The following is a 115,343-nucleotide window of genomic DNA, read 5'->3' as shown; positions in this document are numbered from 1 at the left end:
CGGACGAGTAACCGCACAGAATAAAGACATCTCAAAAAAACTCATTGCCGCAGGAATGGAATCATCTGCTGCTGAACACATTGCCTCCATTTTTCACGGCAACATTTTCGTGTGCCGTGAGCCGCTTCTTCCGTCGTCCGCACCGCTGGTGCTTGATATGTTTGAGGAAGTGATGCGTTCCGGCCCGTTGTGCAGCGAGCCGTGCGCGAATTTGCTCGTGACACTTGTTCATTACACCGTCTCTGCCGACGCTGAAAACAGTCCGGTGCAAGTCTATCCTGCAGTGCGCGATGGGATTCGCGCGGCGATTCTTGCTGCCGGGCCCGTGCTGCTCGAGCCGAAGCAAGTCATGTTGTTTGAAGCGCCGGAAGAATATACCGGCACACTTTCAAAAATTGTAGGCAACAAGCGCGGCCAAATGATTGAGCTGTTTCATGAACAAGGCATGGTGCGCATCACGGCAAAACTGCCGGTGAGTGCGCTGTTTGGTTTTTCCTCGGAGTTACGTTCTGCAACCGAAGGGCGCGCGACGAGCGCAGTTGTTGCACAATTGTTTGAGCCGGTTGCCGCCGGTGCACATCAGAAACTTATTGCAGAGATACGAAAGAGAAAGGGGATGTATTAATTCGGTGTTGGGTATTCAGTGTTCACGCAGCGTCTCTTTGTTCAACATCAGAAACAGTAGGTTCCCTCTTAAAAACACCCAGATAATGGCACAATTCCGCAATATCTCTATTCACTCCCGATAGTTTTTCTATCCCTGTTGGTGTTGAGATGATGGGCGTCATATCATACTCATGTTTCACTGCTCGTTCCAGTTCTTTATATTTGTCCACGTCATTCTTCCGAACCAACGTCACTACAATCCCTTTGGGTTTGGTGAATTCGTACGCCTTTGCAAACACCGCAGCCCACTTTTGCATATTCACCAAATCAGGATTTCGAATATAACTCATGTCAAACTGAACATCTGGAAAATCACCATCAGCGCATGGCGTCATCCACGTGTGCGAATATGTGGCGTCGCCAAAAAGCGGGTCGAACAGTGCAACATCTAAATCGTTTTGAACACTCAGTCGGCGTGCCGGTGTAAAATTATTGCATCCTGCAACTTTTACTTGACGTCCATACATGTGTTTATGAAATGCCCGCAGCACGGTTCCTTCCCGCACGCTGAACGGCCCCACTAACATTGCCTGTGGATGTTCAGATGGCTGGTATATCGATGTGCAAAAATGTTCTAAAATAAAAAGATCAAGTGGCTCAACCATTGCTATGCTGCTGTGGCCGAACTCAGATTGGTATTGTTCGCGAAGGCCGGCATAGGTTGGTGGTGTGGGCGCCATTGTCCGCAGAAAAATAGGCAGCTTCTTAAACCAATCGCAAACTTTATAAATCATCGCGTTGGACGGTGAGTATTCAAGGGTTTATCAAACTCTTCACAGGGATTATATGGCAACCGACGTCGAACTCATTGAAAAAGCAAAACGGCTGATGCACCAGCCGGAGCACATCAGAAATATTTGCACCTCTGCGCACATTCACCACGGCAAGACCGCGCTGACCGACAATCTTCTCGCTGCAGCCGGCTTCATGAGCAGAAAAGCAGCCGGCAGTTTGGAAGGCGGCATGGCAACATGGCTCCACCTCGACGAGCAGGAACGTCTGATGACGGTTGATGCTGCAAACCTTTCCATGTGCCACACCTTTGGTGGCCAAGATTATCTCATTAATATGATTGACACGCCGGGCCACGTTGATTTCGGCGGCAATGTCACGCGCGCCATGCGCGCTATCGACGGCACTATTGTTCTTATCTGCGCGGTTGAAGGCATCATGCCGCAGACCGAGACCGTCGTCAAGCAGGCGCTGCGCGAGCGCGTCAAGCCAGTTTTGTTCATCAACAAATGCGACCGGCTGATTCTCGAGCTGAAACTTTCTCCGGAACAAATTCAGGAACGCTTATCAAAACTTATTGTCCTCTTCAACCAGCTTGTCGAGCGTGTCGCCGAGCAGGAATTCAAGGAAAAATTCAAAGTCAACATTGTCGACGGCAGCGTATGCTTTGGCTCTGCGCGCGAAAACTGGGCGTTGTCCCTGCCGTACATGAAAAAGAAAAATGTCACCTTCAAAGACATTCTCCGCGTTTTCTCGGGCGAAGTCAGCGAAGAAGAGCGCCAAGAATGGATTTGGAAAAATGCGCCGCTATTTGAAGTCGTGCTCGACATGGTCATCAAGCACATGCCCAATCCGAAAGAGGCGCAGGCATATCGTATTCCCCATATCTGGCGCGGTGAAATAGACTCACCGTTTGGCCAGGATCTCGTTACCTGTAATCCGAACGGCAAAGTCGGCTTTGTCATCACGCGCATTACTATTGATCCAAAGTTCGGCAGAGAAATTTCAGCAGGCCGGCTTTTTAGCGGCACGGTCAAAGAAGGCATGACCGTGTATCTCAACGGCGCCAAAACAAATCAGCGCGTGAGTCAGGTGTATTCCTACATGGGCGTCAAGCCAGAATCAGTTGAAGAAGCTCCTGCCGGAAACGTTATCGCTCTCGGCGGCGTCTCCGGCTATGCCGGCGAAACAATCACTCTTGAGCCGGAACAGCCGTTCGAAGAGCTGAAACACATCTTTGAGCCGGTCATTACCAAATCAATTCAGCCCGTGAGCCAGCAGGACATTCCTAAGCTCGTTGAAATTCTCCGCAAAGTCGCAAAAGAAGACCCATCCATCAAGGTTGAAATCAATCAGGAAACCGGCGAGAACCTCATCAGCGGCATGGGCGAGCTCCACCTCGAAATCATCGAAAACAGAATCATCACTGAACGAAAATTCGCCATCAAGACCAGCCCGCCGATTGTGGTGTACCGCGAGTCCATTCTGAAAAAAGCGCCGCAGGACTTCGAGGGAAAATCACCCAACAAGCACAACAAGCTTTATTTCATTGTAGAACCACTGCCTGCGGAAATTCAAGAACTCATTAGAAACGGCCATCTTCCTGAAGGCCGCGTCAAGAAGAAAAATCTGGAAATGCGCGACAAGCTGGTCGCCACCGGCATGGAAACAAAAGTTGCCGACAAGGTCAAGGACATTTTCCATGGCAATCTGTTCCTCGACGGCACGCGCGGCATTGTGTACATTACTGAAATCATGGAGCTTGTGCTCGACATGTTCGAGGACGTCATGAACCAAGGCCCGCTGGCCCGCGAGCCCTGTGTCAATGTCATGGTCACGCTCACCGACTGTAAACTGCACGAGGACGCCATCCACCGCGGCCCGGGGCAAATGTATCCTGCTGTTCGCGAGGGTATCAAGGGCGCGATGATGACTGCTTCGCCGGTTATCTTTGAGCCAAAACAGATTATGATGTTTGACGCGCCTGAAGAATACGTCGGTGAAATTTCAAAACTGATTGCCAACAAGCGCGGCCAAATGCTTGACATGACGACCGAATACGGCACCGCACAGGTCAAGGCAAAAATGCCGGTTGGAGAAATGTTCGGTTTTGAATCCGAATTACGATCAGCAACTGAAGGCAGGGGCACTTCATCAATTGTTGATCAGCTCTTTGAGAAACTGCCGGAAGAGTTGCAGCCGAAAATCATTGGCCAGATTCGCTCGCGGAAGAAGTTGAGCGAGAATCAGTAACTCTCACTTTTCTTTTTTTATCTTTCAACTCTCTTTTATTATTCTCTTATTTTTCACACAAAATTTATAAAAACACTTTCCTTATTTTTCTCCATGCAAAAATCTCCTCCTCAAAAGCTCCACGCAGGCCTGCGCGGCCTGTTGGAATACACTGCACTGCTGATTATCGCAGGCATTGTGACGCTTGCTTACATGGCTGCTGCGCCAACAACCCTTGGTGCAATTCCACTGCTTCCTGCTGCCGAACTCGTGTTGGTTGTTTGGCTCGTCGCCGTGCTGTATGGTTTCTTCGCGCGCAAACCATGGGTGTGGGCTGCATCGCTGGTGTGTTTTTCCTTTGTGCTCGTATATTCCTTGGTGCTTCATTATTACCTTCTCCAATTTCAGCTGGTGCCGTTTGAATTATTTTTACTGCTATCCCTCTTTTCTTTTTTGATGAACGGCACGGTGCTCTGGTACGTGTTCCAAAAAAAAATATACTTCACCAACCCGTATTACACGGACCATTTCGGCGTTGCCGACCGGCTGTTTGTGAATATCCTGCTCTGCCTGCTGGTGCTGCTGCTTGCCATCAGCATTACGGTGCTGAAACTTTTTAAATAATCACACTCCCATTATCACAACATTTAAAAAGGAAAAAGTGTAGTATTTATAAAATTGTTAAAAAGGGGATAGGTGGATCGCGTGCATTCAAAAAGAGGACAAGTCACCATATTCATAATTATTGGCGTACTCCTTCTTGTTGCAGCAATTTTCTTGTTTTCAGCCCGCGAACAAAAAACCTTTGCGCCGCAGGAAGCGCCTGCTCTGGTGCAGGAAGTGCCGTTTGAGCTTGCTCCCCTGAATTCATTTATCACCCAGTGTGTTGAAACCATCTCAAAAAAAGCAATCACTGAACTGGGCGGGCATGCAGGCTACATTGATCCGACGTCTACCGACTTTAGCCCGCGCGCGTTTCAGTTTGACACGACAAATGAACGCCCAACTGATTCTGAAGCGCTGACGTTTGGCACAAACTGGTACATTCCCTACTGGCATCACCTTGCTTCTCCCAATAACGCTCCGTCCAGAATTTCATTCAAGGATCAGGTGCCGAGCCAGGATGACATTCAAAACCAAATCAATGCCTATGTTGAAAAAAATCTGCAGGGCTGCCTTGATTTCTCCTCGTTTGCATCGCAGGGCCTCACTGTTTCGACCGCAGGTGTTCCCAAGGCATCAACTATTCTCACGGCGAACAGCGTGGTGGTGGATGTAACCTTGGCGGTGCACGTTACCAAACAAAATCTGGTGTATGACCTGAAAAATTTTCGCGCAACGCACGATGTTGCCTTGGGAAAACTCCTTGCGTTTGCCCAACAGTTGACGTCGAAAATCACTCAAGGACAATCGTTTGAAAAAGTGATTATTCTTGCGCTGTCTGCGCGCGCGGGCCTCGATAACGACCTGCCGCCATTTTCCGCAAGCCAGCACGGTGGCACAAAAAAAACATGGAGCGAAGCAGCGCTGAAACCGACGGTTGAATCCATTGTGAGCTACACAATTCAAAAAGTGCCAGTCAAGGGAACAAAAAATTATATTCCGTTTGAACAGGCAGATCCAACTATTTTGAACGATCCGGTTCGCCGTGGATTGTATTCATATCTTAGCAGTCTTGATATGTCGGGGCCGGATAGCGACGCGAAGCGGTACGCCGTTACATTCAACTACCTGCCGTCCTGGAAATCCTATTTTGACGTCGTGAAAGGAGATTCTATTGGCCCGACCAATGAAGTTTCACTGCCCGGCGCTTCCATTGTGCAGATGCTTCTTAGCGACCTTCCGACAACACTGCGCACGTACCAGACACCCTACGATATTTCTGTTCCTATTCTCACGCAGGTCACTGATTCAACGGCGTTCAACAACAAGGGCTACGATTTCCTCTTTGCGCTGGAAGCGAATGTGCGGGACAATGAGCCGTTGACTTCAGCATACAAGTCATCGTCGCCGATTCATGGCTTTGATGATTTTTCACTGCTCTGCAATGAAAATCAAAAAACATCAGCGCCGGTGACCGTTAAAGTGACTGATGCAGCGACGGGGCGCAGCGTACCGAACGCCGAAGTACAGTTCAATTCCGGTACGTCGTGTTCAATGGGCGTATCGAAATCTGATGGTACACTCACCTCGAAATTTCCGCGCGCTTCTGGTGATCTTAAAGTTTCTGCGCCCGGCTATTTAGGCGCGAGCGTGGTACTGACTTCTTCGCTTACCAAACAGGTGGCCAAAGACGTAAAACTCCTGCCCCTTATCGAGAAAACTATTCGCGTCAAAAAATACACCTATGACAAAAACGAAGGTAGGATTGCTGCCGTGCGCAATGCGAAAACTAAGCCAGAATCATTATGGGAACTTTCACGAACACAAAAAGATTTGCTGGAAACGGAAAAAGTAATTGTCACGTTTGATCGGGTGGCTGCAGACGGAGAAGCGCCGTATTCTGCGTTGGCCCAAGTTTCAGGCACCCAACGCGCGCCAGTACAACTTGCTCCCGGACGATATACCGTCACGTTCAGCACGCTCCTCTTTGAATCAATGCGCATCCCCTCATGTCCCGACTGTTGCGGCGAGGCACTCACGTTTTCAGGCCCCGGTGGAGTGTTTAGCGGCGTGCTTGAAGCGATCGGTGTTGAAGATGTAACTATCGGTTGTGCTGTTCCCACACCCATGGATGAAACAAAACTCAACGCGCCCTTTAGTGAAGGGGTCATTACTGCAACCATTGACATCACTCCGCAGATGCTTACTTCACCGAACGAGCTGACGTTATCAACGCTCGTGCTGAACATGCGCGATGTGCCTGATACGCGTGTCGTCGGCACCACCCTTATTATGGCAACTGCGTCAAGATCTGCACGTGAACGCATGGTGACTGACCTCCAGATGTACGATGTGATGCAAAAAGACGCCAGCAACAATCAGAATGTTCGCCAGCTCCTGCAACCACGATGATGGACTACAATAAACTATAAAAAAAGAACACCCATGAAACCACCCATGCAACCCTATTCGGGGAAAAAAGGCTGCGGCCAGTTCGAGCGATTCTTAGCCATCTTCATGTGCGTCCTTATTCTCACGCTTCCTTTTTACACGGCAAATGTCTTTGCAATCTCCTTCCAAGAAGTGCACATCAGCGGAGGAGACGGCAAAGAGTCATTCCGCAAAGAAACCGACGCCACCACCATCCGCGTCAAAATTGATTCTCCCTCGCCCGTGCTTCCCACCTTTTTGGAAGTGATGAATGATACTGACGGGGTGACGAGAAACTCACCCGGCACTGCGCGCTTTTCTCAATGTACCACGACAAACCCGTACGAATGTAGCGTAACATTGCCCATCAACAAAATTGACGACAAAGACCGATACAGCGTGTGTGTCAACCTTGCCAATGTTGACGGCAGAAGAGACTTTCCCCAATCCTGCGACGCTGCACGCCCCGTTGCCCAGCAAAACGGCAACCAGTACTCTGTTTTCCCCGGTATTCTCGTCGACAAACTCGGTCCGACGGTTCAGCACATAACCCCGACAGCAACTGGTGTTTCCAGCGGTACGGTTAATCTGACGGTTGCAGCGGTTGACACCACCGGCACGAGCCAGCAGGGCTGTGTTGGCGTTGCAAAAATAAAACTCTTTACTCGTGATGGACAAGAACTGGTTGCGCAGGACGTTGAGCCGCGGCCAACCGCCGGCAGTGCGTGCGCAGCAAACAACACCGTTGTTTCATTGAACGCTGATGCGCTTCCAAATGGCGCTTCCACCCAGATATGCGCCGTGCCGCAGGATGCGTTTGGCAACATTCATTCTTCTTATGTCAATGCGCAGGGCACGCTCACTCCCACGGCACAAAATTGCGTGAACATCACCAAAGACAATCGTGCGCCTGAAATAGAAAACTTCACCGCAATGGACGCCGGGCTTGTCAAAGAACTTTCCTTTGTAGCAAACCGTGTTGTCGAGGTAAAAGTCGTTGCAACCATCCTCACCCACACTCATTTGATTGGCCGTGTCAATGCATCAGTTGCCTCATTCAATGCCGGCGAACCGAGCGTGGTGCTGAACTGCGCAGAGCGCGTTCCGGAACAGCGCGATGAACAATCAACCGATCACCGCTTTGACTGTGTTGGCAATGCGCAGCTGAATCCTGACGGCGACAAAACGCGAAACCTTTTCCTCTCTGCGGAAGACGCAGCGAAAAATCATCTCGACGCAACCAAAACGCTCACCTTCCAAATCGATGATGTGCCGCCGGCAGTGCGCGAGATAACCGCGACGCGCGCGTTTGGCGGCGTGCCCGTGCTGGGGCCGGCAAGCAACACGCTCATTGCAGTCATTGACGAAACCGGCGCCGGTGTTTCAAAAGAAACCGTACTCATCAACAACAAAAACCCCGAGGCATGCATCCAGCCGGAAGCAGGCGCGTTCCTCTGCAACACCACCATCAGCGGCGTGCAGGCAGATCGAGTTTTAGTCACGGTGCGCGGCAAAGACCTTGCTGACAATCAAATGGAGCCCGGCAGTGCTGATATTCTGGTTGACCACGATGCTCCCCGTTTGGTCAAGGCTCAAATTATCTCGTCGTCAAACACGCCGGTGCTTGCTGCAGGCGGCACCGCGATTCTCCGCCTCATTGTTCAAGAAAATATCGCCATGGCCGATGATGCAGGCACGCACAACGCCGTTGCGGTCATTCCGTTTGATGCAGAAAATCCAAGCACGCCAAAACCCGCACTGAAATGCCAGCCGTTTGCGCCAGTGCAAACAGCAGTACCAGCTGCTCCTGTTCCATCGTCTGCTCAACCAACCACGCCTGCTGCTGAATCTGCTGGTCCCACATTTGACGCCGGAACCGGCGCGCTTGTTGCCATGACTGGATACGGCGTGAACGAAAACCTGCCGAACCTCTGGCAGTGCGACTGGGAAATATTTAATCTTGGCACGAACAAAGATTTCCGCGCCACCTTCACCGGCACCAAAGATATTGCCGGCAATGCACTGGTACACGGCGACAAAACAGCGGTTACCGTCGAGGATCCATTCCTTGTGTACACCGATGCGCAGGGCCATGTGCACGAGCTTGCGCCACAGGACTGGCTTGGAAAAACAGTGCTTGAAGGGCTTGCGCCTTCCAAATATACGCTCAATCCAATTCTTATCTCGCCTATTGTTGACGCCCGCGGCGCTGCGGTTGCAACCACCGCCGTGTTCTTTGATGTGCAGATAAATCCTGACGCAGGAACACCACCGGGCACTGCACCGGTTGCCGTTGATGTGACGAGCTGTTCCGGTGAAGACTATAGCGCCGGCTTCTTTGCGCAGGACGCAACCAAAGTCATGTTCAGCACAAGCTCACCAAATACTGCCAAGCTCCGTTTCAACCTGCGGCCGGGAAAAATTCCTGAAACAAAAACAAAGTTTGTCGTGACCTGCGAATTTTCCATCATGAGCAAGAACGGCAACAAAGTATCCGGCGTCACTAAAGCAACCGCAGTTCTGGAAATTCCGCTCGGCAATGTTAAGGACATCAGCGACGGCGTGTGGGATGAAATTGTTGACCACGTCGAGCAAAACAATCTCATGGGCACATTTGTGACGAAGGTCAACAAAGTTATTACCTTTTTGACGAGCATTTGCAGTATCTTGCAGGGGCTGACTTCTGTTGGCCTGGCAATTGCCGGTGTTCACGGTGTTATGGTTGTTTTGTCTGATGCCTTTCCAATCCTCAAACCCGCAGAGGTAGCGCTCGGCTCAATCAGCGGCACGATAAACAAATTTACTGATACTATCCAAAAATCATATGCCCAAGATGCCTGTGATTTTCTTACCTGCACCTGGACGCCAACCGGCGCATTATTTAAAAAATTCGGGCTCGAACAGCCATCCCTTGATCAGCTTGGTGGTACGTTCAAAGAAGCAGCTAAAGAAGCATCTTCTCTTGACCCACGTAAACAGACAGCCGCGCAATGGACTGCATGGGCAAACCCGCGGGGCAGTCTCTACCTAAGCTACCTTACAATGTGCATTCCTGGCATTTTTGAAAATCTCCAACGCCGCAGAGTAATTGAATGCAGCTACATTAGTTGCCTCTACAACCAAGTCGGCCAAGGCATGCCGAAAAGCACCTGTGACCGCGTCTATCAGTATGAAACCTGCAAAGTGGAAACCGGAGAACTCCTTGCGCTCATTCCCTTTGCGCACATCCAAAAACAAATCGGTGCGATCATGAAACAATTCATTACCAATCCCATGACTTTGGCAACTACTGGAATGACTATTGCGTGTAAATATGTTATTATCTCACCGGTTGGAGAAGGCAATACTCGTACTGTTTGTAATTTTATTTTCCTTCCATTCAACTTGCTCCGCGTTATTGACAGCATCAGAAATATCATCGACACGGTCAAAGGGCTGTTCAATCCGCCCGCGGATGCATGCGAAGATATCCTTAACAAACTCAAAAATGATCCGCGCTTTGACGAGGCAGCCGGGCGACGAAGCAGCGGCGCGCGCGGGTTCACTCAACAAGGCGCTCCTCAACAGTCAGCATCACCATCGGTATCCGGGCCTGCTGCGCAGGAAGAAGTGCGCGGGTTGAGTGATTAAGAAAAACATTTAAGAGACAAAAAAGAAAAGAGACAACGCATGAAACAAACCAGGTCACCACAGAATTGGGAGGAGTTCGAGCCAGCAGCCATTCCCTCACAGCGTCTGCTGCCGCACCAGAAATTATCAGTGACACTGGTTGTCATTCTGCTGATGCTGTTTTCCCTCGTCACTATCCAGAAACTGGAGAGTAGGATGGGGGATCAGATGTTTGTTGGGTTTGTTGCACGGCAAAGTGCAGCACCACAAATCCAAGTTACCCAACAGGACTTGATGAATGAATATACCTTTCTTCACGATAATCAAGCGCCACGTAACGGTGTCTTTGTTCGCTATGGCAGTCGTACCTATTCTTATAGAGATGGCAAATGGAATATTCCCGAACCTGCAGCGTCTGCGCCTCCACCAGCTGCTCAGGCACGAGCTGTCGCTGCGCCAGCAAAAAAACCTTCAGCGCCGAGTGCTTCGGCTATTCCCTCTCCCACACCACAACAGAACCTCGTGCCGTTACAATACGGAATAAGTCCTGCAACTGGGGAACCAATCCTGTATCATGTTGATACTGAAGGAAACTTTTACACGTATGATAAACAAAGAATCTCCCCTGAGTTTGAGCGCGTTTTGAGAACAACATTGGGAACGAGTGCTCAATACCTTGTAGCTGTTCAGCAGGCGCGTGGAACTTCTTCCGGCACTGCGGGGAATGCACCCGTAGCGTCTGCAGCTCCTGCATCGGTTGCTACATCTCCATCGTCAGCAGTGCAACCGGCACCATCAGCAGGTTCTCCTGCCGTTACCAAAACTGTGCGGATGCAGGGATTAGGATTTTTGGTTGACGCGCAAGGAAATGTGTATTATCCAGATGGTACCAAAATGAATGAAGAGGGGAAACGTACCCTTATAATGCGGCCAGAATATGCTAGTGCACTTGCCCGTGCGCGCGCGGCACCGTCTTCAACTGCAGTCGCTGCGCAACCTGCTCTTTTGCCATCTGTTCAAGAGTTTCCGCCTGTCGGAAAAGACCACTTTTGTTTAGAGTACACTCTTGCGGGTGATGCGTGCACCGCCGAATACAGAAAATACTTTGATAATCCCTCAAAGTATGCTCCGTCCGAATCAGCAGCAGCTGCAGCGCCCGCACATCCACCATCCATGGCGCCGGAGACACCGCAGAAACAAGCCCAGCGCTTGGCAGAAGAATTTGCTTCCTTCTGGCTGCCTGATTGTCATGCAGGTGATCCACGTCAGGATCTCAACTGTCAGAAAGGATCAGTCGTTGGATTACGAGAGCAATGCGCATCCGCTGAATGTAAAACTGCGTTTGCCCGATTCCTCGGCCAGTCGAATCCTGAGTTGGTCACCTTTGCGCAAGAAGCAACTGCTGCACCTTCGCAATCTGTACCTGCTGTTCCTGTCGTTGCCGCTCAAGCTCCTCAACAACAGCCGCGCCCTGCTCCGCTTCCAACCGCGCCAACGCCACCACCAGCTGCTGGTCCCGCAGTCACCGGGCAAGGCGCAATATATATGGAGCAAATCGGGTGGACTTACATTAGCAGAGATGAATCCGGCACACCACAGCTTCAAACATATGATACGCAACACAATACCTGGCGTCCTCCGCAAGGCCTTCCGAGTGGCACCCAGCGGGAACAGATTGTTCAACAACTTCGGGTGCGCGATCAGGGAACATCAGCAGCACAAGATTTGTCCACTGCAGTGAACAATTGCAGAAACAATAATTGTGTAACGCATGTCGTCGAGCAATTTAGTAATACTCCTTGCTTCCAAAATCCGACCTGCACGACTGCATTTGATGAAACAATTAAACAATCTTTAAATCCGAACCAGCAGTCATCAGTCTATGCTGCGTTTGTTGCGCAACAGCCTGCACCGCCGGCTCAACAGCCAGCAGCTCGAGAAGAAATTAGTTTTGAACCAGATGATAGTTTTGCTTCTGCTCCGACTCCTGCAACGTCTCCACCCTCTGCTCCTGCTGCTCAAGCAAATCCGTTTATTGGTGTTCCTGCTGATATGCTTACTCAGCTCTTGCAAAATTCGGCGTTGCCTGCAGCGCAACGCGCTCAAATTATGGAAGCACGTGCTCAAATCGGCGGTGCATCCGTCGAGACAACTCCTGCTCTTGCCGGCGCGCCGGTTGGCGGCGCGTTGCCTGCTGGCTCTGCTGGTGCACAAGAACGCGAACCTGCGCCGCCGCGGCCGGTTGCGCTCCCAACTCCGGCATACACTCCTCCTGCAGGAAGCCGACGGCTTGCGAACTCCAACTTTTATGTTATTCCCGGTGGAACAATAATTGATGCGGCGAGTGGCCAGCCCGCGCCTGATTCAGTCGTGAGTGCACTTTCCAGTGTGCCGGAATACGCTCAACAAATTACTACACAACAAGGTTTGCCGGCAGTGGCATCTCCTCCTTCTGCAGCGCGTTTTGCTGTCCGGCCACCAAACCGTGTTCCTCCCGGTGCAGTCCCGTTGCAAGACTCTCCGTACAGTATTGATTACGAAGGCAATGTATATGACACTGACGGAAAGGTCATTACTAATGATGTTGTCGCTGGCGCGCTTAGAAGTAATCCGATTGGTCAGCAAGCGCTTGCTCAAGCACAACAGCAGCGTCCATCAATCAATCTTCCGCCAGGTAGTGCAGCAGGCGTTCCGACAGAACCGTCGGCAGAGCCGCAACCACCACGTCCTGTTACTCTCCCTACTCCGGCGCCTGCTGTTCCGTCGACACCGCCCCTTAATGATGCGCAAGCAGCAACGCGCGCAACTGAAATCTCAAATTATTGCCGCGGCCAAGGAATTGACACGACAACCTGCCTTTCACAAGCAACGACTATCAGCGATTGCCGCACAAATAATAACTGTGTAAATGCGCTTTCACGGCTTCTTGCAACAAGTGGACCTGCTCCAACTCCTGCCAGATCTGCTCCCGTGCCTGGTGCAGTTGCTCCAGTTCCTTCTCGCGGCTCTCCTACTGCAGCTTCTACGCCTCCTCAATCGTTATCAAATGCAGATGCAGGAGCGCTTGCCATCAATCTTAATACATACTGTCAACAGAACGGATTTAGTGCGGCTCAATGTCGGACGCTTGCTCATGATCCAACTAACCAATGCTCGACAAATATCAATTGTATGCGTGTTGTACAAGAACTTTCTAATCAGTTGCCTGCGCCATCTTCCGGAGCGCCTGCTGCTGGGTCAATGCCCGGCGCAACGCCTGCGCCAGTTCCTGTTCCAGCTGCCACAGAAAGATACTTGGTCGGTGCAGGAGGATTTGATTCTGAAGAAAAAGCAAAAACACAATGTGAAACAGATCACGGTGCTGGAAATTGTGCTCGACAACAAACTCCCGGCGGCACTACCTCATTTGTATTCGGCGGAACATCTCCTGCTCCAGTCCCTACGCCTTCGACTCCGCCAACTCCTCCTCCTGTCGCACCACCAACTCCAGTACCCGGTCCAACTCCTGCGCCAACACCAGCTGCAGCAGCGGCTGAAGCAAAAACCCTCGAACAGATATTTGAACCTGCAGTGTCGAAAAAAGGAACGTCACCCGGCGCTTTGAAGGACTTTGTGCAAGCAACCTACGAAGGCACACTTGTATGTGATAAAGACGGAAAATGCGCTATTGATGTTGACCAAGATACGAAACTTTCTGCCACTGTTTCAGGCAATGAAATAAAACTTGAAGATGGCACCACGTTTACCAAGCGCGCTGATGGAGGCATTGAGGTCAGGCACGGCGACGTGCTGACACAATTCGTTGCCAAAGATGGCACCACCAGCGACCTCATCAGTATGGGCGTGAAAGAAGTAAAAACTGATGCAGCAGGAAATATCCAGAGCGTCACCTTCGAACGTCCGCGTTCGTGTAAAAACGGTATTATTCTTACGGTGTGCAGCGGCGGGCCTGCGGAAGCGAAATATGATCCAGCAACAAAAACGTTCAAGCTTGAAGACGGCACCATACTAACTCCATCCATTTCCGGCGTTGTGCTCGTCAAAAACTCTGACGGCAGCACATCACTGATGGCACCCGGGCCGAGCGGCGCTCCTGAACTTTTGACGACACTGGGGAAAGAAACAACGGTCACAGAAAAAGACGGCGTTGTTACTGTTTTGGGAGCGGATGGAAAACCCCTCCAAACAATTGACCGTACGCATACCGAGAATCTCATTATCACTAATCTCGGCACCGACGGCAAAGCAGAAAGTAGTTCGCACATGGGCATCGATCTTAATGGCAAACCCGCGCGTGTATTTGAAGAATTTGACCACGAGGAAAAAACATCGTCGATATACTGCGATGGCGGCGTGAAGTGCGGCTTTGCGCTCGGATGTGATGACGCCGGCGTGTGCAAAACAACTGGCCGCGTGGTTTCACGCCTCGGCGGCGCGTGCACCATTCAATCACGCGCGGGCTGTATGGTTGTTGACGAAAAAGGCAATAAAGTTGAAATCGCGGAATTCTGCAAAACCAGCGGCATGTCAGAAAAAGACTGCAAGGAAAAAATAGACTCTGCAGGCTCACCGAAACTCACCTTCTTTGACATGGTCAATCTCGCCAATGAAGGGGTGCAAATGGGCAATGACATCAAAAACTTCTGCGGCCTTGTCTCTGACAAAACGAAATGCGACGGCATTTTCGGCGACTGGTTCGGCGGCGAAGCATTCCTCAAAAAGCTTACCAAAACAGACCCCGTGCTTGCCGGCTTGTTCACCGGTGACTGGGAAGAAAGCATGTGCTGGAAATATCTCGACCGAAGCAATGCCGAGCAGGGACAGGAAGGATTCTTGTACGACCTTGACGGCCAACTCAAACTCTGGATTGCTGCAGAAAAAGCGCCCATGCCCGTGCCGATTGAAGAAGGCGGACTGCATAACCAACCGGGAATGTACTACCGCATCAACGGCGAAATCAGTCCGGGCAGATTGTGCCAGATTGACAATCCACCACCAGCAGAAAACCCGACGAAGAATGATATTGAAAAAGCATTCAAGAACGAGTTCCTCATATTCACCATCTGGCTCCGCGGTCCGAATGGCGAAACAATTATTGACCCGCAGAAAGACGGCAACAATGACAACAACGTTTTCAGTCCGCGGTGCGACAGCGGCGGCATCACCATGATCGGCCAGCAAACAATTGTGCGCGTGCTGCCGACGGACTACACTGAAATATGCATCAAGTTCCACAATCCCAGTAACCTGCAAAGCTTTGTCAGCGACGAGCTTGATGGCGGCATGTTCTGTAACACCATTGTGCAGTCATCGCCGGAAATTTCAAGCACCACAGTGCCAACCGGCGGCACACCTGCTGATGCGCAAACCAGCGCAACAGCCCAGCTCGGCCAGATTCCGGAAATTAAGAATTAAAATCAAAAATTAAGTTGAACCACATGAAACGAACAGTCGGCTTTACAGATTTTTTTGGCATGATGCGCCAGCTCAACGTGCATCATCTGCACGCTTTTTTTGCCGAGTGGCTCTTTCTTGGCCTTGCGGCACTGGGTGGGTTTGCCGTCCAAAAACTGCAGGTATCCATCGTGGCAACGATGCAGTCACTCAATCTTGGCTCACTCGCTGCCGACAGTGCTGCTGCGCTGGCCAATGCAACTGCGGTCAGAAATAGCACCTATCAAATCATTGGTCTCCTTGCAGTCTTTGCCGTGTACCTTTTTTTGGCATGGACGTTTACCCGTGCGCTTATCTGGAAGTCTCTTCTGAAAAAACAGGGCAAACAAAAACTGCCTGAAAAATATTCACTAGTACACTGCTGGCTGAAACTAATCGCCGTGAGCTTGGTCTGGGTGCCGCTGACCTTGGTTCCCCTGTTTTCGGCGCTGCTGTATCTTGCGAACCTCTACAACGCGCCGCTGTTTTCTCTTGCATCGCGCGCGTCCGGCTACACCTACATTTTTTTCCTTCAGGCACTCGTGCTGGCGTTGGTGATGCTGTACTGCCACTTCACCACTCTTTTTTACATCCACTTTTTTCGCACGCCGAAATTTCGCGCGGTGTGGGATGCGCTGAAAACCGGCGTCACCGAATTTTCACGGTTCGCAAAACCGCTCGGCATTCTGCTCATTTTTTTTGTCATCGTGATGCTGGTCGGTTCACTCGCTTCGTTGCTTCCTGAGCCGCTGAAAACACTTGGCGCGTTTGCCTTTTTGTTTATTTTTAGCACCATAAACAGGGCGTGGTACCTCTCTTTTTCTTAGCGCCATTTTCGCACTGTTTTCAGTCATAATATTTATAAAGCGAAATGCCTCATTTTACTCTGATGTTGCAAAAAAAGGGGCAGGTGACGTTTTTTATAATCCTTGGCATACTTCTCCTAATTAGCGTTGCATTTATGCTTTATTTTTCGCGTGAAAAACTCCTCGCGGGCGTGGGCGATGAAAAAAATATTCCCACTGAATTCAAAAGCATCCATACGTTTGTCCAACAATGCCTTGACGAGCAGGCGCTGCAAGGCATCATGCTGCTCGGCAGCCAAGGCGGCTTTATTTCTGTGCCGCCGCGCATCGCCATCAACCCAAAAAGTTTTCTCTCCCTCACCCCCGCGGGCGACCTGAAGATGCCGCTGTGGTACTTCGCCGGCGAAAACCGCGCGCCAACTATTGGCTTCATGCAAACCGAGCTCTCCACGTTTATCACCCGCCAGATGGAAACCTGCCTCAAAGGACTCAACGCAGAAGAATTTACACGCGCTTTCACGTTTTCATTTCCTGCGACGATGAGTGCTGAAACCAGCATAGGCACCGACGCGGTAGCAGTGAAATTTACCTATCCCCTCACCGCAACAACAGGCGGCCAGACCTTTACATTCTCCACGTTCGGCAGCCGGCTCGACGTCAAACTCGGCACCATAGCGCAGCTGGCAAAAGATATTTTTTTCAGCGAAGACCAAAAACTGTTTTTGGAAGACCTCACGATGGAACTCATGACACTCGGCAGTGGCAGGCCGCCGGATGACATTCCGTTTACCGATGTGTTGTTCACCTGCGACAAGCCGCAGTGGAGCAGAAAAGCAGTGCTCAACACCCTACAGAATCGGCTCTACCACAACCTGCCTCGCATCCGTGTTTCAAACACGGCAACGCCGCCGATTCCCCGCGATGACCCGTACGCGCGCAACCATTTTGAATGGAAAGTATCCGAGAAAAATTATCGAGACCTTTCCGTCGGCGTCACGTTCCGCAAAGACTGGCCGTTTGACTTCCGCGTCACGCCCAGCGTCGGCGATGTGATGCAGGCAAGCTTCGGCCGCGGTGCGCGGGAATATCTGAAGTACCTCTGCGTCAGCGCCTACCATTTCACCTACACACTCCAGTACCCGCTCATGTTCACGATTATCGACGACAAAGCATTCAACGGCGCGGGCTACGTGTTCCGCTTTGCCCTGCCGGTGATAATTGACCACAACCAGGGCGAGCGGCGAAACCTCGACACCAGCGTTTTCACGGTCTTCGAGCGCGACCGCGAAGTATGCAACGACCGGGAAGAGGAACCATTCGCTATCTACACGTTTGACAACGAAAGCGGCGTGTACATCAACGGCGCCAATATGTCGTTTGATTGCGTCAACCTGTTCAGCTGTCCGCTCGGCAGAACTGACCAAGTCGGCGGTATTGCGCGGTTGTCTACACTCCTTCCGAAATTCTGCACACCGGGCAGTGTTGTTGTCGAGCACGAAGATTATGTCACCACCAAACAACAGCTCGACCGGAGCCAGCAGAGCGTTGACGTTAACCTTCTTCCGGTGCGCCACCTGCCGGTTTCCGTCGTCAAGCGCACCATCACCCAGAAACAAGTCAACAAAGAAGAAAACCTGCACAGCGGCGAAACAGCGCTCGTGTTCATCACCACAAAAGATGTCACGGCATTCAGCAGCGTCACCCGCTTCCCGCTGGATGGGAAAAAACTTGCCGAAGACCTCGGCGATGCAGGTGTCGGCCGTCTCGGCACGGTTGATATCATTAATGCGAATGGCATTACCTACGACGTAACACTGGCGCTTCTTGATGGGAACGATGAACTCATCGGTCGGCTCGAGATGAACTGGACACCATCCAAGCGCGACATTAAATCCGGAACTGGCGTGAAATTTACCGTGCTTGAATATGTTCCGCATCCCGCAACAATGATTGACCAGGCAAAAATGATTGAAGACACCAGTGCTCCTGCGCACACCAGCAAGGCCGTTCCTCACTTTACCACATAAAAACATAAAAAGGGCAAAACCGAAACAACCATGGCTACACAAAAGAGGATGAGCATGAACTTGAGCCTGAAATCAGCGCACACCGTACAGATTATTGCGGCATTTTTCATGTACCTAGTCATTCTCATACCCGTGGTGCACGCGCAGCCAACCTACGAGCACACGCCTCCATCCTCCTCTTCTACCCCTTCAAATGTATCTGATTCATCATCTTCCTCCTCAACTACTTCTGCATACTCCGACACATTGCCAACATCACCCTACGGCGCGAGTGATGCAGAAGGCGCTGGCGGAAACTTTTCATCCGAGCGCGGCGCATACGGCGTGCTGCTAAATCTTGAGCTGCCGAAAAAAACAAACAAGCGCACGCTCACGGTGCAGGGCACCACCAATTCACACACTCGTGTAAAAACGTACCTCAATCCGGCACTCCCGATTACTAACGCGACATCGTATCACACAATCACCATTGCCGACAGCGCAGGAGCATTCGCGCTCACCTTCACGCTCAACGAAGGGCTTTCGCATATCGTCGTTATCGCCGAAGGCCGCGCTGAAGAAATTGTTGATGAAGCAACAAACCAAACCTCAGTGCAGAAAACCATCAAGGAATTCGACGTCACGGTTGATACCGTGGCGCCGGTTGTTTCACTTGATCAGCACATCAGCATTGTTGAAGGTGTGCTGGCGCTGAAAGGAACAACATCAGAAACTATCGTCGCGACCATCACCGTCAGCGGCGCGGTCAGCGAACAGCAGCTGCCTGCCGGAGCATTTGATATTCGTGTTCCCGTTTCTGAAAGCGTTGCGCAGAACATCGGCAAAAAAACAGACGTTCATTTCGTGTTTGCAGACGAAGCAGGCAACACAAAACAGGAATCAAAAACAATTCAAATTCTCGGCCCTGCTCCCCAGCTCTTTTCGCACAACCTCAATGAACTCAACCCGAGCTACACACAAAAAGTCACCGTGCGCGGCAATGCAACGCCCGGCGCGGTTGTGTTTGTGACCGTCAATGATGAAGTGACTCCCAATTCCGCGTGGAGCACAAGCTTGCTCGATCTGGTAAAAAGCCTTTCAGTGCGCGCGGCGCCGCAAAAAGAATATACTGCTGTTGCTGGACCCGACGGCAGATTTTCAATTGATGTGCTCCTCACTCAATTTGTGCAGACCAACCTGACGCAGTACCTGCCCCAGCAACCGCTTGATTCGTCGGCAAACACCTTCGGCAGGCAATACGATGTTGGCAGCACGTTTGAAAATAGGCTGCAGATTTTTGTTGTGGACGATCTTGGAAGAAGTTCCACTTCTGGTCCGGTGTCGGTTGTGTTTGCGAAGTGCGGCAGCGGCGGTTTCTGGGAAGTTGAGCAATCAAAAATTACTCCATCGACCGTCATCCCCGCGCATCTCCGCAACGGCATTGCCCAGCTCGGCTTCAACGTCAAGCTGAAATGGCGCGGCCCCGCAGACCGTGCAACTATTTTGTCGCCGCCTCGTTTCCGCGTACTACATCAGAGCACTGAAGCCCGCCGTGATTATGCATTTGATCCGGAAACACTCGTGCGTCAGCCCGTGCAGGTAACCTGGAGTGATGACTACACCGTCGGCGGCATTGTCGTGAACTTCAACCAGCTTCCCTACCTCCAAAAAAATCTCAGTGACATCAGCGCGAAAAAAGATTTGCTCATAAAAATTCCATTGCAGATGGAAGTGCTGTTTGAATACGAAGACGCCAGCGGCATGGGCACTGGCATACCCGCAACATCAGGAGCGCAGGCGCCACCGGGCACGCAGTATATCTCCGGCGTGTCTGGCCGTCCTTCATATCAAAACTACCAACAACCACTCTCTCCTTCCTCAACATCAGGCGTGTATGGTGGCCGAGCTGGAAAAATTACGCGCACCCAACTCCACTGCACTGACGTCGTCACGACACTCGACCTTGAGCTTGACGAGCGCTGGCTCCCCACATGGCTGCTCAAAGATTCCATCCATTTTTTTGATGATGCAATCAAAACGCTCAACCAGATTTTGCAGTACCTGAAATTTGTCTTGATCGGCACATTTGTAACCTGCCTCGGCAGCTTTGCCGCGTACTACTACAAGCTTGTCATCGAAAAACTGGATTGCACCGGCGTCTACGCCGACGCAGCTGACAGCCCTGAAAAACAGCAATGCATACAGTCGCGCGAGTCACGCAAGGACTACGAACGCTACATGAAATGGATATGCGACCGCGTGTACTGTCCCGCAGCGCCCACACTCGCCGTGCACATCACGCAGGCAAGCATGGCAAAGACACGCGCGCTTCAGTCTGATGGCACCACTAATCCTGCGCACTATGATCTCGGCAGCACCAATGCCGACGCAAAAGAAGCGCAGTGCGGCAATCCCGGCATGAACGAAGGGGTAGTGTACGACGCTGCTGATGAATTGCTTTCCTCTTCATCGTCGTCAATGCTCACTCCGTTTTCTGGAATTCCAACAGTGCCCGGCGCAAGTCCGGAAAAACAATGCGCGCAGGAATACATCAATCAATGGGACAGCGCGTGCTGGTTTACCAACGAGCTTCGGCAATCTGAATGTATCTATGACACTGCAACCAAATCTTCCCGCGCTGCACAAAGCTGCGGCGGGCCCATCGGACAGGCGGTTGAATCCGCTTCAACGATTTGCCAAGAAGAAGTCCGTCCCTTAGTCGGCAGCGTGCGCTACGGCGGCACACTTCCTGCCCGCGATGGCACCATTGAAGTGACTGAAGCAATCAACAGCCAGCCAACACTCAACAAAAAAAGAGTCACCATCCGCGACCGCTGGTTCCGGCTTATTGCAGATGGCCAGTGGGAACTCGGCACATTCTACGCTGACCGGAAAGAGCGAAAAGATCCGGCAACCGGCGAAGTGGTCGGCTACGACCGCGGGCTTGAACAATTTGTTCCTGAATTCCCCCAAAAAATCCTGACACGCGCAGAAGCGGAAAAATACGGACTCGTGCCGCGGGTGAACCGCGACTATGTTGTTGACCCGACGTCCAGCATTGTCAATTCAATCCGGTGCATGTGCCTGCCCGCCATCAACACCTATATTGCACTTATCCAGCGCGTCTTTGTCCAGTTCCGGCAGTGCTTCCAATCCATTTTGTTGACAGGCGAAGGAAGTACCGGCATGTGCCGGCGCGCGTTTTCAGAAACACTGTGCGATTTCCTGATTGAAGCAGTCAAATGTTTTGCCCAGCGCTACGGTGCGGGCTCCGGCGGCGGTGGCGGCGGTCGGCTTCAGGGCATCAGCGGCTTTTTCAAAGCAGTTTCCTCTGCCGGCGAGCACATGCACACGGCGATTTCCGACCGGTATGGAAAATCAAATTTGTACAGTATCCTTAATGAACGCAGCCTGATTCACTCGGCGTGCTTCTACGCATTCACCGGCGATTTCGACCTTGACATCGAAGGTGCCTTGACGGGCATCGGCAGCGTGCCGGTTGCGAGCGAGGGCTTTTTGTATCCAAAACAAACGCGGCGATTCATGACGAGCAATCCCGTGACCGGCAACGCGCGATTTATTTACCATCTCGCCGGCGGACTTGTCGCCGGCTCTGAAATAACCTACGGCGCAGAACTTATCTGCACTGCAAGCCCGACAAACTGCAAACAAATCTACGGCTTTGCCAACAACAAATGCGATTGCGCAGAGATTGGCGAGAAACGCTATCCCATCACCAACTTCATGGGCACCGGCGTGCTTGCAGCCGGCGAATACGGCGACATGGACGCATATGTTCCGGCAGAACTTCCGTATCGCTTTGACCGTGTTCGCTTATACTGGCAGTGGCGGAACAATCAGGGAAATTTCCAGACTGAAGAAAAAATAATCGAAATTCAGCAGATTGGCGATGAGCCGCCGCTTTCCTGCCAGTTCAAACTTTCTGGATACCAATGCGAAATCGCAGCCGGCCAACTCGGGCGCGCAGCGTTCCTGAAACGGCCCCGTCCGGTCAAATCGGTGTTCATGGTTAACGAGCCGATTGACGTCGATGTCGAGCTTGAAAAATACAGCCCGAACAACCGTGCAGGCACTATCCGTCCCGACGTTGCACAGGCACTTTCACTTGCCGGCCAGCAGGTGCCGTACTTCCTGATGTACCAACTGCGCGACCAGAACGGTAATGTCATTCCACTCGAACGGTACGCAGGCAGCACGATTTCAGCACCCACCAGTTCGTCTGCTGCGTCATCTGCCGCGCGCTCCATGGCGGTGCGCGCGATTGTTGAAGATGGCGTTTCCCGGTTCACCATTCCCAGCGTCGTCTTGACTGAAGATATGATCACTCGCGGTATGTACGGCGGCGCCGCAGGATACGCGCGCACTGTTGCGTACACCAATCCAGACTTTGCAGAAGCTGGCGGAAATAAACTTCCCCTGCGCAGTCTTCCGTCGATTGATGTTAGTTACCCTTCACGCGAAAATCTCGCGGTTGGCCTGTTGATGTTCCGGACCAAAGATGCCGCAGGCAGAGACGCGTTCTGCTACAGTGTGCAGCACGCATCGTTGAGCGATGACCTTGCAAAACTCCTTGAAGGAAGCAGAAATTACCAGTTTGAAATTGTGCCGGGTGCTATCCCCTGCACTGACGCAGAACTTTCCGCGTCCGGACTTTCACCGTCGACAACCGCCCTGCTGAAAAATAATATCTACCGCTTCGACAGCGCGCTCGGCACTATTTCGTACCATGGGCTTCGCATCCAGCCAGAGTACGGTTCGGTTCTTCCAGGAAAACTCTACGCTGACGGCATCGCCTTCCTCGCACAACAGCGCGCAGCGGCAACCCAGTGCGACGACATCACAGCACAAAATCCCGTGCACTGGAAATTATCTCTTGAGCTTCGCCCGTGCAAGACCCGATTTGAAAACGACATTCCCGGACCGGACACCTGCATTCCCGGCGACGCGGTCGCGCGGTTCGGCGGCAAGGCGCTCGAATTCACCGGCGCAGACGCGATTGACATTCCAGTTGCATGCAGTAAAGTGACTGCCACCGGCGAATTGCCTGCATGCACATCCAACGCATTCGTGAACCAAGAATGTAATTGTGTGGGTACCTCTACCTCAAGCCGCTGCGGCATTGCGCAAGGGCTCAACTACTGCTCTGCATCCGGTTCGTGCATCGGCTACGAGGCGTGCACCACCACCGACAAAAACAACGGATTGTATGTTGACCCGTCAAACAACCAAAATATTTGCGACTGCAACGGCAAGCTCGGCGGTGCAACCGATATGGAATGCGGATTTGGAAATTTCTGCGTGCCCTGCCCTGCGCCGAATAGCGCGCAGTATGCCTGTGTGTCTGACAAAGACTCCTTTGTGAAAAATCCAGCGCAGGCAGCGACGCTCTGTGCGCAGCGGCCGGCAAGTGTTCCACCAGTTTCTCCGGGGCCATCTGCTCCAGGCACCGGCGCATCAACACCAACCCCCGGAACTATTGGGCCGGTTATTTCAGGGCCATTCACGCCGCAGATCGTGACACTCGGAAGCTATGGTTCTGTCGACTTAAATCCGGCAACTGCCTGCGGACCTGACGATGATTGTGCGTTCCATGCGCGCGCTGACACGGTAGATCGGCCCATACGTTCAAGTAGCAAAATCAGCAGCATCGTTATTCACATCACTGCAGGCAGTTCGTCAGCGTATGACACGTACAAAAATATCTTTTTCAAAGGAGTTAACAGCGATGGAGAAAAAGTAGGTACGCACTTCATCATTGACCGCGATGGATCGATGATCCAAATCGAACAAGAAGATATTATCACGTATCATGCAGGCTGCAGCGCCAATAATCCTGCCTGCGCAAAGCCCGGAATTAACAGTCAAGCCATCGGCATCGACCTCGCGAATTATGCCGGCAACAGTCCCTGTTCTGGATGTATTGATGTGCGCAACCAGCTCAACATGGTGCACGGAAAAGCGTGGAGCTATCCTGGCGGGACCAGATACTGGGAACCATTCCCCGATGCGCAAATGAAAACACTGGCAAAAACCGTTGCCGAAATCATGGTACGCTACGGCATCAGCATTGACCACATCTATTTCCACAGCACCATCGGCAGGCCGCAGTATGTCGACGGCACCTCTGGCTATTCCTGCGAAGGATTTACCGCTGGCCAACCCAACGGCGTGTATGGTGGCCATGAAGATCCCGGGCCACTGTTTGACTGGTGCACATTCAAGGCAACAGTGCTGCAGGCGGTTGAACAGTATGCTGCTGCCTCACCAACTGTCGCTGCTGTCGCATCACCAGAAGAAGCCGGCGCGCAATACGCCGGCAGCTTTGTCGAGCGTGTCAGCAGAATTTGTCCGGGCGGCATAACCGAAGACTGCCTCAACACCAATAAAGACTTTGTCCTTGCGCAAGACGACCAATACCGCGGGCTCTGTACCGCTATCACTTCGTGCACTGACGCGTATGACGCTCAAGTTGACACGCTTCTCGGCACGATTTCTGATGTGCTCCTCGATCTCCGGCTTGAGAAAAAACTTGCGCCACCGGCGGTTACGACGCTCCCGACTGCCGCTGATGGTACTCAACTTGCCCAGCGATTTGCAAACGATATGGAACTTATCTGCCTCAACGGCATCACCGTTGACTGCGTCCAAGCCCATAAACCAGAGGTTGCTGCAAAAGTTTCAGCATACGCCGCCCAATGCAACCACGTTCCTGAATGTGACAACGCGTTTACCCGCGGCATCTACACTGAATTAGGAAACTTGGTTGCCCAACGCGTGGATGAGATCTATGGGGAAGTGACGAGCAGCGCAGGCACGACGTAGAATATGGGAAACCCTTAAATAATCCCTGCCTTCTGTATATTCTATGCGCTTCCTCACCAAATCAAAATATGCAACTGGTCTTGCCTGTCCGCGCCATCTGTGGATGATGTTTCACCAGCCCGAGCGGCTTCCGAAGCACACCGCCGCCACCCAGCTTATTTTTGACCAAGGGCATGAAGTGGGGCATCTCGCTAAAACATTGTTTCCCAGCGGGATTTCGCTTTCTGAAGAATTCGCTCGCAACATCAAGGAAACCGCAGAAGCGCTGAAACAGAGAAAGCCGCTGTTTGAAGCCGGTCTTGTTGCGGGAAATCTCTACGCGCGCGCTGACATTCTTGTTCCCGTGGAAAACAACCAGTGGGACATTGTTGAAGTGAAAAGTTCCAGCTCGGTAAAGGATGAGCACATTGAGGATGTTTCCTTTCAGAAATATTGTTACACCCAAGCGGGCATTGCCATACGAAAATGCTTTCTGATGCACGTCAACAAAGACTATGTGAAACACGGTGCCATCAATCCTGCGGAACTGCTTGTGCAGGAAGAAATCACCGCGCAGGTCGATCTTTGTTTACCGAGTGTGCCCGGCAAAGTGGAGGCGCTTCTTGCAATCATCAACAGTCCAACGCCGCCGGAAACAACCATCGGCAACGGCTGTGAAAATGGCCACGACTGCGTGTGTGAAGAGTGCTGGAATTTCCTGCCGGAACACAACGTGTTTAATTTATACCGAGGCGGCAAGGCGTCGCACGAGCTTTTCAAAGCCAACATTCTATCGCTCATGGATGTGCCGGCCGGCACCAAGCTCAACGCCAAGCAGAAGATTCAAATTGACTGCATCCAATCGAATAAACCCCACATAGACACGAAACAATTAAAATCATTCCTTGCCCAACTAAAAGAACCACTGTATTACTTTGACTTTGAGACATTCAGCACTGCTGTGCCGTTGTACGATGGCACGTCGCCGTACCAGGCGATACCCTTCCAGTTTTCTGTGCACGTCGTGGCCAACGGAAAAACAAGCCATCACTCATTCCTTGCTGATGGCCGAGAGGATCCGCGGCCACTGCTTCTGAAAAAACTGAAACAAGCGCTGGGCAGCGCCGGAAGCATTGTTGTGTACAATCAATCCTTTGAAAAAGGAGTGCTGAACAAACTCGCCGAGGCGTTCCCTGAATATTCCACATGGGTTGGGTCAGTCATCAGCCGCATTGTTGACCTCTACGCACCATTTAGCGGCTTTCATTACTACCATCCCAACCAGAAAGGAAGTGCATCCATCAAGGCAGTTATGCCGGTACTCATCGGCAAGGGATATGATGATTTCGAAATTGGCAAAGGCGACGATGCGAGCGCCGCGTTCTTCATCATGACATTCAAGGGGATGAGCGACGAGGAAAAACGGAAAACCCGCAAATATCTTGAAACGTACTGCGCTCGCGATACCGAAGGCATGATATGGATCGTGGAGAAGATACGGGAGATGGTGGGAAAGGACTAAAACAACTGGACAGGCCAATTCTGCATTAAAACAGCAAACAGCAAGCTATAAGCCGCAAACGCATACCCACTGGACACTGGACAGATGCGCGTGAGGTATATAAACCTGTTTTGATTAAATCACTAATGTGAAATATGTGAAATTTTATACTACACGACCGATACAAGAGATTGAAAGCAAGGATTTTAAATTGCTCGTACATAATCACCCTGTTATCGTTTCGCCTCATGCGTTCGACCATCTGTCAGAGGCCCTAAGAAAAGTTTTTAAAGAAGAAGAGCTTACCTTTATGGTAGTCCGAGAAAATCCAAGAAAAGTATATATCCAAGAAAATGGCCGTTACGCAGCGTATTACCGCCGAAATGATGGCTATCGAAAGCTCATCCTTGAAAAAGAAAAAAACAAAATCGTTATTGTGTCCTTTATGGACACCGTTGAAATTCCTCATTTCACACTCCCATGAAAACCAACAAACACCTTGACGCGAAAGATGAAGGAGAGATTATATACGATTATGCACATGATATTCTCACCTTCAAAATAAAAAATCGGAACTATAAGCAATCCGTTGAATTCCACAACTTTGTCGCGGATATTGACGACCTCGGCTTTGTCACCGGCGTACGGATATTTGATGCCTCACGCATTTTCGGCGTCGTCAAATACACCCTCAAAAATATCATCCATTGCGATTTCAAAGCGCGCCTTGAAAAGAATGCGCTCACGATCCAGCTCAAATTCGTTGGAAAAGCGAGGAATAAGCTCATATCCTTGCTTCCCCATACAGAAAACTTCACCCAGCAAATAACAACCGCCGTCAGCGACCGCTACGGCCTTGCTGATTCGTATACTGAATGTGCGGCTGAAGCGTGAAGAGAACGAGTTGGGCGGGGATGAATTATTTGCCACTCCTAAATATGTTTTCAGTTGACTACAATCTGTAGCCGACTCATTTCCTCCTTTTTGGCCATGCATTTCACCACTTTTAACTGTTTCAGTACCGAAACATTTAAATATATGGTTACAAACCATACTAGTATGGTTAACAATGGATAATGAAAAACTGAACATCCTCCGCCTGCTTATAGAGCATCAAGAGCTCAATTTGAGTATCCGGCAGATTGCTCTCAAACGAAAAATAAACTACAAATCAGCGTATGGTGCCGTGCAAAAACTGCAGGGCGAAGGGGTTATCAGCGCCGTGCGGCACGGAAACACCATCATCTGTTCTTTTAACCGAAACTTCAATGCTTCTGTTTTTACGGTAGAACACCACCGGCTGCAGGAATTAACGCGCAATAAGAACTTTAACGTACTGTACTCCCGCTTCAGAGGAATAAACCAACAGTTTATTTTACTCCTCTTTGGCTCTCATGCGAAAAAAAAGCAAACAACCCATTCTGATATTGACTTGCTTCTCATCACCGACCGGCCAGAACAGATAGAAGAACAAGCTAATCTCCTTCCTTTACCTATTCATCTCACGTCCATTACGTATGCTGATTTCCAGACAATGCTCAAGTCTACAGAATTTACCGTTGTTTCAGAAGCAATAAAAAACAACATTATTCTGTTCGGAATAGAAGACTATTACCGGATGATCGCGAATGCTCGATGAACCAAGAATTAAGGAAGCTGAAAAAAATGTCCGTGCATACATTGAAGACGGGCTCCTAAAAAAGCAATCCTTTCAGGAACCTATTTATACCATCTTGCGCCGAAATGCCAAGGATAGCCTTGAGATTGCTGGTTTCCTGCTTCAAAACAAGAAATCTGATTTGTGGATTATTGTTACGTCCTACTATGCGATGTACTATAGTGCCAATGCTGTCCTCTACAAACTCGGATACAAAATAGGGGAAAAGATATCCCACAAAATAACTGCCGATGCCCTCATTGTCTTTGTCAGAAACAAACTGAAAAAATCACTGCTTGAAGAATATGAAAAAGCCCAACAGGAGGCGCTCGCCGGCATAAAAACAGACGCTTTGATTGAGACTTTTGACTTTGAAAGGAAGAAGAGAAGCGATGTCCAATACGAAATGAAAGAAGCTGAACTCCATGGCAAGGCAACCACTTCCCTGAACAGAGCGAAAGAATTCATGCTCGAGATGGAGAAATTACTTTAAGGGCGCAGGCAGCGCCTGAACTCGTGGGCTTCAGCCAGCGGTAGTTCACCCATACCTCTTTCTGCATGCCACCTCATAGCATGTGGCACTGCACACCCGGTCATCATCTAATCACAATGCTCCTAATGTGCCCTGAATATTTTTCTGGAGGTGTGGAATGGTTGCGTGATGGCACATCCAACCACTGGACAAGACAGGATGGGTAATTTAAAGGTTGTGACGGGATTATCTCCTTATTTAAATCACTGTTAATCAACCTCCTTTTCAGTGACAAGAAACTTTTTTATACTCTTCCCCTGTCGGAACTTTATGGGGGTGTGCAGCATGAGTATATTAAAAAACAAAATTGAAAATTTTTTGTATACTACTTTTTATCCCTTTGATTCTTCTCCTATCAATAACTTAACAGAATTTGACGAACTGAATATTAACTGGGATAAAGTCATCACCTTCGCCAAGAATGGCGTATCAAACCCCTGTACTGTCTGTGGAAAAAAGGGTGCACAATTCGAATTCTCTTTTTATAAACAAAATCTTCTCAATTCATCAGCTATCAGTACAGGTGAACGCGTCTGCTCTTTCGATTGTATTCGCAAGATTTCCTCTCCTCAAATCAAGAAACTAAACGCCTCAAAGTACCCCGATATCAATACTCGCATCGGCACGTTTCTCGGTGTTCGCCTCACCACCAAAGAAAAGAAAAAACTTACTCCTGCATTGCTTCAATCTTGCTTTGAAGGCGTATGCCTAAAAAAGAAAAAAAGTATATCATGCGCAAATTGCAAAGCTGACGCACAAAAACTATATCTCTTTTATATGTTTAGGTGTAACGAAAGAACTTGGAAGGGTCGCCAAGTTTATTTCTGCTCCAAAAAATGCGCGCTGACCCATTTCAAGAATAAAATACTCAATCAAAAGGACTATGCGTGATGTTCATAAAGGTGGATGTTGATGTGATGGGGTGGAGATGCTCTGTTGCTCATTAATCTTTTTGATTATATCAAAAAGCTGTTTTATCCTCTTATTTCCTGAAGAATCCCTCAGATCTGATGATTGAATATCTTTTATCACATCTTTAATGTTGATCGGTTTAATACCTTTTTCGCGTAGTATATCCAACTGCTTCGGTTCGTCCATTATTGCATGGATAAACCATCTCTCTTTCGGTTCCTGACCAGACAAAGCAAGAATTTTTCCCTTGACTTCTTTATTAAAGAATTTCTTTTCTGCAAAATTTATTGCTGCTTGTTCATAACCAATTTTTTCGTGATTCTTTGTTCCCACAATATCACTAGGATTTGATGAACAGGAAACTTCAATGTGAATAATTCCATTCTTTCCCAATTTTGTTGCTAAAACATCAATCTCTTGGTTATGACCATACCTAATATTGTTCATCATAAAATATCCGTTAGTTTGTAACCAAGTTGCAACAATATCTTCGAAGATGTCAAGCCCCATTTCGATCATAAAACCTATGAGGTTTATAACTGTTGTGGCGTTGTCGGCATAATATCGTGATATGCGTAAGATATATAACCATCACATAATCAATGAGCGAAGCTTGAGGTGGTAGCATGGTTAAACTAACGCAAAAACAACAAATTCTCGCCGACGTTGATGATGAATTATTCTTACTCAAACAGAGAATTCAGTTAAAACACGGTCTAACCTGGGCAAAGGCGCGTAATGCGGTCAACGAATCAATCGCACGGCTCTGCTGCGACTGCTGGCATGAAAGAAAGATGTATGGCTGTGGGACAAAGGTAAGAGGGTGGGGGAAGTGAGGTGTGTGGGCGATTGCGGCGAACGTGTGCAGTGTGGTGGACAGGGGGATGGATAAATATTGTGATTAATAGGAAAGATAAAAGTGTGTGGAACAGTATGGAAAAGGTGAGTTTTAAACACAATCTTTAAATAGTTTAATCATTTTTTGTATCATAAAGGGGTGGTCCAGGGGAGTGGGCAATCCCTTGGCTGCTTCTGATTTAATACTAAAGGGGCAATTTATGACAACAAATCAAAAAACAGAAAGTACCTATTATGTCCTTTCAGGCCAGCTTTCAATCAAGGGTATTGTAAAAAATGGTTTAGACTCAAGTACCCTTATAAACATTATTGTTGCTTTTGCAGGAGATTTTAACCAGTTTAAGAAAGGGCATTTTGCTTTTCCTCCAAACTTATTTTATTATCATGAAATCTCAGTTTCTGAGGTCATTGGTGTCCTGATTAACCAGTATCATTTTACAAAAATAGAAGCAAAAGAAGCTTGGCAAAACCTATGCAACACCTTTCTTCTTGAAAAAATCACTCGTGAATCTGATAATCTTCTAGAACAACATGTGCAAACTTATAATCAGCGTGTAGTTGAAAAAACACAAAATCAGCGTTTTCATATCGGTCCGAACGATGTGATAATAATCGCAGGCTTTCTTGCTGAAGGTATAACCATCGTTCACTCAGGAGACACAGGATTTTTAAAGACGTGTGAAGAGTTAGGTTTAAATATCATTCCACTTGCTAAATCTGATAGAATAAAAGAAACCGAAATTAAACAATGGATGATGAAGAGAAAATTCTAATCTACTAATTTTAAATATCTTTGATAGCTCTCTCTATCATCGAGTGATATTTTATTCTTATTTCTGAATTCTCTTATTCCCTCAAGTGTCTTTTTATTAATCTCTTCAGAAACAGATAAGTCATAAAACCTTCTAAACCTAAACGTTTCCAATAATCTTTTAGAAACTTCCATAACTTGGCTCAGAGCCTTATCTTCAAACTCTTGAAATCTCTTTGTTTCTTGCATAAATTCGGTTTTCATCATAGGAGACACGCTATCACTTTTATCTATCACTCTAAAAGAATCTTATTTAGTATTTCACCTCTTCTACATTCATTCTTAATTTATTATACTACTCTCGGTGGTATTTATATCTTGTCATTTTGTCAATCTAGTCTTTATAAATCAGCAGATAATCTAGGCTTTGGAAGCGTGACAAGTTTTATAAACCTCTCTTTTAATCTAACTACTCTTATGGACCACAAAACCAATATTAATGAATTAAAAGAAAAAGTTAAAACGTTTTGTGATGAACGAGATTGGGATCAATATCATAATGCTAAGGACTTAGCAATAGGAATCATAACTGAAGCCAGTGAACTACTGGAACATTTTAGGTTTAAATCCGAAAAAGAAGTTGAAAGTATGTTTCATGATTTAAACAAACGAAAGGAAATAACCGAAGAAATGGCTGATGTATTCTACTTTTTGCTCAGATTGGCACAACGATATGATATAGATCTTACTACTGAGTTTGATCACAAAATGAAGAAAAATGAGCAAAAATATCCAGTTGAGACAGTGAAAGGTTTAAACAAAAAATATACGGAGTATTAATATGCTAAACAGAGAACTACTTTATGATGCACCTCAACAAGAGTTCTTTAAAGACGTAGTACTAAACAAATTCACAGATAAGATGGAAAACGAGTTTTTGAGATTGTATGGTCGAAAACCCGGCGATTCTGAACGTAGATCGTGGAGGGAAAGTGGAAAAGAGATCAAAAACATTCTTGAATTAAGTGAATTGCAGGATATTTATCTTTCTTTTGAGTATCAAGTTCCTTATACGCAAAAAAGAATTGATTGTTTATTGTTTGGAAAAAATGAAGAAGGAAGAGGGATGATCATCCATATTGAGATGAAACAATGGGAATCAGTTGAAGCGCTTTCTGCAGAAGGAAACTTTGTGGAAACTTATACTGGGGGCGACAAAAGAAAAGTTGCACACCCTTCGCAACAGGTTCAGGGTTATCATAATTATCTGATCGGGTTTGTAGAAATATTTGAAGAAAGTGATACTTGTCTTGTTGGGTGTGTCTATTGTCCAAACTACAACTTTGAGGGAATGGAAGGTTTATTTGACCCCCGATATAAAGAACTCATAGCAAAGTTTCCAATTTACACGAAAAGTGACATCGAGATACTAGCAGCTAGACTAAAATTTTTACTTAGTAAAAAAGACGGATTTGATATTTTTAACAAATTTATGGAATCTCCTAAAAGACCTTCAAGAAAACTTTTAGATAATGCTTCAAACGTTATAAAAAATGAATCTGATTTTAATCTGCTTGATGATCAAATTTATGCAAGAAATCTTATCATCGACAAAGTAAAAAAAGCAGAACATAACCAAGAAAACAGTGCAATAATAGTGAAAGGTGCACCCGGAACTGGAAAGACAGTGATTGCACTGCATATTTTAGCTGAATTTGCAGCAAATAAAGAAAAGAAATATAAGATTTTTTTTGCATCTAGATCTAAACCTTTGATTGAAGCAATCAAATATAAGATGGAACATGGGCAAAAAGTGGGGGACATTAATGCAAAAGTTTTATTTACTAACTTAAATCCTTTTGTTCCTGCTCGAATTAATGAAAACGAACTAGATATTTTGATTGTTGACGAAGCTCATAGAATTGGTGAAAAATCAGATCATCGTTTTACCAAAAAAGAGTACAGAACAAATATGCCGCAGATAGAACAACTGATTAGGTGTGCGAAAACATCGATCTTTTTTATTGATGACCGGCAAGTTATTAGGGGTGCGGAAGTTGGAAACACTAACCTGATTAGAGAATCAGCAAAAAAACTTGGGAAAAGAATCGAAGAAACAGAGTTGTTATCTCAATTCAGGTGCAATGGTTCTGACAACTATTTGGATTGGCTCGAATCTGTTCTTGGTCATACTTCAACAAAACTGATTTTAACAAAAGAAGATAACTTCGATTTTCAAATATTTAATTCTCCTAAACTTCTTTATCAAACTATAACTGAAAAAAATTCTCAAAAAGGAGTCACTGCAAGACTTGTTGCAGGTTATTGTTGGCCGTGGTCAACAGAACTTGATCAAACTGGGAATCTGGTAAGGGATGTAAAAATTGAAGATTTTAGTTTGCCTTGGGAGACACATGGGAATATCAAGCCACCACAAGGGTATGTGCCTTGGTATGAATGGGCATACAAACCTGAGGGAATAAAACAGGTTGGTTGTATCTATACCGTTCAGGGATTTGAATTTGATTATGTTGGAGTAATTGTTGGTCCTGATCTTAAATATGATTCTAAAAATAAGTGCCTAATCACCGATATTGGGGGAACTAAAGACCCAATGTTGAAAAAAAAGAAGGATAGACTTAAATTTGATGAATATGTAAAAAACATTTATAGGGTATTGATGTCAAGGGGAATTAAAGGATGTTATGTCTATTTTGTAGATAAAGAAGTAGAAAACTATTTTAGATCAAGGATGAAAATTTAAATTCCCTTTAATAGCTCCTCTTAATTTTTTTGATATTGGGCAATCCTCTCCAACTGATCATTCAAAAAGTTGATATATCTCGAGACCATTTTTCCCCCTTTAACTGAATAAAAATCAACAAATTCCATCTTTGTTTTTGTTATTTTCCTAAACTGTCTAAGTCGTAGATCGACTGTATAACCCTCAAACTGGGGCAATGCATTTTTTGCCATTGTTCCGCTCCGCGCAGCGGGTTTCAAGAATATCAGATACTCTGCTTAATAAGCCTTGCTGTGAAAAAACCGGAAGATTTTCGGCGCCACCGGAAAAACATCCGGTTGTTTCGGAATATTTCCGAAAAAACACTGAAATTCCGGAAATATTCCGGTTTTGCCGGAACACGATCTTTTTGACGAGGAAAAAAGGCCGAGAAAAAATGAGGAAGAATGAAATAAAACAACCTCTTATTCTATCTTATCATGCTTTTTCAAATTACATTTAGCACACAAAATTCTGACATTTTTTTCAGTTATACTACTTCCCCCTTTAGAAAATGGCACATCATGGTCATAATGTAAGTTCTTGGTCGAACCACAAAGAACACAGTTACCTTTGTCTCTTTTCCAAACGGCTACTTTAACTTGTGTTGGTATAAGTCTATTATGTTCATCATCATCTTTTCCTTTTGGAATATCAATATTTTCATCAATCGGTTTGAGTATAAACTTTAAAACTTTTCTATCATTTGAAATTCTTGTCTCATAATCAATTAAAGAAAATAATCCTTTTTCTGACCAAATCCCCGAATTTAACTTTTCAAAAACCAGTATTTTTTCTGGAGGAATCAATCCTTTTTTATGATTTTCTACTGCTTTCACAAATTTGCCATTTTCTGTCAATGTTCCATTATCTGTCCATCTAGGTTGATCAATCTTCTTTGGTTCAGGATTTTGTTTTGATTTTTGAACGTCATGGCCTTCATAAATCAATAAATTTTTCCCAATGTCTATCTCATCATCATATGGGGCACCAGGTCTGACTGACATTAAAATAACAGAAATGCCTTTTTTTATATGAAAATTCATCCCTCTTTGAATGGTATTCACTTGAATCTTGTTACACATTTCACGATAAGATAAAATTTCATCTTTCATAGTATCATCTATTTATAAGAAATTAATAAATGTTTCTAACATGGACGTGCTGAGTAATATTGCACCTAACCTACAATCAAACAAACCCCCATATCCTCCCTATCCGCAAGTCTTATAAACCCCCTTGCTTTATAAACCCTTAAAATGAGCTTAACAGACGTTACTCGCCGTGAGTTTTTGCGCCTTAGCGCAGCTTTGGCAGCCGGCGCCGCAGTCTTTGGCGCATCCAGTGTTGCTGCGGCACGTCCGCTTGAAGAGTTGACACCTACCAATTTCTCTCAAAAAGTTTATCACAATCCAAAGCCGGTTGTTGTTCTATTTTACGAAGCAGACACAGATTTGAAAAATGATGGGACACTTGAATATTCACACCGTATGGAACAAGTTGTTGAGACATTGGCTGATAAATATCAAGGGCAGGTTGCGTTTTTCAGGGTGGCGATTGATCATAACACTTTGAACAGTTCAGAATATGAAAAAGCTTTTGGCGTTCCTGATTCTTCACCCTTGACAGTTATGTACGGAAGATTTGATGTATTAACCGGACAAAGATCAGTGCATAATTTTAAGATTGATGTGAGTAAAGGCGGTCCGGTACGTGACGATCAAATATCTCCTGCAATCGATACTCTTAACTATTGGATCCAACAAAATTTATTCCGTCGCAGTCCCGATGGAGACAGTAAACTTTATAGGTATGAAGGCACTTTAAATATACATGAAGTTGGCGAGTTACGTTAAAAGGGGTATGTTGTTATCTATCCTTGTTATTCTTTTTTCTTATCTTGTTTTTTCTGCACCGCTCGGATTTGAAAGTGGCGCAGGCGACTCCCAAAAATCCGAATCCCAAATCACCGACAATCTAAAAACCGCTGTTGACAGTGGCGCCACCGTCGACTTCTCCAATCCATTATACAACAACAATGCCGAATTAGTCAAGAAAGTTTTAAGGGAAAAATACCATCTCAACATCAATTCTTTCATCGGCGCGAAAATCGAGAATGGCAATCTTATCATCCCCGGCGGCACTTCAATAAATCTCAAAACAGGCAAAACAATAACGTTGGATTCAGCCGGCGCCTCCATCAACTCGTTCAGTGATGGTTCTCTAGTTGTTGTAAATGCAGTAGGAGTAACCTACGACGGCACCAACTTAAAAGTCGTTAGAGGACAGAGAATTTTCTATGAAGGAACAGAATCAACTAACGTCAGAAATTTCGTTGGTGAACAATCCACTGTATCATTAATCAGCGCTGATTTAATAGTCGCAGGAAACGGCAATCTCTTATCAAAAGTCACCAGCGTCGTAATACAAAAAACACCAACAGCATCGCAATTCTCTTTCGTCTGTGCCAGTTCAGACCAGTCAACCGTCGGCAGTATTAAAATCAACTGCCTGCCCAATACAAAAGTGAAGGCAGACACCACTGCAAAAGGCGCGTCCTTAACAATGGACAAAGATATCACCTTTGAGCACAACACCATTCAAGGAAACGCTGACCAAGACAATGCCCAATTTTCATACCAAGAGATCAGTCCCAATAATGAGCAAATTATCACAAAGTTAACCACCTTAAAAATCCAATTCAACGGCATCCAGCAAACCATTATCGCGAAGACAGAAACAAAATTCAAACTCGATGAAACCGAAGGCATCTATGAACTGTCATTAGGCACAGAATCACGGTTTTCCCACCAAGAACAAGACGAAACAAAAAACTACTATCTCTTAAACCCCGGCCAAGCGCCGTACACCGTTTTCATCACAACCACATCACACCAAATGTCCGCAGAATCCGCACTCGCATTATACAACGGATTTATTGACCGCGCGCAAAATTACTTTGCATTAAACAGTATTATAACATTCGGTATCTACAAAAACCTGCTTCCCCACGATATTTTTGAGTCAACCGAAGCAGAAAATCAGGTTGTCATAGATACTACTCACCTATCACTCACCAATGGAAATTGCGAAGCTGACCGTATTTTCTTCTCCCTGCACAACGCTGATTTTAACATCCTCGAAACCTGTCACAACAATCAACCGGAACGTTACGCGGATTTTGAGCATCAAGACACACCCTCATTTTTAACCAAATACTCAAGCAACAACGCTGAAATCACCTTCACCAACGGCATCTTGAAACAGTCAAAGAATGGAAACTTCTTCACCCTCTTCCCCCAATCATCGCTCTCCGTGTTCAGCCAGCTCATGCAGTCCTATGACAGCCGTTTTGTTCAATGTACGCAAATGGAGTCCTCAAAACTAAAAAGCTTCAGCGAGGTGCTTCAGGAATGAAACAGGCACAAGTCGCGGTGTTTATCTTTGTTGGCATACTGGTGGTCCTCGCAGTCGGTTTTTTCGGCGTGCTTGCATTACAAGGCACCACCCAATTGCCTGCGTCAACCAAGGGTGCCCAGCAGTTTGTCAATCTGTGCTTTGGTGAAACAGCGGCCTGCATGGTGTATCGCATCGGCACAACAGCCGAGCCGGTCATTCCCGGTCTCGACGGCCTGCATGATGCGGGCATTGAGTATTATTCTCCCACCGCACGCAGTTGTCTCAAAAGCAACCACGTCAGCCACGACCTGATAGTCAACACCCTCGTTCCAGAAGTGCTGCTGGAAGAAAAAACAACAGCAAAGGTTGCAGGAGACATCCGCGTGCGGGAAAACAAGGCAGAGACGCTGTTGGAAGGATACAAAGAAACATTCGACGTTCCGTTCAAAGAGATGTACACAGAAGCCGTGGAGTTAAAAGCAGGTGACAAACCAGCGGGTGTTCCTGAATCATACATTAGATTAGACAGCGTGTTTGACGTTGACGTTGGTGAAAAAGACGGCAAAAAGTTTATCTCGATAGCCGGCGGTGAATTGAAGAAGCAGTACTATAGGTTTAATGTGGTGAAATAATATGATACAAAACTGCCTTGGGGCGTATAAAAAATTGTGGCACAACAAAAAATCAGCTCTGCTGATTATGCTCTCCGACCTTCTCTTCTTCCTCTCGTTCACCGGCGTTTTTTATCTCCTGCAGGAACAGCTGTCAACTCTTTTTTTGAGCATTTCCCAGCTGCTTGCCATGGCCGGCACACCGACGGGCAGCGGGCAGGAAGCGGCGCAGGAATTTTTGTCAAAGTTCCCGCTCACCACGTTCATTATCCAGTTCGCTGAAGTTATCAAACTCTTTTCGATATTGATTCTTGCTGGCGTTGCGTTGTGGATTATTTTTCAGGGCGTTGCATGGAAAAAGAGCTACGCCATCGCTAGAAAAAAAGGTGCATGGCGGCCGTTCTATGGTCGCTTTTTTCTCACGACACTCGGCTGGTCAGTTATTTTCCTATTAACACTCATTCTTGCAGTAAAAGTATCATCATATCAGCTGATGAATGTCTTTCCCGTGCTGCAGACGATTATTCAAGTCTTTTTCGGCGCGGTGTTTGGCATACTTACCTATCTTGGTTTTGTGTCGTACTGCTTGCTTACCATGCCGCTGCTGAAGATGGTTAAAAAAACGTTTGTTGTTGCGTATAAACAATTCTTTCCACTGTTTCCTCTATTTGTGCTTATCCTCTTCAAAATCTACCTTGCCTTGTGGCTCGTCAAGAATTCGCTCGCTGTCGCTTTATGGCTGCCGCTGGTGTTGTTTTTATTTTTGTTCCTGCCGGTTATAGCATGGAGCAGGATAGTGTTCTTACTAGCTTTAAAGAAATGAAGAGAAAAGATAAAAAATTATTTAGTTGTGGCCGTGGCCGGGTTCCATACCTAATTTGTGCGCGACTTGGTACGGCTGCTGATATGTCACAAAGTTATACAAGTCGCTATGGATGCCCGCCCATTGTGGCGTTTCGTGAAATGCCGTTTTTGCATGTGATGGGTGCAAGTTTTGGGTTCCAGCAAGTTCTTCAACGAATGCTTTATACGCGGCTTTCTTACCTTCAGTAACCACACTATTAAGTTTTTTGCTCGCAACAACACCTGCATATTTGCTTTTTAATTTTGTTGCAGCATCCAAAAGGGTTTGTTTTGCGCGGTGCGATCCGGTCATTCTCGCAATGAGGCCGTCGATGTTAACACTTCCTTCATCATCATCGCCTCGTCCGCCTACACCCAGTTCACTATTAAATGCAGTTTTGAGGTATTCAAATCGTTCTTCGTCTGTTCTGCTGCCTTCAGTATGGTCATACGTGTGAGCAATTGCGTGGGCAGTTGATGTTCCCATCTCATGAAGAATATTAAGCATAAATTTGGTTACAGTTTCCTTCGCTTGTTTGCGGTCGTGAATATAATCTGTTTTGTCGTTTTCAAACAATCGTTTTGCAACTTTGAATGACTCCTTTCCGAAATCTTCAGCGTAGTCTTTTCCTTCATGAAGTCCAGCCATTCCGTGAGCGGTATGTTCGTATGCTCTATTCAGCCGTTCGCCTAATTCAGTCGTGACTCGGCTCTGTTTGTCCATGTCAAGCCAGTCTTCCCCTAATCTGGTAAATTGTGCTTTTAATTCTGGGGTGAGTGCTTCCTCTACAAGATAATCAAGAACATTAGGTCCGGCGTGTGCATCAGGTTCTGGCATTGTGTTTCCTCGTTTTTGGTTACTGTAAGAGCTATTTAATGGTTTCTAAAGGTATGAAAGCGCCGCTTCTATATAAACCTTTCTATCTATTCGTCACTTGGTGGTGGTTATGTTGATTGTTTGGCGTTATAAGCTCTATAAGCCTGTTTTAAAGGTGTTTTACAAGTCTATCCCGCATCGCCGAAAGCTGGTCGGCCGTTCCCCGTACCCGTTCAGGAAGGCCCTCTGACCGGCTGACCACCTTTCTGAACGCATGGGGAACCGGCAGGATGTGATAATGGATATGGTCTTGGCTCGTGTTAGAACCCCGGTTCAAAGCGATGAGCGCGTCGTGGCCGTACTCCTTCTTGACTGCCGTTTCAAGGCGGTGAAACAGCTGGTGGATTGCATGGACCTCTTCAGCAGTCAACGAGCCGAGTTCAGAAACATGCCTCGTCGGCAGCACCATAAAATGGCCGTGGTTCAGCGGCTCGATGTTGGCGATGCAGAAGCAGTGCTTATCTTTATAGACGAGCCGATAGTCTTCCTGTTGTGCAGCGCAGAGGGCGCAGCCGTTGTCCATGGCTGTTTTTGTTCTCGACGAGAATAAAAAGATTGTTATTGACCATAAACTATATAAAACAATGGCGTTCTTGAAAAGCAAACCGCGCCAGTAGTCTAACGGTTAGGATATGGCCTTGCCAAGGCTATGATCCGGGTTCGAATCCCGGCTGGCGCATTTTTGTACTTCGTATTTGCGCGCAGCGCCCCGACATCGGAGAGGCCGTTTTGGTCGAGCCTACCCTGTTTTTCTGATTTCAACCCTGTTCTTATGGCGTTCGATGAGTATCTCACATTCGTGAAACAACTCCATGCCTGCTAAGGCAAAAGACGCCTGTGTTCCTAACACGGCAACTTCCTTCTTTCCGTCAAAAAAATCAATAGAACATTTATACACTTTCGTTTCTTCGGCTTCACCACTCGCAGTCACATAATCTGAAATGCCAATCTGTTCAAGATGCAGCTCGTCAATAATCTTCTGGGGAATCATAAGTTCGCCATTAAAACCAGTATCAAGGAGTATTTTCAGGTTTTTCTTTCCAACAAGAAGCATGATGATTGGATTACCAAACTGAAAAAACCCTTTCATTCCAACGCACCAACAAAATGGGTTGCGGGAAAACCAATTCTCTTGAAAACAAACTGTTTTTTGGGATATTTCTTTACCGCTTTGTGGTATGCATCAATCTCAGATGAACCAACAAAATAGTCTTCACTTTCCGTTTCGATAGCCACTATTTTTCCTTTGTTGGTTTCTGATTCTTTCTGGTTGATTTTCTGCAAGATATCCTCTGCTTTGATGTGTTGTTTTTCCATACTTTTTGGAAGGCTGTTTTTGTATATAAATGTTACTCTCAAAGAAGAAAAGTTTAAATACCCTCTCTTCCCGCGACCGTGCTATGGACAAAAACCAAATCGTTGACCTCATCCAGCGAATTGACCAAGAGCAGGTTTCGCCCGAGCAGGGTATTCTTCTCAATATTGAATGTTCTGCTCCTCAAGAGTCTGTTATGATTCCCTTTGTCAAACATCTTGCGGTAAAAGGCAGTGATCAGTTAGCTGACCGTGTCGCTGAAGCAGTAGCACGGGGCGAACGTTCGTTGCTTTTTGATGGTATTTTCATTGATTCCGGTCTGGTGCACGACATGGCTATCTCGTCTTGCCTTGTTCGTGACGCCTCTGGACATCTCTGGTCTGGGTATCGTTTGGTTTCACGTTCTCCTGACGGAAAATCAGGCCTTCAGTACGCTGCACCAAACAAAGATGAGCTTTTCGAGGTGCTTGGCAGTCTGTTAATTGCGCAACAAGAGCAGCATATTGATTCTGTTGCGTATCAAACCATTCCTCGGCTTCATAGTGCCACCCATACGTCTGTTATGCATCATTTTGATCGCTTGCCTCCAGCGGTCCGTGTCGCGCCTTCATCATCTGAACTTATCGCCGCGTGTGCCGAGCGCGGATGGAATCTATATCAACTCCGCGAAAATCGCATTTATTCCAAAAGCGGCCCTGCACAGCATCTTCTTGTTGGAGAGAAATATTCAATTGTTCCTACGTGTACCGATCCAACAAGCGCGGCTCACATCATGGCTGCGCGAATGCATGCGAATGAAACCGGCCAGACCTTTCACGCTGTTTCCTGTTCTGGTGTGCCGCATGGTTTCGCTCCATCAGGATTTTCTCTTACTCGCCAGTTTCTGGTTTTTGAACCGCATGAAAACCCTTCCAAAGCAACACCATATTCTTCATTTCTTTCCTGCATCGATAGCGGCCATTGGTCGAGCTACGATTCAACCGCTCTTCCTTCCCGCCCTAAACCGAGCATCGTCAATTAGAGTTTGAAATAACACAATCCTTAAATACTCCTTTTTCTTTTTTTGCCAAATGATTCGTGCTGAGTCATCGGTTGAATTGCTGGAAGATATGCTTGCAACCTTTCAAGGAAAAACGCTTGCTCCTGATGAGAGTGTTGTGGTAAACTTTGAGTTTGACAGCCGGCGCTATATTCCTGATCCGTTTCGTTCTCTTTCTCGGACATTGCAGCGTTTCATGCAACGGCCACTGGTTTTTTCCCGTGAATCAGATTCGTCACATGCGCTTGCATATAACGATACCATCGCCGACACATTTGCGTCAATAGTTGCTTCTAAAACTCCTGAAGGAATTGAAGCGTATCGCATGTTGGTTGTTCCAACAGATGAATCAGCACCTTTTACCCTTCAATACAGTACTGATTCGCTGAACCATGCCCGCGACATGCTTGCCCGTTTCGGCCGTATCGAGCTGGTTCACGGTTCGCTGGATGCAATTTCGTATGTGTTTGTTCCAAAACTCACGGATTTCAGATTGTCTGATCTTGCCGACCATTTTGACCAGCTTACTCCTGAATGTCTCTGCGTTCCTGACTATAAAACGATTATTCAAGCCTGTATTGACAAGGGATGGCTTCCCTATCTTATTCATAAGAACCAAGATGGTTTGTCTATTCATGCTGAAGAGGGCCCGGCTTTACATTTGCGTATTGGTGATACCTATTCTATCCTCCCTCGAGCCGATGATATGTTTGACAAGGAACGTATTGAAGCAGCACGAGAACACGCGCGTATTACCGATCAATCATTTTACAATCCCCATTCCCGTTCTCATTCATTCCCTATCGGTATGCTTCACTGCCGCCGTGAAGGCATCTGCCTTGTTGACACTACTGGAAATCACCATTCCCTTGATAACCCGTCCGGTTTTGCGCAGTGCATCGAAGACCACTACACTTCATACGATGCGACCAAACGGCTGGATATTCTGGAGCTGAATTAAATAATTAAATCAAACCGACAACAGCACCAGCCCGACAAGAATTATTGCAATGCCCCCCTTCTGTAAGAAAGTAAGATGTTCTTTCAGAAATACGCGCGCAAGAACGAGCGTCACAGCGGGAAACAGCGATGCAATCGGCCCCACAATACTCATCAATCCCAATGTTGCGCCTTTGTTGAAACTCATTGCCCCAACCATCTCAAGCACCGCAACAAAAAGAATCGGTTTCCATGCTTTTTTTGGAAATGGGAGTATTTTCTTGTACTGGGGAATCATAAAAATAAACAACGCGAACGTTGCCAGCCGAAAGAACACCGCGGTGCTGAACCAGCCAATCATTTTTGCGATGGTGCCCATGATAAAAATGCACAAGCCCCAGAGGATGAGCGATATGAACGCGTGCGGGATGCCTTTCTGGATGCCCGCAGAAAATTTCTTGGGCCATGATACGACAACCAGCCCAATCATGGCGACGATGATGCCAAGCCAGTGATTGTTGGTTACTGACTCATTCAGGAAGATAACACTCAATCCGACGACAACAAGCAGGTTGCAGGCCACAATGGGCGACATGATTGAAACAAACCCTTGTTGCAGCCCTTGGTAAAAAAAGATGTAGCCAAAGAATGTCACGATGCCGCCGATAAGAAACAAGCCGAGCAAGTTTGGTGACCATACCACTTTTTGCGGAAACAAGGAAAAAAGCACGATATATCCGACGACACTAAAAACATAATTCCAGAAAAAAGTTTGGTAGGGACCGACTTTGTCGACGCCCTTTTTTGCGAAGAAATCAGCGCAGCCCCACGCTACCATAGTAAGGATGCCGAAGAGGATGGGAGAGAGAGACATGAATTTTATTCTGTTGGTGGAGGTTTATATTGTTTGTTATCATCACCATTAAATATCAGTTGTTTTTCTCCTGCACCATGTCCGAAGAATCCATTCTCAACGAAACAATTGACGTGTACAACGACTCTGCGGCTGTATTTGCTGAAACCACAAACAAATTTGATTTAACGCCTCTTTGGGATTCATTTATTTCTTATCTTCCAGGAAATCGCATCATCGATCTTGGCTGCGGCGCAGGACGAGACGTGCGCCACTTTGTCGAGCGCGGTTTTTCAGTTACGGGCGTTGATTTGTCAGAAGAATTACTTAATTATGCAAAGCGTCTGTGTTCGAAAGCATCTTTTGTCAACGCCGACATTCGCCACCTTTCTTTTTCAAACACATCTTTCGATGGCGTGTGGTGCTGCGGCGGCATCGTGCACATGGGAAAAACAGAAGGGGTAAAAACACTTCAAGAAGCGCATCGAATTCTGGTGTCCGGAGGCGTTTTCTTTCTCTCCTTTAAAGAAGGCACCGGCGAAATCTATCAAGAAAGCAAAACGATTCCCGGTATCAAAAAACGCTATGTGTTGTATGCTGAAGATGAAATGAAACAACTACTCACAAATACCGGTTTCACACTCCTCTCAATCACTCGCTCTGAAAAGCCGTGGGTTAATGTGTTCTGTCAAAAATAAGGCGTTGACGACGATACTTTTTCTTGTGTTCCGGCTGCGCCGGAAATCTTCCGAAAAAATATTTGTTTTCCGAATATATTCCGCTGCAGGCGGAAAGCTTTCGAACTCGCCGAAAATCTTCCGAATTTTTTTGAGGAAGGCATATTAAGAAGACCATCTTAAAGAAAGAAAAAAATAAAAGAAAAAAACGGCGTCGCATAACGCGATGCACGAGGTGAGTTCCGACAGTACCGAATCAAAGTTGTATAAATACTTTTCGTTCACGCTCATGGCGGCGTAGCATAACTTGGTAGTGCACGAGGTTGAGTTCCTCGATACCTAACGGTTATCTGGGTTCAAACTTCATGCAATCACTATGTGCATGGGTGAATATCCCAGCGCCGCCATGTCTTTTTTCAATCAAAAATCAAGAAAAATAAGGAGTGCGCTCTGGAGTCGTTTCCGTTCCTCTTCCTTCATATATCAGTTGTGTTGGTTGCACAACAGTTTGAGAATGTCGAGGAACAGGTTCTGCTCTTTCTGCAAGTGCATCAATACTTCTCAGCATTGGTGCTGTTCCTGCTTTCATATGTTCTGGCACCACAAGGTGCAATGGTAATCCTGCAGCATGTCGTTCTTTTGCCAACTCTTCCATTCCCTGTCTTTCGTATGGTTTCAATCCCGAGTAGCACACCATAGTCTCAGCCTCCACAAGCTCTTGGTACGATGGATGCTAATAACTTATTTAAATTTTATGCTCTTTTTTCTATCGTGACAACAACCTTTATATACCTTCTTTTGATGAAAAACCCGCATCGGGCCTGTAGCTTAGCTTGGATATAGCACCGGTCTTATAAGACCGACTTCGGTACAACGAATGTCCTAAGACAGCCGGAGGTCGGGGGTTCAAATCCCCTCAGGCCCACTTTTATTTTAAGAACGGAGGTTTTGCATATGACTGAGAACGGACAGAATGGAAATGAAACCAGCGGAAAAGCTCCGCTTGAAGGATTAGTGAATGCAGACGCATTTTTGTATGATGCGGTAAACAGAAATGGGCATCATATTGCTCAGGCATCGCTGAGAAAAGCATATGCTGCTATAACCGCACAGCCGGGTGGTATCACTCCCACGATGGTTGACGATCAACCGTTCTTTACTGGAGAAGACCTTGAGCGACTCAAACGAGAGTATGATTTGCGCCCATCTTCTGCGCTTCGGAAACCTGATGCTTTGCGTGGATACACTCAACTGGGCATTTCACACGAGGGTAATTATCGAACGAACGCAGCAACACCGCTGTAGTTAAAGAACATCTTCTTTTTTTATTTCTTTATACTGTCCTTCTTCAATTCCAAGGTCGACGAGTTTTAATTTTCCAATCTCTACACGACAGAGTGCCATCACTCTATTGCCCACTGCCTCAAACATCTTGCGTATCTGGCGATATTTTCCTTCAGTGATTGAGACAAAACAGTTGTTGTTGTCAATTTTCTCAACAGCTGCCGGTTTTGTCGTGTATGGTTTTTCATCGACAGAAATCATCACGCCTTTTTCCAGCAATGAAACCATTAAATCGGTGAGCAGCTTATTGGCCAGCACTTTGTATCTTTTGATAATTTCTTTTTTTGGATTGAGTAACTTAATGGCAAAATCGCCGTCATTCGTTATGATGATCAATCCTGTAGTCGGCACATCAAGCCGTCCGACGGGAAACAGCGTCTTTTTTGTTTGCTCATCAACTTCAATGAAGTCAACCACATATTTGTACTGCTCATTTTTCTGGCAGGACGTGTTGACGGGCTTGTTGAGCACAAAATATTTTTTTTCTGCCAGCACAATTGGTTTTCCATCAACCACAAGCCCTTTCTTCGGGGAAAATAGATACCCTAGATTCGGCACAGGCTTGTTGTTGTAACAGACACGTCGCTGTTTTAGGGCGTGCTTCATGTCATCCGCCGTGTCAAACAAGCCGGATCTCCGGAGTGCGCTTCTGACTGATATTTTCGAGGGCATGGTGCATACAAAATAGCTAAAAGTTAATAAAGGTATAGCTTCGAAACAATCAGGCGTTGAGAGAGCGAAAACAAAAATCTTTATAAAGAAACCTCAGAATCATCCTCTTATTCGTTAAGCCTCTGTAGTGTGGTTCAACCCTCTTGCGGGAGTGTGAGCGGGCTCCTCATTGCATTCGGAGCCCACTGAGCAAAAACATTAAAAACAAAACATCAACAATCAAAATAAAAACGCCCCTGTAGTGTAGTCCGGCCAATCACTTCGGATTTTCAATCCGAAAACCCGGGTTCAAATCCCGGCGGGGGCATGATTATTTTATGATTCGGCGCTTGTCACCTAAAAACTAATTCTAAACATTTAAAAATACCAAAAACGAATAATCAACAAAAAGAGGTGCCTATGTCATTAGCGAAGCGTTCTCAAAAGGTAGGCATGCCCCCCGGTACGCTCGTGCATGTTGGCACACAGCGGTTTCACACGCCAAAAATTACTATTTTTGATTACAACAAACATGCCTTTCAAGAAAAGGTCGTGTCATCGGTTGAGGAATGCGTCAAATTCAAAAAAACATCAACCGTTACGTGGATTAATGTTGACGGGGTGCACGACAAGACGCTTATCGAAACCTTTGGTAAACACTTTGGATTTCATCCGCTTCTTCTGGAAGATGTCATGAATACTGATCAACGCCTGAAAATGGATGATTATGGCAATCACCTTTTTATCGTGCTGAAAATGATTTATGTGCATCATAGTACGCATCAATTGGTTGAAGAACAAGTCAGCATTATTATCGGTCCGAATTATATTTTTACCTTTCAGGAAAAATCTGACGACGCTGATGTTTTTGATCTTATTCGCAATCGCATCCGACAGGGAAAAGCATCCGTGCGTGAAAACGGCCCTGACTTTCTTGCCTACTCACTCATTGACGCCATCGTTGACCACTATTTTATCGTTCTGGAAAAAATTAGCGAGCGCATTGAAACCATCGAGGAAACACTGCTCGTAAATCCAACTGCCGATACACTCCGCTCCATTCATGAATTAAAGCGACAGACCATCAAAATACGAAAATCATTATGGCCACTTCGTGAAGTTATACTCGGACTTGAGCGTCTCGGCTCAGGACTTATCAAAAAACAAACTATGCCCTATCTACGCGACGTCTACGATCATACTATCCAACTCATTGACACGATTGAAACCCAGCGCGACGTGATGGGCGGCATGATCGACGTCTATTTGTCAAGCACGAGCAACAAGCTCAATGAAGTCATGAAATTTCTCACCGTTATTGGCACCATATTTATTCCCATCACCTGGATTACCGGTATTTATGGCATGAATTTTAGGCACTTTCCCGAACTCGAATGGAAATACAGCTATTTTGTCGTCGTTGGCATTATGATAACGATAGCTTTTTGCATGATGCTCTATTTCAAGAAGAAAAAATGGCTCTAAACAAAGCTCAACAGCGCTTTCTGAATCAGAAATGCGAGCATCAAAAGATTTACTATTTTGAATGAAATGCCAAACGCCAGCAGAATAATAAAAATTCCACACACCACATCAAGCCAGCTGATGAGGCTGCCGGCCATGCCAAAAAAGCCGCCCTTGGCAATCAGGTAGCCAGCTGAGTAGATAACAAATTTCTGGGGAAGAAATGAGCCGGCAAGTATGGCAATGACTGCAATGAGGTCAACGATGCCGAGCAGCCTAACTAAAAAAGACATAGCTCACTCCGGACAGCGCCATGAGCCCGAGAATAATAAGGTAATACTGCGGCAATGCAAGGATGCCAGTCTGCTTAACCTGTTCGTTGAATTTTTCAAGCACGTGTATGGCAAGCAGCACAATCAGCGGAGCACCGATGACGAGCGCAATTATATTTATTGCACTGGGAAGGAACACGCCAAACAAAAATTTCATGCCCATCAAAAAGAGTACGAGAAACATGGCCTTGACGTAAAACATTTTTCTGCTGCCGTCAAGGAAGGGCTCGCTCTTTGGAATCCTGAATACATCGAGGATAATCTCATGCTGTTCCTTAATGCGCAGTCCGCCTTTGTAGAAGGTTGCGGTCATGGTTGGTTAACTATCCGAGTCAGCGGCTGGTATTTAAACGTTGCGGAAAAAGAAAAGAAACAAAGAAAAAAATGGTTCTTACTGCATAATCTCCTTCTTCACAAACGCTTCCAATGGTCGGTTATCAAACCTTCGGCAAACCGCGGCATTGACCTTGACCATCTTGTTCTTGCGCTGGAGTTTCCTGAACTCTGCGTCTAAGCGAAGGAATACCCTTCCCCCAACTGCCTTCATAACCACAGGTATTCCCTTGTCGATAAGCGAGGTGATTGTTTCGCGCATGATTGTTTCATTAAGCTGTGTTTTTTCTGTGACGAACGTGTCGGTGACAAAATCGTTGTAGCCGCAGAGAAGCTGGAAGAGAATTTGCTCGTTGGTGTCGAGTTCAATGCTGATTTTTGTCTGCCAGAGGAGCTGGTTGAACATCATATGGATGTTGTCAATGCGTGCGTTAAGCTTTTCTATCTTCTCTTCAACCACTGCAACTGACGTTTGGACTTCTCCGATCTCTTCAGTGTTCTGGTTGATGGCGTCGAGGTGGTCTTCGCATTCTTCTTTCAGCAGCTGCACTTCAGAATTGATATCGTCTTTGACTTTTGACAGCTCATACTGTAAAGAAGCAAATGCGTCAATCATACTACCCACCCCATTTCCCTACAATTCTGCGGGTTGTTGCGGTTTATATTGTTTGTTGTCATGGAGCATCGCTGTTTTTCTGGTGTTTCGCTGTTGTTTCGGTCGTCGCCGGAAACCATTTCCGCTGTTTCCGATACTTCCCACAAATCCTATTCTGGCATGTTTTCCTTTAAATAGTTGTGTAACTATTCGTGCGTGTAAGCATTATTTTGAGAGGTAAAAATGCCATAAAAGCGTATACTGGTGCGGTTTTGGGGGCAAGGGCATCGGAAACAAACCAAGATACTTGCTACCGCCTACTTTAAATACATCAGTGCCCTTCGGGGATACATGGACGACAAGCAAATAACCCTCGGAGACGTGCCGGCAGTGCTGCCGACAATCTCCTCAAAAACCAGGCTGGCGGTTGCGTTGTCAAAACTTGCCGTTTTTGAGGATCCGAGCCTTGCCGCCGAGCAGTACCCCATGGACTCGGAAACAGGCGCTGAAGTGCTCTGGGACGCCAGCTTCAAAGGCGACATCGAAGGAAAACGCATTGCCGACCTTGGCTGCGGCACCGGCATTCTGGGCATCGGCACCTTGCTGATGAACGCGTCTCATGTTCTTTTCGTCGACAGCGATGAAAAAGCACTTGAAACGCTTCGGCAGAACCTTGCTCTGTATCCGTTTCCTCCTGCGTCACATTCCATTCATCACACTGACGTTGCTGCCTTTGCCGAGAAAGCAGACGTCGTCATTCAAAACCCCCCATTCGGGACCAAGAAAAAGCACGCTGACCGCGACTTTCTGATGAAAGCGTTTGAAACGGCACCCCTCATTTATACCTTTCACAAGACCACCAGCAAAACATTTATCGCACAAATCAGCGAAGACAACGGCTTTTCCATTACGCATTACTACGAATTTGATTTCCCGCTCAAGATGGAGCACTTGTTCCACAAGCACCGTATGCACCACATAAAGGTGGGCTGCTGGCGGCTGGAGAAGAAGCAGAAGACGTTAGGATAACACTTTCTTACTCTTTTCCTCACCCAAAGATTTATAAATAACCAGCGTTCTTTTGGTGCTTCATGGAGCTCGTTGTCGTTGAAGAAACCAAAACTCGCCTTATTTTTGACCTCAAGGGTGAGGATCATACATTCTGCAACCTTCTCAAAGAAGAATTACACAACGACAAAGACATCAAGGCTGCAACATACGCCATTGCCCATCCGCTTATTGGCGTGCCGCAGTTCACGATTGACACTTCAAGCGGAAAAACACCGCGAAAAGCAGTGATTGAAGCGCTTGGCCGGATGAAAAAGACGTTCGCCAGCTTCAAAAAAGCCGTTGACAAAGAGCTGAAGTAAGATTTTTTAATATTTTTCCTTCTTTTCATGATTTTTTAAGGAATTTTTTTCTTTCAGCCACTTTTTTCCCTAAAAAAACAAAAACAAAACATTCGCCGGTCGGTTCAGCGCTGGTTTGCGAAACACCGCCGGCGCGGCACTTTTTGCCCTTTTTTCCGGCAGCCTGCTCCACGCTCCCCGCAACCGCCTGATTTTGTCGTCGATATTTTTTTAGAAACTTTTTGCCGGTTTTTTCCCGGAAATTTTCCGAGAAACTCCGAAATTTTAAAAAAATGGTTTTGTCGTCGATAAATGCCGCATAGAGACTTCGTCACAACCTTCAAAACCGTAAGATTTAAAAATAAGTTTTCATACAGAGTACTAAAAGTCTTTCACGGACTTTCACGAAAATGCAAACAACCCAAACATCAAAATTTACAACAAAAACAAAGAAGGAAGGTGACATGAACGAAGCATTTGGACCTCACCTGACACTTGACCTGTCGGGGTGTGCGAGAGAGAAGTTAACGAGCCTTAAACTCGTCTACGACATTCTCGACGAGCTTCCTTCCACCATGGGTATGACTAAGCTCATTCCCCCCTTTTGTATGGAATACAAGGAGGGAAAACTACCTGAAGACTGGGGAGTCACTGGGTTTGTGGTGATTGCTGAATCACATATCAGCATCCACACGTTCCCGGAGAAAAACTACGTCTTCATCGACATGTTCTCGTGCAAAACGTTTGATGTCGAGCGAGCTATGAAGTACCTACGGGAGATATTCCAGCCGCAAAAGGCGACCATTCACTTGGTGCATCGTGGTCTGGATTTCCCCCGGGAAGAGCAGCAAGTTCGGATAGAGCCGCCGGTGATCGAAGAGATTCCCGAAATGAGCGAATCTGAGCTTTCACAGCCAGAATATCCGTACCATTAAACTATTTATTTTTTATCTTTTCTTTTTTTTGGAGAAACTATCTATCTTCTTTTTAGCATTTCTCATACGTATTCTTCAAAATCAGCGCGTCGCCTTGCGTGTCAGGGCTCTCACACGTCACCGTGCCGGCGACTTTATACTCTTTTAGCACGCCAAGAAGCTCTTTGTACTTGAAATCTGACGCGGGATCATCCAGATTGACGTGATGCTTTTCCCCTTTTGGCCCATACACAATCCCGTTCAGATGGATGTGCATCTGTTTCAACGCCTCTTTGCCGAGTTTTTTTTCAATCAGCGCAAGAACTTCTTCCCATTCACTGCGTGTGTTCAGTTTTCCTTCGCGCGCGTGCAGGTGGGCAAAGTCAATGCACGGAAGAACTTGTTCCAGTTCGGTGCTCAACTGCACGAGCTCGTAAATACTGCCAAATTGGGTTGGCTTGCCGGTTGTTTCCGGGCGAATCCAGAGCGTGTGGCCTTCGTCCTTGAGCGTTGCGACAATGTCTTTCATTGTTTTTTTTATTTTTTCATGCACCTTTGCCGGTTCCTGCCCCAGAAAAAATCCGGCGTGGAAGCACATGCTCCACGCGCCGCACAAACTCGCAATTCGGGCAGCGTTCAGCACGCGCTCAACGCTCGCTTTTTGTTTCGCTGCGTCAATCGAATTGAGATTGATAAAATACTGGCCGTGGCACGTTAGCGCAACGCCGGTTTCCTGCGCTGCGTTTCTCACTTCAGGCGCGCGTTCTTTGCTGATGTTGACGCTGCGCACAAATTCCAGCTCCATACATCCCAATCCAAGTTCCTTGACGCGGCGAATGCCGTTTGCCGTGTTGAATCCGCTGGTTTTGTTCGTGCTGCTGGGCATGCCTGCAGTGCCGAAATGGAGCGTGGAGAAATTCGACGTCATACTTTCTTGTTCTCGTTGTTTTATTTAAATTTTGTCCGCCGAAACCGAAATGTTTATAAATTACCAACAAAAATAAGAGGTTTTACTAAAAAAGAGGCGTTATATGGAGCTTGTGAGTGCTGAGAGAATGAGAACTGACCGTTTACCCCGAAGTGATGCCGAGCTATACGCACGTGTTGATGCACTTGTTGGTCCCATTTTTAAAGAATATGACGACGAACGTGAACGCCAACGCGCTGAAGCAGCAGGAGTAGTTGCACAAGCTGTTCGGGCAGATCTTGACCATACCAGCGCACTGGTAACAAAAATGGCCGAAGAAGGGCGCTATGGTTCTCTTGATGCGTTTTGGAAAGCATTTCAAGAACCAAAAAAAGAATCAAAGCCTTCAGCAGGTACATCTCCTTTGACTGACGACATTTCCGGCACGATTCTTGGATTTTCAGTTCCTACCAGTTCGCCCCAACGCCCTATATCATCTGTCGATGCATTTGAAGAGTCCTTTCTTGAACCAACGCGTGATCCCGCAATACACTATCACCCTACTTTGATTCTTCACTTGACCGAGTCCAGCAGATCTGAAGGTCAAACATTTGCTTCAGAGCTTGCAACACAAAGTGAAGGCTCATTGTCATCCCTCTCAGTTCGTGATCCACTTCTCTTCCGCCTTGATTCAACCTATTTGACTCATGCACAATTCCAGCGTCTTCGTTCCTACACAACTGCAATCATTGATTGTGGTACGGAAACACGCGTGTCGTACGACGAGAAACGGAGACTCGTTTATTTTGATCAGGGAAAAACAGCTCCGTTGCGCCAGCATGCTCGTCGCCTTGTTGGCCCCTTTGTTCGCGAAAATGATTATCTTCTTCAGCCGAAAGCTGATGCACCAGTCAACGAACTTGTTGAAAGTGCGCAAGCAGCTGGCCATGTGCTTCGCGCGTACGATCCTCAAAGTGGAACACTTGTGTTCCGTGACGGCGTTAGTCAACCACCTGGTTTTTTAATTGATAACGCGCAGAGAATTGCTCCGGTTCAGAGCACCGAGCGCTACGAGAGCGCATGGACACGGATGACGAACACAGAACGATAAAATTCGAACTATTCCTTTTTCTGTCGTGTATAAAAAATTGCGTAATCTTTGCCTAATCTATATCCGTTCAAATTCTCCGCGAGGTTTTTTCAAAGTAACAGTGACGCCACTCTGCTTTAATTTATCCTGCGCCCATACAGGAATATCACCATACACATTAAAAGATGATGCCGGACCTTTTTCAGTCATGAATCCATAGATGATTCCAACTCGGTACCCTTGATTTGTCCAGAACAACATCTCTCTTTCAACTTCAATAACAGGATACGTTAAGTGATATACCAGGCCTCGAAATTCTTCTCGAAACGGACGTTCACCCCGAAAATCTCCTTCACGGTAGTTCGGAACAAGATCATCAATATTTCCCATACTTCACTTCTTCTGCCAGCTATAACTTCGTTGCCGCGGAGTTTTTCCAAAGCCGCACTTCGCGCAGATTTTATGGCGTTTGTGGTAGCTGTGGCCGCCGCAGCGCCGACAGTAGATATGAGTCTTCTTTCCAGAATGCTTTCCTTTGGATGCGGTTCCTTTGGTCATCGTTTCGCCTATTTATGTATCCCGACGTTATGTTATGCCGGGAACAATACGGTGATCGTGTCGCCGCGGATGAAGACCGTGCCCACTTTTCTGAGCAGTTCCTCACCGGACTTTTCCTCGGCTTCAGTCAGAACAACATTGATGTGAACATCAAATGCCTTGAGCTTGCCAACGAATTGCTTTCCATTTTTTAACTCGACAATGACGCGCTTTCCGCGTGAGTCGTTTAATGCATCTAACGGTCGTGCTTGTTCCATAGTACACCCCTCAAAAAAGGTAAATAATCAGGTTTGATGGCTGCTGATATATAAAGCTTTAGTTTGGGGTTCGGAGTTTACAGTTTGGAGTACACCGTTGCAAACCGCACGCTGCAAACGTAAACATAATTAGAAAAACATATAAATAAGTGGGGCGGTTCAGGTAGCATATGGTCGTTGATCACTCAAAAGGGCACCGGAGCAAAACTGGCTCACGGTACGTTCCATTCCGTAAACGGAAGCTGATGCATAAGGGAAACCTGCCGACGAATACATCCATCGGCGCTGACCTGCTCAAACAGTTCCGTACCAAAGGCGGCGATGTGAAGCTGAAACGTGCCTTTGCGTCGTATGCAAACCTGACTGACCCAAAGACCAAGAAATCCTCAAAAGTCAAAATCACGTCTGTCGTTGATAATCCGGCAAACCGAAACTTTGTCCGGCGAAACATCATCACCAAAGGTGCCGTTGTTGAGACGGAAAAAGGCCGCGCAAAAGTCACCAGCAGGCCGGGTCAGGATGGATTGGTTAACGCGGTTCTTGTTAAATAATTTGTTCTAATCTATTGATTTGTAATCTCTCACGGTACCTCTTCTTGCTCTTCTTCCATTAACTTAATAAAACCCTTCTTTCCTCTTTTCAAGAATGGCAAAAAAATTGGCATCGGCTCCCACTCAACCGGTATCTGCGCAAACATCTTCCCTTACTTCTTCGCTTCTGACTGTCTGCGTTATCACCCGCAACGGCGCAGTAACGATCGAGGATGCACTTGATTCTCTTCGCGGATTGGCGAACGAGTTTATTGTCGTTGATACTGGCAGTACCGATTCGACGCAGGCCGTCGTGAAATCGTATGCTGATTCACTTGAAAAATCAAACAAAAACATTCCTCTCCACCTCATTGATTTTCCCCAGCTCAACTCCGAGCTTGATTTTGCAGCAGCGCGCAACAAGGCGCTCACCAAAGCATCGGGCCAGTGGGTGCTCATGCTCGAGCAGGATGAAGTGCTCACCGAGAAAGACGCACGAAAGGTACACACTATTCTTAGCTACGATGGGCCGGAAGCATATCTCCTCACCCGGCGTCAGTATCGTCGACAGGCAGGAAAACAGCTCGATTTTTCTTCGTTGGGAAAGCAGATTGCCACGCGCGGCGAAGGCGCAACATCATTTATTGACGTGCCGAACATCCGGCTGTTCAAAAATAAAAAATACCGCTACAAGTACCGAATTTTTGAGACCCTTGAGGATGCGCTGTTTGAAAAAAAAGCCCAAATTGCAGGCGCTGACATTTTTTTCCATGCATTTCCTTCTGAACTGCCGGAACAGGAGACTGCAAAAAATCGGCTGTACCTGAGCATTCTCGAAAAGCAGTGCAGTGAGCATCCGCATGACCCGAAACTTTTTTTTGACCGCGCGTGCATGCATGAGGAACTCGGCGAGGATCAGCAGGCACTGGTGTTTTTCCAGAAAGCAGCCGGCGCAGATGAGAAGCACAAGCACAAACATATGCTTAGCAAGAACACCTCCCTCTATTATCGCATTGCCGTCCTTCTGCTCAAAGCGGGAAAGCGCGACGAGGCAGAACAGCAGCTGCGCACGAGCATCGAGTTCAACGCCGGCCTGCGCCCGAGCTACCTGCTGCTTGCTGCGCTGCTGTTTCAGCAGGCACGGCCACGGGCAGCCCTCCAAATTCTGGTGACTGCACTGCGAAACAATATTACTGACCCTGAAATTCTCAACATGGTCGGCTTTGGCCTGATCCAAGACTCCAAGACGGGAGAAGCGGTTAAAATCCTCGAAAAGGCCAAGGCAGAGGCAGAAAAAGCAGGTATGCACACATACATTGAACTGGTGTACAACAACCTCTATACTGCGTATCTATTGTCAGGCAACGGCGACAAGGCCATTACATTGCTTGAAGCCGCTATCACTCAATACCCCGGCACCGTCAGCTTCTATACTAACCTCATCAACTTGCTGGTGCAGGTACAGCAACCGGAGAAAGCGCGGTCGTATTGTACTCAAGTGCTGAAGCTTGAGCTCGAGCCGATCCTTCGCCAGCAGCTTGAAACACTGGCAAAATCAATTTCATAGTTCGGACGCCTAAAAATAAACAAAATCGCAAATGGGCCTTTATTCTCCTTTCTTCCCTGCTTTGTTCCCAGGAAAGGTATTTATATTATGCACGCTTGGTAGTTCTTTGTCGCTGGTCGTTTGTGGCCATGTGGCTGTGCAGGAAAAATAACTGCTCGCCACCATCCGCTACCAACTACACACTACCAACACAAACCACTAATGAGCACTCATCAATAATGACATGCTCAAGTGGCCATAAAACAGCAATAAAAGGTGTATAAGATGGAATCAACCAACCGAAAACCATCAGCGTCCACAAACTTTAAAAACACAGAAATTTCCTGCTCAAGTATAGCCAACAGATTACGGATGTTTGGGCATTGTGCGCCTGAGTCATCATATTCAAGAATTACCTTATTGGTGTTTAGCCGCATCAATGGGGTATCAAGAATCAGAGGGTAAAAAGATAGAAGGGTAGAGCAAAGGATAGCCCATCACACCAGAGAAATCTGGGAAGGTGTTTAGATGAAGGTAGTAAAGGCTATTAAAAAAATAGCTGCACTAGGCGTCGGCATGTCCATGATTGGTGCGACGATGCTCGGAGCAATGGCTGCTGATCTCAGCAACTATCCGGGTTCGTTTATCAAGAACGGCCAGTTTGACGGTGTCATCGTTGTCGGTGACAAAGCAGCAGCAGAAGACGTCGTCGGTTCTATCGACATCGCAACTAGTCTCCAGTTTGCACTGGGCCAGCCGCTTGCGGCGCCTACGCAGCCGGGTGGACAGGGTGGCGCTGTTTCTATAAGTGGAGACGCAGTTTCCATTTCAGAACCAAACGACATGCTTGAAATCCAGGAAGCCATTGGACAGGTTAAGGAAGTACTCACCGAGTTTGACCTTGCCGGCCTCCAGGGCGGAACCATTGTCACGGACAAAGGCAGCACGGACTACAACCAGTACCTGCGCTTCCAGACGTTCCAGGACAAAACAAACGCTGACTATATTGACTCCGGCGCGATTGTCTTTGAAGAAGACGAAGACGACGTTGTCGGCGACTACTTGAAATTTGTTGACGGAAACACCATGTTCCAGTACGAACTGGAATTTGAAGAAGGCGTCAAGTCTGACGTTAACTTCCGCAGCGGAACAAGCGGCACGAAGATTCTGAACGACCTCGAAGACGAGGAACTCAATATCCTCGGCAAAGTCTTTTCCGTGGTTAACACTGAAATCCAGACTGACATAACAACACCTGTTATTGCTCTCGAACTGCTCGGCGGCGATGTTCTCGACACCCTTGAAGAAGGAGAAACAAGAACATACACCATCGACGGCAAAGAGTACGAAGTAACACTGGTTATTGTCTCGGACAACCGGGAAAGCGCAAAATTCTCCGTCAACGGAGAAATTACCGACGAACTCAAAGATGGTGATACCGACGTCCTCCGTGATGGCACTGAAATTGGCATCCGGGACCTTTTGCCCAACGAGGCAAATGAAGAGACGGGCGGCGACATCGTGGAGTTCTTCCTCGGCGCTAACAAGGTCAGAATCACTGACAGCAACTTCACCGACGACACGTTTGTTCCCGGCGGCGTAAAAGTGCACGAAGAGGATATTGAAGACTCGCGTGTCAAGATCAAGGGCACATACACTAACAGTAGTGACACCTTTGAGCTGCAGTCTATCCAGTACAAGCTGAAGTCCGACGCTCCGAAAGGCGACCTCTTTATCGCCCCGGGACACGGATTGCGCGAATACTTGGACGAGCCTGAAGGTATGCTCTCAGACGACTGGGACATCCGCTACGAAGGCCTGATGGACACGGGAGTGTCAATCGTCCGCTTTAACTCCAAGGGAGACAACGGATATGACCTCCAGTTCACCAACCGTGAAGGACTCGAATATGACATACCCTTCATCGACAACTCAGGAGACACTGAAACAACGTCGCCGAAATACGGTGACGATAACGACGACCTGATTTTCGTTGAAGGTAACATCAACGAGACCAACGTCGGCTTTGGCCAGACGAACGGCATCGGTCTCGAGTTGGAAGGTATCAACGGCTTCTTCAGGTCCCTTTCGGGCGTGGGAAACCAGTCAATGCCTAACTCAGACACCTGTGGAAACTGGTTCAACGTTGACGAAGGCGACTACTTTGTCTTGACTGATGCCGGTGGCATCGGCTATGGGCAAGGCGATGAGACGTCATTCACTCACATACTTTCGTATGAGAGTGTTGATACATCAAACCGGAAGATTACCTTCCAGGATGATGCAACAGGACAGCGACAGCTTTCCTACATCACGACGAACCTCGCCAACACCTGCATCCTCGGTAGGGCATCAACCCTTATCGTTGGTGGTAACACCTACACCGTGTATGTGAGCGACGGCGAGAACCAAGCTGGTGCAGCAAGCAGCAGCAAGTTCCCACTGGCAATTGACCAGAACGCTGACTCACGCATAGACGCTATGATGGTTGATGTCGTCGTAAATGGCGGCGGTATTCTCCGTCTTGGTGGTGTCAACGTTACCAAAGTCTTTAACGACTCGGGTGGCGTGGTGGGTAACCTCTCGGGCGGAACCGGTGGTTTTGCAGAACAGGGATGGCAGTTCCCCTTCTCTGACGGGGCTTCAACCTCGCTGGGCGACCTGAACGAGTCAAAGCTCCGTGAGCTCCAGAGGTCGTGGAGAAACTCGACCAACATATCTGGTGGTATCGGTGAGTCGTTCTTCCGGTTTTATTCGATAAACTTTTCGACCGGTGTCAACTTTTCAGTCAGCCTGACAACACGGGCAACTGAGTTTGACGGCTCTGGATTGATGGGTGCAGGAAGCGCTGGAAGATCAGCTGATGAAGTAGTCTTCCTCAGCTTGTTTGCAAACACGGGCAACAAGGTCAACCTTGTCGTGCCGTCGCCGCAGATGTTCCAGGACACAGCCAACAAAACTGTGCTCGGCAACAAGCAGAACCTCCTCAAGATGCAGACGCTGGACGAAGAAGACCTTATCCAAGGTCTGACAACGTACGGTGGCTTCTTTGAGCAGACTGACGAGTCCAGCACGAATGACGCAAACGACCTGACCATTGAATACCCGCTGAGCCAGAGAGGCGCAGATGTATTCGTGACCATCGGTTCAACCCAGACCTCACGTGTAGGTCCAACGCAGGGCGGCGCAGTTGTAGTCAACCCAATCACGGTTGGCTCTGCAAAGCTCTCTAGCGAAGTGGCTGGCCAAGAAACAAGCCAGAACATCGTCGCGGTTGGCGGACCCTGTATCAACAGTGTCGCGGCCAAGTGGATGGGATCAGACACGCCTCTGTGTGGCGCTGAGTCCGGCCTTGAAGAAGGCAGTGCTGTCATCAAGCTCTATGAGCATGCGGGCGGCAAGATGGGACTCCTCGTTGCAGGATGGAGCGCAGCGGATACCCGACGCGCAACCAAGGTACTGGCTGAATATTCGAGCTACGCTGACAAGCTTGTCGGCAAAGAAGTTGTTGTCCAACCGGGCACTGCTTCTGGCGAGATAATGGTCAGTGCTCCGCAGCCATAAGGTTGTAAAATAAAATTTTATTTTTTCTTTTTTTTATTCTTTCTTTTTCTTTGATTGGTTTTCATCACCACAGAAAAAACTTCTGAATCTCAAAAGACAAGAACTCAATGCTTCTACTTCGCATTAATTCCAAAAGAAAAAGAATACGACACGTCGGTTTGTTCTCCTTTTTTCCGGTATCTGCTGAACATCAGGAGCGCGTTTCGCTCATCGTCCGGCGGGTAGAAATAATGGTCGCACTTAATTGCCGTGTCAATGAACAATAAGAAATGGGCTTTGCGCGCGTCGCTGTAAAACGCCGTGTCCTCGCCGCCCGTGGTTGTATCGCCGATGTTTCTGAATAAAACCTTTTCCAGTACGTCGCGCCTGATGATGACGCATCCGAGGCCGGTCACCGCTGCTTCAATAATCTTCGGCTCCCATATTTCATCAATCATGAGCTGACGGACTTTGCCCGGGCTGTGTGCGACGCAGCCAACAGGAAATACTCCTGTCTTGCCATTGGGAAGCTGCTGGCGGGCAAGGTACAGTCCTGCAACGAGCGGCTTGTCATTGCCCAGAAGCTTGATGATGGTTTCCGGCGGCACAATAACATCAGTGTCGAGGAAAAAAAGATGGGTGTAGTCTTTGTTCTTAAGAAACTCCATGCGAATAATGTTCCTTCCCGTGATAATACGGTCGATTCTGTTTTTGGTGCCGGGCGCGTCATAGGCGACCATCGCCTTGTTGCGAAGTTTTGCATCGGCAAGTTTTTTTTGCAGATATTTGAAATAAACATCACCTGGCGAGTTGTCGACGAAAAGAACATCGGCGAAAAAACCGGTTCCATTTCCTTCCAGTTTTTTTAGCGACTCAATCAGCAGGTCAAGTACCGGTGCCTGCTTGAAATAAGTTACACAGCCGATGAGGATGGACGGTTTTTTTGTTGTCATGGTGTCGCCATTATTTTTTGGTTCGCCTATTTGCATTTTCAAACTCGGCCCTTACTAAAACGGGTTGCACTTTGCAGACAAGATGGGGGCAAGGAAACCATGCTGTTCGTACTTTCTGTTTTTCTCGCCCGGCAAAAATTCGGCGCCGAATTTTTGCCTCTGATTGAATACTTGCCGGTGTCGCCGCACCGAAACAGTTCCTTAACAGTCCGTTTCTTGCTCGTTCCGGTTCATATTGGCCGAAACTAATCCCGCACCATCGACTTCACACAACACGTTTGTGTTGGTAGATGCATGAACCTCGCCTATTTTTCTGCCTATCATGACCTAACAGTTCGCCTCTCCCATAAAAAGGTTATGTTTGGAGCGCTGGATTTTAATCTTCATTGTTTTTCCAATCACGGTGGAGGCATCCCTGTTCTTAAAATCATCATTTCGTACCAGAATGCTTCGGTTTTCTGCCACCGCAACATACTCATTTTTGTACCGGCCTTGGCAGGCAATTTTTGCAATGACTGACTGCCCTTTTTTAAATGGGCGCGGGAGTTCTTTTGTTTCCGGCAGTTTTCGCATTTCAAAAAACAGGCTGATGCCATATTTTTTTTCCAGCGCGCGCAGCTGTTCTTCAAACGTGTTCCACGGCAGTTCCTGTACTGGATTTCTGCCGCGCTTGTTGGTGAGAAAATTCTGCATTTTTATTGCAGTACAGCCGGCTTCTTTGCTGAACTGAATCAGCGGCTCGAGCTGGTCGTCGTTGATGCCTTGCATGATGACTGGGGTTAGCATGACGTCCATTTTTTTGGCGGCGTAGCGGATTTCGTCAAGCAGTTTCGCCAGATTGTACGCGGGGATTCCTGCTATTTTTTTTGCTTTTTCAGGGTCCATGGCGCAGAGCGACACATTGAGCTGGACATTCGGATGGGCGAGCTCGTCAACAAGTCGTTGGTTGAGCTGAAATCCGCTGGTGATGATAATAACTTTCCCCACCCACGGAATATTTCTTATTTTTTCCACGAGTAGCCCGATTCTCGGATACAAGAGTGGCTCGCCGTGTGGGTTGATATACACCTGCATGTTGTTGTGCTCTTTGTAATCCAATATTTTCTGGAGTTCGTCAACAAGGTACTCGCACTCGACGATAAAGTCGTGGCTTTTTTTTGAAAACGGGCCTTCATCAACCGAGCAGAACATGCAATTCATGCTGCAGCCGGCAAGCGGCTTGACTTCAATCAAGTCAGTTGCCTTGTCAACAATGCCGAAGAACAGCGTGCCCATGAGCGGAATGCCAGACAGCGCGTGGACATACGTTGCCGGATGGTTGAGAAAACTTTTGAGGTTGGTGATATATTTTACAATCAGAAAGGACATTTTTTTCTGCGCTTTTTCATCAGATATGCCGGTTAGTACGAGGGCTTTTTCTTCAATTCTCCATTGTCCGATGGCATCAAGCTCGGTTTTTGGGATGGTGAAATAGAAATTATCCATCAGCGTCACTTTTATCGCTGTTTGGTCTCCATGGTCTGCTTCGTGAAATTGGAGGTCTCTGAACGTGATGCGGGCTTCAGATGCAGTGCCGGCTTTTGTTTTCATGTCGTCGGAAAACCCCTGCTGCTTTATATACTTATGCACTCTCACAAAAAATTTAAACCCCCCTGTTTTCCTCGTTCTGGGGGTTAGTCATGGCACGAACGAATGAGGTAGTCATTACCTACGAAACACTCTTTGAGCTCTATCGCCGCGAGAAAAATCGCGATGAGCTGCAAAAGCTTGAGCATGATTTCTTTGAGCGCGCCGTTGCGTACATGAAAGATCTTAGAAAAACCATGCCGGAAATGACCGATGATGTTCTCGACCGCAATCGTTCGCTGGTATTGAACATTAAAAAATTGCTTAAAGATATTTATGCGCGGCGTGAACGAAAACTTATGAACATGGCGCTCATCAAGACGGTTTCACCGCAGAGCATCATTGAAGTCAGTACGCTCCTTGAGCATGAGAAACTGCTGTTTGATAGTTTGTGTGATGTGCTCAAACTGAAGCGAATGCAGGTGCTGTCACATCTTGAGAATAATGAGTATACTTTTTCGCTCAATTCTTCGCTTTCTTCAATTAATTCGCTTGCTGCTTCTGCTTCGACGGTTTTTTCTCCTTCTCTTTCAACTTCTTCTTCCTTCTCCTCTTCCATTCCTTCAGATGCGCCTCTTGCATCTTCCCCATCTGTTTCTCCTAGTGCTCCACCTGTCCGAGATTTAGTCGGTTCATCATCTGCCGATGAAGACCAAGACCTCAGAAAAATCCGGCTCCAGTTCCGAGAAAACCAGCCGAAATTTATTGGCCCAAATCTGGAGATTTACGGGCCTTATACCTCCGGTGATACTGCCGAACTCCCCAAAATCATCGCTGATATCATTCTGGAGAGCGGCAAGGCGATATCAGTAGAATAGGCTCGTAGCTTTATAAAACAGTAAACTATATAAAACCCTGCCGTTCTCAAGCCGTAGTATTGAGTGATAATTAATAATAATCGGTATTTAAACATGAAGCGTCCAAAAGCTATTCAGCGTCTCTGCCCGTACTGCAAAAAGCATACTGAGCACAAGATTAGCACGGCAAAGAAAAAGGCCGGCTCATCCTTGAGCTATGGTTCAAAGTACCGCGCACGCAAGCGTGGCAAGGCACGCGGCAGAGGAAACCTAGGCCGTTATTCGAAGCCAGCAGTCACCAAATTCAAGATGACCGGCAAGAAGCGGACCAAGAAAACTGACCTGCGCTACACCTGTTCGGTGTGCAGCAAGACGCATGTCCAGCGCTACGGCATCCGAACCAAGAAAGTTGAGTTTACATAAACACGGTGATTTTTCATGCGTCCTGTCAAAGAACCAACCAGCAAATTCGTCAAGATACGCTGCCCAAAATGCAAGAACGAGCAGATTATTTTCGGCAAGGCATCAACCATGGTCAAATGCCTGGTCTGCGGTAAGATTGTTGCTGAGCCAACCGGCGGAAAGTCAAGAGTCAAGGCGAGAATTTTAGAAGTGTTGGAATAAATTTTTACGTTTTTATCTCTATTCTTTTTATTTCTATTCTCTCTTTTCAAAACTTCCCCATCAACTTCAACATAACCGCCTTCTGCACGTGCATCCGATTCTCTGCTTGATCGTAGACAACAGAATTTTTTGAATCAATCGCGTCGTCGCTGATTTCCACGCCACGGTGCGCAGGAAGGCAATGCATGATGCGCGCATGCGTCGCGCCGGCTTTTTTCAGCAGCGCCATATTCAACTGAAATCCCTTGAATGCCTTGGTGCGTTTCTGTTTTTCTTTTTCCTGCCCCATGGAAACCCACGTGTCAGTGTACGCAACGTCAGCGCCTCGTAATGCTTCAACCGGATTGTGCGTCAAGAACAGGCCATGCTTTTTTCCAAATGCGACAACGTGTGGCGCCGGCTCATAGCCGTTCGGCGTTGCCACGCGAACCTTCATGCCCATCTTGCTGCCTGCGATAATCAGCGAGTTGCACACATTGTTTCCATCACCGATAAATGCAAGCGTTGTGCCCTTGAGCTTTCCAACCTTTTCCTGAATTGTCAGTAAGTCACCCAACGCTTGGCAGGGATGGTACAGGTCGCATAATCCATTAATCACCGGCACCCTGCTTGCGCGTGCAATGGCTTTGATTTCGTCGTGCTTGAACACGCGCGCCATGATGATATCTGCGTATCTGGAAAGACATTTTGTTTCATCTGCAAGACTGCCAAGCGTGTAATTCGTGCTGCGCACGTCGAGATACATCGCATGGCCGCCCAGCTGCGTCATGCCTGCTTCAAACGAGCAGCGCGTACGCGTTGATGTTTTCATAAACAACATAGCAAGCGTTTTGTTTTTGAGCGTAGAAGAATATTTTTGCGGGTGCACCTTGAGGCCAGCTGCTTTTTTCAGCACACCGTCAATCCATGCGCGGTCGTATTCCAGCAATGACAGGAGATGGTGCACATGAAACCTCTTTTTTCTTCTTCTGTTTTCTTATCTTTTCTTCTTTTTTGTTTTTTACTAGTCGTTTTCATTTATAAAGGTTTTTAAGAAACCTTTTTAAACCAACACTTTCTCCCTGCATATATGCTCTACTCAAAGCCCGGTTTTCCGGAAGAATCTGAAATCGTCCTCTGCACGGCAACTAACGTGCAGCACAACAGCGTGTTCGTGGCGCTGGATGAGTATCAGGACAAGAGCGGCATTATTCACATTTCTGAAATCTCTGCCGGCAGAATTCGCAACATCCGCGAATTTGTTCGCGAGGGCAAGAAAATCATCTGCAAAATCCTTCGCGTGAATCCCGAGCGCGGCCACATTGACCTTTCGCTGCGGCGGGTGACTGAAAGCCAGCGCCGCCAGAAAAATACTCAGCTCAAGCAGGAAATGCTTGCCGAGCGTATTCTCGGCTTTGTGGCGCACGAGCTCAAAGTTCCGCTGGAAAAGCTCTACGATCAGGTCGCGCCAAAAGTTTTCAAATTCTATGAAATGGTCTATCCTTGCTTTGAAGACATTGCGCTGGGAACGTTTGACATACACCAGCTCGGGCTTGAGAAAAAAATTGAAGAGCGCGTTGATGCGCACGTCAAGCTCCGTATCAAGCCACCAGAAGTTTCGCTGGCAGGCGTGATAACTATTATACTGTACAATCCTGATGGCGTGAGCGTGATTCGCGACGCGTTTGCCAAAGCACGCCACAAAGGCGTTAAATATTCCTATTTTGGCGCTGGCAAGTATCATGTCACGGTTACTGACGAGAATTACAAAGGCGCTGAAAAAACCCTTGAAGAGATAACAGGGATGCTGTCCAAAATCGTGCTGGATGCTAAAGGCACTTTCGGCTTTGACCGATTGGCTGAGAAAAAACAAAAATCTGCAGCGGTGTAGGTGTACCATGTCTCATCACCTTTTGAAATGCGTATCCTGCCAGGGATATACAATGAAAGAAACCTGCTGCGCCAGCGCAACAGTGATTCCACGGCCGCCGAAATATTCGCCGGAAGATAAGTACGGCGGGTATCGACGACAGGCGAAAGAGGAATTAACAAAAGAGGCGATGGAACAGAAAGAATAATGGCAAGAATAATGGGGGGATTTTTATGGCATCAAATTATGCAACACCTTCGGAAGGCGTATCAGTTCCCGGAGGCATTGATATTCCGGGCAATGTTCCCTTTGCCAACGATTACGGCGCAGTTCTTAAAGCACAATTGAACAGAATCAAGACGACACCGGCTGATTTTGCTGACCAGCATGGTTTACCACGTGACTATGTGGGTGCTGTTTGCGCATCAAAAGCACCTCCAAACGCGCCGCTTTTGATCGCTATCGAGCGCAGTTCTCCTTTAAGCGTTCGCGAACTGGTTGATCCACGCTATGCGCATCGCGTTCCCGTCCATGACGATTCTCGTGATGGGGTGGTCATTTGCACCGCCGAAGAATCTGAAAAACGATTTCGCGAGTATGAGCGCGGTGGCGTTGATGTCCCGCGTGTTAAATATTACACCTATTATCATACCGCGGCGCAAAGAAAATCTTCTATCATTCCTGAAAAAATTGTCGAGCATTTCGAATGGGATCCAAGTGATCCAAACCTTCCGGATGAATATTTCAATAACGGCCATCGCGAACGCCAGATGACTGTTGTTGTTGGTGATGTGAATTATCACTGGATTGATGATAAAGGGAAAAAACAGGTCATTGCCGCACATACCGGAGATGCCAACGCTATCAGCCCTTTTACTCGCCATTCATTTACCGTGCCGCCCGGCAAAGAAGGATACATTCTTGCGGTGACGGACCTCGGCGCGATTGGCAATGATGATTTTCGCGCGCTGGCGCATGCGCTGGAACCAGCAGAATATCTTGCACTTATGGAAAAGATGCTTCCTGCAGAGGCCCCAGCTTCCTCATTTGATGAGCTGGGTGGATTCATGTTTAGAAAATACGACGATGCAAAGAGGGTGCAGTACGACGATTCAAATAATTGGCGACGAATACTGATGAACGGTATCACTGCCCACCCTTCATTTATTGCTTCTGAATTCTACTTGCCGGCAATACCACTTGGTGGCGATCTTGAGCTTTTAGCGGATGGGCATGTCTGGGGATATAATCATGGGGAAATGATTTTGGAGCTTCACGGGAAAGCTAACAGTCCAGAACTTATTGAGCCCGGCGCGTCATTCAGCATTCAAAAAAAGGTCCCTCATATGCTGCGTGGTATTTCCGGATTCGGAGGACAGGTACTCATTATGCAGTCAAATCCCGCAGAAGAAAGCGCATTAGAACAACTCGCCCTCATCCGCAAATTCAGGGGCGATGAAGGCCTCCTGCGCGCAGCGTCAGAAAGCGAGCTCTGGTTCAAGGAAGCGACAAAATAAAAAGGTGAATACCTACGCCAAAAACAACCCGCCTGACCGACTTCGACGATCTCAAAGAAACTGTTATCCAATACAGCACCATCCGCAGAAAAAAGCCAGTATCATTCAAAGTCGCGGAATCAGAAAATGCACTTCTGAGCTCGTTTTTGTGAAGATAAACGTATAAAACTTTATAAACGCCTATTTCTCATATTCTCATATAATCTACCAATCTACCTTCAATCCAAAAGAGGAACTATGGCAGAAGTCTTTATCCAACTGGGCGTCATGATTATTGTGGCAACGATAGGCGCGTTTCTTGCACGCTTCCTTCGGCAGCCGCTCATTCCCGCGTACATTCTTGCCGGTTTTCTCCTTGGGCCAGTTGGACGGCTGGTGAACAATACTGAACTGATTACCGCCATGAGCCTTGCTGGCATTGCATTTCTTTTATTCATCGTTGGCCTCGAGCTCGCCATCAAAAAAATAAAAGACATCGGATTTGTTGTCATCGTGGGCGGCGTCATTCAAGTGCTTGTCCTCACTGCTGCTGGTTTTGGCGCGGCGCGGGTGCTGGGCTTTTCAAACATCGAAGCGGCCTATCTCGGCTTGATTGTTGCGTTCAGCAGCACGATGATTGTGGTCAAGCTGTTATCTGACAATCACGAGCTTGACACTCTTCACGGAAAAATAATCATCGGTATCCTTCTTATTCAGGACGTCATCGCGCTCATTGCCCTATCACTCCTTGCCTCGGTTGATGCGTCAGCAACTGCCTCACTCAGCGCATCGTTTTTCGGCTCGCCGCTTCTGAAAATCGGCGGCGTGTTTGTGCTTGCATTTTTGTGCAGCAAATACCTCTTTCCGTCCTTATTTCGCTTTGCAGCAAAATCGCAAGAGCTTCTTTTCATGGGCGCAGTGAGCGTCTGTTTTTTATTCTCACTGCTCTTTTATTCCCTCCACATTTCGATTGCCATCGGCGCATTTGTTGCAGGGCTCTCGCTCGCAAACCTGCCGTACAACATTGAAATGGTGAGCAAAGTAAAATCACTCAAGGATTTTTTTTCAACCTTGTTTTTTGTGTCGTTGGGCATGAGCATGGTGGTTTCATCATTCAACAAAATTGTCATTCCTCTGGTTGTCTTCACTCTATTGGTCATACTACTCAAACCATTCATTATCCTGCTTATCACCAGTTTTTTCGGCTACACCAAAAAAGTTTCTTTTCAGACCGCGATTTCGCTTGCGCAGGTTTCTGAATTTTCCATTATTTTGGCGGGTGCCGGTCTTGCTGCTGGCCACCTGTCCAATGAACTCTTCACGCTGACCATCGTGCTTGCCGTCGTGACTATGGCTGCGACATCCTATTTCATGCAGTTTGACCAAAAATTGTACTCTTTTTTTTCGCGGTTTCTCACACCGTTTGAGCGGCTGGGTGGAGGTACCCATCTCGGATTTATGCCGCACAAGGACGTTGCTTCGGACGCAATTCTCATTGGGTATGACCGCATTGGCTACAGCATTTTCAAGACGTTTCAAAAAATGGGCTATTCATTTATGGTGGTCGATTACAATCCTGATATCATTCGCCGGCTTGCCGCGAGAAATCTTCCATGCTTGTATGGCGATGTCAGCGATGATGAAATTCTTGAGCGCATCAACCTTTCAAAAGCAAAGCTTATTATCTCAACGATTCCTTCACACGACGACAGCCTTATGATTATCAAAAAAACAAGGGCAGTGAACCATCGCGCCGTTGTCATGGTCACCGCAACGGCCATTAGCGACGCATTAAGCCTGTATGCTGCTGGGGCTGACTACGTTATCCTGCCACACCTGCTGGGTGGGGAACGGGTTGCCGCGATGGTTGAAGAGCATCGCCACGACCTTCGCAGTATGCTCAAAATCAAGCATGACCATATTGACGACCTGAAACAGCGCCAGCGGCTTGAGCACGAGCATGGCAACCATCACTACCTTCATTAACCCCTCGGCATCTCTCACATTCCCTATGGACCAAACTCTCCTGAAAAAATTACGCCAGCAGGCGCACACACTTTCCGCAACTGTACAGATTGGCAAAGCAGGTCTCACTCCCACTATTGTTGACGAACTTGCGAACCAGCTGAAAAAAAGAAATCTCGTCAAATTAAAATTTCTTCCGTCTGCATTTTCCGAGCACCCATCGAAAAAAGAAAAACAGGCATTCGCGGCACAGCTCGCAGAAAAGGTAGGCGCGGAAATCATCCAGCAGATTGGATTTGTGGTCGTGCTGTACAAGCCGCGAAAAGACTTAATCCTCTAAGGGCAAGCACACGATGCGAAAAATAGCACAACATTAAAAAACAACAGTGCGCTCCTTTAAAGCAAACAGAAAGAAAAAAGAAAAAAACGAAAACAAAAAAGAGGACCATGGTCAGCATCAAAGATTTTGATTTTCCTGAAGAAACAGGAGAAGAGGGTATCCATACCTATCTGCCGACTAATTTTCCCCAACCGCTTGTGTGGGGCGGTGGCCCGTATCCAGATGGCAGGACGAATATGCGCTTCCGGCTCATCTACGAAGTGTACAATCAATCCATTGAAGACCTCTATTTTCGCGCGCTTGATTTTCTGCGCGAAGAAAATGAGTTTGCCGAGTTTGAAAAAATTCTTGACATCTTTGCTGCGTCAGAGCACTCTGCGTTTTTTGGCGTTGCCCAGCAGCGTATCGGGCTCCAGCAGGACAAGGTAAGCCAGTTTCTGGCGACGATTGGAAAAATGGTCAAGGAACTGTTCCAGCTGGTGCGCGAACTGCGTATTCTTGACGAGCGTATGTATATTTATGACGCAAGTTATCAAGCTGACAAGTCTGCTGAAATTTCACTGAAGGGATATTGGATTGACCTTGTCGAGGGCGGCGCAAAAAACCCAAGCTCAGTATTGGGCATGGCGCGCGAAATCGGCTTTGCCACGCTTCCCGACCTTTTTTTTGACGCGCCGCCGATGAGCCCGACTGATGTTCAGAAACATATTGACACGCTTGAATTCAACCGCAAGGTCAAAGAAGTGCTCTCGCGAAAACTCAAGTCGTTTCTCGTTTGGAAACTCCACACGTCCAAGGAGCTGAAGAGTCGCAGGACTTTTACTATCAAATATCTTCGCCAGCATTATGACATCATCAAAATGTACATGAATTGGGTCAAGCCGTACCTGAAAAATCTGCGTCGGCTTCAGCTTGATTTCCGCAAGGCAAGCAGTCCGCACCTGATTGCAGCGTTTGAAAGTTCGCTTATTGAAATTGAGGTGCTGGCAAAACGGCCCGTCGGCAGTGACGTGTACGCCATCTATCATCTTCACTTTGACTACCGTTCACGCCCTGAAATGAAATTTGTCCAAGAGGGCTATCAGCGCGGCCCGCAGCACTGCGGCAGAACAACATTTACCGTGCGTGCCTACGCATGGACAAAAGATGATATCCGACGGTATCGTGAATTCCGAGACAAAGAAGATTTTGAACTGCTCGGTGATGTTGATGTTTCGGTCAAAGCCGCCTACACTTCGTTGGGCGACGAGCTTGAAAAATACCTCAAGGAAGCTGAATCAACAACCCAAACTGACTTTCCAAAAGAGCCGGTGCACTCCAAGGACAAGCGTGCCGGGCTTTTTGAGCCATTCATGGCTCCCTTCATGAAACACGGCGGCCATGGCCACAGCCATGGTGACGGCGGTCCGAAATGCACCAAATGCTCAACCATGAACGATCTGAAAACGGTATTTTGCAAGAGTTGCGGCAAGCTCATGCGCAAGCCGAGCAAAGCAGAGGCGTATGCGATTGAAGAAGCCAAGGAAAAAGCAAAAAAACACTGCAAGGACCAGTGGTACAATTTCCAGAAGCGATATAAAGCGGCGTATGGGTTCTTGTATTAGTATTAGGTCTCTGGTCTGGGGCTTGAGGTGGGTGGTTAGTGGTGAGGATAATTTTACATTATCAGAATTTATCATGTGGTTCTTTTTCTTCTTCGAACGGTTCTGCTCCGGTGCACAGGCCGAAGCCATCAATTTTTTTCTTCACCCTATCCATTTCACACCCGTTCCAACAATTCAACCGCTGTATCCCCCAGTGCAATCAAAAATGCGGCGAGCCGCGGCCCGCGGTTCTTGTTGATGATAACTTTGTAGGCCGCATTGAAAAATTCTTTCATGTCAAGGTCAATGCTTGTGCAGATTTCATAAAATTCGGTGTGCAGGTCTTCCGGCTTCCATGTTTTCTGCTTCAGCTTTTTTGCAACAAGTTTCAGGCTGCTGCGCTGCTTGTCAGAAAGCTCTTTTTTTATTTTGTCGACGTGTTCCGGCGTTTGCACCTGAAATTTATATTCGTCAGATGCAAATTTTTCAACCCACCGTTGTGCGTCATGGAGCCGTTCCGTGACATAATGCAGGTCAACGCCGGAAACTTTTGTGGGAATATGGCCGAGCTTTTTCAAAATGGTGAGTGCACCAGATTCGTTGAGCCCAATCTGAATAACGTGCGCGGCAAATGAAAACGGAATTTGAACCGGCAGTTTTTTTGGTATATCATTCGTTGTCTGGGACAGTTCATAAATCCGTTTGTGCTTTTCAATTTCTTTTTTGGTAAGATCCTTGACCGATTCCTTGTCGCCAAAATAGATGCGTTCGGTTTCATCATAACGGTCAAACAAAAAAATGACGTCGTTGTCCCGGTATGGGTCAAAGTCAATCACCGCGTGCGGCCTGCTTCGCACGAGCAAACAGCGCACAATTTTTGGCGGGAGAATGGTGGTGATTTCAGCAAACGCAATGCCCTGTCCTTTTGATGTTGACATTTTCTTGCCGCCGATGTTGAAAAATTCATAGCCCTTTCCTGTCTCTTTTCTCGTTGAGGGATACGGTGGTGGATAATCAAGCACTTCATCGCTAATCGCCACTGCGCAGGTTCTGCTTCCCCCTTGAGTGAAGTGGTCCTTTCCGGCGTATTCACAGATGACATTTTTGCTCGGCCACTTTGCTGCCCATTCGACTTTCCACGGGAATTTTCCATTGCCGTTGTACGGGCTGATGGTTCCCTTCTGGCCGCAGCCGATTGCCCATTTGACGACTGAATTATCCGGCCGGCATTCGTAGGTGAGCAGCTCTTTTTTCTTGTCCCAGTGCGTGGCAATGGTTGTTGCTATCCTACCACATTTTTCACAGATCACATTGAACGGAATCTTGTTTGCCCCGCCGGCTTCATCACCATAAAGCCGCCGATAGATTGCCTGTACTTTTTCATGGTTGTCAAGAATTTTTTTAATGGCTGCGTTGAACGTGCCTTTTTCATATTCTGCGCCGGTGCTTTCTATGTCTGCTTCGATGCCCAACTCCTTGAACTTTTCAACGCACTGCATGAAATAATAGTCGCCAAAATGTTCATAGCCCTCTTTTGGGCTGGGGATATTCCTGAACGGCATGCCGAGATATTTGTCCCATGCCGGGCCGAGCTCCTTGCTGGGCTTGTCGTATGGGTCAATATCATCGCTTGAGAACACAAACCGTGCCTTCATGCCGTTCTTGCGCAGGGTTTTTGCAATGACATCATGCATGACCCAGCCGCGGCCCGAGCCGACGTGAATGGTTCCGGACGGTGTTTTTTCGTCATACACAACGACTCCGTGTTTGTCAACAATTTTTTTGAGAAATGCGCTGTTGGAAACTCGTTCGATGATATCTTGAGCAATCTTGTCTGACCAGTGAAGATGGTCTGATTCCTCATCGCCTGTGTGGTGTGCAGGTTCCTTCTTTTTTTCTTGTTTCACTGGCTTCTTCACCAAGTTCGGCGCTGTTTTCGCTGTTTTTTTTGCCATACTCCCTAGCGTATCATTGGCGTATTTAAAGTTAATTCTCTTTTAAAGCAAACTTTATATATCCAACTCCCCAAATTGGATAAAAAAGGGGTTGTTATGGAATTCAAGGTACAACGCCGTTCGCGGCCAAATGTTGAGAAATATTCTAAAGAGCACTTTGATATTGCGTACAAATTTGCCGAGAAATCGTATAAAGAATTTGGCACCTTCATCAAATGCGTTGTGCTCTTTGGCAGCGCCACCCGTGAACCATCGCCATCACCTGAAGGTGACATTGACATCCTCATTGTTATTGATGACATGACCATTGAGCTGCGCCCGGAAGTAGTTCAAACCTACCGGATTCTGGTGCAAAAGCTTATCGGTGACATTTCACCTCGGCTGCACATCACCACGCTCAAGCTGACGTCGTTCTGGGAATATGTGAAAGCCGGCGACCCTGTCGCGGTTAACATTCTCCGCGATGGTGTTGCGCTCATTGACACCGGCATGTTTGACCCACTGCAGATGCTTCTTCGGCAGGGAAGAATCCGGCCGACGCCAGAAGCAGTGTGGTCCTATTTTGTCCGTGCCCCCGCAACCATCCAAAATTCAAAATGGCATATTCTCCAAGCCTGTGTTGACCTGTATTGGGCCGTGGTTGATGCAGCCCACGCAGCTTTGATGCGCATGGATGAAATCCCCCCGAGCCCCAAACATGTTGCGGCATTGATGGATGATGCGCTGGTGAAGCATGGCATGCTCGACAAAAAATACCCGCTCATGATGCAGAATTTCTACGATATGATGAAACGAATAACGCATCGCCAGATTAAAGACGTGCGCGGGCTTGACTATGACCGCTACTGTGCTGACGCTGAAGATTTCATCAACCAGATGAAACGCATTGTCGAGAGCAAAATCGAGCCCCGCCGGCCGCCAACCTCTTTTTCACCTTCTTCAGAAAAAATCTGAATTATCTAAATATGCCAAATCAAAAAAACCGCTCAAACGCTGATACCCCATGCACAAAAAAGAGGCGCGCAAAAATCGTTTGTTCCTTATCAAAGTATCATTTCTTCTTTTGCTTTCGCTGATTCTTGTTGAGTTTCTTCCGCACGCCACCATTACCGGCGGCATTGTCTATGCTCCGCGTTCAAGCGGTGTCATAATCGGAGAAACCGACGTAACCTCTGAAGGTGCGCTTGTTGTGCCCATGGTCATTTCTGAATCCGCGCTTCGACGCGTGCAGGCAGCTGAGAATACCAACGCTCTCGATGCTCTTGTTGTGGATATAACGGCACCATTTGCTCCCGACCGCATCACTACCCTATTTGGTAAACAGAGCGCGCGCACGGCATTTACAACGCTGGTTCCTTCAAGCGTTGAGACTCCCTCTGTTGAAGCTCATCTCATACAACTGTTTGCCGCGTCACACGCTGGTTTTGCAGAGCAATTTCCTCACTGCCTTTCAAAACTTGCAAACACCTTTTTGGGTGACACCCCTACAGTCATCACGAGTACCCCCCGTATCCATGAAGGTGACATACCTGGTTATAATTCAGGTTGGCTGTATGTTTCTACTGTTCTTTCTCTGCAGGTGAGCACGACAACAATTTGTGAAATGCCCTCATCCTGTGCAGGCACCGTTAATCTTAAGACTGGTGAGATAGGGACGTGTTGGTAACTACTAAACTACTTCCTCCTTTACTCTTCCAATTCCTTCTCTATATTCATCAAATATTTCTTTCGATAGTTCGGATCATTGCCCCAATGCAGATAATTTGCTTCAAGAAAATCAAGGCAATTCATCATAATATATAACCGAATCCGCGTCTCAAATTCCGGCGGCAGCGTGTGGACGGTTTGGTAGCCGGAGAGAATTCCCTCCTGTAAAAGCTTTTCTTTTTTTGACTGCGGCATGATATTCTTGAAATCGAACTCGTTGTGGCCGGCAAGCGCCCATTCGAAGTCAAACACACCTGAAATTTTGTTGCCATGAATTTTGATGTTCTCGCGGTGCCAGTCGCCGTGGAGCAAGACTGGCTGTTTGATGTTTTTGAGTAGGTGCCTGTTTTTTTTATAAAACTGCTCAATCGCATCAAGCGTGTAGTTTGGCACGTCACCATAGTTTCGATGATTGTGTACAAAGTCTGCGAGTGTGTGCTGAATGTAGGCATCCCATGAAGGATATCTTTTTTCAGCCGGCAAGATTCCACCAAAGTTTCGGAAACGAATTTTGTGGAGTTCCGCGATTGTTTTTCCGAGGTGAAAGCTGATATCTTTTTTCTTTTTTGCGCCAAGCTTCTTCCAAACCTCGTCAAGATCAGTTCCCCTGATTTTGTTCATCAGCACATAATTGTGGGGAATAAGTGTTTTTGACGTATCAAGCGCGATGACGCGCGGGACCGGAACGTTCACACCGCTCTTGAGCACACGTTCATAAATCGCTGCTTCCTTTTCCAGCTTGAGAAGGTGCGGCTCACGCTGGTGAATGCGCAGAATGTACTTGTTGTTGATTTCATACGTCGGATTGACTACTCCTTTCTTGATGACCTTAATGCTCTTCAGCTGGCCGAGTTTGCTCTGTTCCAGCATCCATTCGACTTTTTCAAGAGAGAGCTCAAACGAGGGGCGGGTGCGCATGGCATGGAGGGGGCGTTTCGACTATAAAAAAGTAGTGCGTAACCAGAACAAAAGTGAAAAACTGAAGAAAAAAGAGAATAAATAAAAAATAAATTATTTAATTTACTGCTTGCGTACAATCATCGCAACGAGTATGCCGCCGACAACCAGCAACACGACGATAATCGCAATCAGTGCGCCAATGTAGGCGTTGCTTGCGGTGAATGTCTTGGTTGCCTTCTTTGCAATCGGCGTTGCTGTTGCAATGGTTCCGGTTGGCACTCCTGGCACCGTTCCTGCTGAAGGCGTGGTTACCACGACTTCTTCCTGCTTCTTCGGCTCGTCCTGTTGTTCAGGTGCTGTTGGAACAGCCACAAAGCCGCAGTCAGGAACCGTCAGCATGACTGTTTCAGTGTTTGACAACAGAGTGCGTTTGGTGTACGTGCTTACTTCAATGCCGTACGTTCCCGGCTCAACATCAGTTGGCACGTTGAAGGTGAAGCGGACCGGAATTTCATCGTCTTTGTCAACTTCGAGGTCAGTTTCAGACTTTAACAGCTTGAATTTACCGCGGTCTGCTTTTATCTCGACCTTGACTTCTTTTTCCTTCTTCTTGCCAATGTTCCGGACGTCCATCTGAAGCTGTACATCGCGTGAGCCAATGTTACAGGAGACGAGTGCCGGCGTAAGCTGGAGCGTACTCAATGAAATTTCGTGCGCTTCGCGCTCGACTTTGAACTTGAGGTCCCACTTTTCACCGTGGAATGCATCGTTGTCGTCAGTTCCACCTACAGTAATCTGAAGTGTGCCGGTTCCGTCAGCGTCGTTTTCGATAGCTGCAGACAACTCAAATTCGGTTTCAGTATTTGTTTCAACGGTATCTTCCTCGTCATTTACATCAAGGTCGATAACGCTCGTGTCGTCAGTGTCAATTTCGACTTTTCCGTCCATGTCAAGGTTACTCTTGTCGTCAAAGTTGTTCTCGACAATAACCGTGATGGCCAGCTTGTCATTTGGCTTGAGGTTTTCGACGGTGTCGCCCTTGTCGTAACGTTTGCACCGTTCAGTTGCGCCGGTTGCGCAGACTTCGATTTTCTTGACTTCAAGCATGTTTTGCGCCTGCATTTTAACCAGCGCAGGAGCATTTGCGTTTCTGGCGTCAGTTACACTGACTGCCCGGTCTGTCGGTGTGACCGTAACCGTGCCGATAGTCCATTGTCGTACGTTATGATCCGCGTCAACAGCAGGAAGGTGTTCAGCAATGATTGCTTCAACACTAACACTGTCTACGGTCGCGCTTGGTTCGACGATAAGATCATTGTCAAATAGGCTATTGCGCACGTTCTGGCTCAACAGCGTCAAGGCGTATGCGTCTGCATTGTCCGTTATGCCTGCTTCGGGGGCATAGGTAACCCTGATACTATCAACGGTCGCTCGCAGGTCGCCAGTGTTTTTAATCGAAACTTTTTGTGTCTTTTTTGGTATTGCTGAACTGGCTGAATTGAAATCGTCATCTTTTGGATTAAAACGTTCACCTTCGCTTCCCGATCCACCAATAAGAATGTCAGAAACACTCAATGCGGCGCCCTGGACAGCGATTCTGAATGTTTTTGATGCTATCACATCATTTGGAGGGGCTAGATTGGGGTCTTTAATTTCAACAATATATTCTTGATTTGTTCCTGCATCAGTTTGAATTGGCGTCCAGCGGACGTGCCCTTGTGCAAGCTGCACGAGGTCAACACTGCCTGCTCGCAGTGCAACACCATCAGTGCGTCCGAAGGTGTAGGTAGCTCCTGCTGGCAACGGGTCACCTGATGTTTGTATATCATAGTCATACAAGCCGTTAATGGCGTTGCTGTCCGTTTTAAGGTCAGGTGAAGGCGTATTTGCAATCTCCACTGCAGCGCTGACACTTGGCATAAGCGCGATTATCAGAAGTACTATAACACTTACAATGCTGAACTTTTTCATGTGCATACCCCCAATGATTGTGATTATTTTATTATTTTTATTCTCGTTATTGTGGTGTTCTATCCGTTTTCTCAAACACCAAACATCGAACCTATTGTTCGGAACATAGACGTTCCCTTTATGATTAAACTATCCGAGAGTAGTATCATGTATATAAAGATTTGTCTATTGGAGTATATAGATTTTCATACACCAGCTATAGCATCATTATAATCAATTATTAAGCGGTATAACTATCTTCTATATAAACGGTATTTATAATAGTTTATTAATAAATATGCTCTGATATAAACCCTTTTATATGCCTTCTGGTTTGCCCCTGCCATGATAAAAATCATATGCCTTGGCACAATTCGAGATGGCCATATATCAGGCCTCATCACCGAGTACCTCCAGCGGCTCGAGCGGTTTGTTCGTGTTGAGGTCATCGAAGTCCCTGACCAAAAAATTGAGCCGGATACTTCGTCGGACAGCAAAGCTGCCGACATGATCCGCGAGCTTGAAGGAAGAAAGATTCTGAAAATCCTTGAAAGCCAGCCGCGTGCCTGCCATACTATTATATTGGATGAACACGGCACGCTCTTTTCTTCCGAACAGCTTGCTGAACGAATCAAGGCACACGAAGTTGACGGAGACATCCTCTTTATCATCGGCGGCGCGCTTGGCTTGAGCCCCGAAGTAAAAAAGAAAGCGAACCTAACCCTTTCGTTGTCACGGATGACCTTTGCTCATGGATTGTGCCGGCTTTTTCTGGTGGAACAAATCTATCGGGCCTACACTATTATCAAAGGGATGCCGTATCATAAATAGTCAAAGGTGCGCTCACCTAAACTCGGGCAGTGCAATTGCTGAATAAGGGGTATCTTTTCTGTCATGGATATGCAAACTCAATGCAACTCCTAATGACCATCGTTTAGTATATTCATAAAAAGAATCCATGCCGCCGCTTTCATTTTTGCCGATGATGCTTGCACTCATATCAACATTCCTGCCCAGCGGAATCAGGTATCCTACTCCACCTCCAACCATGACGCGGCCGTACATGCCCTCACAGGAAATCAGTTCGCAGAGTGGAACATTTACTCCTTCGCTTTGTGTAAAAACTTGTGCATAGATGCCGAGAGGAGTCATCCATGAAAGTTCTGCACGCGCATTTGCATGCCGTTGTCTTGGAAGATTCAATTCTGTTTGAATTGTTCCTGAAAGTGTTGATGATGACTCTCCCTCTTTTTTTGGTAATTCCCATTCACCTATTGTGGTATACTGGTTCTTGTTTGCTTTTCCTGCAACGTACTCTCCTTCCAGTGTGAGCCGTACGGCGTCATCAAACAAACTCACAACAAGGCCGAGTCCTCCTTTCAAAGCAAGGTACGCTATTTCTGTTTTATCGCGTGCAGTGCTTTCAGTAGTAAAGTCGTAATTACCTACTCCTCCACGCACATTGACCAGTAGCCAGTTCGTTGCTTGTACACCTAAGGTAAGTCCCATAGTGCCATTTGTCAACATTCCACTGGCTTTGGTGCCTTCAAAATCAGCAGGCACTTCAATACCATATTCTTTGTTATGGAACGTAACATTATGTAAATTTTCTACGCGCGTGAGTACCATTCCCAAATCTAGGCCAACATAAAATGGGCCGGCAGGAATCTTAGAAACTTTGCCAAAGATATATCCTTCCTGTAATCTCTCACGGGTGAAATAGGTGGCAGGGGTTATGACTCCGAAGGGCTCATCCTTTTTTGTTTGATGGACAGGTGGTCGTTTTTCTCTTTCTTCTGTCAGTCTTTGCGCATTGTTTGGTGCCACGGTTGGTGGTGCATGTTCTGTCGGTTTTGGCGCTTCCACTCTTGGCTTCGGCTCAAATCCGCACTGGTTATCATACATTGTAATTCTCTGGTTTGCTTCTATAACTAAAAGTGCATCCTCAACACTATCTGGCTCGCCATTTCTGTTTTTATCTATATACAGTGTCGTAAATACTGTTGGCAGACTGGCGAGCTTAAACACTGCCAGTTCAGCATTCGGGTGAGGCTGCGGGTTTTGTAGGGATGAAAACCACTGGGCAAACTCGTCATCCATAATTTTTGACCCTTCCCGAATGAGCTCCAAGCTTTCACTATTATTTTCGATGCCCAGCGCTGCTGTTTTTACGACACACCGTTTTATTCGTTCCCATTCTTCGTTGGCGTATTTTTTCTTGTCGATTCGGTTCACGCGCTGAAGAATGCTCTGATTCTCATCCCCTATTCTCTCAAAAAGCCGATACTCAAACAATTTTTCGTATTTCGTAACATACTCATCACATCCTGATATAAACGGGGAATTATGCATGCCAAAAAATGTATTGTTGGGGATTGAGAAGAGTCCGTGCTCCTGCGCTTCGGGACGTACTTGGGTTCCAATATTAAAAATTCCGTCATTGTTGTCATCAAAAAAAAGATAGACTGCACACTCTTGTCTTTTTTTTCCGTCGGGTTGGGAGAGTATCACCTTTCCATAGCCTGGTTTGAGTCCAGTTGCCAACACTTCATGTCTTTCTTTAAACTCTTTTCGTACCCGTGCAAATGGCGATTTTTCTACTTCTTCCATTGCAGTTTCGAGAATCTGGGTTTTGGCATCATTTCCAATACTGCCGGGGAGTGTGCCGCTATGCATAAGTAAAAAATCACTTTCCTTAAGTTCGTAGCGCTCTGTTTGTTGCGCAGGCGCTTCGCGTGGCATGAGCAGTCCGGCAAGCCCGAACCATGCTGCGGTTACGATTGTTTGGAGTGTTTTGCGCATGTTAGTTCCCTTTCATCGGCTGGACCTGATGAACTCTGCCGAGATTTTCTTGGTCTTCAGTTACGTTTGGCAATTCCTTGCGTTCGGCATATCCGCATTCCCACGCTTCTTTTGCAGGGGTATTTTTTGCAACAGGTGTGTGGGTAATATAATCCGCTTTGTTTCTTCCTTGTGTCCCGACAAGATATTTTACTCCCTTGAAAAACCCATGTTCCCTCAATGTTTCTCCAAAAATAAAGCCAGCTGCTATTTTTCCGTTTGCAAGCGTGAGTGTGACACACTTTCCAAAGCCATAATACTCTTTCACTGGCAGCGATGCCGTGAGGCCGTCGCATGGAATCTCCCTTTTCTTCTGTTGTTCCCATCCGGGAATCTCTTTTGGTTGAACAACAAATGGTGAGTACGATGAAATCGCATATCCTGTGCCCGGCTGAAATCCTTTTGGCGGATTCACAAATTCGATTGCGTATTTGGCGCCGAGAAGATAACATGTTCCGTTGTTATCTACCCTGCTTAGTTGCACAGGCTTTGGCCGCGCTTCTTTTGCTGCGATGATGGCGTCTAATGTTGCCATTCCTGGCTCTTTGCAGGTGATTTCACTCAATTGGCCAGTAACTACTGTTGCACTTCTTGAAACGGTTTTTCCGATAATGAAATACCGTTTTCCTGGTTCAAACTTCTCAAACTGCTTGTCAAATACAAATACTGCATCATACTTCTTTTCAACATCGCTGCCGCCCTTGTCAAGAAGATAACACTTGCCAACTGATACTGCTTCGTCCAGTGGAATTCTGTCCCTTATTTTTGGCTCTATTTGAGGTTTTGGTGGTGTTGGCGGAACTGGTTTTAGCAGGAGCGGTTTGATGGTATCAATCACTACATCTATCAGCGGAACTGCTGGTGTTTTTGGAGTGTCAACAATAACTATTGGTGGCGGGGTTTCTCCTTCACCTTCTCCTGCAGTTATCACTGGTAGGTCTGGTGGTACCTGCGTTGGTGGCGGTACATAGACCGGTACATCGGGTGCGCTAATCGTGGGAACTGTTTCTTGATGATGAGCATATTTTCTCGTTAGCAGTGCTCCTGCGCCAAGAACAAGTGCCGATGCAACTCCAGCTGCAACCAGCCGGTCAGTACGGTGGTACCATGGCGTTCGTGTCGGCCTGAAAAACTCAAAGACAGCATCCGCAATGGCGGCGTATGTTTTTTTTAAAATGAATGTCTCACTTCTCATTTCTCTTGCGGTCTCTTGTTCTTTTGATGCGGCAATAGTATCAATACTTCTTGGTTGTGCATCAGCTGCAACACTTTTTGTGTGTTCGGGAAGAGGCGGCGGCACTCTACGTACTGATACTTCTTTTTTCGGTTCTTTCGGATTATATTTTTGAATAACATATTCTCTCCACGCAGTCACTCGTGCAAGAACTTCGTCAAGTGTTTCGTCAACACTGCCGGTTTTGCTTGTATTCCTGCAGATAGTATCCAAATATCCGGCAAAATAGGTAATGTCACTATACACATCTTGGTGTCCTGCGGGAAGATACCTTTTACCCTCACTTCTGCCCTCAACTTCTTCTTTCAGTGCAAAAACAGACGTAACAATTCCCGCCGTGTTTGTTGGCTCTGTTCCGAGGAGGTCTGCTAACTTCGCGACTGTTGCATGTTCCGCTATCCTTGTTTTGGTTGCGCTCATTTTATTTCACCATTGTTCAAACAAACCAGCCGACAACTGTGTCGGCGGCACTTTCTTTCACTCGTGCTTCATCAACCCACTGGCTTATTTTCCCTTGCATCTCTTCAATTTGTTTTTTATAACGAGCCCCGACTAAACTGGTGTCATCCACTATTTCTCCTTCAAATGCGTCGAGTTTTGCTCGAAGAACTTTGTATTCTCTCTTTCCCCTACATCGGTCTATAGCGCGGTCGTTAGGGTGGCTTGGTGGTTCTTGAGTCCCTATTCTCTCGTCCCATTTCTTGGCAAGCTCTTGGTCTTTCTCAAGCTGCGTAATTGTTTCATACACCACGCTCACAATCGACGCATTCGCTTGATTTGACCTTCTCAAAACAGCAGCAACATACGGGGAAGAGGGGGCGTGTGGCACCTGTTGGCCATTAAGTTCTTGTCTCATCTTGTCGTATGCTTTACGAAGGCGTTCTGCTTTCTCTCTGATAGTTTCTACCTCTCCTGTTTTTATTGTTCTTTCATAGTCTGCTTTTTTTCCGGTGAGTGCATAATATTCTTTCAGCGTTTTTAACTCATCTTGTTTCCGGTTGAGCACGTCAACTACTTCTTTGGTGGAATGTCTTGGGAGATAGTGCACTCGTTCTGCGGCAGTGAGCAGCTCATCTGCATATTCTTTAATGCGGGACTCAACTACTCTTTTTATTCGTTGATATTTTCCACTGTCTTGTGTTTCTTCGTGTATTTCACGAATTTTCTTTCCACAGGCGCCATAGTGTTTTGCAAATTCTTGCAGTGACGCTGCCGTTTCTCCAATCGCCTGTACTGCACCATCAATTTTAATCAGCATTTTGTCTGCAGACACCTCTGTTCCAACCAGCGTTTCAATATCTGCAATGGCAGTCCATACTCTCCGCAGCGCTCCTCCCACTTCTTTGCTTTTCTCAACCACGCCGGTATGTTCAGCGCGATAGGCGGTATCAAATTCAACGAATGTTTTGAGCGTAGTTATTTTTTTGGCTGCAATGCCATTCATTGCTAATTTGGCACTCCACAAATCTCCTGCATCTAAACCTATATCATGTATTTGCGCGTCATAACCAGCTAATTTTTGTTCAAGAAGGCCTTTCAATACGGCGTTGTTACTTTTTCCCTGTACCCTGCTTTGCTCGTTTTCAAGCTGGCCATTGCATATCTTGTATTTACTCTCTCCTGCTGCAAGCAATTTTTGTGCATCATCTAATCTCTTTATTGCTCCAGTTATGGCAGGAATTTCTGTGCCGATATCTTCCTTCCGTTCCACTGCAGCAACCAAACGTTCCTCAAGGCGCTTCGCTTCTGTGTGTGCTTCATCATTTTGTTGCAGTGCTTCTGCTTTTGCAGCAACAAGCTCACCATAGAGCGGCTGATACCTTCCTTCAAAAAGCATAAACCCTCTCAATAATTCAACATTACTTTTTCCTTGGGTAATCCTTCGTTGTGTCTCGCCCAATTCTATCTTTTTGCCATCACCAGAAACACCGGTGCCAGAAAGAACAGTCCGTATGTTTTCAAGTTCTCTTTGCGGGCCAACGAAATCAGGGAGCAGTACGGGATTGGCTCTCCTTGTATCATATTCGGTGATTATCTTCTCAAGCCGGTCTTCATCAGTTTTTATATCTTCACCAATCTTCTCCATCACCGCATAAAATGCCCGTTCTGCACGATCGGTATCTTTATGCTTTGCAGCAAGCTCTATGCTTTTTCGCAGTTCTTCATAACTACAGTCACTGTTTGGATTCGGGTGAAAGTGTATATCACTTTTGTACCTATAAAAAAAGTCAAGTTTTTTTGCGTTTGCTTCTTTTGTAAGCTCTTCCTTCAGTTCTTCTGCGCGTTGGCGCAGATCCTGCACTCCATGGAATCCGTTAACCTCTTCAAATCCATCCTCTAACAGTTTAACAAGTGGATTTTTTGCTTCCTTTTTTGGTAGTGGCAGCTCACGCAAAATGTCCGGATTACCAATTGTTATTTTTCTTCCATCATACACTTCTCCGGTTACTGCATAATATAGCATCCCCGTTGCCATGGCAACATCAATGCCCGAGTGTGTTTTGGTGTCTTTGGTTACTGCAGATCCTCCGTCTCCGTTGCCTTTTCGTGGAATATACCTGTTGTTCATAAACAAATTTTGCACATTGGTATATTTTCCTTCGCGGTCAGGGGGAATACTGCATTCCGGCACATACGGGGTGCCATTGTAAAACACCGTGATTGGAGTGTTATCCTTTCGTGCAATTCCAAAATCTATCAGGAACAGTTGGTCGAGGTCATTGGTGACCCGTATGTTATCGGGTGTTATATCACAATGCACAATGCCGCACTGCGCAAGAACATCAATAATGTCAAGAAGCTGGATGTACATTCCGAGTGCTTTGTCAATAGGCAGTATTTTTTCCTGCTTAATTTTTTCTTCTAAATCGCTATCGCCAACTTTTTCGCTGACGATTCCACGTCCACGCTCATTTCCCAAGTCTCCGCGAAAAAGAACGCGAGGAAGGCCAGGTACTTCTATTCCCTTCTCTTTTTCATACGCCTCTATTTTTTCTTCAACCGTGACAGCATTTTCTATAAAATGTTCCGCAAGCGGCCCTGCGTTTTGTGGGTTTGGAATTTTGAGTATGACTCCTTTTCTTGTTTGTACGTCAATACCATCAAACGTGTAGCTTAATTTCTGCTGTTTTCCTTTCTCATCAAACTGGTACCTTCTGCTGTTTAAAGATAGTTCGATTCTCATGGGCCAAGCACCACATCAATTTTTAGTTCAAAGGGGCAGTTTATTACCGGTCCGGGGTTTCCTTCTTTGAGATCAATCTGGCGTTGAGTGACGCGGTTATTTTCTGTATCTATCAAATATAGTCCGCTTGTATTAAAATTTCTAACCGTGATATCTGTCGATCGGTATGTAGTAATCTCTTCTCCTCCTTTTGGAATATACCTCACACATAGTCCATGCAGGTTTGCAAGATTCTCCACTGTTTTTTTTGCTTCTTTGTTTGGTGTATCTGGTTGTTGCTTTGATGGTCCTGTTTGACAATCATGCCATTCGGTATCCTTTGTTGTTGGTTTTGTTATAACATCATACACGACCATTTTTGCTTTTCCCTTTATTCGATATACACCATCATTTCTGTGGCCAGGCTCTGTATCACCAACATATCGTGAGGCATATCCCAGGGGGATGCTGATTATGTCTACTTCACTATTTCTTCCACACTTAACCTGTGCCCCGATGTGTATGAACTCGCTCAAAGGAACGCCGCAGTACGTTGGCACAGAATTTGCCGGCTTATTTGCAGTTGCCAATACATACCACTCATTTATATCCCACCACGAGCCACTTTCATGTTTAAAATACAGTTTCCCATCAGCATCAAAGAAACACTTGTTATCTTCTCCTGCACGTACATCGACTAAGCGTTTTCCGTTTAAATCAACTGGTTTTGGTTTCGGAGATTCCTTTTTTGGTGTTTCGACAGTCGCAGATGGAGTTGGCTGCGATACTGGTGCTGGTGCGGATGTTATTGGTGGTGTTGTCAGTGTCGGCTCTTCACGAGGAAGACCGGCGTTGCATTGTGGACTATCTTTTTGTCCGAGTATCAATTTTATTCCTTTAAGAGTTACTGGTCTATAGGTGAGCTTGCCGTTTTCTATACTCTGATAATAATATCCTCCTTTCCCATCTTCTGTTTGAATCGCTCTTTTCTCATCTCCTTCTTTTTCTTCGATTATTCGCAGGCATAAAAACGTGAACAGGTCCTGTGGAAGCATCTGCTGGCCTTCTTTTGTAATCTCAATGCGTCCATCGTCATCCATTCGTGCGATGCCGTTCATCGTTCGTATTTCCAGCGGAATTGCGCTGTAGGAATAACGTACTCGGTCTTCCGCTTTCCAAGAAAGTTGTGTTCCATCAGCGGCAACAAACGCATCGGCTTGTCTTCGGTATATTGTATCATTAACGATAAATGCCTCTATCCCTGCGATACTCTTCAGATCTACTCCTCCGTTTGTTCCTTCATCTTCATCTGTTACAGCGACTTCAATCCAGCTATATTCTCTTTTAAATGCTTCACAATTTTGCACATTATCAATGTCTTTCCTTCTATTTTCTGTTTTGCCCTTTTCTCCTTCTTCAGTGATTATCACTACTTTTCCTGTTCGTTCATCCTTCACACAGTACAGCGGCTTTTCTTTTGTTCCAAAATACCCTTTTTGTATTTGCAGGGCCGCGATATTTGTCAGCGCCGCTCTTTTTTCTTTTTGTTGTATCGCTTCCAGCGCTTCTTTTGTCGGCGGAGCTTTGCATTCATCCACTGCTATATACCTCCCTATTGCCCTCTCTGCTTTGTCGCACTCTTTTTGGATGTCTGCTGCGTACTGCGGTTTTGGTTCGGATTCTTTTATTGCAGTGCCGTGAGTTCCATAATATCGGTCTGCAGCAAAGAGTCCGCCGAGGATAACCGCTGTTGCCGTTGTTGCGCCAACCAGTATTTTTTGCCAGCGTCCTACTCTATACTCTCTTGTTTTTTTTATCTTCGTTACCTCATCTTCCAATTTTTTTATTCTCGCTTTTTGTTCTCTTCCTGCTCTACCAATTTGTTGCAGATACTCATGCGCCCGTGCTTGAAATACCTGTTCATCTGTTTCCAATCCAACTGCGTCGCAGGTATCTTTTATGTGTGAAAAAAGAGTTCCGAGGGCACCTTCTAAACTCTGTATTCTCCTCTCTCTCTGTTCAAGTGTCACTAATACCATTTGGTACTTTTCATAAATCTCATTCTTTTTCTGTTTTAAAGTGCCAATATTCTTGAGAATCGTTTCAATGTGCCTTTGTCTGCTCGTACTTGTTATGCTCTCATCCACCGGAATTTCCAGTCGGGCATAGAGCCGTTCTATGAGATCTATACTTCTTTCTTCTTCTGCCCGCTTCAGTTCATTGACTTTTTCAACCACATCGCCAAAATAATGTGAAGGATCTTTATCAACAACTTCTTGGGCAACCTTGGGCTCAAAGAGAATGTTATACTGCCTTCTGATTTCTTCTGCAAGGCCATTCATTCTTGCTTGTGTCTGTTCTTGATGTTTGGTAAGTCTTCGTATATCTTCATCGCGCTGCCGTATTGTTTCTGCGCTTGTGGAATCACTGCCCTGCAACTCTCTTATTTGCCGATTTAATGGCTCTGTTTCACCTACAACTTTTTTCCGGTATGTTTGAATCAGGCCAGAGATAAGGGACGTTGCCTTTTTTTCAACATCTTCCGCAGAAATTTCGCTGCCAGTAATTTCTTGTATGGTTGTTCTCAGATTTTTGTATAGTGCGGTTAATCGCCCTTTTAGTCCGCTTATTTCTTCTTCTTGTCCTTTTTTTGTTTCATCATATGCCCGCACTGCCTCTTTTCCAATGTATTCCGGCGTGCGTTTTTCTACGGTTTCTCTGTTCTTTCCTGTTATTCGTTCATATACGCCAACCAATGCGCTGCGTGCTTTTCCAACCTTTGTTGTCAAATCATCGATTGTTCTTTCATCCTCACCTATTTTTTTGTCCTTTTCAGCTATTTCTCTCCGGTGCGTTTCCTGCGTTTCTTGGAGTGCTCTTTGCCCCTCTTGTTCCTTGGCGCTGATTGCGCTTCTTGTTCCATCGACAATGTCTTCTGCGTACTGCTCTGGTCGCATCGCATCTGACGGTTGTCTGCTAAAAGTGTCAACATATATCCGGCGAAGTGCAACGTTTCTTTCATCTACCTCTTCTCTTGCGTGTGTTTCCGACTGCATCAGCCGTTGTGTCGCGCTGCTGAAATCAACAAGCATAAACGTAGTGTCATCTTTGTCCATCAGCGGCACGAGCGCTGACCTGATCGCATCTTTAAATCCATCATCTTTTTCCATATATGCGCGCGCTGGCTCAATAATTCTCATACCCTCATGTGCCCGTTTGCGTGCTTCTTCTATTTCAGGCCCGCTCCATGTGCTGCTCTCGACTATTTTTCTCACTTCTGCGGCAAACTCCGGCCGTTTTTGCATGAGAAGGTCGAGTTTTTTTTGTGGTTCACGAAGCAACGCTTCTAACTCATTTATTGTGGTGAGCGGATGATCATGCTTCAGCGCTGCACGCACTTCTTCATCAAGAACTGCGTTAAACAATCCATCGGTTGTTAACAAAAGATACCGTACACCATCAAGCGAAATTGTTTGGCACTGTTTTATTTTCAATTCTGGCTCTTTTCCAAGAAAATTTTTTGGCGCGCTCCGGTCTGATGAAAATTCATCTTTTCGTACGCTTTCATCTTCAGTCAGCTGGGTTACGGTTCCATCCTGTTTTGCGACATATATTCGTCCGTCTCCCACATGGGCGAAATGCGCCGTCATTCCTTTTGCAATAAGCGCGTCAATTGTTGTTCCCTTTTCCTCTTCATGAAGCTTCTTATTCACCACACCTAACAAATCAATCAGCAGCTCTTTTCGTATTCTTTCATACTCGCCGGGTGTGTTGGTTATCTGTGCTTTTCTCAGTTTGAGATTTTGTCGCATAAAATCAGTGGCTGTATTGCTCGCGTTGGCGCCGTGGTATCCCGTCAGCCCATCAGCTACAAGAAATATTCCCAGATCACTCTCTTCATAGTGGAGTGCCTCATCCTCTCCGCTCACGGGGAAATTTCTGATATACACTTCAGGTAGTACCATGTGGTTCACTTGGTTCACTTAGGTTCGCATAATATCCATGGACACAATGTCATGTTTTAATTCAGCAATTGCCATAGCCCGTTCGGCCCTGTTTTTCAAAATGTCATCTAATTCAACAACCACGATCTTTTTTCCAACAGAATAGTGCACATACTGCCTATCTCCTATCGGGAGCGTTTTCAGGTTGCGTACCGACCTATCTTCTATTCCTTCGTGTGCGCCATTTGGTGTGTAGAACATACTTCTTTTTGTCAGGTACGGCGGCGCTAACACTATCGTTCCTTCGCCATCCCTCCTTATTTTTTCAATGGTGCGCTCTTCCTTAAGTTCAGGATCTATTTCAAAGACCAGCAGCCGCCCTTGGCTGTTTTGAAGGCCGAGAATAACATAGTCTTTAGCCTGCCCGGTCGAACGTCCGCTTTCATCTTTTTCTTTATACCCTTCAACAAAAACAAGCGATGTTGCAGGAAGCGGCAGACGGGTGGAGGTGCGTTGTTGGTCGAGTGTTCCGTACGCTGGTGTTTTTCCCAGGTACGGATATCGCGGCGTACCTTGCTCATTTCTCAAATGAAGGTGAAAAAATGCACGGTTGTCAGTATACCCAAAATAACTCCCGCCAATAGCTGCAGCGACATACCGGTCAAATCCAATGACTGTTTCCTGGAGAGCTGATGATTCAGTTCTTATCGACGCTCCGCTTCTTTGCTCGACAAACGTCCGTGAGCCAAGATTGGTGTTCCCAATAAACATCCGCTCATCCCTGCCTGAAACATTTCGTGTTGCCGCTATCACTCCGTGGGTTTGGGTAGCTGTTTGCTCAAGAGTTCGGTTGTCGTCCCAGCCAAGCTGGGCGCGAAACAGCTGGCCATTAACATACTGTCGATTGTCTCGTGCACTTGCTTGAATAGCTGGCTCATTTGCCAAATCATAATACGTTGCTACGCACACCTCTAAATCTCCGCCTCGTTCCTGAATTTCAATCTCACCACGGGTTGATTTTTTTCGTTGTCTTCTCTCAAATGGAAATTGCCGCATATGGCGCACCGCAAGTTGTTCAGCATCATCAATTCCATCAATCTCAATTACATCTGCGCCAATGCGTGAAAAAGCGAATGCATATCTTTTGTGCTGATACGCCGCTGCGCGAACCGAAAAAACCGTGTGCGGCCAGTTTTCACTCTCTGCTCCTTCTTGGAGAAGGACAGGGAACGCTTTTTTCTGTAGCGGCTTTTCCGGGTCAAGAATCGTTGTTTCCTGAATAACATAAACCAGCGGCAGGTCTTCTTCAGCGATGAGCCGCTCTCGTTCTTCAACAGTTGCAAAAGCAAACAAGTTCTGAAGAGCAGAGAGCTGTTTCTTGTCGCCTGCGGTTGATGCTACAATCAGCGTCATGTGCTGTTCGCCCCCTACCTTCTATATGCCCGCACGGTTACACTTCTCGAGCGCATGCCTGTTCTAATGCGGTGTATTCAGCTTGTGCTGCTTCTGACCTACGCTTTGCCTCATCACGCAGTTCTTCTATTCTTCCTTTAATCTGCGTTGTATAAGATTCTGTTAATCTAAGAAGAGCCCTTTGTCCCTTTTCCTCTATCTCTCTTTTTTGGTCGGGGAGAAGACGGTCTTTCCTGCTGAGCTCAGTCTGTACTTCTGTTATTTCCTGTTTTTGCCGAAGTATTCTTTCCTGTGCTGTAACCGGGTCACCCGCATAGTCTCCCTTTGTTATCCCTTCTACCTTATGGTCAAAATAGGCAACCGGCTCAAAAACCTGATAGACCGTGCATCCATCTTTTTCGGTTTTTTCAACCTTGAAATAAGGAATGTCCTTTGCATATCTTGAAGAGGTTGTTTTCTCTATGGCGTCAACAAGCTTGCCTACACATTCGTCAATGGTTGTGGCGTTTACTTGCTTGGCGCTTCTGAAATATGAATTCATCACCGCCAGCACATCCGGTGAAACGTTGGTGTTCAAGTCTTTTACATGGTCTGGTATTTTGTCTGATAAAACCGGATAGTAATATCCCGTCATCATCCGATACGCGCTTTTCATAACCGCATCAAATCCGATGTTGCTCTTCCCTCTTTTTGCCCGCGCAAAATCCCCTGCATGTGTTGTTGTTTCTTCAAGAGGTACCGGGTCTGCAATCATAAATGAGCGAAGCCCTTTACTCTTATCCATTATAATGATGTTTCTTTCTTTAACATCCATATTCCATGGCTCAATTACTCCGCTCTCTTCTATTTTTCTTACGACTTGGAGTGCGTTCAGCAGAAAATAATATGTGTCTTTGACCCATTCAGTATCCGACACTCTTTCCTGTATTTTTTGTTCGCCTGCTTCGGGGGGTATTCTCTCGTCAAGGAATGCTTCAAGAGTCATATCTCCCGGTTTCATAACCCAATACGCTACATTTTTTTCATCAATTGTTCCTTGTCCAACAACCTCAGGTGTGAGAAAATGAGGATGTTGTATCTGCATATTTTTGTTTCCAGCGTCAAGAAATTCAGTTCGTAGATATGTTTTTCTCTCCCCTACCAGTTTGAGTGCAACTCTTTTGCGGTTTGCATCTTGCGCATCTGGATACACTTCACTATATGCCCCGGGTGTTCCTCTCTCGTCATCAAATGTGTATTCAGAAATCATATTCACTACGAGTGTTTTTTTTGCCATAGTTTCACCTTATACAAGCTGAAGCGCGGTGCAATTTTCTGCAAGCACACGCACGCCATTATGTTCTTCTGTTCTCCACACCATTACTTTTTTTTCTCTTGTTACAATATAACACTGCCCTGTTTCTCCAGCAAGCGCAATACGCGTGCCGGACTCACTGCAGTGCCGTTTTCCTACGTCTTCTGACCGTACGAGTAAGTGTCCAATATTTTCTGCATCAAGGCAGTATGTGTTATTCGACGTTGTTATCGCTATCTGGCTTCTTCCTTCGCCATCAACTGAACATGACATCTCTCGCAGGCGGGACAATTCAGTTGCCAACCGGCGGGCTTTTTTTCCTTGGTGAACATACATACTCATTCTGTTCCCTGTATCCTTCCCTGTGTCCGTTGCTGCATACACGGTTCCTGTCGCGGGATCAACATCATACGCGACTATCTGCCCTTCGCTCGGCTGAATAAGCGTGGTGATTTCAGAACGGTACGTCCCATCATTTTTTTTCGAAATCTGCAGCCTTTTTACTGCGCCATCCTGAAGAAACAATACGCCGTCTTGATATGCCCGTAGCCGGTATGCCTGTTCAGTGTCGTGCGGCGCGCATTCTCTGGCGTTCCAGTGCTGGGGATCTTTTGTGCCATCAACCAAATGCAGGCAGGTATCTTTTTTTGCAGCGATAAGAATATCATCAAGCACTACGGTTGAATCAACCCGCGCGGGCTTTCTGCTCAATGATGAAATGCCGATGTGGAACATCTCTCCTTGTTCTGAAATGACCTCAAGGCCAGCTTGATGGCCTGCCACTACATAGAGTCTTTCTGCAATGGTGTGTTCGTTCACCGCCTTTACGCCTCGGTACCCTACATTCGGCAGTACTATCCTTGTTGGTTGGCCTTTTGTATTTGGTACTGGCTCATTCGTTGTTGTATCATACCAAGAAATAACCGTGTTCTGGAGATCACTTTGATCTGGCTGTGCAATTAATAAAACTCTTTTTTCTGGCGAAGGAGGTATCGGCATTTTCTCAGCGCGGTCAGACGGCGTTTCAATGCCTAATCCTTTTCCTCTTTTTGTTTTCCGGGTAAATTCTTCTACTTTAATCGCGTATCTTCCATACGCTTCACCCACCATCGCTTTTTCTGCGTCTGACGGCTCAACAGCGTCTCCATCTTCTCTCTTCCAGCTGTTTATGGGCGCTACCACCACTCCTCGTGCATGGTCATACCGGATGTCAACAGGAAAGCCAAACCATGTTTTTACTGGATTATTGCTTGGCTGTATATATACTGACGCTGTTGGCGGCACAAGCGCGTACGCGTTGTTTCCTTTTTGTTCTCTCAAATTCTTTCGTGTCGCCGCAACGAGTCCAATAGCATCAACCAGTTCTGCGATGACTCCGGGCACATCATGAGACCGTTCATTTATGTCAGTGTAATATCTGCGTATGCCGCTGCCAACGGCGGTGCGTATGCTTTCAAGAATATTTTTTTCACCGGTTATGCCCTGTCGTTCAAAGAACTTTTGTACTGCTTCGATTTGTTCAGGTTTCAAGCCAGAAATCACTGGCGCGAGGTCTTCACCATGCGCGCCAAAAGCGAGCGCTCCGATATTCGCGTACATTTCTCTCTTCCGGACGCCGAGTTTTTCCAAGCCAACACCGACAATATCTAAAAAGCGTTGCCGCTCCTCTTTTTTCCCTGGCCCCTCAAGCGGAGTGCCAGTAAAATCAGTTTCAGTAAAAATTGGCCCATCGGTGAAAAGATACCTTCGCAATGAGAGCGAATCAATCTCATTGAACCCAATGACTTTTTCAGGATCCATGCCTGCTGCTGCGCAGAATGCTTGGGCGCATATGTCCGGCGGATTTGTTACCACCAGCACAACACCTTTATACTCTTTGAAGAAAGGAGCATATGCTTCGAGTTCAGGAATATTGTGGCCAGCACGTGCAAACCGGTCGGTGAGCAGGCCCTGTTTTCGTAATTGGTCTTCTGTATCGCTCCTGATTGTTATGACTGTTACATCCGGCTGTTGTTTGATAACTGCTTCAACAATCGCTTTGTTACTCCACTGTTTTTTCCATGCTTCTATGTCTCCTTGAGGAAGATAGTCCAGCGGCGTCGTTATTCTTGTCTCTAATTCGATTGGCGTTATTTTTCCCCGTAATGTGCGTATCTCCCTATCAAGCACATTTCTGTTTCTCCCATAGAATTGTATCTCTCCAATCGTCGGCACATCTATCTCCCCTCTAGCATTTCTTTTTCTTTCTGCAGATTTGGTGATGAGCACCTGTGCTGTTTCGCGTGCTAAATACCCCGGGCCCAAAAAGAATACGCTATACGTCTGGCTGGCGCGTTCGTCAAGGTCCAACGTATCCATGCCCCCCATGTGTGCCCCCCTACTTTTTGTGGAGTAATCAGTTACTATTTATACCTTTGTATCGCTGTATTTTTAGCTGTTTATTTATAAACGACGTTATTCTGCTAACTACCTACCCTCTTTTTATAACCCATTTTATAAACTCTTTAAAAAGCCTTTAGTGTCTTGCTGGCTACTACTTCCATGTCTAGGTTGCTACTGCTCGTTTGTTTTTTTCTTTTTCTCTATTTTTTTCCATTGTTTTACTTGTTCATCTCATCAACCAAATCAGCAGTATATTCTCCTGCTGGCTCTGCCGATGTAAAACCCGGGGATGGCATGATCATATGGATTGCGTGCGGAAAATAATGGTCTGGCTCAATCACGAAATCAGTGACGCGGTTGTAGGGAAGCGTAAAGATGCGCATGGTGATGCCAAATTGGTCCTGTGCAAGATCTTCTTCCTGAAGGCCGGGTAAAAATGGCTGAACCCGCTCAAAAAACAACGAACGGGGCTCAAACTCTTGTGTATCTTTTTTTTTGTCCTGAATAAGAGTCGCAGTTGGCCCCACCAACATCTTGTCGCCATCAAACGTCGGCGTGAGATGAATGCCCAAGCTCACCATTTTTCCATCGTCAGCAAGTAATGGTACTGGGTACACGCAGTGGCCCTTCATGTGCAGTTCCGGCCGCTTTCCGCTTCTGAAACTGAAATATTCCCCACGCTGAGGAACGAAAGTGTATGGAAATTCTGGATGTATCATTCGGCCAATATCGTCGGCATGCACGCCGGCGGCGTTCACTAAAAAGCGGGATCGCACGGTATCTGTTGTGCCATCGCGGTACTGTATGCGCAGGTTAAACCAGTTGTCATGCGCTTCAATATTCATGACTTCTGCTCCATAAAATACCGTCTTTTCATCTTTTTCAGCGCGCTGTTTCATCTTCGTGCAATATTCAACTGCATCAAAAATTCCCGTTGATGGAACATACAGTGCTGCCTTTGCGCGAATATTTGGCTCATATTCTTGTATTTCATCCGCGGTTAGCATGCGCATCTTTTCTCCATCAATAGATCCGGACACGCCATTTTCCCGCGCGGTTTTCGACAATTCTTCAAGCGCTCCAAACTGGTCTGTCCGCGTCGCCACGACAAGTTTTCCAGTGCGCCGGTGCGCAACGCTATAGCGTGCGCACGTTTCATACATGCGCCGGTTTCCCTCGACGCAAAGCCGTGCTTTAAGTGAGCCGGGTTCATAATATGCACCAGAGTGAATGACGCCAGAATTATGGCCGGACTGCCCTTCAAAACTGTTTCTTTCTTTTTCAAACACGGCGATGTTTTCATATCCCCGTTCGACAAGCGCAGTGGCTGTGCACAATCCACCAATGCCTCCGCCAACAATTGCGACATCAATGAGTGTCATTTTTTCATTCCTTTTTTATTTCTTCTTTTTCCATTGTCTCTCTTTCATTCTTTCTCTTTCCTCTTTACGGTTCTTGTGCCTGTTCCCACAACAGCCAGAAGTAATCCTTGTACGCTTTTGCCATCTGCTCATTTTTTATCAGAATCAGGAGTGCTGGCTCTGCCGAGTAATTAACAATGGCAACTTCGTCTCCACAGACACGCGTATTGACTGGATTATTGTATGGAAATACCTTGCAGTTGGTGTACGGCAGCGTGGCGAGATGTTTTGCACGTTCACGGCCGTCAACATTATAGATATGCCACATCTTGGTCTTGTTTTCAATGCGCCGCACGTGCAAGTTGTTGTGGAATTCAACACCATTAAGTTCCGTGACTATTTTCGGGATGCCAAAACATACTATCTCTTCTTTTTTGTCGACGAAGCGGCGCGTCATGTTTCTGATGGCAGGAATGCCCTCAAATATCTGCACTTCAACCCGCTGGCTTGCGAGCTTGTGGTTCAGCATGAGCTGCGGCATGATGCTCTTGAGTAGTGTTTCTTTTTGTTCGAGAAGATTCATCAGATGTGACGGGTCTGATGCCTGATACTGCTTTTTGTTTTCAATGTTCACATAATTGGCGAGCCCCTTCCGTTTCAGCCGCTCAAGCGCGTCGTAAATATTGGGCCGGTAGAGTTTGCTTTTTTCTGCAATTTTTCCTACGTTGCAGGTGCCCAGTTCAAGCAACGTCAGATAGACCTTGCCTTCATTTTTACTTAATCCAAGATGCTCAAGAACCTCTTCCTGCGCTCCCGGCTGCCGTGGTGCTGCGTCAATCATTGTCTTCCCCTCCGTGCATTTTCTGAAGTTTTCTATGCAACAAAAAACATCATGTAGTTGTTGCCTAAACATATACATCTCTTTAAAATGTCCTTATTTATCAGTATAGTACAGCCTAATACTATAAAATACTTTTGGTGTCCAGGTAAGAACTACAAACAAAGGTAGTAGTTATAGCTACAACTAAAAAACAGATTCATTTATTTAAAAACTATTTAAAGCCAAGAAATCCTGCCATTGCCAAGAACAACTGCCTGTGCTGGCGAGAAAACAGTCTCTTCATGCACCACACTCGTTGCCTCACGCACTGCTGCTGCGCGCGCTTCCGCCTCTTCTGCAACTCTTCGCGATTCTTCTTCGCGTGCGCGCGCACGTTCTTGTGCATCATGCGCTTGTTGCTCTGCAGCGCGCGCTTTTTCTTCAGCATCGCGCGTTTTTTCCTCTGCTTCCCTGCGCCGTGCTTCTTCTGCTCCACGCTCTGCTGCAAGGGCGGCAACTGCTTGTGTTTGTTCCCGCAGCGTTTGTTTTGCTCTGGATAGTTCACCTGCGGTGTGCTCCCGTACGCGCCGCTCTGCAGTAACTTGTGTATCGTGCCGTTTGGTAATCTCGGCAAGCTCGCGCTCTTTTCCGGCAACTGCTGCCTGTGCCTCTGCTTCTTTGGCTGCGAGGATCGAACGGGTTTCTGCATCTTTTGCTGCAAGGCGTTCCGCTGTTGCTTTTTCAGATTCCCTGCGCATTGCAGTAAGTTGTTCGTCGGCGCCTTTTTTTAATGCGTCAATTTCCACACCGTACCGTGCGCCTACTTCTGCCTCAATCTTCTCGCGTACCGATTGATCGAGGTGTCGCTGTACCGCACCGCTGTTCCGTTCCAGCGATGACTCAAGCCGGCTGATGCCTTCAATTTCACTCAGCCCCAGCATGCTTCGCTTTTGGCGGATACTGCGCAGCTGTTCAAGCCGGTTCTGGTAATCGGCGTATGCTTCAGGCGTGAATGCGACGTCTATTTTTTCCAATTTTCGGAGTGTGTCGCGCGTCATAAGGTCAACGGCGCGGATACCTGTTTCATAAACTCCTTTTAGTTTTTCTTTTTCCTCTCGCAACGTATTTGCTGCGTCAACAAATCGTTGTATGCCAATTGTCGCGCCTTGGTATATCACACTTTTTTTCTGCTTCGCTTGTTCTATAAGGAGAGTAATATATGCCATCTCAAGACTGGGTGTTTTTTCTTCAAGACGCTTTCGTGCCTGCTGCATATTTCTGGTTCGTTCAGCCATCTCTTTCTCTTCTGCTTCATACACTGGGAACGCGTCTTTCAGCTGTCGTAGCTCTTCGTGCGCTCCAGCGAACTCATGCTTTGCTTCTGCAGTGATCACGTTGAGCAAACGCCATTGTGCAAGTGGCACATACGTCCAGAAAAGCGCACTTTTTGCCGCCTTTATCCGTCGATAAACTGCTTCCTCTCCGGTTTTCAGTTCATTTTCTGCGTTGGTAATCTCATCGAGTGTTTGTGTAGTCCTGTGCTGCTGTTTGGTTCTCTGAATGGCTGTGTCAGGGCATATTTCTGCTTGAATCACTGCATACATTTTCAAGAATGCATCTGTCTTATATCCATTCAAATTTGTTTTTGCGACAAATGCTTGATACTCCTGCGCAAACGATGCACCGTTTTTCCTTGCTTCTTCGCTCTCATCTGGTTCTCCTGATTTTCTCGTTGCATGATACGCCCGGGCGAACGCGATTCCCGTTGCATGCAGGTTGCCAAGAAATTTTTTGATATTCCTGTTCAAATCTTTTTCAAGATCGGCAAGATTTTTCTCTGCGCGCCCGGCGATATCCGTGTCAAGAAGTGGCGCATAAATACTCTTGTTCGCCTGAAAGTCAGCAAGGCCGGCCCTCAACTGATGCAGATCATCAATAACTGCATGCTCACTAAAATTATACTGCCTGCCTATCTGTGCAATGCGCTCTTTTGTTTGTTGGTAATTATCAACCAGGGTCGGCTGATACCGCATTGCAGGGCTTGGCATTCCATTCGGTTGCATCGTTTTTTCACCTAACCATTTCCAGTATTCTGCTGCACTGCGTCGAGCGTGTACTGCACATCAACAACGCCTTTGCTGCGGACTGCTGCTTCAATAACAAAAAACTGTACTGCTGAATCGTAGGCGCGCTGGGATATTTCAATTGTTGCAGTAGCGCTCCTGACTTCAGAAAAATACTCTGGCAGCGCCAGCGCAGCAGCAAGCTGAAGCGCCCGGTACTCAAGACGGGAGCTAAACGGCATTGTCGGGTTCTCCTCGCCTGTTTTTTCCCGTATCTGGCTAATAATCGAATCCCTCGCCTTTTTTATCGTCGAATAAAACGCAGAAGTCATTTGCACGGGCTTTTGCGGACAGTGCGGCAATCCAGTCACCAGCGGGTGTCCGGTTTGGATTGCGTATACCAACATGAGGTGGTCTTGTATTTGCGGCGCGCATGAAAAATCAATTTCACCCATCACGAGCCGTTCCTGTGATGCAGCGACTGCTTCATACCGCTCCGTGCTTTGCACCTGCAGATTGCAGAGCATACGGTCTTCGATTGCCTCAAAGTTCGGGTCGCCGATGGTGACGGTATACTCGTCTTTTTTTCTTTTTTCCCTTGTGCCTGTTTTTGTTTTCGTGTTATAATTGACACTAAAAAAAGAATCGAATCGGTACGGCCCAATTGTTTCGCGGTTTGTTTCATACGCAACCTCACCATGCTCCAGCGCGAGCTTCAGCCGGTCCGTCATGCTGGATGCTGACGATGATCGCCCTGACGAAAACCAATCATTGAATTCCGGCACAATAAAATTAAACTGCCGTCCTGCATACGCTTCTCCCATGCGAATAAACCGCGCAGCGGTCATGCCGCCACAATACCTGTTTCTGCCAACAAGTCCATGCGCAGGCACTCCCCGGTCTGGATTGCCAAGAATCATTTCTTTAATCGCGAATGTTTTTCCCGTGCCCGGCGCGCCAAAAAAAGCGAGGTTAAAGCCCGTGCGGCCGATGACTGAACCTTTTACATTAATAATAGGAACATCCGCAAGCGCGTACTGATGAATAATGCTCAACAATGAATCCTGCGCAAGCATCTCGCCAAACAAGACGGCGGTGTAGCGTGAAAAAAATCCTGCGTCAATTTCCCTGCCAAACATCCTTGTTTCCTCAAGCCGGTTTTTGACGATGTCTTCCAATGCAGCGTCGAATGCATGGTTCATCTCTTCAATCCGGCGGAGTTCCTGTTGCGCGATGTCCGTGCTCAATTTTGTCGATACTGTATCCTTCGTGGTGTGTGGTTTGTCGTATGCGGTAGGTAGTGTTTCGCTGGTGGTACACGGCTGGTGGTGTACCTTAGGTGGTGTGTTGTTGGTTGGTTGTATATTACTGGTCGTTAGCAGGGGGTGTTGCTTCAATGCCCTAGCAAGAAGCCCATAATACGGCAGCACACTGCTCAACAAAAAAACATTTCCCGTGCGTGCGTTTTCATATTTTCGTTTCAATTCTTCAACAACCGTGAGATCAGCAGTTGCCTCTTCTAAAGAAACGGGACCAGCATATTTTCTATCCAATCCCTTGAGAAATGCTTGCTCATCGCTCCACGTGCGAAGAAACGATGATTGAAACGATTTTGGTTCTTCTGTGGCAAGAGGCATTGTTTCACCTCAGGATCGTGTATTTCCTGTTTGCCTATCTGTTCTATCCGTCGCTGCAGCAGGGTTCGACAGCGGTGTGTATGCGGATGGCACTCCGTTTCCATTTCCACCATCTCCTCTTCCATTTTCAAATCGCCGCTGTGCTTCATATCGTGCTTCCAAAAACTCATACTCGTGCTGGGTAGCTGCGCGTTTTTTTTGGAGCTCTGCATGCCTATTTGCGTTATGCCTTTGATCAACCTCGTGCAAAATATACCCTGCGTCTACCGGCCTTCGCATTTTGGCGAGTGCTGTGCGCTGTTCATTTGGTGGAAGCGTTTGTATCGCTGGCGTTATGCCGTCTGCGTTAACCACATACTTTCTTGCCACCGCAGCTATTTTGTCAATGTCCCGGCCTGAAAAGCTGTACTCCACGCAGCGCCTGCAAAATTCCTGCCAGCCATCTTTATCCATTTGGACCCGCGGCAGTGCATCGCCCATCTTATACCGGAACAACTGTGCGTATTCAACGGGTGTTTGCGGCCCGCGGATTTCAAAATGCTGCGTTATCCTGTTCATGAGCGCGCTATCCATTTTTTCAACATGATTCGTCGTAAAAATCAGAATATAATTTCCGCGGTACTCCGTCAGCAGCCCATCAAGCTCATTGAGAAACACATTAATCGCCTGCGATTCGATGTGCGACGCGTCATGCGCGCTTCTCGCCTGCAGCACGCTGTCGACATCCTCGACCGAGCCAATGCTTATCTTTCGAGGATCCTTGAGCTGGTCGAATCGCCGCATCAAATTTTTGACATCATTGCCGTGGTACATGTCCTTAAAGCTGTTATCAAAATTAACCCATTGCACAGGCACGCCCTTATGCGTAGCTGCTGTCTGTGCTTCAGCATACAACCGCTTGATGATAGTTGTTTTTCCCGTGCCGGGCGGGCCGAACAACAGCGTCGCAACCGGCTTCACTCCCTCAAATGCGACATTTGTTTGGGATGCCGGATCATACAGCAAAAGCTGTTTTACCATCCCGCTCATCTCACCCAGCGCCTCATCATTGCCAATGACGACGATTTCACCCGGATTTTTGCTCACCGAAAGGCGCTGAACGATTTCAGGGGACTGAGCTGCCTCGACTGATGGCTGCATACCATTTTCAAAGCCGCGGTACATTCTTTCGTTAACAGCGAGCGTTACTCCCGCAAGCTGCCCCGTGACTGTTTCATACGCCTGCTGCTGCATTTCACGCTCAATTGTTTTTTTCATCACTGCCAAAAATTCTCTCTGCAGCGCCAGTGCCGGTGTGCCAGTTTTAAATAATTTTGTGTGATACTTCAACAGGTTATCAAGCGCAGGGCGGTATTCATCAGGTTTTCCAATACCAAATCCGAATTCGCCGATCGGGATACTCGCTTGCCGTTCAATATGTGCGCCACTATCCTGCCCATTCGCCAGCGCCTCGAGCCCTTCACTGCACCCAACATATAATGCATACAAATTAAGCGCTTTTTTTGCTATGACCTCATCACTTTTTCCCAATGGATTCAGTGGTAACAGTGTTTTCATCACTGCTTCATATAACCCATATGTTTGTTCGGCGCTGGTGACTACTTTTTCTAAATCTTCTTTTGTGTTTCTCCCACCGACATGATACTGTAGTGGTGTTGTAAAGCCCCACAGCTGCATGCGTGACTTTGCCTGTTTCCTGCCTTCGCGCAGCGCTTGTCCGTCAATTTGTATCACATCTGGCATCATGGGGTACTTTCCTCACTCAAGATCAAAAATAAATTAAAAATAAAAACAGAAAAAAATAAAAACTAAAAGAATCACGCCGATGGAGGTGGAGTCTCGTACGCTGCCGCCGCTTCATTCAACTGGCTGACGCGTTCCGAGTGGAGCCGCTCAATGCGTGCCCTTCTATCACTTCGGTACGTTTCAGTTCGCATGGCTTCTGCGTCGCTTGCGAGGTAGTCCGGCTTCAAGTCTGGTCCCCGTGTCGGGTCTCCACCTGCTTGAATGGCGTGATTGATTTCACAGCCCCTTGCACCGATCATGTTTCCTGCGTCGCTCAACAGAAAGTCGAGGTTCTCAAGATTCGCGGGCGTTATTTCAAACTGGATGCCGGCAATCTCGTCGACCATTCCTAACATTGAGATTTTTTCTTCAACCGCCATAAGGTAGCGCTGCGTCATGCTTGAATACCTGGTAGCACGCTCGATGAGCCCCTCCACTGCGGTGGTTGCTGTCCTTGCTGCCTTCACGCGGAAATCAAGGCGTTCATAAAAGTTTTCTTGTTCAGCAACTTCTTTTTCTTTTCGGTTCCCTTCCATGCGTGCTGCATGGGCCTTCGTGAAATCTCCCGATTGTGTTGCTGCTGCGAGATCTTTGTTGAGCCGCTCTATCTCTTTATATCCCTCCGCTATTTTTGGGTAGGTTTCCTGTTGTAGCATGGCATTTCCAACAATGCTCCGTTGCGAATATTTCTCGCCAACCTTGCTTAGCTCGCCAGAAATCTTTTCATATCGCTCAACATTTGCGCGTAATTTTGTTGCCTGCTCTTCAAGGTCTGAGCGAACCATATCCTTAAGTCCTTTTTTCACCCGGTTATCAACCCAGCCTTGCACTGTTCCATATACTTTCGTTCCCATTCTTCGGGCAACGCCGATCAGCGCCCCATCCAGTGTGCCGTAATAATCTTCTACCTTTACATCAGCGAGGAACTTCATTTTTTGCTCAAGAAAATTTGGTGTTTCTTCTGCCTGTTTCTGCATAGTATCTAATTCTCTCTGCGTGCCGGGAAGGTTAATGCCCTCAAGCAGTCCCAATTCTTTTGCTTTTGCGGTGAGCGGATTCTGTGATCCATTTCCTGCGCCGTTTACATGGTACATCTGTGCAAGGTCAGGTGCATTTACTGCTCCTTCAAGTCCGCCGCGTTTCGTGCCTGTTCCATTTGAGCCGTTTTGCTGCTGTGTCGTCGTTGTATAAGCACCATTTGTTCCTGTCCCTGATGCCCCTTCAGCGCGGAGCTCTTTCTCTATTTGCTCCCAATTTTTTTCATCAATAGAATGGTCTGTTCCTTCCTTTCCGTTACCATCTTTGTCTGCCATGTTCGTTCCCTCCGTGAAAAATGATTCTTATTGTTCATTTTTATTGTTTTATTTTCTTTTATTTTTTCAAGCTTTATTTTCAATTATTTTTATTACTTTTATTTTTTGAATTTTTATTTTTGAATCATTTTTTGTATGCTCGTCAAGCGATATAAACTCGCGCTGTCTCGCACTGAACACTTCCCTCTTTCCCTCCTCGGTACGCATTGCCCAGTTCCCGCTTCAAATCATGCGCAAACCGGTCGAGGTCAGCGATGACACCCGGAACATGCTGCTGGTTAACTGCGTGTTCCATCCGCCGATATGCGCGTTCGCCAAATACCGATGCTGCCGCGAGCATAACGCGGTCAGCCATGGTGTAGCGTGGCTCTTCGAGCTGCAGCGCGTTCCACAGTGTGGAACGTATCTGTTCGGTTGCATTCAGCGTCTCTGCGATTGGTGCGGTGTTCATGGTGCTCATTAGTGCGTCACTGTTTTGAACAAGCTGCCGATGCTTGGAATCGGTGCTGCTGATACCGATGGTGCTGGCGCATACGTTGCTCCACTTCCGGCCGCCGCGTGATACGGTGCCGGTGCACTTGACAACGGTGCAGGCTGCTGCGGTTGTTGGTACACAACTCCCGGCGACATTGGTGCATTTGGCACGGTCAGTGCAGGCGGGCCAACTGAAATAGGCGCAAGTCCGGTGCGCTGCAGCACGAGCTCAAGCCCGTTGTCTCCATTAAATGTGCGGACTGCGTAACTTTGCGGCGCGCTGCCGGGCTGTTGATATTCAACAGAAATCGTGCCATCACGCTGGCCAATCGACGCTTCACCCAATACCACATTTCCCAATCGTGTCGGGTCAAGCTGGCCGGGCGTGCTGCCATTGAGCGCGTTGACTGCATACGCTAGATTGACAAATCGCTGAAACGCTTCAGGCGCTTTTGCATGCACGTCCCCCAACACTTTTATCACATCTTGTTTTGAGCTCTGCAGTGCCGTGTCCATAACTCGATATCCAACGGCGGCGCTTGCTTCGCCACTTTCTGTTGCCGCTGCTGTTACCCGTTCGAGTGATTCGTTCAGCGTCGGGCTCGAGAGCCATGTGCCGATGTACACGCATCCTGCTGCGCCTACCGTGGTAAGCACGCGCTTTATTGTTACATATCCTCCTGCTTTTTTTTGGTCATGAAATCGTCGATTGTTCATAGTCTCCCTCCTCTACTTGTTCCTTATTCTTCGTTCCTTATTCTTTTGTTTTTTTCTACAATATTTTTTCAATCACTCTTTGCAAAAATCCTTTTTCAGGAATAGGTGGTGTGTATGTTTGTGCTGGCCGGTCTTCCGCGTCATAGTGTGCACTTCCCGGCGCACTTCCCATCGGTTGCTGCAGAGGCTGCTGGAACGGCGCGGTATTTGTCGATGGTGGCGTTAGTTGCGCGCCGAGCTCACCATACAATCGCCGCTGTTCTTCTGCTGGCAATGCAGCTGCCATCTCGCGCACAACTGCCGACGACATTTTCGGGGCAAGCATGCGCGCAAGCTGTTCGCCCTCTTCAGGCGATGAGGCATAGACTGACTCCGCAAGAAACCGTGCCGCTTCAACACGATACTGTTTTGGCATGCGCGAAAGCGCCTGCACATCTTCAACAAAGAAGCGTATGCGCACACTTCCCTCAACGCGCGCGTCAATACTTTTTCGCGCTTGTGAAACATCATCAACATTCATCGTACTCAGCGCATGGTATGCGGCGTCACGGTCGCGGGCATAGCGCGATTCTCCGTCGTAAAATCCACGCATCTGGCCGGTCAGCGTATCAAGAAGCCCGTTTAGCTCTCTACGTTCCATAACCGGAGCATACACAGCCAATCCTTTCATGAGACATGCTGCTTCGTACATATCTTTTGGCTGGTGTGCATTCTTCCCTTGCTGTGCCTGCTCGAGTTTTTGCTGCGCCGCGTCAAACGCGCCATACGCAGTCACCATTGTTTCTGCGCACGATGCAAGGCGCTCAAGCCCTGCTGCCTGCTGCTGAATTCGTTTTGATTCAGCCGCAAGCTGCTGCGCTGTTGGCTTTCCTAATTTTTTTGATTCGCCTGCTGGCGCAGCTGCTTTTTGCACATTCTGATAATTTTGAAGCGCTTGCGTGCATCCGGGCACTGTATCGCGCGCTTTATCGACGGCATGCGCTAATTGTGAAAGAGCGTCAACTTGAATGATGCACTGCGTGAGTTCTCGTTCCGCTGCAATCTGGTTTGCCTGGCTCGTTCGGTAGTTTGAAATTGTTGTGCGCTGGTCTTCAAGCATGCCGCGAATGCTTTCAAGTACGCCGTCAAATTCACCGGTTGCAATCGGGCCGCGGTATTCTCTTAACACTTTTTCAACTTTTTCTCCCATGCTGCGTACATCGTCCATAAGTTCGGCAGGGTCAGTCGTGAGCGCGCGGTGCCCCCAGCCAATCGCGGTGTCAATTTTTGCAGCGGCATAACTTTTGCTCACCAGAGAAATATTCTCGGTAAACGGTGTCTCTGCAACGAGCATATACGTTCCCACTGCGCCACCGGCTACCAGTGTGGTGATACTTCCCCAGCGGACGATTCGCCCGATCAAAGAATGATGTGTTTGGTGTGCCATTCTTTTCTGTGGTTTTGCCAGTGATAAAAACTTATAGTGTAGCAAGAACAACAACTAAAAACACCAACGGCAAAAACTAACTCTGCTTCTGATGGTCAATCATATACTGGAATATTTCTTTTGCCGCCGGCGCAGCCCATTCACCGCCCGTTAATTTCAGCCGGCCGGTTGCTGCAGGCTCGTCAGAGCTGAACTGCACCAGCACGAGCCGGTCAAGCGCTGGCTCGTATCCGACAAACATAAAGCTGGCGAGGCCCGTGCCTGTTTTGCCGCGAATGTCATACCCCGTGATATCTGCTCTTTTTCCCGTGCCTTCCACTACCACTTTTCTCAATGCGTGGTCGAGCGTTTCGCTATGCTGTGGGGTTATTGCTGCATACGCGGTGCCGGTTTCAGGATATATTTTTTCAGCGCCGGTTGTCGGATCATGGTACACAATTTTTTTAAGCGGGTCAAGGTTTACCATGCCGGTCTCGTTTAAATGCACCGTCCCTCCGTTGGCAAATATTGAAAACGCGCCGGCAAAATCAAGCGGCGCAACTTCAGTGCCGAGCACCGACGAAAGCCAGTACTGCTCAAGTCCCATGCCGAGCATATTGAGCGCGTGTTTCATTTTTTCTGCGCCGAGATCACGAATCAGGTTGAAATTTACTTCGGCAAAAATCGTGTTTTTTGACTCGGCAAGCGCCTGCTCAAGCGTGATGTTCTGGTAGCTGAAGTGGCCCTTGAAATTTCCCGGCCGGTACGTTTTTGTTTTTCCCGGCGCGAACTGGTACGTGAGCACTTTCGGCGCATCCTTGAACGTATCCGTGATGTGGCCGCCCTGCTCGAGATACATCCACGTGATGAACGGCTTAAAGCCAGAACCAACCGACGTGCGTCGCAGGGCGCGGTTGATATAATCGTTGCGGTCAATGCCCAATCCGCCGACCACGGAAAGAAGTTCTTGATTTTCGGTGTCAACGACGACGATAGAGCCGTTTAGGTATTCCGGCTTTGGCGCGCCGCTTGCGCGTATTTTTTCAATGGAGCGGCGCAGCACATCGCGTGAAAAATCCTGCAGCCCCGGATCAAGCGTTGTTTCAATAGTTACGTCACCATGCGCCGGCAATTTTAGTTTTTCGAGCTGCTGAAGCACCACGTCTTCAAATTCATACGCGCGCTCACGCGGCGTTGCCGGCGTCGGCCGCACAAATGGCAGATTCCGATAATGAAGCTGTGCGATAATGCGCTGCACATCGTCTTGTTTAATCGCTGCATAGTACGGCTGTTGAAATTCTCCATTTCTGCTCATCTCACCAAATGATTCAATTGCGTACTGCGCGCGCTGCACAAGCCCGTTTACTGCAGCCGTTGACAATTTCCCCTGTGAAAAATCTGCATACGCCCGCGTGCCATACCGCGATGGCTTTTTTATCATCGCAACCAGCAAAACTGATTCTCCTGCGTCAAGCGATACTGCCTGTTTGCCGAAATAATGCTGTGCCGCTGCTTCAACGCCGACCAAATGCGCTTTGCTCCTTGGTTCATACCCAAAATAAGCACTGTTCAAATACGTTTCAAGAATATCTTTTTTTGATGACACGGACTCAATTTTTGCGGCAAGCAGCCATTCCCTCATTTTGTGCACCAACTTATTATCAGCCGTGCACGCGTACGGTGGATTCCATGCGGGGCAGAGCAGGTTATCAGCAAGCTGGATGGCTATGGTGCTTGCGCCACGGGGGTATGTTTTTTTCCCTTGCACCCTTGCTGCTGCAATGTCTGCTGCTGCGCTGATTGCGGCCGCAGGGTCCCATGCGCCGTGATGCTCAAATCGGCGGTCCTCTGCCGCGACGGTTGCAGCGGCGAGATACGGCGAAATTTCGTCGAGAGATTTCCAGATTACGCGTGTGCGGTCCTGCACCACTTTTCCCTGATACTGCGGGCGTTCAGCAAACGGTGTCTTGGTGCGGTCGAGCAGTGTTATTGTTCCATCACTTCGCTCCTGCGCATACTGTTGTACAAGCGTTTTGAGCGGTACTGGGCTAAGCTGGTCGAGTATATCGTCAAGTTTTTTTGCGACACGGTTATTAGTTTGTTCAAGAATTCCCTGTTCGTGCTCCACCATTATTTTTCCCACATAACGCTGTATCGGGCTTCCAAACTGTTCAACGCCCAGCGCTGCGCCGAGAGCGATGCTTCCGGCAAGAACATACGCGCCTATTTTTGTGGCAACTCTTCGCACCAGCCCTTTTTCTTTTTTGGTTGAAGTTTCAGTTATTCCGCGTTCAGCTATTTCCTCGTCTGCAATGTGGCTGTGCATTGGTTTATTCATTGCCCTTCTCAATTTAAACCTGTGTTGTAGCATGCTCCACAACAACAAACTATAACACTGCTCATCCTGTTGTTTAGTATGGACCGCCGCAGTTTTCTTGCTGTGCTTGGCAGTTTGCCGCTTGCATCCTGCCTGCATTTTGTTGCAGAATCACCGGTTACGATTCTTCTTCCAAAAAATTATGAGCCGCCCAACGGCGTCAGCGGCTGGTGGTACACACGAAAATTGCGCAGCGCCACAATGGATTTTTTGAAACAAAACCATCCGCCAAATCAGCCGTTCGGCGTCTGGAAACAGCCGTTTTACGACGTGAAATACTCGCTTGAAGCGCGGCTTGAGGAAATCACCACCCTTGCCGTCGAAAGCTGCCAAAAAAATAAATCAATCCATCCGGTTGACCCGGCACTTCTTGTCGCCGGCTTGTATGTCGAGTCATTGTTCTATGAATTTGCAGTTTCTTCTGCACTTGCCGTCGGTGTTGCCCAATTCATCGCGCCGACTGCGCGTGACAAGCCATTCAATCTCGTGTGCGCCGGCGATCTTTCCGAGCACTATCGGTCGCCGTACCAGCTTCCTGAACTTGCAGGAAAACAGCGCGAGTATGAATCCTTGTCTGCAACCCTGCGCGCCTACAAAAAAAACGGCTCGCAGCGGGAAAAAAAAGAAATTCCCGCGGTTGAAGAAGCAGCACGCCGGGCAAAAGAGGAATTCAAACTTTTTTTTGCAGCTAATATTTCCAGTCGCGATATTTTCAACGAAGACGACCGCGCTTTTTTGAATGACTTTGACCAACGCACTATCGGTGCGCATGCGGTTCCTTCTATGGCGCGGTACATTGCTGACAGTTTGAAAGCGCGCAACGGCAACGTGCTTGCAGCGTGGTCCGCCTACAATGCCGGATTAGGAAGTACGTCGGCAACCGGTTTTCTTAAGCCGTACGGACGATTGCCGAATGGAGATACGGCGACGTACGCGCAGAAGATTGTGCTGGTTGCTGAAAATTTGAATACAAGAATATTTGGATGAACGTCTACCGCGGCCGCATATATCCAAAGTGTTCCAGCGCCTGGCGCAGTTCGACGCACGTTTTTGCAGCTTCTTCCATGCTTCTGCCATCCATGTATGCCTCAACTGCTTCACGCATTGCCCGCGCTCCTGCATAACTTCCTTTCGGATGGCCGTGGATGCCGCCGCCGATTTGCAGCATGATGTTCGTGCCCATGCGGTCAAGCACCGGTGGAAGAATGGTCGGATGCAGGCCACCTGACGATGCGGGAAATGTGGACCGCATATTCTGCCAGTTTTCCCCCAGTCCATGCGTTGCGTGATTTGGCGCAATAGTATTTTTGGTGATATGCTCTTGTATCTCAAGCACTTCTTCTTTGCTGCCGACGAGTTTTCCCACGCCTGCTGTTCCAATATGAAGATTATCAACTCCCAACAAGCGCGCGACTTCTGCGGTTGCCAGCATTGAAAAGCCGTGGGTTGGCACGCGGGTAAACGCGCCGTGAAACGCGCGGTGCGCATGAATTGCAAGGCCATAATCTTGGCAGAGTTCGCGGAGGCTATGCACAGCGTTCCATCCTGCGGTGATAATATCAATCATTACATATTCCCAGCCGAGGTTTGCGACAAACTTGACGCGCTTTTCCATCTCTTTGTAGGTGCCTGACGTGACGTTGATGAGATAACTTTTCTTTTCTCCGGTCTGCTTTTCAATTTTTTCCCTGATTTTGTGCGCCAGTGCCACGCGCTTGGTGAATGGGTTGAATGTTTGATTCGTCAGATTTTCGTCGTCTTTCAGAAGGTCAAGCCCGCCGCTCCATATCTGCCGGCCAATTTCGCAATGCTCGGCAACCGTCATACCCACTTTCGGCTTCGGTACGCTCAACATCAAGGGGCGTTTGTATTCTTTGAATATTTTTCTCACGCCCGGAATGCCAAACTGCGGACCGGGAAAACTCTTGACAATCTTTTTTGGCCAGCGGATGTCCTGCAATCGGAGGCCGGACACTGCTTTCATGCCGAATACATTGCCGGCAATGCTTGCGAGAATCTGGCTCATGTTGCCTGCTTCGAAATGGTCTTGCGGATACGCGATTTTTACCCAGTAGGCGTTTCCATGCTTTTTTATTTCATACACTCGTCCGGCAACTTTTTTGACATGCTCATATTTTAATCCAGCGACACTTGCCCATGTTCCGACAGAACTTTCTGACGCAACTGCGCCCACACTGCGCTTGACGGTTTCCCATGACGGCACATGCACCTGAAAGCTAACAAGAAGGTCAGTCTCTTTTGGCTTATACTCAAGATGAACAAAATCTTCATAGCCGGCCATGGGGCACCTCTTTTTTTTGATGTACTATTACTCTACTATCCTACTCCTTTTTTAATTCTTTGTTGTGTTTATTAATCTGGTCACTTCTTCTTTCCTTCAATTTGAAAAACCCATAGAGTAATGCTACTCCTATAAAAAGAGAAACAATAGACTTGATCTTCGCCGATTTGTTGCTTGCAGAAACATCAGCAGTCACTGCTCCAGTCACGCCGGAAAGTCCTGCGTCTGCTTCTTGGTTGAGTCCGAGTGATTCTTCTTGAGATGCTGTTTCAGCAGGAGATTCAGAAATTTGTTCTTGAAGGGCAGACGGTGAAACAGAGACAGGAACTGAGACCACTGGTGTAGTTGATTGAACCTGCTGATTTGTTTGTTGCGGTACTTGTGTATTTTTTCTACTGCCTCCTCCGCCCCCACCGCCTCCGCCTATCGATGAGGTGCTTTGTGCAGGTGGCGCTGGCTGTTTTTCTCCAGCAGAATACGAAGAAAAGTGCGGCACTGAAAAGACCAGCGTTCCATTAGTGTAATTTAAGATAACACATTCATTGCTGGAGCATGGCTGTCCATTGACGAGTATTTCTGGATTGACAAATGAAAGATCGTATAGGGTAAGCGTGGCAGGAACATTAAGCACTGTGCTTTGAAGAGTTATATTATTCGGAAGAATATTCAGATACAAATCCGGATCAGAGTCTGTCAGATTTAAACTTGAATTGCCGAAATCAATCATGCCATATCCTTCAACCGTTATTGTCATGCCGGTGACTGGATGGTCCGAATATTCTGAAAGATTCAAACTTTCACAGGGCGATACATATTCATTTTCTTCAAACGCGATGATGCAAATATTGTTTATGAGAGTATCATTCATAACGATGTTTACATTTCCACCACGCTGGCTTAATGGATATTCGATAGTCAGATCGTTTGCATCGTTTGTGCTTGATTCATCTGTTTGCTCAAAAAATAATCCGTATGTCGACATTCCTTGTATCAATGATTCATTAAAAAAGGGGAATAGTTCCAGTAAAGTAACCTGCAAGGGATATCTGGGTGGATCATACACTTTTTGAGGGCTTGAAACGTTCAAGTTAACTTTGTTGCCAGCCACGCCAGAGATAGTAATGTTTATGATCTCATCTTTTCCAGTATCGAGGACACCGTTACCATCAAAAGAAGGTTTTTGTCCACTCATTTCACTGGCATCAGCCACCGTGATTATAGACGCATCAAATTGGCCGTGAGAGTCTGTATTAGCACGAAGATAGGTTTCTCCAAAATGATTAGAACCACCATTATGCACTGCTGAAAGATTAAGATATTTCTCTATGTCTTCCTGTTCGTTATTTGACGGGTAGTTAAAATGTGAAGCAAGATTATCAACATTCCACAGCCGTAGCAACCCGCCACCCTGCACGCGGATAGGAACTTGTTTGAAGTCAATTTTTCCATCTTCATTCATATCTACAATCAGAGGATATTTTCCAATGCCGGCATCGCCTGCGCCCTGATTTCCGTTCGAAATGTAAGTGGTAAAAGACGTATTGCCAAACCTGATGTTTGTTTTTCCGAGAATACATTCGTTAGGGAGGTTTTCGGTAGTGTAATTGAAACTATATTCAGGTCCTGCGTCGTCAGTAAATTTGAGTGTCTTATTTATTACATCTATATGTTCATAACGTAAGATATGTGTTATGCCATTCGAAGAAGTAAGAATAAACCAGTCTTGGTCATCAATCGGGAAAAAATTTCCACAAGTATCAAAGCCGGGATGATTAGTGGTAAATCGTCTGCCGTCAACTGAATCTTCTGCAAGCTTTCCTTCAAAGACGACAAGGTCATTATCATCATCACCCATTTTAAACGCTTGCGAGAGTGAATCTCCTGAATTGTCAACAAAAGGGACATCATATTCAAGTCCTTCAGTGTTCATAAACTGCAGGTCATACGCATTATCTCCCTTGGAGTTGAACCGAACAATTGATACGCCCGTATCAGTTAATCCATCATATTGGATATCCCAATTATCTGTTAAAAAAGCTTCTGGCTGTGAGAGATATTCTTTAATTCCATGACCTGGAACGACATACACATCAGAGGATGGTGTTATACGATATCGTAAAGAGTTGATAGTTAGTACATCACCATCTCGAAATCCTTCAATTTTTACTTTTCCATCAACAATCTCTTGATTGTTGACTAACGGGTGATTTGAAAAGTCAGCATCTGCAAACGAGCTATCAGAAAACTGGAGAGTGGTATTGTCTTGGGCAAGAGATATGGTCACTTCTTCGCCATCAACTGCTGCCGATTGTATGGTGTATGTGCTCCCAAGAATATTTAATTTTTTTCCAACAAAATCTTCTGCGGAACCTGCACTGATTTTGCTGCTTATGCCGTCATCAAACACAAGTGCATATTCAAGAATGGTGGTGTTTGCGCCGAAAAAAAGATAATCACCCGTGACGTTTTGGGAATTTGTGGCAAAGACAACAGCCCCTGAATTGATTGTTTCTTCACCTTCTTCGGCTTTAAACCGCACAAATTGATGATACTCAGAATTGCCGAGCGCTGTTTTGAATAATCCGCCAGTTAACGCTGAAAGGTCATCGGCAGTGAGTTCCGCTCGTACCGCACCAATTGCCTCTTGTATTTCAAGGAGATTGTTGGGTGTCTGAATACTCGCCTGTTCTTCAGCAGCAACTATGGCCGAAGACAAGAACACACTGATAAAAACACTTAGTACAACCAGTACAAAGAGGCTCATCCAGTTCATTTTCATACGTCTCAGTCAGAAGAGCATATTTATAAATCTTCCTTTATATCTATCTTATTTATCTATCTCTTCTTCGAGCCAGAATAGAAAAATTTCTCAATAGAAACATCGGATGATTTGTAGTCGCCGCTTCGCGGATTGTTGCCGACCGTTGGAATATTATCTCCGCCGCCGATGCGCGGCTGCACTGCAAATGGCTTGCCATCAGGGCCGATAATGGGAACACTACCTCGTGTCGGTGCGCCTGACGTCGGAACCGACCTGCTCACCGCGACGTTCTCACCAAAGCCAGTTAATGGTTGTGGTTGAGGAACATAAGACGATGCCGGCGCGCTTGTTTCTTGCGGTGCCATTGTTTGCATGGTTTGCGGAGGAGTTTCATACCGCCGTGGCGCTGCATATTTTATTTCCTGAACTTCTTTTTGCATTTGAGAAATCATTGCTTTCAGCGTTTCAACTTCGCGCTTCTGCTCGTCCACCATGCTGGTAAACTTGCGGATAATAATGCTGTAATCAACATCCTCTTCTTTTTTTATTCTCATTGGTTGTTGTTCGTGAGAATTCGAATTATCCATAAATGGGCTGGCCAAGTGTGTATCTTGGCGCTTGAGAAGCATGTCTTCTGCCTTGCGCATGGCGTCTTGGCTGTCTTTGGCCATGCCACTGCTAAGAAGTTCACCTGCCAGTTTGCCGACGCGCTGAATTTTTTCAACATCCAACAAAATCAATCACCACTTTTATTTCCCTGCACCTACTTGTTTTTAAAAAGTTTGTGGTGCTCATGTATCCTATTTGTACTCTTGAAACTCATGGTCTTTTCCACTGCGCTGGGAACGCCGCTTTACTTCCTCAAAGTCACCTACTTTGATGCAGCCGAGGAAGAAATACACCAAGAAAATCACATACTCAAGATAACCCAGCGACGGGATAAATGGTTTTGTCAGCAGGCCAAGCACCACCAGCGGTGTGCCGGCGAACATGCTGATGTTGAATACTTCTCTGAATGTCAGGCCGTAGTGCACACACCGTGCAACAACCAATCCAATGCATGCGGCAAGGATGATAACCAACAAATATTTTATCAGGCCGTACAGGAATACACCAATGAGCAGCACCGGCAGTGCGGCGACAAACAAAATCATCAAGATAACATTAACGCCTTGCAGGCTGTTTTCTTCGCCGGTAACTATTTTTGTGCCGGGCCCGAATGGAAGGAATCGATAGAAAATTGCGTTCTTGGTTATCAGCACGGTTCCCTCATCGATATCAGTATGCTCATTAATCGTGTCAACAGTAAGAATCGGCATATTTTGTGTAATCCTAACCGGCTCTTTTTGCTGGTACTCCACATTCAGCTTCAGCTGGTCAAACTTGGCAATTTCCTCGTGCAAATACTGCGGCAGGGTAAGCAGGTTGGGAACCATCAGCACCGACGTGATGATAAAAACGAGAAATACCATACAGCAGAAGTACCACATCGCCTTTCGCTTGCTCTGGGCGGCGAGGACGTCATACTTGGCTGGGTTGAATGCCAGCATAATCGTCGCCAACAGCTCGCGGATTTTCACCATGCACCTCGTTTTGACCATCAGAGGGTTGATGATATTTAAATATTGCGCTCGGAATCAACTTTAAATACCAGCGCATCTTTTCAAACTTTGGTGATCACTATGGCAAAGAAGAAAAAGGCATCATCAGCAAAAACAGAGAGCAAGGAATCAGAATCCTGTTCATCCTGTTGCTGCGGTGATTGAAGAATACAGATATATATTATTTCTATTATTTTTTATACTTTTATATTTTTTTACTCTTTATTCCCGGTTTCTACTCGCCTGAAAACACCGCGCCCAAATCGCCGGCGCCGGGAAGAATATACTGGCGGTCATTGAGCCCACGCTCCAAACTTCGCATGGTGCCGGGAGGCGCTTTCAAGGCGTCAGGATGGCTCAAGCCCCGGTCAACACGGCCTGCGTAAATTCGAAGGTCAGGAAACTCTTTCTCC

95 protein-coding genes and 4 tRNA genes (2 of these 99 cut by a window edge) are annotated in these 115,343 nt (G+C 47.0%); 52 read left to right on the top strand and 47 right to left on the bottom strand.

Going from position 1 to position 115,343, the window contains the following annotated elements; genetic code table 11:
* A protein-coding gene (locus Q7R76_01175) for an elongation factor EF-2 (protein MDO8642188.1) crosses the window boundary here: on the top strand, nucleotides 1–625 show its final stretch. The gene continues 1,520 nt to the left of window position 1, outside the view; 625 of the gene's 2,145 nt are visible here — the last part of the coding sequence; the start codon falls outside the window, past its left edge; it ends in the stop codon at nucleotides 623–625.
* A 22-nt stretch (nucleotides 626–647) separates the two neighbouring features.
* Here Q7R76_01175 and Q7R76_01170 read toward each other — a convergent pair whose 3' ends face one another.
* Nucleotides 648–1,346, bottom strand: a complete 699-nt coding sequence (locus Q7R76_01170; protein MDO8642187.1) for a hypothetical protein — start codon at nucleotides 1,344–1,346, stop codon at nucleotides 648–650.
* 106 nt (nucleotides 1,347–1,452) lie between these two features.
* On the opposite strand from Q7R76_01170, the gene Q7R76_01165 reads away from it, so the two are divergent.
* The 14 genes from Q7R76_01165 to Q7R76_01100 all read left to right on the top strand — a co-directional run bounded on the left by Q7R76_01165 (nucleotide 1,453) and on the right by Q7R76_01100 (nucleotide 29,920).
* Nucleotides 1,453–3,651 carry an elongation factor EF-2 gene (locus Q7R76_01165; GenBank protein ID MDO8642186.1) on the top strand — a complete coding sequence of 733 codons (2,199 nt, stop codon included), beginning with the start codon at nucleotides 1,453–1,455 and terminating at the stop codon, nucleotides 3,649–3,651.
* 93 nt (nucleotides 3,652–3,744) lie between these two features.
* Entirely contained in the window at nucleotides 3,745–4,254 is a 510-nt protein-coding gene (locus Q7R76_01160) for a hypothetical protein (protein ID MDO8642185.1), read from the top strand.
* 72 nt (nucleotides 4,255–4,326) lie between these two features.
* The gene (locus Q7R76_01155; protein ID MDO8642184.1) at nucleotides 4,327–6,645 is read left to right on the top strand and encodes a hypothetical protein; all 2,319 of its coding nucleotides are present in this window, start codon (nucleotides 4,327–4,329) and stop codon (nucleotides 6,643–6,645) included.
* Between the two features lie 45 nt (nucleotides 6,646–6,690).
* Complete coding sequence (locus Q7R76_01150; GenBank protein MDO8642183.1) at nucleotides 6,691–10,293, top strand: hypothetical protein; 3,603 nt, start codon at nucleotides 6,691–6,693, stop codon at nucleotides 10,291–10,293.
* Between the two features lie 39 nt (nucleotides 10,294–10,332).
* Nucleotides 10,333–15,687, top strand: a complete 5,355-nt coding sequence (locus Q7R76_01145; protein ID MDO8642182.1) for a hypothetical protein — start codon at nucleotides 10,333–10,335, stop codon at nucleotides 15,685–15,687.
* A 23-nt stretch (nucleotides 15,688–15,710) separates the two neighbouring features.
* Entirely contained in the window at nucleotides 15,711–16,532 is an 822-nt protein-coding gene (locus tag Q7R76_01140) for a hypothetical protein (GenBank protein ID MDO8642181.1), read from the top strand.
* A 62-nt stretch (nucleotides 16,533–16,594) separates the two neighbouring features.
* Nucleotides 16,595–18,538 carry a hypothetical protein gene (locus tag Q7R76_01135; protein ID MDO8642180.1) on the top strand — a complete coding sequence of 648 codons (1,944 nt, stop codon included), beginning with the start codon at nucleotides 16,595–16,597 and terminating at the stop codon, nucleotides 18,536–18,538.
* Nucleotides 18,539–18,568: 30 nt separating this feature from the next.
* The gene (locus Q7R76_01130; GenBank protein MDO8642179.1) at nucleotides 18,569–25,360 is read left to right on the top strand and encodes an N-acetylmuramoyl-L-alanine amidase; all 6,792 of its coding nucleotides are present in this window, start codon (nucleotides 18,569–18,571) and stop codon (nucleotides 25,358–25,360) included.
* Nucleotides 25,361–25,403: 43 nt separating this feature from the next.
* The gene (locus Q7R76_01125; GenBank protein ID MDO8642178.1) at nucleotides 25,404–26,861 is read left to right on the top strand and encodes a DUF2779 domain-containing protein; all 1,458 of its coding nucleotides are present in this window, start codon (nucleotides 25,404–25,406) and stop codon (nucleotides 26,859–26,861) included.
* A gap of 289 nt (nucleotides 26,862–27,150) precedes the next feature.
* Nucleotides 27,151–27,324, top strand: a complete 174-nt coding sequence (locus Q7R76_01120; GenBank protein ID MDO8642177.1) for a hypothetical protein — start codon at nucleotides 27,151–27,153, stop codon at nucleotides 27,322–27,324.
* The gene (locus Q7R76_01115; GenBank protein ID MDO8642176.1) at nucleotides 27,321–27,734 is read left to right on the top strand and encodes a DUF2283 domain-containing protein; all 414 of its coding nucleotides are present in this window, start codon (nucleotides 27,321–27,323) and stop codon (nucleotides 27,732–27,734) included. Before Q7R76_01120 ends, Q7R76_01115 begins: the two co-directional genes overlap by 4 nt.
* Before the next feature lie 175 nt (nucleotides 27,735–27,909).
* Nucleotides 27,910–28,479: a nucleotidyltransferase domain-containing protein gene (locus Q7R76_01110; protein ID MDO8642175.1), complete on the top strand. Its 570-nt coding sequence runs from the start codon at nucleotides 27,910–27,912 to the stop codon at nucleotides 28,477–28,479.
* Nucleotides 28,469–28,990: a hypothetical protein gene (locus Q7R76_01105; protein MDO8642174.1), complete on the top strand. Its 522-nt coding sequence runs from the start codon at nucleotides 28,469–28,471 to the stop codon at nucleotides 28,988–28,990. The genes Q7R76_01110 and Q7R76_01105 overlap by 11 nt, the downstream gene beginning before the upstream one ends.
* Before the next feature lie 324 nt (nucleotides 28,991–29,314).
* On the top strand, nucleotides 29,315–29,920 hold the full coding sequence (locus Q7R76_01100; protein ID MDO8642173.1) for a hypothetical protein: 606 nt from the start codon (nucleotides 29,315–29,317) through the stop codon (nucleotides 29,918–29,920).
* Nucleotides 29,921–29,923: 3 nt separating this feature from the next.
* Here Q7R76_01100 and Q7R76_01095 read toward each other — a convergent pair whose 3' ends face one another.
* On the bottom strand, nucleotides 29,924–30,451 hold the full coding sequence (locus tag Q7R76_01095; protein ID MDO8642172.1) for a hypothetical protein: 528 nt from the start codon (nucleotides 30,449–30,451) through the stop codon (nucleotides 29,924–29,926).
* Between the two features lie 116 nt (nucleotides 30,452–30,567).
* Here Q7R76_01095 and Q7R76_01090 point away from each other — a divergent pair, with 116 nt between their 5' ends.
* Both Q7R76_01090 and Q7R76_01085 read left to right on the top strand, forming a co-directional pair.
* The gene (locus Q7R76_01090) at nucleotides 30,568–30,777 is read left to right on the top strand and encodes a hypothetical protein (GenBank protein ID MDO8642171.1); all 210 of its coding nucleotides are present in this window, start codon (nucleotides 30,568–30,570) and stop codon (nucleotides 30,775–30,777) included.
* Between the two features lie 174 nt (nucleotides 30,778–30,951).
* Nucleotides 30,952–31,572: a hypothetical protein gene (locus Q7R76_01085; protein MDO8642170.1), complete on the top strand. Its 621-nt coding sequence runs from the start codon at nucleotides 30,952–30,954 to the stop codon at nucleotides 31,570–31,572.
* Here the strand turns inward: Q7R76_01085 and Q7R76_01080 are convergent.
* A complete protein-coding gene (locus Q7R76_01080; GenBank protein ID MDO8642169.1) occupies nucleotides 31,569–31,817 on the bottom strand; it encodes a hypothetical protein in 249 nt (82 codons plus the stop codon). The genes Q7R76_01085 and Q7R76_01080 overlap by 4 nt on opposite strands.
* A 210-nt stretch (nucleotides 31,818–32,027) precedes the next feature.
* On the opposite strand from Q7R76_01080, the gene Q7R76_01075 reads away from it, so the two are divergent.
* Both Q7R76_01075 and Q7R76_01070 read left to right on the top strand, forming a co-directional pair.
* On the top strand, nucleotides 32,028–32,390 hold the full coding sequence (locus Q7R76_01075) for a nucleotide pyrophosphohydrolase (protein MDO8642168.1): 363 nt from the start codon (nucleotides 32,028–32,030) through the stop codon (nucleotides 32,388–32,390).
* A gap of 1 nt (nucleotide 32,391) precedes the next feature.
* Entirely contained in the window at nucleotides 32,392–34,314 is a 1,923-nt protein-coding gene (locus tag Q7R76_01070; GenBank protein MDO8642167.1) for a DUF2075 domain-containing protein, read from the top strand.
* Between the two features lie 443 nt (nucleotides 34,315–34,757).
* Here the strand turns inward: Q7R76_01070 and Q7R76_01065 are convergent, their stop codons facing one another.
* Nucleotides 34,758–35,447 (bottom strand): HNH endonuclease, encoded by a 690-nt coding sequence (locus tag Q7R76_01065; protein MDO8642166.1) that lies wholly within the window; start codon nucleotides 35,445–35,447, stop codon nucleotides 34,758–34,760.
* A gap of 144 nt (nucleotides 35,448–35,591) precedes the next feature.
* Between Q7R76_01065 and Q7R76_01060 the strand changes: the two genes are divergently transcribed.
* Genes Q7R76_01060 through Q7R76_01045 form a run of 4 tightly spaced genes read left to right on the top strand, consistent with a single transcriptional unit; the run spans nucleotide 35,592 to nucleotide 39,165 of the window.
* Complete coding sequence (locus tag Q7R76_01060; GenBank protein MDO8642165.1) at nucleotides 35,592–36,188, top strand: hypothetical protein; 597 nt, start codon at nucleotides 35,592–35,594, stop codon at nucleotides 36,186–36,188.
* A 7-nt stretch (nucleotides 36,189–36,195) separates the two neighbouring features.
* Nucleotides 36,196–37,749 (top strand): hypothetical protein, encoded by a 1,554-nt coding sequence (locus tag Q7R76_01055; GenBank protein ID MDO8642164.1) that lies wholly within the window; start codon nucleotides 36,196–36,198, stop codon nucleotides 37,747–37,749.
* Nucleotides 37,746–38,363, top strand: a complete 618-nt coding sequence (locus Q7R76_01050) for a hypothetical protein (GenBank protein MDO8642163.1) — start codon at nucleotides 37,746–37,748, stop codon at nucleotides 38,361–38,363. The genes Q7R76_01055 and Q7R76_01050 overlap by 4 nt, the downstream gene beginning before the upstream one ends.
* A 1-nt stretch (nucleotide 38,364) precedes the next feature.
* Nucleotides 38,365–39,165, top strand: coding sequence for a hypothetical protein (locus Q7R76_01045; GenBank protein ID MDO8642162.1), 801 nt, complete (start codon nucleotides 38,365–38,367; stop codon nucleotides 39,163–39,165).
* A 21-nt stretch (nucleotides 39,166–39,186) separates the two neighbouring features.
* Here the strand turns inward: Q7R76_01045 and Q7R76_01040 are convergent, their stop codons facing one another.
* Together Q7R76_01040 and Q7R76_01035 are read right to left on the bottom strand one after the other, a co-directional pair.
* The gene (locus tag Q7R76_01040) at nucleotides 39,187–40,023 is read right to left on the bottom strand and encodes a hypothetical protein (protein MDO8642161.1); all 837 of its coding nucleotides are present in this window, start codon (nucleotides 40,021–40,023) and stop codon (nucleotides 39,187–39,189) included.
* A gap of 148 nt (nucleotides 40,024–40,171) precedes the next feature.
* Nucleotides 40,172–40,585: an HIT domain-containing protein gene (locus tag Q7R76_01035; GenBank protein ID MDO8642160.1), complete on the bottom strand. Its 414-nt coding sequence runs from the start codon at nucleotides 40,583–40,585 to the stop codon at nucleotides 40,172–40,174.
* A gap of 84 nt (nucleotides 40,586–40,669) precedes the next feature.
* Here Q7R76_01035 and Q7R76_01030 point away from each other — a divergent pair.
* Nucleotides 40,670–40,741: transfer RNA gene (locus Q7R76_01030), tRNA-Gly, on the top strand.
* 60 nt (nucleotides 40,742–40,801) lie between these two features.
* Here Q7R76_01030 and Q7R76_01025 read toward each other — a convergent pair.
* Together Q7R76_01025 and Q7R76_01020 are read right to left on the bottom strand one after the other, a co-directional pair.
* Nucleotides 40,802–41,152, bottom strand: coding sequence for a hypothetical protein (locus Q7R76_01025; protein ID MDO8642159.1), 351 nt, complete (start codon nucleotides 41,150–41,152; stop codon nucleotides 40,802–40,804).
* Entirely contained in the window at nucleotides 41,149–41,379 is a 231-nt protein-coding gene (locus Q7R76_01020) for a hypothetical protein (GenBank protein ID MDO8642158.1), read from the bottom strand. The genes Q7R76_01025 and Q7R76_01020 overlap by 4 nt, the downstream gene beginning before the upstream one ends.
* An 83-nt stretch (nucleotides 41,380–41,462) precedes the next feature.
* Between Q7R76_01020 and Q7R76_01015 the strand changes: the two genes are divergently transcribed.
* Both Q7R76_01015 and Q7R76_01010 read left to right on the top strand, forming a co-directional pair.
* Entirely contained in the window at nucleotides 41,463–42,398 is a 936-nt protein-coding gene (locus tag Q7R76_01015; protein ID MDO8642157.1) for a hypothetical protein, read from the top strand.
* 49 nt (nucleotides 42,399–42,447) lie between these two features.
* A complete protein-coding gene (locus Q7R76_01010) occupies nucleotides 42,448–43,377 on the top strand; it encodes a hypothetical protein (protein MDO8642156.1) in 930 nt (309 codons plus the stop codon).
* A 9-nt stretch (nucleotides 43,378–43,386) separates the two neighbouring features.
* Here Q7R76_01010 and Q7R76_01005 read toward each other — a convergent pair whose 3' ends face one another.
* Nucleotides 43,387–44,229, bottom strand: a complete 843-nt coding sequence (locus tag Q7R76_01005) for a DMT family transporter (GenBank protein MDO8642155.1) — start codon at nucleotides 44,227–44,229, stop codon at nucleotides 43,387–43,389.
* Nucleotides 44,230–44,306: 77 nt separating this feature from the next.
* On the opposite strand from Q7R76_01005, the gene Q7R76_01000 reads away from it, so the two are divergent.
* A complete protein-coding gene (locus Q7R76_01000) occupies nucleotides 44,307–44,906 on the top strand; it encodes a class I SAM-dependent methyltransferase (protein ID MDO8642154.1) in 600 nt (199 codons plus the stop codon).
* A 270-nt stretch (nucleotides 44,907–45,176) separates the two neighbouring features.
* Nucleotides 45,177–45,292, top strand: a tRNA-Leu gene (locus Q7R76_00995).
* 20 nt (nucleotides 45,293–45,312) lie between these two features.
* On the opposite strand, the gene Q7R76_00990 is transcribed toward Q7R76_00995, so the two are convergent.
* Complete coding sequence (locus Q7R76_00990; protein MDO8642153.1) at nucleotides 45,313–45,582, bottom strand: hypothetical protein; 270 nt, start codon at nucleotides 45,580–45,582, stop codon at nucleotides 45,313–45,315.
* A gap of 120 nt (nucleotides 45,583–45,702) precedes the next feature.
* Here Q7R76_00990 and Q7R76_00985 point away from each other — a divergent pair.
* A tRNA-Ile gene (locus Q7R76_00985) sits at nucleotides 45,703–45,810 on the top strand.
* 29 nt (nucleotides 45,811–45,839) lie between these two features.
* Nucleotides 45,840–46,190, top strand: a complete 351-nt coding sequence (locus tag Q7R76_00980; protein MDO8642152.1) for a hypothetical protein — start codon at nucleotides 45,840–45,842, stop codon at nucleotides 46,188–46,190.
* Here the strand turns inward: Q7R76_00980 and Q7R76_00975 are convergent, their stop codons facing one another.
* Nucleotides 46,191–46,901: a pseudouridine synthase gene (locus Q7R76_00975; GenBank protein ID MDO8642151.1), complete on the bottom strand. Its 711-nt coding sequence runs from the start codon at nucleotides 46,899–46,901 to the stop codon at nucleotides 46,191–46,193.
* A 232-nt stretch (nucleotides 46,902–47,133) separates the two neighbouring features.
* On the opposite strand from Q7R76_00975, the gene Q7R76_00970 reads away from it, so the two are divergent.
* Together Q7R76_00970 and corA are read left to right on the top strand one after the other, a co-directional pair.
* Nucleotides 47,134–47,208, top strand: a tRNA-Glu gene (locus Q7R76_00970).
* Between the two features lie 92 nt (nucleotides 47,209–47,300).
* On the top strand, nucleotides 47,301–48,365 hold the full coding sequence (gene corA, locus Q7R76_00965) for a magnesium/cobalt transporter CorA (protein ID MDO8642150.1): 1,065 nt from the start codon (nucleotides 47,301–47,303) through the stop codon (nucleotides 48,363–48,365).
* Here corA and Q7R76_00960 read toward each other — a convergent pair.
* The 4 genes from Q7R76_00960 to Q7R76_00945 all read right to left on the bottom strand — a co-directional run bounded on the left by Q7R76_00960 (nucleotide 48,362) and on the right by Q7R76_00945 (nucleotide 49,769).
* The gene (locus Q7R76_00960) at nucleotides 48,362–48,637 is read right to left on the bottom strand and encodes a hypothetical protein (GenBank protein ID MDO8642149.1); all 276 of its coding nucleotides are present in this window, start codon (nucleotides 48,635–48,637) and stop codon (nucleotides 48,362–48,364) included. The genes corA and Q7R76_00960 overlap by 4 nt on opposite strands.
* The gene (locus Q7R76_00955) at nucleotides 48,621–48,989 is read right to left on the bottom strand and encodes a hypothetical protein (protein MDO8642148.1); all 369 of its coding nucleotides are present in this window, start codon (nucleotides 48,987–48,989) and stop codon (nucleotides 48,621–48,623) included. Before Q7R76_00955 ends, Q7R76_00960 begins: the two co-directional genes overlap by 17 nt.
* A 78-nt stretch (nucleotides 48,990–49,067) precedes the next feature.
* On the bottom strand, nucleotides 49,068–49,625 hold the full coding sequence (locus Q7R76_00950; GenBank protein MDO8642147.1) for a hypothetical protein: 558 nt from the start codon (nucleotides 49,623–49,625) through the stop codon (nucleotides 49,068–49,070).
* 18 nt (nucleotides 49,626–49,643) lie between these two features.
* The gene (locus tag Q7R76_00945; protein MDO8642146.1) at nucleotides 49,644–49,769 is read right to left on the bottom strand and encodes a hypothetical protein; all 126 of its coding nucleotides are present in this window, start codon (nucleotides 49,767–49,769) and stop codon (nucleotides 49,644–49,646) included.
* A gap of 186 nt (nucleotides 49,770–49,955) precedes the next feature.
* On the opposite strand from Q7R76_00945, the gene Q7R76_00940 reads away from it, so the two are divergent.
* The 3 genes from Q7R76_00940 to speD all read left to right on the top strand — a co-directional run bounded on the left by Q7R76_00940 (nucleotide 49,956) and on the right by speD (nucleotide 51,888).
* Nucleotides 49,956–50,633, top strand: coding sequence for an METTL5 family protein (locus Q7R76_00940; GenBank protein MDO8642145.1), 678 nt, complete (start codon nucleotides 49,956–49,958; stop codon nucleotides 50,631–50,633).
* Between the two features lie 62 nt (nucleotides 50,634–50,695).
* A complete protein-coding gene (locus tag Q7R76_00935; protein MDO8642144.1) occupies nucleotides 50,696–50,974 on the top strand; it encodes a DNA-directed RNA polymerase subunit L in 279 nt (92 codons plus the stop codon).
* A 389-nt stretch (nucleotides 50,975–51,363) separates the two neighbouring features.
* Nucleotides 51,364–51,888, top strand: a complete 525-nt coding sequence (speD, locus tag Q7R76_00930) for an adenosylmethionine decarboxylase (GenBank protein MDO8642143.1) — start codon at nucleotides 51,364–51,366, stop codon at nucleotides 51,886–51,888.
* A gap of 52 nt (nucleotides 51,889–51,940) precedes the next feature.
* Here the strand turns inward: speD and Q7R76_00925 are convergent, their stop codons facing one another.
* Nucleotides 51,941–52,795 carry a TIM barrel protein gene (locus Q7R76_00925; protein ID MDO8642142.1) on the bottom strand — a complete coding sequence of 285 codons (855 nt, stop codon included), beginning with the start codon at nucleotides 52,793–52,795 and terminating at the stop codon, nucleotides 51,941–51,943.
* 103 nt (nucleotides 52,796–52,898) lie between these two features.
* On the opposite strand from Q7R76_00925, the gene Q7R76_00920 reads away from it, so the two are divergent.
* On the top strand, nucleotides 52,899–53,885 hold the full coding sequence (locus tag Q7R76_00920; GenBank protein ID MDO8642141.1) for a hypothetical protein: 987 nt from the start codon (nucleotides 52,899–52,901) through the stop codon (nucleotides 53,883–53,885).
* Between the two features lie 57 nt (nucleotides 53,886–53,942).
* On the opposite strand, the gene Q7R76_00915 is transcribed toward Q7R76_00920, so the two are convergent.
* From Q7R76_00915 to Q7R76_00905, 3 genes are read right to left on the bottom strand one after another with little or no spacing between them, the layout of a single operon-like run.
* Nucleotides 53,943–54,254: a hypothetical protein gene (locus Q7R76_00915; GenBank protein ID MDO8642140.1), complete on the bottom strand. Its 312-nt coding sequence runs from the start codon at nucleotides 54,252–54,254 to the stop codon at nucleotides 53,943–53,945.
* Between the two features lie 3 nt (nucleotides 54,255–54,257).
* Nucleotides 54,258–54,422 (bottom strand): 50S ribosomal protein L37e, encoded by a 165-nt coding sequence (locus Q7R76_00910; protein ID MDO8642139.1) that lies wholly within the window; start codon nucleotides 54,420–54,422, stop codon nucleotides 54,258–54,260.
* A 32-nt stretch (nucleotides 54,423–54,454) separates the two neighbouring features.
* Nucleotides 54,455–54,679: an LSm family protein gene (locus Q7R76_00905; GenBank protein ID MDO8642138.1), complete on the bottom strand. Its 225-nt coding sequence runs from the start codon at nucleotides 54,677–54,679 to the stop codon at nucleotides 54,455–54,457.
* A 170-nt stretch (nucleotides 54,680–54,849) separates the two neighbouring features.
* Between Q7R76_00905 and Q7R76_00900 the strand changes: the two genes are divergently transcribed.
* From Q7R76_00900 to Q7R76_00890, 3 genes are all read left to right on the top strand, one after another.
* Nucleotides 54,850–55,230, top strand: a complete 381-nt coding sequence (locus Q7R76_00900; protein MDO8642137.1) for a 30S ribosomal protein S8e — start codon at nucleotides 54,850–54,852, stop codon at nucleotides 55,228–55,230.
* Between the two features lie 94 nt (nucleotides 55,231–55,324).
* Complete coding sequence (locus tag Q7R76_00895; GenBank protein ID MDO8642136.1) at nucleotides 55,325–56,776, top strand: glycosyltransferase; 1,452 nt, start codon at nucleotides 55,325–55,327, stop codon at nucleotides 56,774–56,776.
* A 507-nt stretch (nucleotides 56,777–57,283) separates the two neighbouring features.
* Nucleotides 57,284–60,319: an S-layer protein gene (locus Q7R76_00890; protein ID MDO8642135.1), complete on the top strand. Its 3,036-nt coding sequence runs from the start codon at nucleotides 57,284–57,286 to the stop codon at nucleotides 60,317–60,319.
* 113 nt (nucleotides 60,320–60,432) lie between these two features.
* Here Q7R76_00890 and Q7R76_00885 read toward each other — a convergent pair whose 3' ends face one another.
* Nucleotides 60,433–61,251, bottom strand: a complete 819-nt coding sequence (locus Q7R76_00885) for a hypothetical protein (protein MDO8642134.1) — start codon at nucleotides 61,249–61,251, stop codon at nucleotides 60,433–60,435.
* Between the two features lie 327 nt (nucleotides 61,252–61,578).
* Nucleotides 61,579–62,841 (bottom strand): radical SAM protein, encoded by a 1,263-nt coding sequence (locus Q7R76_00880; GenBank protein MDO8642133.1) that lies wholly within the window; start codon nucleotides 62,839–62,841, stop codon nucleotides 61,579–61,581.
* A gap of 89 nt (nucleotides 62,842–62,930) precedes the next feature.
* Here Q7R76_00880 and Q7R76_00875 point away from each other — a divergent pair, with 89 nt between their 5' ends.
* The 3 genes from Q7R76_00875 to Q7R76_00865 all read left to right on the top strand — a co-directional run bounded on the left by Q7R76_00875 (nucleotide 62,931) and on the right by Q7R76_00865 (nucleotide 64,298).
* A complete protein-coding gene (locus Q7R76_00875; GenBank protein MDO8642132.1) occupies nucleotides 62,931–63,695 on the top strand; it encodes a hypothetical protein in 765 nt (254 codons plus the stop codon).
* Nucleotides 63,696–63,788: 93 nt separating this feature from the next.
* Nucleotides 63,789–64,097, top strand: coding sequence for a 50S ribosomal protein L44e (gene rpl44e / locus Q7R76_00870; GenBank protein ID MDO8642131.1), 309 nt, complete (start codon nucleotides 63,789–63,791; stop codon nucleotides 64,095–64,097).
* Nucleotides 64,098–64,112: 15 nt separating this feature from the next.
* Nucleotides 64,113–64,298: a 30S ribosomal protein S27e gene (locus Q7R76_00865; protein ID MDO8642130.1), complete on the top strand. Its 186-nt coding sequence runs from the start codon at nucleotides 64,113–64,115 to the stop codon at nucleotides 64,296–64,298.
* A 46-nt stretch (nucleotides 64,299–64,344) separates the two neighbouring features.
* Here the strand turns inward: Q7R76_00865 and argF are convergent, their stop codons facing one another.
* Entirely contained in the window at nucleotides 64,345–65,244 is a 900-nt protein-coding gene (gene argF / locus Q7R76_00860) for an ornithine carbamoyltransferase (protein MDO8642129.1), read from the bottom strand.
* 123 nt (nucleotides 65,245–65,367) lie between these two features.
* On the opposite strand from argF, the gene Q7R76_00855 reads away from it, so the two are divergent.
* From Q7R76_00855 to Q7R76_00830, 6 genes are all read left to right on the top strand, one after another.
* A complete protein-coding gene (locus Q7R76_00855; protein MDO8642128.1) occupies nucleotides 65,368–66,168 on the top strand; it encodes a S1 RNA-binding domain-containing protein in 801 nt (266 codons plus the stop codon).
* Nucleotides 66,169–66,175: 7 nt separating this feature from the next.
* A complete protein-coding gene (locus tag Q7R76_00850; GenBank protein MDO8642127.1) occupies nucleotides 66,176–66,355 on the top strand; it encodes a nucleolar RNA-binding Nop10p family protein in 180 nt (59 codons plus the stop codon).
* A gap of 25 nt (nucleotides 66,356–66,380) precedes the next feature.
* Nucleotides 66,381–67,664: a hypothetical protein gene (locus tag Q7R76_00845; GenBank protein MDO8642126.1), complete on the top strand. Its 1,284-nt coding sequence runs from the start codon at nucleotides 66,381–66,383 to the stop codon at nucleotides 67,662–67,664.
* 237 nt (nucleotides 67,665–67,901) lie between these two features.
* Nucleotides 67,902–69,629 carry a cation:proton antiporter gene (locus tag Q7R76_00840; GenBank protein ID MDO8642125.1) on the top strand — a complete coding sequence of 576 codons (1,728 nt, stop codon included), beginning with the start codon at nucleotides 67,902–67,904 and terminating at the stop codon, nucleotides 69,627–69,629.
* A gap of 25 nt (nucleotides 69,630–69,654) precedes the next feature.
* Nucleotides 69,655–69,948, top strand: coding sequence for a YhbY family RNA-binding protein (locus tag Q7R76_00835; protein ID MDO8642124.1), 294 nt, complete (start codon nucleotides 69,655–69,657; stop codon nucleotides 69,946–69,948).
* A 107-nt stretch (nucleotides 69,949–70,055) separates the two neighbouring features.
* Nucleotides 70,056–71,552, top strand: a complete 1,497-nt coding sequence (locus tag Q7R76_00830; GenBank protein ID MDO8642123.1) for a hypothetical protein — start codon at nucleotides 70,056–70,058, stop codon at nucleotides 71,550–71,552.
* Between the two features lie 155 nt (nucleotides 71,553–71,707).
* On the opposite strand, the gene lysS is transcribed toward Q7R76_00830, so the two are convergent.
* Nucleotides 71,708–73,486 (bottom strand): lysine--tRNA ligase, encoded by a 1,779-nt coding sequence (gene lysS / locus Q7R76_00825; protein MDO8642122.1) that lies wholly within the window; start codon nucleotides 73,484–73,486, stop codon nucleotides 71,708–71,710.
* 96 nt (nucleotides 73,487–73,582) lie between these two features.
* On the opposite strand from lysS, the gene Q7R76_00820 reads away from it, so the two are divergent.
* Complete coding sequence (locus Q7R76_00820; GenBank protein MDO8642121.1) at nucleotides 73,583–74,440, top strand: hypothetical protein; 858 nt, start codon at nucleotides 73,583–73,585, stop codon at nucleotides 74,438–74,440.
* A 49-nt stretch (nucleotides 74,441–74,489) separates the two neighbouring features.
* A complete protein-coding gene (locus Q7R76_00815) occupies nucleotides 74,490–75,152 on the top strand; it encodes a hypothetical protein (GenBank protein ID MDO8642120.1) in 663 nt (220 codons plus the stop codon).
* Between the two features lie 20 nt (nucleotides 75,153–75,172).
* On the opposite strand, the gene Q7R76_00810 is transcribed toward Q7R76_00815, so the two are convergent.
* Both Q7R76_00810 and Q7R76_00805 read right to left on the bottom strand, forming a co-directional pair.
* A complete protein-coding gene (locus Q7R76_00810; protein ID MDO8642119.1) occupies nucleotides 75,173–76,111 on the bottom strand; it encodes an aminoglycoside phosphotransferase family protein in 939 nt (312 codons plus the stop codon).
* A gap of 102 nt (nucleotides 76,112–76,213) precedes the next feature.
* Nucleotides 76,214–78,070: a hypothetical protein gene (locus Q7R76_00805; protein MDO8642118.1), complete on the bottom strand. Its 1,857-nt coding sequence runs from the start codon at nucleotides 78,068–78,070 to the stop codon at nucleotides 76,214–76,216.
* A gap of 318 nt (nucleotides 78,071–78,388) precedes the next feature.
* On the opposite strand from Q7R76_00805, the gene Q7R76_00800 reads away from it, so the two are divergent.
* Nucleotides 78,389–78,874, top strand: a complete 486-nt coding sequence (locus tag Q7R76_00800) for a 23S rRNA (pseudouridine(1915)-N(3))-methyltransferase RlmH (protein MDO8642117.1) — start codon at nucleotides 78,389–78,391, stop codon at nucleotides 78,872–78,874.
* 12 nt (nucleotides 78,875–78,886) lie between these two features.
* Here the strand turns inward: Q7R76_00800 and Q7R76_00795 are convergent, their stop codons facing one another.
* The 17 genes from Q7R76_00795 to Q7R76_00715 form a co-directional block, all read right to left on the bottom strand.
* Nucleotides 78,887–80,845: a hypothetical protein gene (locus tag Q7R76_00795; GenBank protein MDO8642116.1), complete on the bottom strand. Its 1,959-nt coding sequence runs from the start codon at nucleotides 80,843–80,845 to the stop codon at nucleotides 78,887–78,889.
* A gap of 1 nt (nucleotide 80,846) precedes the next feature.
* Nucleotides 80,847–82,538 (bottom strand): hypothetical protein, encoded by a 1,692-nt coding sequence (locus Q7R76_00790; GenBank protein MDO8642115.1) that lies wholly within the window; start codon nucleotides 82,536–82,538, stop codon nucleotides 80,847–80,849.
* A gap of 16 nt (nucleotides 82,539–82,554) precedes the next feature.
* Nucleotides 82,555–85,302: a hypothetical protein gene (locus Q7R76_00785; GenBank protein MDO8642114.1), complete on the bottom strand. Its 2,748-nt coding sequence runs from the start codon at nucleotides 85,300–85,302 to the stop codon at nucleotides 82,555–82,557.
* The gene (locus Q7R76_00780) at nucleotides 85,299–89,246 is read right to left on the bottom strand and encodes a protein phosphatase 2C domain-containing protein (GenBank protein MDO8642113.1); all 3,948 of its coding nucleotides are present in this window, start codon (nucleotides 89,244–89,246) and stop codon (nucleotides 85,299–85,301) included. The genes Q7R76_00785 and Q7R76_00780 overlap by 4 nt, the downstream gene beginning before the upstream one ends.
* Nucleotides 89,247–89,264: 18 nt before the next feature.
* On the bottom strand, nucleotides 89,265–90,638 hold the full coding sequence (locus Q7R76_00775; GenBank protein ID MDO8642112.1) for a hypothetical protein: 1,374 nt from the start codon (nucleotides 90,636–90,638) through the stop codon (nucleotides 89,265–89,267).
* 37 nt (nucleotides 90,639–90,675) lie between these two features.
* Nucleotides 90,676–91,914 (bottom strand): hypothetical protein, encoded by a 1,239-nt coding sequence (locus Q7R76_00770; protein MDO8642111.1) that lies wholly within the window; start codon nucleotides 91,912–91,914, stop codon nucleotides 90,676–90,678.
* Between the two features lie 9 nt (nucleotides 91,915–91,923).
* On the bottom strand, nucleotides 91,924–94,299 hold the full coding sequence (locus tag Q7R76_00765; protein ID MDO8642110.1) for a hypothetical protein: 2,376 nt from the start codon (nucleotides 94,297–94,299) through the stop codon (nucleotides 91,924–91,926).
* Nucleotides 94,300–94,532: 233 nt separating this feature from the next.
* Nucleotides 94,533–95,696, bottom strand: a complete 1,164-nt coding sequence (locus Q7R76_00760; GenBank protein ID MDO8642109.1) for an FAD-dependent oxidoreductase — start codon at nucleotides 95,694–95,696, stop codon at nucleotides 94,533–94,535.
* A gap of 64 nt (nucleotides 95,697–95,760) precedes the next feature.
* A complete protein-coding gene (locus Q7R76_00755; GenBank protein MDO8642108.1) occupies nucleotides 95,761–96,516 on the bottom strand; it encodes a helix-turn-helix domain-containing protein in 756 nt (251 codons plus the stop codon).
* 215 nt (nucleotides 96,517–96,731) lie between these two features.
* Entirely contained in the window at nucleotides 96,732–98,558 is a 1,827-nt protein-coding gene (locus Q7R76_00750) for a hypothetical protein (protein ID MDO8642107.1), read from the bottom strand.
* Between the two features lie 11 nt (nucleotides 98,559–98,569).
* Nucleotides 98,570–100,195, bottom strand: a complete 1,626-nt coding sequence (locus Q7R76_00745; protein MDO8642106.1) for a hypothetical protein — start codon at nucleotides 100,193–100,195, stop codon at nucleotides 98,570–98,572.
* 9 nt (nucleotides 100,196–100,204) lie between these two features.
* Nucleotides 100,205–101,941 carry an ATP-binding protein gene (locus Q7R76_00740; protein MDO8642105.1) on the bottom strand — a complete coding sequence of 579 codons (1,737 nt, stop codon included), beginning with the start codon at nucleotides 101,939–101,941 and terminating at the stop codon, nucleotides 100,205–100,207.
* A 71-nt stretch (nucleotides 101,942–102,012) separates the two neighbouring features.
* Nucleotides 102,013–103,293, bottom strand: coding sequence for a hypothetical protein (locus tag Q7R76_00735; protein MDO8642104.1), 1,281 nt, complete (start codon nucleotides 103,291–103,293; stop codon nucleotides 102,013–102,015).
* 142 nt (nucleotides 103,294–103,435) lie between these two features.
* The gene (locus Q7R76_00730) at nucleotides 103,436–103,753 is read right to left on the bottom strand and encodes a hypothetical protein (GenBank protein ID MDO8642103.1); all 318 of its coding nucleotides are present in this window, start codon (nucleotides 103,751–103,753) and stop codon (nucleotides 103,436–103,438) included.
* Nucleotides 103,753–104,484: a hypothetical protein gene (locus tag Q7R76_00725; GenBank protein ID MDO8642102.1), complete on the bottom strand. Its 732-nt coding sequence runs from the start codon at nucleotides 104,482–104,484 to the stop codon at nucleotides 103,753–103,755. The genes Q7R76_00730 and Q7R76_00725 overlap by 1 nt, the downstream gene beginning before the upstream one ends.
* A 55-nt stretch (nucleotides 104,485–104,539) precedes the next feature.
* Nucleotides 104,540–105,910: a hypothetical protein gene (locus Q7R76_00720; protein MDO8642101.1), complete on the bottom strand. Its 1,371-nt coding sequence runs from the start codon at nucleotides 105,908–105,910 to the stop codon at nucleotides 104,540–104,542.
* A gap of 76 nt (nucleotides 105,911–105,986) precedes the next feature.
* Complete coding sequence (locus Q7R76_00715) at nucleotides 105,987–108,227, bottom strand: transglycosylase domain-containing protein (GenBank protein ID MDO8642100.1); 2,241 nt, start codon at nucleotides 108,225–108,227, stop codon at nucleotides 105,987–105,989.
* A gap of 78 nt (nucleotides 108,228–108,305) precedes the next feature.
* On the opposite strand from Q7R76_00715, the gene Q7R76_00710 reads away from it, so the two are divergent.
* The gene (locus Q7R76_00710; GenBank protein MDO8642099.1) at nucleotides 108,306–109,253 is read left to right on the top strand and encodes a hypothetical protein; all 948 of its coding nucleotides are present in this window, start codon (nucleotides 108,306–108,308) and stop codon (nucleotides 109,251–109,253) included.
* Nucleotides 109,254–109,257: 4 nt separating this feature from the next.
* Here the strand turns inward: Q7R76_00710 and rbcL are convergent, their stop codons facing one another.
* From rbcL to Q7R76_00685, 5 genes are all read right to left on the bottom strand, one after another.
* Entirely contained in the window at nucleotides 109,258–110,568 is a 1,311-nt protein-coding gene (gene rbcL / locus Q7R76_00705; GenBank protein MDO8642098.1) for a type III ribulose-bisphosphate carboxylase, read from the bottom strand.
* Nucleotides 110,569–110,608: 40 nt separating this feature from the next.
* Nucleotides 110,609–113,347: a hypothetical protein gene (locus Q7R76_00700; GenBank protein ID MDO8642097.1), complete on the bottom strand. Its 2,739-nt coding sequence runs from the start codon at nucleotides 113,345–113,347 to the stop codon at nucleotides 110,609–110,611.
* 56 nt (nucleotides 113,348–113,403) lie between these two features.
* A complete protein-coding gene (locus Q7R76_00695; protein ID MDO8642096.1) occupies nucleotides 113,404–114,063 on the bottom strand; it encodes a hypothetical protein in 660 nt (219 codons plus the stop codon).
* A gap of 66 nt (nucleotides 114,064–114,129) precedes the next feature.
* A complete protein-coding gene (locus Q7R76_00690; GenBank protein MDO8642095.1) occupies nucleotides 114,130–114,930 on the bottom strand; it encodes a DUF1189 family protein in 801 nt (266 codons plus the stop codon).
* Nucleotides 114,931–115,165: 235 nt separating this feature from the next.
* On the bottom strand, nucleotides 115,166–115,343 hold the final stretch of the coding sequence (locus Q7R76_00685; GenBank protein MDO8642094.1) for a uracil phosphoribosyltransferase. Its footprint extends 701 nt past the window's final position; 178 of the gene's 879 nt are visible here — the last part of the coding sequence; the start codon falls outside the window, past its right edge; its stop codon occupies nucleotides 115,166–115,168.

Source organism: Candidatus Woesearchaeota archaeon (genome assembly GCA_030651375.1).
Lineage (GTDB): Archaea > Nanobdellota > Nanobdellia > Woesearchaeales > UBA12501 > JAUSFM01.
This window is presented reverse-complemented; position numbering and strand designations above follow the sequence as displayed.

What these genes read in the sequence shown, in the direction of transcription:
- Q7R76_00875 (MDO8642132.1), top strand. Translation starts at nt 62,931, where the DNA reads ATGGCACGAACGAATGAGGTAGTCATTACCTACGAAACACTCTTTGAG.
- Q7R76_00805 (MDO8642118.1), bottom strand. Translation starts at nt 78,070, where the DNA reads ATGCACATGAAAAAGTTCAGCATTGTAAGTGTTATAGTACTTCTGATA.
- Q7R76_00760 (MDO8642109.1), bottom strand. Translation starts at nt 95,696, where the DNA reads ATGACACTCATTGATGTCGCAATTGTTGGCGGAGGCATTGGTGGATTG.
- Q7R76_01000 (MDO8642154.1), top strand. Translation starts at nt 44,307, where the DNA reads ATGTCCGAAGAATCCATTCTCAACGAAACAATTGACGTGTACAACGAC.
- Q7R76_00750 (MDO8642107.1), bottom strand. Translation starts at nt 98,558, where the DNA reads ATGCAACCGAATGGAATGCCAAGCCCTGCAATGCGGTATCAGCCGACC.
- Q7R76_01115 (MDO8642176.1), top strand. Translation starts at nt 27,321, where the DNA reads ATGAAAACCAACAAACACCTTGACGCGAAAGATGAAGGAGAGATTATA.
- Q7R76_01035 (MDO8642160.1), bottom strand. Translation starts at nt 40,585, where the DNA reads ATGGACAACGGCTGCGCCCTCTGCGCTGCACAACAGGAAGACTATCGG.
- Q7R76_00910 (MDO8642139.1), bottom strand. Translation starts at nt 54,422, where the DNA reads ATGACCAAAGGAACCGCATCCAAAGGAAAGCATTCTGGAAAGAAGACT.
- Q7R76_00890 (MDO8642135.1), top strand. Translation starts at nt 57,284, where the DNA reads ATGAAGGTAGTAAAGGCTATTAAAAAAATAGCTGCACTAGGCGTCGGC.
- Q7R76_01065 (MDO8642166.1), bottom strand. Translation starts at nt 35,447, where the DNA reads ATGAAAGATGAAATTTTATCTTATCGTGAAATGTGTAACAAGATTCAA.
- Q7R76_00990 (MDO8642153.1), bottom strand. Translation starts at nt 45,582, where the DNA reads ATGGTGTGCTACTCGGGATTGAAACCATACGAAAGACAGGGAATGGAA.
- Q7R76_00915 (MDO8642140.1), bottom strand. Translation starts at nt 54,254, where the DNA reads ATGGGAAATATTGATGATCTTGTTCCGAACTACCGTGAAGGAGATTTT.
- Q7R76_00975 (MDO8642151.1), bottom strand. Translation starts at nt 46,901, where the DNA reads ATGCCCTCGAAAATATCAGTCAGAAGCGCACTCCGGAGATCCGGCTTG.
- Q7R76_00790 (MDO8642115.1), bottom strand. Translation starts at nt 82,538, where the DNA reads ATGAGCGCAACCAAAACAAGGATAGCGGAACATGCAACAGTCGCGAAG.
- Q7R76_01170 (MDO8642187.1), bottom strand. Translation starts at nt 1,346, where the DNA reads ATGGCGCCCACACCACCAACCTATGCCGGCCTTCGCGAACAATACCAA.
- Q7R76_00895 (MDO8642136.1), top strand. Translation starts at nt 55,325, where the DNA reads ATGGCAAAAAAATTGGCATCGGCTCCCACTCAACCGGTATCTGCGCAA.
- Q7R76_00780 (MDO8642113.1), bottom strand. Translation starts at nt 89,246, where the DNA reads ATGGTACTACCTGAAGTGTATATCAGAAATTTCCCCGTGAGCGGAGAG.
- Q7R76_01055 (MDO8642164.1), top strand. Translation starts at nt 36,196, where the DNA reads ATGTTGTTATCTATCCTTGTTATTCTTTTTTCTTATCTTGTTTTTTCT.
- Q7R76_00960 (MDO8642149.1), bottom strand. Translation starts at nt 48,637, where the DNA reads ATGTCTTTTTTAGTTAGGCTGCTCGGCATCGTTGACCTCATTGCAGTC.
- corA (MDO8642150.1), top strand. Translation starts at nt 47,301, where the DNA reads ATGTCATTAGCGAAGCGTTCTCAAAAGGTAGGCATGCCCCCCGGTACG.
- Q7R76_00690 (MDO8642095.1), bottom strand. Translation starts at nt 114,930, where the DNA reads ATGGTCAAAACGAGGTGCATGGTGAAAATCCGCGAGCTGTTGGCGACG.
- Q7R76_00880 (MDO8642133.1), bottom strand. Translation starts at nt 62,841, where the DNA reads ATGAAAACAAAAGCCGGCACTGCATCTGAAGCCCGCATCACGTTCAGA.
- Q7R76_00935 (MDO8642144.1), top strand. Translation starts at nt 50,696, where the DNA reads ATGGAGCTCGTTGTCGTTGAAGAAACCAAAACTCGCCTTATTTTTGAC.
- Q7R76_00925 (MDO8642142.1), bottom strand. Translation starts at nt 52,795, where the DNA reads ATGACGTCGAATTTCTCCACGCTCCATTTCGGCACTGCAGGCATGCCC.
- Q7R76_00795 (MDO8642116.1), bottom strand. Translation starts at nt 80,845, where the DNA reads ATGCGCAAAACACTCCAAACAATCGTAACCGCAGCATGGTTCGGGCTT.
- Q7R76_00770 (MDO8642111.1), bottom strand. Translation starts at nt 91,914, where the DNA reads ATGGCAAAAAAAACACTCGTAGTGAATATGATTTCTGAATACACATTT.
- Q7R76_00775 (MDO8642112.1), bottom strand. Translation starts at nt 90,638, where the DNA reads ATGACGCTGATTGTAGCATCAACCGCAGGCGACAAGAAACAGCTCTCT.
- Q7R76_01095 (MDO8642172.1), bottom strand. Translation starts at nt 30,451, where the DNA reads ATGGGGCTTGACATCTTCGAAGATATTGTTGCAACTTGGTTACAAACT.
- Q7R76_00865 (MDO8642130.1), top strand. Translation starts at nt 64,113, where the DNA reads ATGCGTCCTGTCAAAGAACCAACCAGCAAATTCGTCAAGATACGCTGC.
- Q7R76_00730 (MDO8642103.1), bottom strand. Translation starts at nt 103,753, where the DNA reads ATGAGCACCATGAACACCGCACCAATCGCAGAGACGCTGAATGCAACC.
- Q7R76_01005 (MDO8642155.1), bottom strand. Translation starts at nt 44,229, where the DNA reads ATGTCTCTCTCTCCCATCCTCTTCGGCATCCTTACTATGGTAGCGTGG.
- Q7R76_01110 (MDO8642175.1), top strand. Translation starts at nt 27,910, where the DNA reads ATGGATAATGAAAAACTGAACATCCTCCGCCTGCTTATAGAGCATCAA.
- Q7R76_01135 (MDO8642180.1), top strand. Translation starts at nt 16,595, where the DNA reads ATGTTGCAAAAAAAGGGGCAGGTGACGTTTTTTATAATCCTTGGCATA.
- Q7R76_00745 (MDO8642106.1), bottom strand. Translation starts at nt 100,195, where the DNA reads ATGCCTCTTGCCACAGAAGAACCAAAATCGTTTCAATCATCGTTTCTT.
- Q7R76_00710 (MDO8642099.1), top strand. Translation starts at nt 108,306, where the DNA reads ATGGACCGCCGCAGTTTTCTTGCTGTGCTTGGCAGTTTGCCGCTTGCA.
- Q7R76_00850 (MDO8642127.1), top strand. Translation starts at nt 66,176, where the DNA reads ATGTCTCATCACCTTTTGAAATGCGTATCCTGCCAGGGATATACAATG.
- Q7R76_00800 (MDO8642117.1), top strand. Translation starts at nt 78,389, where the DNA reads ATGATAAAAATCATATGCCTTGGCACAATTCGAGATGGCCATATATCA.
- Q7R76_00700 (MDO8642097.1), bottom strand. Translation starts at nt 113,347, where the DNA reads ATGAAAATGAACTGGATGAGCCTCTTTGTACTGGTTGTACTAAGTGTT.
- Q7R76_01025 (MDO8642159.1), bottom strand. Translation starts at nt 41,152, where the DNA reads ATGAAAGGGTTTTTTCAGTTTGGTAATCCAATCATCATGCTTCTTGTT.
- Q7R76_00885 (MDO8642134.1), bottom strand. Translation starts at nt 61,251, where the DNA reads ATGACAACAAAAAAACCGTCCATCCTCATCGGCTGTGTAACTTATTTC.
- Q7R76_01105 (MDO8642174.1), top strand. Translation starts at nt 28,469, where the DNA reads ATGCTCGATGAACCAAGAATTAAGGAAGCTGAAAAAAATGTCCGTGCA.
- rpl44e (MDO8642131.1), top strand. Translation starts at nt 63,789, where the DNA reads ATGAAGCGTCCAAAAGCTATTCAGCGTCTCTGCCCGTACTGCAAAAAG.
- Q7R76_00905 (MDO8642138.1), bottom strand. Translation starts at nt 54,679, where the DNA reads ATGGAACAAGCACGACCGTTAGATGCATTAAACGACTCACGCGGAAAG.
- Q7R76_01040 (MDO8642161.1), bottom strand. Translation starts at nt 40,023, where the DNA reads ATGCCAGAACCTGATGCACACGCCGGACCTAATGTTCTTGATTATCTT.
- lysS (MDO8642122.1), bottom strand. Translation starts at nt 73,486, where the DNA reads ATGGCAAAAAAAACAGCGAAAACAGCGCCGAACTTGGTGAAGAAGCCA.
- Q7R76_00815 (MDO8642120.1), top strand. Translation starts at nt 74,490, where the DNA reads ATGCACAAAAAAGAGGCGCGCAAAAATCGTTTGTTCCTTATCAAAGTA.
- Q7R76_00980 (MDO8642152.1), top strand. Translation starts at nt 45,840, where the DNA reads ATGACTGAGAACGGACAGAATGGAAATGAAACCAGCGGAAAAGCTCCG.
- Q7R76_00740 (MDO8642105.1), bottom strand. Translation starts at nt 101,941, where the DNA reads ATGATGCCAGATGTGATACAAATTGACGGACAAGCGCTGCGCGAAGGC.
- Q7R76_01125 (MDO8642178.1), top strand. Translation starts at nt 25,404, where the DNA reads ATGCGCTTCCTCACCAAATCAAAATATGCAACTGGTCTTGCCTGTCCG.
- Q7R76_00810 (MDO8642119.1), bottom strand. Translation starts at nt 76,111, where the DNA reads ATGCGCACCCGCCCCTCGTTTGAGCTCTCTCTTGAAAAAGTCGAATGG.
- Q7R76_00725 (MDO8642102.1), bottom strand. Translation starts at nt 104,484, where the DNA reads ATGAACAATCGACGATTTCATGACCAAAAAAAAGCAGGAGGATATGTA.
- Q7R76_00950 (MDO8642147.1), bottom strand. Translation starts at nt 49,625, where the DNA reads ATGATTGACGCATTTGCTTCTTTACAGTATGAGCTGTCAAAAGTCAAA.
- Q7R76_00920 (MDO8642141.1), top strand. Translation starts at nt 52,899, where the DNA reads ATGGAGCTTGTGAGTGCTGAGAGAATGAGAACTGACCGTTTACCCCGA.
- Q7R76_01015 (MDO8642157.1), top strand. Translation starts at nt 41,463, where the DNA reads ATGGACAAAAACCAAATCGTTGACCTCATCCAGCGAATTGACCAAGAG.
- Q7R76_01120 (MDO8642177.1), top strand. Translation starts at nt 27,151, where the DNA reads ATGGTAGTCCGAGAAAATCCAAGAAAAGTATATATCCAAGAAAATGGC.
- Q7R76_01165 (MDO8642186.1), top strand. Translation starts at nt 1,453, where the DNA reads ATGGCAACCGACGTCGAACTCATTGAAAAAGCAAAACGGCTGATGCAC.
- Q7R76_01050 (MDO8642163.1), top strand. Translation starts at nt 37,746, where the DNA reads ATGAAACAGGCACAAGTCGCGGTGTTTATCTTTGTTGGCATACTGGTG.
- Q7R76_00845 (MDO8642126.1), top strand. Translation starts at nt 66,381, where the DNA reads ATGGCATCAAATTATGCAACACCTTCGGAAGGCGTATCAGTTCCCGGA.
- Q7R76_01145 (MDO8642182.1), top strand. Translation starts at nt 10,333, where the DNA reads ATGAAACAAACCAGGTCACCACAGAATTGGGAGGAGTTCGAGCCAGCA.
- Q7R76_00735 (MDO8642104.1), bottom strand. Translation starts at nt 103,293, where the DNA reads ATGGCAGACAAAGATGGTAACGGAAAGGAAGGAACAGACCATTCTATT.
- Q7R76_01140 (MDO8642181.1), top strand. Translation starts at nt 15,711, where the DNA reads ATGAAACGAACAGTCGGCTTTACAGATTTTTTTGGCATGATGCGCCAG.
- rbcL (MDO8642098.1), bottom strand. Translation starts at nt 110,568, where the DNA reads ATGGCCGGCTATGAAGATTTTGTTCATCTTGAGTATAAGCCAAAAGAG.
- Q7R76_01075 (MDO8642168.1), top strand. Translation starts at nt 32,028, where the DNA reads ATGGACCACAAAACCAATATTAATGAATTAAAAGAAAAAGTTAAAACG.
- Q7R76_00840 (MDO8642125.1), top strand. Translation starts at nt 67,902, where the DNA reads ATGGCAGAAGTCTTTATCCAACTGGGCGTCATGATTATTGTGGCAACG.
- Q7R76_01070 (MDO8642167.1), top strand. Translation starts at nt 32,392, where the DNA reads ATGCTAAACAGAGAACTACTTTATGATGCACCTCAACAAGAGTTCTTT.
- Q7R76_00785 (MDO8642114.1), bottom strand. Translation starts at nt 85,302, where the DNA reads ATGAGAATCGAACTATCTTTAAACAGCAGAAGGTACCAGTTTGATGAG.
- speD (MDO8642143.1), top strand. Translation starts at nt 51,364, where the DNA reads ATGCAAACAACCCAAACATCAAAATTTACAACAAAAACAAAGAAGGAA.
- Q7R76_00855 (MDO8642128.1), top strand. Translation starts at nt 65,368, where the DNA reads ATGCTCTACTCAAAGCCCGGTTTTCCGGAAGAATCTGAAATCGTCCTC.
- Q7R76_00715 (MDO8642100.1), bottom strand. Translation starts at nt 108,227, where the DNA reads ATGAATAAACCAATGCACAGCCACATTGCAGACGAGGAAATAGCTGAA.
- Q7R76_00940 (MDO8642145.1), top strand. Translation starts at nt 49,956, where the DNA reads ATGGACGACAAGCAAATAACCCTCGGAGACGTGCCGGCAGTGCTGCCG.
- Q7R76_00835 (MDO8642124.1), top strand. Translation starts at nt 69,655, where the DNA reads ATGGACCAAACTCTCCTGAAAAAATTACGCCAGCAGGCGCACACACTT.
- Q7R76_00900 (MDO8642137.1), top strand. Translation starts at nt 54,850, where the DNA reads ATGGTCGTTGATCACTCAAAAGGGCACCGGAGCAAAACTGGCTCACGG.
- Q7R76_01060 (MDO8642165.1), top strand. Translation starts at nt 35,592, where the DNA reads ATGAGCTTAACAGACGTTACTCGCCGTGAGTTTTTGCGCCTTAGCGCA.
- Q7R76_00820 (MDO8642121.1), top strand. Translation starts at nt 73,583, where the DNA reads ATGGAATTCAAGGTACAACGCCGTTCGCGGCCAAATGTTGAGAAATAT.
- Q7R76_01090 (MDO8642171.1), top strand. Translation starts at nt 30,568, where the DNA reads ATGGTTAAACTAACGCAAAAACAACAAATTCTCGCCGACGTTGATGAT.
- Q7R76_01130 (MDO8642179.1), top strand. Translation starts at nt 18,569, where the DNA reads ATGGCTACACAAAAGAGGATGAGCATGAACTTGAGCCTGAAATCAGCG.
- Q7R76_00955 (MDO8642148.1), bottom strand. Translation starts at nt 48,989, where the DNA reads ATGACCGCAACCTTCTACAAAGGCGGACTGCGCATTAAGGAACAGCAT.
- Q7R76_01020 (MDO8642158.1), bottom strand. Translation starts at nt 41,379, where the DNA reads ATGGAAAAACAACACATCAAAGCAGAGGATATCTTGCAGAAAATCAAC.
- Q7R76_01010 (MDO8642156.1), top strand. Translation starts at nt 42,448, where the DNA reads ATGATTCGTGCTGAGTCATCGGTTGAATTGCTGGAAGATATGCTTGCA.
- Q7R76_01100 (MDO8642173.1), top strand. Translation starts at nt 29,315, where the DNA reads ATGAGTATATTAAAAAACAAAATTGAAAATTTTTTGTATACTACTTTT.
- Q7R76_01045 (MDO8642162.1), top strand. Translation starts at nt 38,365, where the DNA reads ATGATACAAAACTGCCTTGGGGCGTATAAAAAATTGTGGCACAACAAA.
- Q7R76_01150 (MDO8642183.1), top strand. Translation starts at nt 6,691, where the DNA reads ATGCAACCCTATTCGGGGAAAAAAGGCTGCGGCCAGTTCGAGCGATTC.
- Q7R76_00830 (MDO8642123.1), top strand. Translation starts at nt 70,056, where the DNA reads ATGGTCAGCATCAAAGATTTTGATTTTCCTGAAGAAACAGGAGAAGAG.
- Q7R76_01160 (MDO8642185.1), top strand. Translation starts at nt 3,745, where the DNA reads ATGCAAAAATCTCCTCCTCAAAAGCTCCACGCAGGCCTGCGCGGCCTG.
- Q7R76_01080 (MDO8642169.1), bottom strand. Translation starts at nt 31,817, where the DNA reads ATGATGAAAACCGAATTTATGCAAGAAACAAAGAGATTTCAAGAGTTT.
- Q7R76_00765 (MDO8642110.1), bottom strand. Translation starts at nt 94,299, where the DNA reads ATGGGGGGCATGGATACGTTGGACCTTGACGAACGCGCCAGCCAGACG.
- Q7R76_00720 (MDO8642101.1), bottom strand. Translation starts at nt 105,910, where the DNA reads ATGGCACACCAAACACATCATTCTTTGATCGGGCGAATCGTCCGCTGG.
- Q7R76_00755 (MDO8642108.1), bottom strand. Translation starts at nt 96,516, where the DNA reads ATGATTGACGCAGCACCACGGCAGCCGGGAGCGCAGGAAGAGGTTCTT.